The organism is Rhodococcus sp. NJ-530 (assembly GCF_003860625.1).
Lineage (GTDB): Bacteria > Actinomycetota > Actinomycetes > Mycobacteriales > Mycobacteriaceae > Rhodococcus_F > Rhodococcus_F qingshengii.
In genome coordinates, this window is the sequence record NZ_CP034152.1 from 4,887,240 (window position 1) to 5,002,582 (window position 115,343).

At 62.9% G+C, this 115,343-nt stretch carries 112 protein-coding genes, 5 pseudogenes and 1 riboswitch (2 of these 118 cut by a window edge); of the genes and pseudogenes, 59 read left to right on the forward strand and 58 right to left on the reverse strand.

Annotated features, from left to right (window positions below; all coding sequences use genetic code 11):
- A protein-coding gene (locus tag EHW12_RS22625; RefSeq protein ID WP_125051798.1) for an aldo/keto reductase crosses the window boundary here: on the forward strand, positions 1 to 490 show its 3' portion. 350 nt of this gene lie to the left of the window's left edge; the window shows 490 of its 840 coding nt (coding positions 351–840); its start codon lies beyond the left edge, outside the window; its stop codon occupies positions 488 to 490.
- Between the two features lie 12 nt (positions 491 to 502).
- Here the strand turns inward: EHW12_RS22625 and EHW12_RS22630 are convergent, their stop codons facing one another.
- The 3 genes from EHW12_RS22630 to EHW12_RS22640 form a co-directional block, all read right to left on the reverse strand.
- Positions 503 to 1,078 carry a TetR/AcrR family transcriptional regulator gene (locus EHW12_RS22630; protein ID WP_007733408.1) on the reverse strand — a complete coding sequence of 192 codons (576 nt, stop codon included), beginning with the start codon at positions 1,076 to 1,078 and terminating at the stop codon, positions 503 to 505.
- Entirely contained in the window at positions 1,079 to 1,492 is a 414-nt protein-coding gene (locus EHW12_RS22635; RefSeq protein WP_042451168.1) for a VOC family protein, read from the reverse strand. It abuts the gene before it with no gap.
- A 74-nt stretch (positions 1,493 to 1,566) separates the two neighbouring features.
- Positions 1,567 to 1,983 (reverse strand): hypothetical protein, encoded by a 417-nt coding sequence (locus tag EHW12_RS22640; RefSeq protein WP_230691721.1) that lies wholly within the window; start codon positions 1,981 to 1,983, stop codon positions 1,567 to 1,569.
- 109 nt (positions 1,984 to 2,092) lie between these two features.
- On the opposite strand from EHW12_RS22640, the gene EHW12_RS22645 reads away from it, so the two are divergent.
- The 6 genes from EHW12_RS22645 to EHW12_RS22670 all read left to right on the forward strand — a co-directional run bounded on the left by EHW12_RS22645 (position 2,093) and on the right by EHW12_RS22670 (position 7,703).
- A complete protein-coding gene (locus tag EHW12_RS22645) occupies positions 2,093 to 2,416 on the forward strand; it encodes a helix-turn-helix transcriptional regulator (RefSeq protein WP_003940147.1) in 324 nt (107 codons plus the stop codon).
- On the forward strand, positions 2,409 to 2,954 hold the full coding sequence (locus EHW12_RS22650) for a hypothetical protein (RefSeq protein ID WP_003939943.1): 546 nt from the start codon (positions 2,409 to 2,411) through the stop codon (positions 2,952 to 2,954). Before EHW12_RS22645 ends, EHW12_RS22650 begins: the two co-directional genes overlap by 8 nt.
- A gap of 43 nt (positions 2,955 to 2,997) precedes the next feature.
- Positions 2,998 to 3,894 (forward strand): ATP-binding cassette domain-containing protein, encoded by an 897-nt coding sequence (locus EHW12_RS22655; protein ID WP_125051800.1) that lies wholly within the window; start codon positions 2,998 to 3,000, stop codon positions 3,892 to 3,894.
- On the forward strand, positions 3,891 to 5,084 hold the full coding sequence (locus EHW12_RS22660) for an ABC transporter permease (RefSeq protein ID WP_007733417.1): 1,194 nt from the start codon (positions 3,891 to 3,893) through the stop codon (positions 5,082 to 5,084). The genes EHW12_RS22655 and EHW12_RS22660 overlap by 4 nt, the downstream gene beginning before the upstream one ends.
- A 94-nt stretch (positions 5,085 to 5,178) precedes the next feature.
- Positions 5,179 to 6,666, forward strand: coding sequence for a carboxyl transferase domain-containing protein (locus EHW12_RS22665; protein WP_003940141.1), 1,488 nt, complete (start codon positions 5,179 to 5,181; stop codon positions 6,664 to 6,666).
- Positions 6,663 to 7,703 carry a hypothetical protein gene (locus EHW12_RS22670; protein ID WP_020908745.1) on the forward strand — a complete coding sequence of 347 codons (1,041 nt, stop codon included), beginning with the start codon at positions 6,663 to 6,665 and terminating at the stop codon, positions 7,701 to 7,703. Before EHW12_RS22665 ends, EHW12_RS22670 begins: the two co-directional genes overlap by 4 nt.
- Here the strand turns inward: EHW12_RS22670 and EHW12_RS22675 are convergent.
- Positions 7,692 to 8,963: an MFS transporter gene (locus EHW12_RS22675; protein WP_125051802.1), complete on the reverse strand. Its 1,272-nt coding sequence runs from the start codon at positions 8,961 to 8,963 to the stop codon at positions 7,692 to 7,694. The genes EHW12_RS22670 and EHW12_RS22675 overlap by 12 nt on opposite strands.
- Before the next feature lie 178 nt (positions 8,964 to 9,141).
- On the opposite strand from EHW12_RS22675, the gene EHW12_RS22680 reads away from it, so the two are divergent.
- From EHW12_RS22680 to EHW12_RS22690, 3 genes are all read left to right on the forward strand, one after another.
- The gene (locus tag EHW12_RS22680; protein WP_125051804.1) at positions 9,142 to 11,058 is read left to right on the forward strand and encodes a propionyl-CoA synthetase; all 1,917 of its coding nucleotides are present in this window, start codon (positions 9,142 to 9,144) and stop codon (positions 11,056 to 11,058) included.
- Positions 11,059 to 11,150: 92 nt separating this feature from the next.
- On the forward strand, positions 11,151 to 11,996 hold the full coding sequence (locus EHW12_RS22685) for a mycofactocin-coupled SDR family oxidoreductase (RefSeq protein WP_020970454.1): 846 nt from the start codon (positions 11,151 to 11,153) through the stop codon (positions 11,994 to 11,996).
- 301 nt (positions 11,997 to 12,297) lie between these two features.
- A complete protein-coding gene (locus EHW12_RS22690; RefSeq protein ID WP_228401249.1) occupies positions 12,298 to 12,807 on the forward strand; it encodes a hypothetical protein in 510 nt (169 codons plus the stop codon).
- A gap of 7 nt (positions 12,808 to 12,814) precedes the next feature.
- Here EHW12_RS22690 and EHW12_RS22695 read toward each other — a convergent pair whose 3' ends face one another.
- Positions 12,815 to 13,201: a DUF1304 domain-containing protein gene (locus tag EHW12_RS22695; RefSeq protein ID WP_064443858.1), complete on the reverse strand. Its 387-nt coding sequence runs from the start codon at positions 13,199 to 13,201 to the stop codon at positions 12,815 to 12,817.
- Positions 13,202 to 13,288: 87 nt separating this feature from the next.
- Between EHW12_RS22695 and EHW12_RS22700 the strand changes: the two genes are divergently transcribed.
- Together EHW12_RS22700 and EHW12_RS22705 are read left to right on the forward strand one after the other, a co-directional pair.
- Positions 13,289 to 13,873: a TetR/AcrR family transcriptional regulator gene (locus EHW12_RS22700; protein WP_125051806.1), complete on the forward strand. Its 585-nt coding sequence runs from the start codon at positions 13,289 to 13,291 to the stop codon at positions 13,871 to 13,873.
- A 57-nt stretch (positions 13,874 to 13,930) separates the two neighbouring features.
- Entirely contained in the window at positions 13,931 to 14,551 is a 621-nt protein-coding gene (locus EHW12_RS22705; protein ID WP_125051808.1) for a GNAT family N-acetyltransferase, read from the forward strand.
- Here the strand turns inward: EHW12_RS22705 and EHW12_RS22710 are convergent.
- A complete protein-coding gene (locus EHW12_RS22710; RefSeq protein ID WP_007733425.1) occupies positions 14,509 to 15,099 on the reverse strand; it encodes a TetR/AcrR family transcriptional regulator in 591 nt (196 codons plus the stop codon). The two genes, EHW12_RS22705 and EHW12_RS22710, sit on opposite strands and share 43 nt — an antisense overlap.
- Positions 15,100 to 15,212: 113 nt before the next feature.
- Between EHW12_RS22710 and EHW12_RS22715 the strand changes: the two genes are divergently transcribed.
- From EHW12_RS22715 to EHW12_RS22725, 3 genes are all read left to right on the forward strand, one after another.
- Positions 15,213 to 16,451, forward strand: coding sequence for an MFS transporter (locus EHW12_RS22715; protein ID WP_063315920.1), 1,239 nt, complete (start codon positions 15,213 to 15,215; stop codon positions 16,449 to 16,451).
- Positions 16,452 to 16,585: 134 nt separating this feature from the next.
- The gene (locus tag EHW12_RS22720) at positions 16,586 to 17,032 is read left to right on the forward strand and encodes a hypothetical protein (RefSeq protein WP_125051810.1); all 447 of its coding nucleotides are present in this window, start codon (positions 16,586 to 16,588) and stop codon (positions 17,030 to 17,032) included.
- A gap of 156 nt (positions 17,033 to 17,188) precedes the next feature.
- Positions 17,189 to 17,557, forward strand: coding sequence for a VOC family protein (locus tag EHW12_RS22725; protein ID WP_003939994.1), 369 nt, complete (start codon positions 17,189 to 17,191; stop codon positions 17,555 to 17,557).
- Positions 17,558 to 17,561: 4 nt separating this feature from the next.
- On the opposite strand, the gene EHW12_RS22730 is transcribed toward EHW12_RS22725, so the two are convergent.
- Together EHW12_RS22730 and EHW12_RS22735 are read right to left on the reverse strand one after the other, a co-directional pair.
- Positions 17,562 to 18,908 (reverse strand): deoxyribodipyrimidine photo-lyase, encoded by a 1,347-nt coding sequence (locus EHW12_RS22730; protein ID WP_058226109.1) that lies wholly within the window; start codon positions 18,906 to 18,908, stop codon positions 17,562 to 17,564.
- Positions 18,909 to 18,918: 10 nt separating this feature from the next.
- A complete protein-coding gene (locus EHW12_RS22735; protein WP_047270920.1) occupies positions 18,919 to 19,506 on the reverse strand; it encodes a TetR/AcrR family transcriptional regulator in 588 nt (195 codons plus the stop codon).
- A gap of 76 nt (positions 19,507 to 19,582) precedes the next feature.
- Between EHW12_RS22735 and EHW12_RS22740 the strand changes: the two genes are divergently transcribed.
- A complete protein-coding gene (locus EHW12_RS22740) occupies positions 19,583 to 19,960 on the forward strand; it encodes a DUF952 domain-containing protein (protein ID WP_125051812.1) in 378 nt (125 codons plus the stop codon).
- Here EHW12_RS22740 and EHW12_RS22745 read toward each other — a convergent pair.
- Entirely contained in the window at positions 19,957 to 20,952 is a 996-nt protein-coding gene (locus EHW12_RS22745) for an ABC transporter permease (RefSeq protein WP_125051814.1), read from the reverse strand. The genes EHW12_RS22740 and EHW12_RS22745 overlap by 4 nt on opposite strands.
- Before the next feature lie 89 nt (positions 20,953 to 21,041).
- On the opposite strand from EHW12_RS22745, the gene EHW12_RS22750 reads away from it, so the two are divergent.
- Genes EHW12_RS22750 through EHW12_RS22760 form a run of 3 tightly spaced genes read left to right on the forward strand, consistent with a single transcriptional unit; the run spans position 21,042 to position 23,702 of the window.
- Positions 21,042 to 21,617 carry a TetR/AcrR family transcriptional regulator gene (locus EHW12_RS22750; protein ID WP_003939888.1) on the forward strand — a complete coding sequence of 192 codons (576 nt, stop codon included), beginning with the start codon at positions 21,042 to 21,044 and terminating at the stop codon, positions 21,615 to 21,617.
- Between the two features lie 40 nt (positions 21,618 to 21,657).
- Entirely contained in the window at positions 21,658 to 22,362 is a 705-nt protein-coding gene (locus EHW12_RS22755) for a response regulator (protein WP_003939853.1), read from the forward strand.
- Entirely contained in the window at positions 22,359 to 23,702 is a 1,344-nt protein-coding gene (locus EHW12_RS22760) for a HAMP domain-containing sensor histidine kinase (RefSeq protein WP_003939972.1), read from the forward strand. Before EHW12_RS22755 ends, EHW12_RS22760 begins: the two co-directional genes overlap by 4 nt.
- 5 nt (positions 23,703 to 23,707) lie before the next feature.
- Here the strand turns inward: EHW12_RS22760 and EHW12_RS22765 are convergent, their stop codons facing one another.
- Complete coding sequence (locus tag EHW12_RS22765) at positions 23,708 to 25,984, reverse strand: bifunctional SulP family inorganic anion transporter/carbonic anhydrase (RefSeq protein WP_042451182.1); 2,277 nt, start codon at positions 25,982 to 25,984, stop codon at positions 23,708 to 23,710.
- A 324-nt stretch (positions 25,985 to 26,308) separates the two neighbouring features.
- Between EHW12_RS22765 and mgrA the strand changes: the two genes are divergently transcribed.
- Positions 26,309 to 27,340, forward strand: coding sequence for an L-glyceraldehyde 3-phosphate reductase (mgrA, locus tag EHW12_RS22770; RefSeq protein WP_007733451.1), 1,032 nt, complete (start codon positions 26,309 to 26,311; stop codon positions 27,338 to 27,340).
- A 13-nt stretch (positions 27,341 to 27,353) separates the two neighbouring features.
- On the opposite strand, the gene ppk2 is transcribed toward mgrA, so the two are convergent.
- Entirely contained in the window at positions 27,354 to 28,319 is a 966-nt protein-coding gene (gene ppk2 / locus EHW12_RS22775) for a polyphosphate kinase 2 (protein WP_003940295.1), read from the reverse strand.
- Between the two features lie 210 nt (positions 28,320 to 28,529).
- Here ppk2 and EHW12_RS22780 point away from each other — a divergent pair, with 210 nt between their 5' ends.
- Positions 28,530 to 30,947: a lysylphosphatidylglycerol synthase transmembrane domain-containing protein gene (locus tag EHW12_RS22780; protein ID WP_125051816.1), complete on the forward strand. Its 2,418-nt coding sequence runs from the start codon at positions 28,530 to 28,532 to the stop codon at positions 30,945 to 30,947.
- A 9-nt stretch (positions 30,948 to 30,956) separates the two neighbouring features.
- Here the strand turns inward: EHW12_RS22780 and EHW12_RS22785 are convergent, their stop codons facing one another.
- The gene (locus tag EHW12_RS22785) at positions 30,957 to 31,247 is read right to left on the reverse strand and encodes a hypothetical protein (protein WP_063315916.1); all 291 of its coding nucleotides are present in this window, start codon (positions 31,245 to 31,247) and stop codon (positions 30,957 to 30,959) included.
- A gap of 11 nt (positions 31,248 to 31,258) precedes the next feature.
- On the reverse strand, positions 31,259 to 31,483 hold the full coding sequence (locus EHW12_RS22790) for a flavin reductase (RefSeq protein WP_230587458.1): 225 nt from the start codon (positions 31,481 to 31,483) through the stop codon (positions 31,259 to 31,261).
- 192 nt (positions 31,484 to 31,675) lie between these two features.
- Between EHW12_RS22790 and EHW12_RS22800 the strand changes: the two genes are divergently transcribed.
- On the forward strand, positions 31,676 to 32,887 hold the full coding sequence (locus EHW12_RS22800) for a low temperature requirement protein A (RefSeq protein ID WP_125051820.1): 1,212 nt from the start codon (positions 31,676 to 31,678) through the stop codon (positions 32,885 to 32,887).
- A 10-nt stretch (positions 32,888 to 32,897) separates the two neighbouring features.
- Here EHW12_RS22800 and EHW12_RS22805 read toward each other — a convergent pair whose 3' ends face one another.
- The 7 genes from EHW12_RS22805 to EHW12_RS22835 all read right to left on the reverse strand — a co-directional run bounded on the left by EHW12_RS22805 (position 32,898) and on the right by EHW12_RS22835 (position 40,432).
- Positions 32,898 to 34,136: a helix-turn-helix domain-containing protein gene (locus EHW12_RS22805; RefSeq protein WP_125051822.1), complete on the reverse strand. Its 1,239-nt coding sequence runs from the start codon at positions 34,134 to 34,136 to the stop codon at positions 32,898 to 32,900.
- A gap of 60 nt (positions 34,137 to 34,196) precedes the next feature.
- Positions 34,197 to 35,594 carry a dihydrolipoyl dehydrogenase gene (lpdA, locus tag EHW12_RS22810; RefSeq protein WP_047270927.1) on the reverse strand — a complete coding sequence of 466 codons (1,398 nt, stop codon included), beginning with the start codon at positions 35,592 to 35,594 and terminating at the stop codon, positions 34,197 to 34,199.
- A 6-nt stretch (positions 35,595 to 35,600) separates the two neighbouring features.
- Positions 35,601 to 37,118 carry a 2-oxo acid dehydrogenase subunit E2 gene (locus tag EHW12_RS22815; RefSeq protein WP_047270928.1) on the reverse strand — a complete coding sequence of 506 codons (1,518 nt, stop codon included), beginning with the start codon at positions 37,116 to 37,118 and terminating at the stop codon, positions 35,601 to 35,603.
- A gap of 2 nt (positions 37,119 to 37,120) precedes the next feature.
- Positions 37,121 to 38,170, reverse strand: coding sequence for an alpha-ketoacid dehydrogenase subunit beta (locus EHW12_RS22820; protein ID WP_007733466.1), 1,050 nt, complete (start codon positions 38,168 to 38,170; stop codon positions 37,121 to 37,123).
- A 10-nt stretch (positions 38,171 to 38,180) separates the two neighbouring features.
- The gene (locus EHW12_RS22825; RefSeq protein ID WP_042451488.1) at positions 38,181 to 39,104 is read right to left on the reverse strand and encodes a thiamine pyrophosphate-dependent dehydrogenase E1 component subunit alpha; all 924 of its coding nucleotides are present in this window, start codon (positions 39,102 to 39,104) and stop codon (positions 38,181 to 38,183) included.
- A 236-nt stretch (positions 39,105 to 39,340) separates the two neighbouring features.
- Positions 39,341 to 39,802, reverse strand: coding sequence for an RNA polymerase sigma factor SigD (locus EHW12_RS22830; RefSeq protein WP_047270930.1), 462 nt, complete (start codon positions 39,800 to 39,802; stop codon positions 39,341 to 39,343).
- Positions 39,803 to 39,865: 63 nt separating this feature from the next.
- A complete protein-coding gene (locus tag EHW12_RS22835; RefSeq protein ID WP_007733469.1) occupies positions 39,866 to 40,432 on the reverse strand; it encodes a hypothetical protein in 567 nt (188 codons plus the stop codon).
- Between the two features lie 253 nt (positions 40,433 to 40,685).
- Between EHW12_RS22835 and EHW12_RS22840 the strand changes: the two genes are divergently transcribed.
- The 4 genes from EHW12_RS22840 to EHW12_RS22855 are packed head-to-tail and all read left to right on the forward strand — an operon-like array spanning position 40,686 to position 43,862.
- Positions 40,686 to 41,342, forward strand: coding sequence for a hypothetical protein (locus EHW12_RS22840; protein WP_003939689.1), 657 nt, complete (start codon positions 40,686 to 40,688; stop codon positions 41,340 to 41,342).
- Entirely contained in the window at positions 41,335 to 41,898 is a 564-nt protein-coding gene (locus EHW12_RS22845) for a hypothetical protein (RefSeq protein ID WP_003940255.1), read from the forward strand. The genes EHW12_RS22840 and EHW12_RS22845 overlap by 8 nt, the downstream gene beginning before the upstream one ends.
- A 12-nt stretch (positions 41,899 to 41,910) precedes the next feature.
- On the forward strand, positions 41,911 to 42,588 hold the full coding sequence (locus EHW12_RS22850) for a response regulator transcription factor (RefSeq protein ID WP_047270932.1): 678 nt from the start codon (positions 41,911 to 41,913) through the stop codon (positions 42,586 to 42,588).
- Positions 42,585 to 43,862 (forward strand): HAMP domain-containing sensor histidine kinase, encoded by a 1,278-nt coding sequence (locus EHW12_RS22855; RefSeq protein ID WP_047270934.1) that lies wholly within the window; start codon positions 42,585 to 42,587, stop codon positions 43,860 to 43,862. Before EHW12_RS22850 ends, EHW12_RS22855 begins: the two co-directional genes overlap by 4 nt.
- Before the next feature lie 67 nt (positions 43,863 to 43,929).
- Here EHW12_RS22855 and EHW12_RS22860 read toward each other — a convergent pair whose 3' ends face one another.
- From EHW12_RS22860 to EHW12_RS22870, 3 genes are all read right to left on the reverse strand, one after another.
- A complete protein-coding gene (locus tag EHW12_RS22860) occupies positions 43,930 to 45,645 on the reverse strand; it encodes a glycerol-3-phosphate dehydrogenase/oxidase (protein ID WP_047270936.1) in 1,716 nt (571 codons plus the stop codon).
- A gap of 48 nt (positions 45,646 to 45,693) precedes the next feature.
- A complete protein-coding gene (gene glpK, locus EHW12_RS22865; RefSeq protein ID WP_047270937.1) occupies positions 45,694 to 47,202 on the reverse strand; it encodes a glycerol kinase GlpK in 1,509 nt (502 codons plus the stop codon).
- Positions 47,203 to 47,266: 64 nt separating this feature from the next.
- Positions 47,267 to 48,094 (reverse strand): MIP/aquaporin family protein, encoded by an 828-nt coding sequence (locus tag EHW12_RS22870; protein ID WP_003940085.1) that lies wholly within the window; start codon positions 48,092 to 48,094, stop codon positions 47,267 to 47,269.
- A gap of 340 nt (positions 48,095 to 48,434) precedes the next feature.
- On the opposite strand from EHW12_RS22870, the pseudogene EHW12_RS22875 reads away from it, so the two are divergent.
- Positions 48,435 to 49,202: pseudogene (locus EHW12_RS22875) on the forward strand (sugar-binding domain-containing protein); the annotation flags it as partial.
- Here the strand turns inward: EHW12_RS22875 and EHW12_RS22880 are convergent.
- On the reverse strand, positions 49,130 to 50,053 hold the full coding sequence (locus tag EHW12_RS22880) for a TetR/AcrR family transcriptional regulator (RefSeq protein WP_241199030.1): 924 nt from the start codon (positions 50,051 to 50,053) through the stop codon (positions 49,130 to 49,132). The pseudogene EHW12_RS22875 and the gene EHW12_RS22880 overlap by 73 nt on opposite strands.
- A gap of 93 nt (positions 50,054 to 50,146) precedes the next feature.
- Here EHW12_RS22880 and EHW12_RS22885 point away from each other — a divergent pair.
- Both EHW12_RS22885 and EHW12_RS22890 read left to right on the forward strand, forming a co-directional pair.
- A pseudogene (locus EHW12_RS22885) lies at positions 50,147 to 51,099 on the forward strand (ATP-binding cassette domain-containing protein).
- Entirely contained in the window at positions 51,096 to 51,857 is a 762-nt protein-coding gene (locus tag EHW12_RS22890) for an ABC transporter permease (RefSeq protein WP_047270941.1), read from the forward strand. The pseudogene EHW12_RS22885 and the gene EHW12_RS22890 overlap by 4 nt, the downstream one beginning before the upstream one ends.
- Before the next feature lie 90 nt (positions 51,858 to 51,947).
- Here EHW12_RS22890 and EHW12_RS22895 read toward each other — a convergent pair.
- The 6 genes and pseudogenes from EHW12_RS22895 to EHW12_RS35430 form a co-directional block, all read right to left on the reverse strand.
- Positions 51,948 to 52,306: pseudogene (locus EHW12_RS22895) on the reverse strand (FKBP-type peptidyl-prolyl cis-trans isomerase).
- A 63-nt stretch (positions 52,307 to 52,369) separates the two neighbouring features.
- A pseudogene (locus EHW12_RS22900) lies at positions 52,370 to 53,670 on the reverse strand (citrate synthase).
- 356 nt (positions 53,671 to 54,026) lie between these two features.
- Positions 54,027 to 54,746 (reverse strand): aldose epimerase, encoded by a 720-nt coding sequence (locus EHW12_RS22905; RefSeq protein ID WP_241199031.1) that lies wholly within the window; start codon positions 54,744 to 54,746, stop codon positions 54,027 to 54,029.
- A gap of 258 nt (positions 54,747 to 55,004) precedes the next feature.
- Positions 55,005 to 56,212, reverse strand: a pseudogene (locus EHW12_RS22910) (MFS transporter).
- Positions 56,213 to 56,261: 49 nt separating this feature from the next.
- Positions 56,262 to 56,327: a hypothetical protein gene (locus EHW12_RS35425; RefSeq protein WP_241199185.1), complete on the reverse strand. Its 66-nt coding sequence runs from the start codon at positions 56,325 to 56,327 to the stop codon at positions 56,262 to 56,264.
- 230 nt (positions 56,328 to 56,557) lie between these two features.
- Complete coding sequence (locus EHW12_RS35430; RefSeq protein ID WP_346774216.1) at positions 56,558 to 56,731, reverse strand: hypothetical protein; 174 nt, start codon at positions 56,729 to 56,731, stop codon at positions 56,558 to 56,560.
- A gap of 471 nt (positions 56,732 to 57,202) precedes the next feature.
- Between EHW12_RS35430 and EHW12_RS22920 the strand changes: the two genes are divergently transcribed.
- The 4 genes from EHW12_RS22920 (at position 57,203) to EHW12_RS22935 (ending at position 61,495) form a co-directional block, all read left to right on the forward strand.
- Positions 57,203 to 58,330, forward strand: coding sequence for a citrate synthase 2 (locus tag EHW12_RS22920; protein ID WP_003940025.1), 1,128 nt, complete (start codon positions 57,203 to 57,205; stop codon positions 58,328 to 58,330).
- Between the two features lie 63 nt (positions 58,331 to 58,393).
- Complete coding sequence (gene serC / locus EHW12_RS22925; RefSeq protein ID WP_007733484.1) at positions 58,394 to 59,515, forward strand: phosphoserine transaminase; 1,122 nt, start codon at positions 58,394 to 58,396, stop codon at positions 59,513 to 59,515.
- Positions 59,516 to 59,715: 200 nt separating this feature from the next.
- A complete protein-coding gene (gene sepH, locus EHW12_RS22930; RefSeq protein ID WP_125051826.1) occupies positions 59,716 to 60,657 on the forward strand; it encodes a septation protein SepH in 942 nt (313 codons plus the stop codon).
- Between the two features lie 52 nt (positions 60,658 to 60,709).
- On the forward strand, positions 60,710 to 61,495 hold the full coding sequence (locus EHW12_RS22935) for a hypothetical protein (RefSeq protein WP_042921685.1): 786 nt from the start codon (positions 60,710 to 60,712) through the stop codon (positions 61,493 to 61,495).
- A 20-nt stretch (positions 61,496 to 61,515) separates the two neighbouring features.
- Here the strand turns inward: EHW12_RS22935 and EHW12_RS22940 are convergent, their stop codons facing one another.
- From EHW12_RS22940 to EHW12_RS22950, 3 genes are read right to left on the reverse strand one after another with little or no spacing between them, the layout of a single operon-like run.
- A complete protein-coding gene (locus EHW12_RS22940; protein ID WP_030535366.1) occupies positions 61,516 to 61,776 on the reverse strand; it encodes a DUF2537 domain-containing protein in 261 nt (86 codons plus the stop codon).
- Positions 61,773 to 62,579: an RNA methyltransferase gene (locus tag EHW12_RS22945; protein WP_003939731.1), complete on the reverse strand. Its 807-nt coding sequence runs from the start codon at positions 62,577 to 62,579 to the stop codon at positions 61,773 to 61,775. Before EHW12_RS22945 ends, EHW12_RS22940 begins: the two co-directional genes overlap by 4 nt.
- A gap of 48 nt (positions 62,580 to 62,627) precedes the next feature.
- The gene (locus tag EHW12_RS22950; protein ID WP_037128521.1) at positions 62,628 to 63,218 is read right to left on the reverse strand and encodes a TetR family transcriptional regulator C-terminal domain-containing protein; all 591 of its coding nucleotides are present in this window, start codon (positions 63,216 to 63,218) and stop codon (positions 62,628 to 62,630) included.
- A 70-nt stretch (positions 63,219 to 63,288) separates the two neighbouring features.
- Between EHW12_RS22950 and EHW12_RS22955 the strand changes: the two genes are divergently transcribed.
- On the forward strand, positions 63,289 to 63,837 hold the full coding sequence (locus EHW12_RS22955) for a hypothetical protein (RefSeq protein ID WP_003940103.1): 549 nt from the start codon (positions 63,289 to 63,291) through the stop codon (positions 63,835 to 63,837).
- Here the strand turns inward: EHW12_RS22955 and EHW12_RS22960 are convergent.
- From EHW12_RS22960 to EHW12_RS22970, 3 genes are all read right to left on the reverse strand, one after another.
- Complete coding sequence (locus tag EHW12_RS22960) at positions 63,821 to 65,128, reverse strand: MFS transporter (RefSeq protein WP_125052714.1); 1,308 nt, start codon at positions 65,126 to 65,128, stop codon at positions 63,821 to 63,823. The two genes, EHW12_RS22955 and EHW12_RS22960, sit on opposite strands and share 17 nt — an antisense overlap.
- A gap of 80 nt (positions 65,129 to 65,208) precedes the next feature.
- The gene (locus tag EHW12_RS22965; RefSeq protein WP_003939901.1) at positions 65,209 to 65,640 is read right to left on the reverse strand and encodes a MarR family transcriptional regulator; all 432 of its coding nucleotides are present in this window, start codon (positions 65,638 to 65,640) and stop codon (positions 65,209 to 65,211) included.
- A gap of 65 nt (positions 65,641 to 65,705) precedes the next feature.
- Positions 65,706 to 67,160, reverse strand: coding sequence for an NCS2 family permease (locus tag EHW12_RS22970; protein ID WP_003940242.1), 1,455 nt, complete (start codon positions 67,158 to 67,160; stop codon positions 65,706 to 65,708).
- Positions 67,161 to 67,262: 102 nt separating this feature from the next.
- On the opposite strand from EHW12_RS22970, the gene EHW12_RS22975 reads away from it, so the two are divergent.
- Entirely contained in the window at positions 67,263 to 67,520 is a 258-nt protein-coding gene (locus EHW12_RS22975) for a DUF2530 domain-containing protein (protein WP_007733492.1), read from the forward strand.
- 90 nt (positions 67,521 to 67,610) lie between these two features.
- Positions 67,611 to 68,651 (forward strand): iron-siderophore ABC transporter substrate-binding protein, encoded by a 1,041-nt coding sequence (locus EHW12_RS22980; RefSeq protein WP_125051828.1) that lies wholly within the window; start codon positions 67,611 to 67,613, stop codon positions 68,649 to 68,651.
- On the opposite strand, the gene EHW12_RS22985 is transcribed toward EHW12_RS22980, so the two are convergent.
- From EHW12_RS22985 to EHW12_RS22995, 3 genes are all read right to left on the reverse strand, one after another.
- A complete protein-coding gene (locus tag EHW12_RS22985; protein ID WP_042921691.1) occupies positions 68,641 to 69,192 on the reverse strand; it encodes a phosphatase PAP2 family protein in 552 nt (183 codons plus the stop codon). The genes EHW12_RS22980 and EHW12_RS22985 overlap by 11 nt on opposite strands.
- A gap of 6 nt (positions 69,193 to 69,198) precedes the next feature.
- Positions 69,199 to 71,871 carry an ATP-binding protein gene (locus EHW12_RS22990; RefSeq protein WP_125051830.1) on the reverse strand — a complete coding sequence of 891 codons (2,673 nt, stop codon included), beginning with the start codon at positions 71,869 to 71,871 and terminating at the stop codon, positions 69,199 to 69,201.
- Between the two features lie 68 nt (positions 71,872 to 71,939).
- Positions 71,940 to 72,761, reverse strand: a complete 822-nt coding sequence (locus EHW12_RS22995; protein ID WP_030535360.1) for a DUF3027 domain-containing protein — start codon at positions 72,759 to 72,761, stop codon at positions 71,940 to 71,942.
- A gap of 38 nt (positions 72,762 to 72,799) precedes the next feature.
- Here EHW12_RS22995 and EHW12_RS23000 point away from each other — a divergent pair, with 38 nt between their 5' ends.
- From EHW12_RS23000 to EHW12_RS23010, 3 genes are all read left to right on the forward strand, one after another.
- The gene (locus EHW12_RS23000; protein WP_241199032.1) at positions 72,800 to 73,642 is read left to right on the forward strand and encodes a glutaminyl-peptide cyclotransferase; all 843 of its coding nucleotides are present in this window, start codon (positions 72,800 to 72,802) and stop codon (positions 73,640 to 73,642) included.
- A 69-nt stretch (positions 73,643 to 73,711) separates the two neighbouring features.
- On the forward strand, positions 73,712 to 75,406 hold the full coding sequence (locus EHW12_RS23005) for an MFS transporter (protein ID WP_223304424.1): 1,695 nt from the start codon (positions 73,712 to 73,714) through the stop codon (positions 75,404 to 75,406).
- A 26-nt stretch (positions 75,407 to 75,432) separates the two neighbouring features.
- On the forward strand, positions 75,433 to 75,900 hold the full coding sequence (locus EHW12_RS23010) for a DUF2771 domain-containing protein (RefSeq protein ID WP_223304425.1): 468 nt from the start codon (positions 75,433 to 75,435) through the stop codon (positions 75,898 to 75,900).
- 88 nt (positions 75,901 to 75,988) lie between these two features.
- Here EHW12_RS23010 and EHW12_RS23015 read toward each other — a convergent pair whose 3' ends face one another.
- On the reverse strand, positions 75,989 to 76,402 hold the full coding sequence (locus tag EHW12_RS23015) for a cold-shock protein (RefSeq protein WP_007733502.1): 414 nt from the start codon (positions 76,400 to 76,402) through the stop codon (positions 75,989 to 75,991).
- 215 nt (positions 76,403 to 76,617) lie between these two features.
- Between EHW12_RS23015 and EHW12_RS23020 the strand changes: the two genes are divergently transcribed.
- Both EHW12_RS23020 and EHW12_RS23025 read left to right on the forward strand, forming a co-directional pair.
- Positions 76,618 to 76,845, forward strand: coding sequence for a hypothetical protein (locus tag EHW12_RS23020; protein WP_003940194.1), 228 nt, complete (start codon positions 76,618 to 76,620; stop codon positions 76,843 to 76,845).
- Positions 76,846 to 76,878: 33 nt separating this feature from the next.
- Positions 76,879 to 77,268, forward strand: coding sequence for a YccF domain-containing protein (locus tag EHW12_RS23025; RefSeq protein WP_003939919.1), 390 nt, complete (start codon positions 76,879 to 76,881; stop codon positions 77,266 to 77,268).
- Between the two features lie 92 nt (positions 77,269 to 77,360).
- Here the strand turns inward: EHW12_RS23025 and EHW12_RS23030 are convergent, their stop codons facing one another.
- Positions 77,361 to 78,758, reverse strand: coding sequence for a YncE family protein (locus EHW12_RS23030; protein WP_125051832.1), 1,398 nt, complete (start codon positions 78,756 to 78,758; stop codon positions 77,361 to 77,363).
- A 383-nt stretch (positions 78,759 to 79,141) separates the two neighbouring features.
- A riboswitch (cyclic di-AMP (ydaO/yuaA leader) is annotated at positions 79,142 to 79,362 on the forward strand.
- 8 nt (positions 79,363 to 79,370) lie between these two features.
- On the opposite strand from EHW12_RS23030, the gene EHW12_RS23035 reads away from it, so the two are divergent.
- Positions 79,371 to 79,934 carry a transglycosylase family protein gene (locus EHW12_RS23035; protein WP_003939675.1) on the forward strand — a complete coding sequence of 188 codons (564 nt, stop codon included), beginning with the start codon at positions 79,371 to 79,373 and terminating at the stop codon, positions 79,932 to 79,934.
- Positions 79,935 to 80,017: 83 nt separating this feature from the next.
- Here the strand turns inward: EHW12_RS23035 and EHW12_RS35435 are convergent, their stop codons facing one another.
- The gene (locus EHW12_RS35435) at positions 80,018 to 80,206 is read right to left on the reverse strand and encodes a hypothetical protein (protein ID WP_019744939.1); all 189 of its coding nucleotides are present in this window, start codon (positions 80,204 to 80,206) and stop codon (positions 80,018 to 80,020) included.
- A 60-nt stretch (positions 80,207 to 80,266) separates the two neighbouring features.
- On the opposite strand from EHW12_RS35435, the gene EHW12_RS23045 reads away from it, so the two are divergent.
- Together EHW12_RS23045 and EHW12_RS35920 are read left to right on the forward strand one after the other, a co-directional pair.
- Positions 80,267 to 82,591, forward strand: a complete 2,325-nt coding sequence (locus EHW12_RS23045) for a helicase-associated domain-containing protein (protein WP_030535357.1) — start codon at positions 80,267 to 80,269, stop codon at positions 82,589 to 82,591.
- An 87-nt stretch (positions 82,592 to 82,678) separates the two neighbouring features.
- On the forward strand, positions 82,679 to 82,804 hold the full coding sequence (locus tag EHW12_RS35920; RefSeq protein ID WP_007733507.1) for a hypothetical protein: 126 nt from the start codon (positions 82,679 to 82,681) through the stop codon (positions 82,802 to 82,804).
- 424 nt (positions 82,805 to 83,228) lie between these two features.
- Here EHW12_RS35920 and EHW12_RS23055 read toward each other — a convergent pair whose 3' ends face one another.
- Positions 83,229 to 83,879 (reverse strand): TetR/AcrR family transcriptional regulator, encoded by a 651-nt coding sequence (locus EHW12_RS23055; RefSeq protein ID WP_003940633.1) that lies wholly within the window; start codon positions 83,877 to 83,879, stop codon positions 83,229 to 83,231.
- 54 nt (positions 83,880 to 83,933) lie between these two features.
- Positions 83,934 to 84,245, reverse strand: a complete 312-nt coding sequence (locus EHW12_RS23060; RefSeq protein ID WP_003939736.1) for a hypothetical protein — start codon at positions 84,243 to 84,245, stop codon at positions 83,934 to 83,936.
- 215 nt (positions 84,246 to 84,460) lie between these two features.
- On the opposite strand from EHW12_RS23060, the gene EHW12_RS23065 reads away from it, so the two are divergent.
- The 5 genes from EHW12_RS23065 (at position 84,461) to EHW12_RS23085 (ending at position 91,484) form a co-directional block, all read left to right on the forward strand.
- A complete protein-coding gene (locus tag EHW12_RS23065; RefSeq protein WP_064444225.1) occupies positions 84,461 to 85,654 on the forward strand; it encodes an LLM class flavin-dependent oxidoreductase in 1,194 nt (397 codons plus the stop codon).
- Positions 85,651 to 86,727, forward strand: a complete 1,077-nt coding sequence (locus tag EHW12_RS23070; protein WP_030535354.1) for an alcohol dehydrogenase catalytic domain-containing protein — start codon at positions 85,651 to 85,653, stop codon at positions 86,725 to 86,727. Before EHW12_RS23065 ends, EHW12_RS23070 begins: the two co-directional genes overlap by 4 nt.
- A gap of 180 nt (positions 86,728 to 86,907) precedes the next feature.
- Positions 86,908 to 88,566 (forward strand): DNA repair helicase XPB, encoded by a 1,659-nt coding sequence (locus EHW12_RS23075; protein ID WP_003940219.1) that lies wholly within the window; start codon positions 86,908 to 86,910, stop codon positions 88,564 to 88,566.
- 102 nt (positions 88,567 to 88,668) lie between these two features.
- Positions 88,669 to 90,747: a membrane dipeptidase gene (locus tag EHW12_RS23080; protein WP_125051834.1), complete on the forward strand. Its 2,079-nt coding sequence runs from the start codon at positions 88,669 to 88,671 to the stop codon at positions 90,745 to 90,747.
- 74 nt (positions 90,748 to 90,821) lie between these two features.
- A complete protein-coding gene (locus EHW12_RS23085) occupies positions 90,822 to 91,484 on the forward strand; it encodes a DUF3239 domain-containing protein (protein WP_007733514.1) in 663 nt (220 codons plus the stop codon).
- 9 nt (positions 91,485 to 91,493) lie between these two features.
- Here EHW12_RS23085 and EHW12_RS23090 read toward each other — a convergent pair whose 3' ends face one another.
- From EHW12_RS23090 to EHW12_RS23115, 6 genes are read right to left on the reverse strand one after another with little or no spacing between them, the layout of a single operon-like run.
- Complete coding sequence (locus EHW12_RS23090; protein WP_063315901.1) at positions 91,494 to 92,480, reverse strand: LLM class F420-dependent oxidoreductase; 987 nt, start codon at positions 92,478 to 92,480, stop codon at positions 91,494 to 91,496.
- Positions 92,481 to 92,493: 13 nt separating this feature from the next.
- Positions 92,494 to 93,726, reverse strand: coding sequence for an MFS transporter (locus EHW12_RS23095; RefSeq protein WP_125051836.1), 1,233 nt, complete (start codon positions 93,724 to 93,726; stop codon positions 92,494 to 92,496).
- Positions 93,723 to 95,069 carry an LLM class flavin-dependent oxidoreductase gene (locus tag EHW12_RS23100; RefSeq protein WP_125051838.1) on the reverse strand — a complete coding sequence of 449 codons (1,347 nt, stop codon included), beginning with the start codon at positions 95,067 to 95,069 and terminating at the stop codon, positions 93,723 to 93,725. The genes EHW12_RS23095 and EHW12_RS23100 overlap by 4 nt, the downstream gene beginning before the upstream one ends.
- Before the next feature lie 31 nt (positions 95,070 to 95,100).
- Complete coding sequence (locus EHW12_RS23105) at positions 95,101 to 95,973, reverse strand: ABC transporter permease (RefSeq protein WP_007733521.1); 873 nt, start codon at positions 95,971 to 95,973, stop codon at positions 95,101 to 95,103.
- Positions 95,966 to 96,787: an ABC transporter ATP-binding protein gene (locus EHW12_RS23110; RefSeq protein ID WP_003940477.1), complete on the reverse strand. Its 822-nt coding sequence runs from the start codon at positions 96,785 to 96,787 to the stop codon at positions 95,966 to 95,968. Before EHW12_RS23110 ends, EHW12_RS23105 begins: the two co-directional genes overlap by 8 nt.
- On the reverse strand, positions 96,784 to 97,863 hold the full coding sequence (locus EHW12_RS23115) for an ABC transporter substrate-binding protein (RefSeq protein WP_007733528.1): 1,080 nt from the start codon (positions 97,861 to 97,863) through the stop codon (positions 96,784 to 96,786). Before EHW12_RS23115 ends, EHW12_RS23110 begins: the two co-directional genes overlap by 4 nt.
- Positions 97,864 to 98,140: 277 nt before the next feature.
- On the opposite strand from EHW12_RS23115, the gene EHW12_RS23120 reads away from it, so the two are divergent.
- Positions 98,141 to 99,103: a sigma-70 family RNA polymerase sigma factor gene (locus EHW12_RS23120; RefSeq protein WP_030535346.1), complete on the forward strand. Its 963-nt coding sequence runs from the start codon at positions 98,141 to 98,143 to the stop codon at positions 99,101 to 99,103.
- Here EHW12_RS23120 and EHW12_RS23125 read toward each other — a convergent pair.
- Positions 99,079 to 100,800 (reverse strand): FUSC family protein, encoded by a 1,722-nt coding sequence (locus tag EHW12_RS23125; RefSeq protein ID WP_125051840.1) that lies wholly within the window; start codon positions 100,798 to 100,800, stop codon positions 99,079 to 99,081. The two genes, EHW12_RS23120 and EHW12_RS23125, sit on opposite strands and share 25 nt — an antisense overlap.
- A gap of 187 nt (positions 100,801 to 100,987) precedes the next feature.
- Here EHW12_RS23125 and EHW12_RS23130 point away from each other — a divergent pair, with 187 nt between their 5' ends.
- Entirely contained in the window at positions 100,988 to 102,166 is a 1,179-nt protein-coding gene (locus tag EHW12_RS23130) for an acyl-CoA dehydrogenase family protein (protein WP_039973350.1), read from the forward strand.
- Between the two features lie 4 nt (positions 102,167 to 102,170).
- Here the strand turns inward: EHW12_RS23130 and EHW12_RS23135 are convergent, their stop codons facing one another.
- Entirely contained in the window at positions 102,171 to 102,797 is a 627-nt protein-coding gene (locus tag EHW12_RS23135) for a TetR/AcrR family transcriptional regulator (RefSeq protein ID WP_007733533.1), read from the reverse strand.
- Complete coding sequence (locus EHW12_RS23140; protein ID WP_007733534.1) at positions 102,794 to 103,450, reverse strand: TetR/AcrR family transcriptional regulator; 657 nt, start codon at positions 103,448 to 103,450, stop codon at positions 102,794 to 102,796. Before EHW12_RS23140 ends, EHW12_RS23135 begins: the two co-directional genes overlap by 4 nt.
- A 183-nt stretch (positions 103,451 to 103,633) precedes the next feature.
- On the opposite strand from EHW12_RS23140, the gene EHW12_RS35440 reads away from it, so the two are divergent.
- From EHW12_RS35440 to fadD11, 8 genes are read left to right on the forward strand one after another with little or no spacing between them, the layout of a single operon-like run.
- Complete coding sequence (locus EHW12_RS35440) at positions 103,634 to 103,996, forward strand: NAD(P)-binding protein (RefSeq protein WP_241199033.1); 363 nt, start codon at positions 103,634 to 103,636, stop codon at positions 103,994 to 103,996.
- A complete protein-coding gene (locus tag EHW12_RS23145; protein ID WP_241199187.1) occupies positions 103,924 to 105,189 on the forward strand; it encodes an NAD(P)/FAD-dependent oxidoreductase in 1,266 nt (421 codons plus the stop codon). The genes EHW12_RS35440 and EHW12_RS23145 overlap by 73 nt, the downstream gene beginning before the upstream one ends.
- Positions 105,189 to 106,121, forward strand: coding sequence for a metal-dependent hydrolase (locus EHW12_RS23150; RefSeq protein WP_003940129.1), 933 nt, complete (start codon positions 105,189 to 105,191; stop codon positions 106,119 to 106,121). The genes EHW12_RS23145 and EHW12_RS23150 overlap by 1 nt, the downstream gene beginning before the upstream one ends.
- Complete coding sequence (locus EHW12_RS23155; RefSeq protein ID WP_007733536.1) at positions 106,118 to 107,209, forward strand: PDR/VanB family oxidoreductase; 1,092 nt, start codon at positions 106,118 to 106,120, stop codon at positions 107,207 to 107,209. Before EHW12_RS23150 ends, EHW12_RS23155 begins: the two co-directional genes overlap by 4 nt.
- Positions 107,206 to 107,706, forward strand: coding sequence for an SRPBCC family protein (locus EHW12_RS23160; protein WP_007733538.1), 501 nt, complete (start codon positions 107,206 to 107,208; stop codon positions 107,704 to 107,706). The genes EHW12_RS23155 and EHW12_RS23160 overlap by 4 nt, the downstream gene beginning before the upstream one ends.
- Positions 107,703 to 109,136 (forward strand): aldehyde dehydrogenase family protein, encoded by a 1,434-nt coding sequence (locus tag EHW12_RS23165; RefSeq protein WP_047270965.1) that lies wholly within the window; start codon positions 107,703 to 107,705, stop codon positions 109,134 to 109,136. The genes EHW12_RS23160 and EHW12_RS23165 overlap by 4 nt, the downstream gene beginning before the upstream one ends.
- A gap of 4 nt (positions 109,137 to 109,140) precedes the next feature.
- Positions 109,141 to 110,103 (forward strand): SDR family oxidoreductase, encoded by a 963-nt coding sequence (locus EHW12_RS23170; RefSeq protein ID WP_125051842.1) that lies wholly within the window; start codon positions 109,141 to 109,143, stop codon positions 110,101 to 110,103.
- Positions 110,100 to 111,902, forward strand: a complete 1,803-nt coding sequence (gene fadD11, locus EHW12_RS23175) for a fatty acid--CoA ligase FadD11 (RefSeq protein WP_125051844.1) — start codon at positions 110,100 to 110,102, stop codon at positions 111,900 to 111,902. Before EHW12_RS23170 ends, fadD11 begins: the two co-directional genes overlap by 4 nt.
- Here fadD11 and EHW12_RS23180 read toward each other — a convergent pair.
- From EHW12_RS23180 to EHW12_RS23200, 5 genes are all read right to left on the reverse strand, one after another.
- Entirely contained in the window at positions 111,878 to 112,963 is a 1,086-nt protein-coding gene (locus EHW12_RS23180; protein WP_007733546.1) for an ATP-binding cassette domain-containing protein, read from the reverse strand. The genes fadD11 and EHW12_RS23180 overlap by 25 nt on opposite strands.
- Positions 112,960 to 113,769, reverse strand: coding sequence for an ABC transporter permease (locus EHW12_RS23185; RefSeq protein WP_020970514.1), 810 nt, complete (start codon positions 113,767 to 113,769; stop codon positions 112,960 to 112,962). The genes EHW12_RS23180 and EHW12_RS23185 overlap by 4 nt, the downstream gene beginning before the upstream one ends.
- Positions 113,766 to 114,575 (reverse strand): molybdate ABC transporter substrate-binding protein, encoded by an 810-nt coding sequence (gene modA, locus EHW12_RS23190; protein ID WP_003940357.1) that lies wholly within the window; start codon positions 114,573 to 114,575, stop codon positions 113,766 to 113,768. Before modA ends, EHW12_RS23185 begins: the two co-directional genes overlap by 4 nt.
- 25 nt (positions 114,576 to 114,600) lie before the next feature.
- Positions 114,601 to 114,996 carry a TOBE domain-containing protein gene (locus EHW12_RS23195; protein ID WP_003940157.1) on the reverse strand — a complete coding sequence of 132 codons (396 nt, stop codon included), beginning with the start codon at positions 114,994 to 114,996 and terminating at the stop codon, positions 114,601 to 114,603.
- A gap of 125 nt (positions 114,997 to 115,121) precedes the next feature.
- Positions 115,122 to 115,343: the 3' portion of a carboxymuconolactone decarboxylase family protein gene (locus EHW12_RS23200; RefSeq protein WP_007733549.1), read on the reverse strand. 357 nt of this gene lie beyond the right edge of the window; 222 of the gene's 579 nt are visible here — the last part of the coding sequence; the start codon falls outside the window, past its right edge; its stop codon occupies positions 115,122 to 115,124.

Below are 115,343 nucleotides of genomic sequence, written 5' to 3' on the forward strand. Positions count from 1 at the left end.
GCCGGCAAAGGGCCTGTTCGTGGAAACGTGGGCCGCTTTCGAGGAGATCCTCGCCTCCGGCCGTGCCCGTGCGATCGGCGTGTCCAACTTCCTGCCCGAGCACCTCGAACTGCTGGCCGAGCACAGCTCGATCACCCCGGCCGTCAACCAGATCGAATTGCACCCCAGACTGCAACAGCACGCGTCACGGGAGTACGCGCGAAGTCGCGGCATCGAAATCGAGGCTTGGAGCCCATTGGGACAGGGAACCATCCTCGACGACCCGGCCATCGGGAAAATTGCTGCAGCACAAGGCAAGAGCCCGGCACAGATCATTCTGCGCTGGCATCTCGAACAGGGTCACACCGTTCTGTCGAAGTCGGTCACGCCTGCCCGCATGCGCGACAACGCCGCAATCTTCGACTTCACACTCGATGCCGACGAGTCAGCGGCCATCGCAGCGCTGAACACCGACAGCCGTGTCGGGCCTGATCCAGTCGAATTGAACTGAATCGAAACGGCTTCAAGAATTTTCGTGGGGAGTCAACGTCAGCAGCACAGAATCGACGGACTGCTCGGCCAGGAGCGCGTCCAGCGGTAAGTGACGGAACAACGCTCGGTAATAGATCGGCGACGCCAGCGCGTCCAGGACGAAGTCCAGGTCGAAGTCGCTCCGAATGTCGCCGCGTAGCCGCGCCGATTCCAGCACTGCCGCAGTGGAATCGCGTCGAGGCTGAAAGAATGCCGACTGGAAATCCCGCGCCAATTCCGGGTCCGCCGCCAGATCCGCGACCAACGCGGGCAGGATCCGACCGACTACCGTTTCACTCAGTCCCACAACCAATGTCGTGATGCCGGCGACCAGGTCTGCCCTGAGATCGCCGGTGTCCGGCGTTGGATCAGTGCCGATGTGCGCCACGACGACGTCCACCACCAGATGCCGCTTCGACGGCCATCTCCGGTAGATGGCGGGTCGATGCACGCCCGCTCTCGTCGCCACCGAACCGATCGACAGCTCCGCATATCCGTTCTCCCCCAACAACTCCAGGGTTGCCGCCAGAACGGCGTCGTCGATCCGCTCGTCGCGGGCGCGCACCATCTACAGCACCGGCCGCGGCATGAGCACCAGACGCCAGCCGTCGGGATCTTCGAAAGTCATCCCCGCATTCTCCTCCCAGTACGGATTCTCGGCGCCAACGGGTTCGTGCCCTGCTTCCCCCAACCTCTGAACTACCTCGTACATCGCCGACTCGCCGGCGAAGTAGAGCACCAACAGGTTGTCCTGCGTCGGCGCCGGGCACGGGCTTCCGTCTTCGTGGGTCGTGAATTCGAGGTGATAGTTCGAATCCGGCAGACCCAGCATGATTCCGTCGTACCCGGCATGACCGGAGAACCGGTAGAGCTCTGGCAATCCCAGACAGTCGCGATAGAACGTAATCACGTCGTCGAGCCTGTCGGTGGGTCGCGCTACGCGCACTTGCACTACTGCGAGGTCGTTCGGCCAAGTTGTCATTCCAAAACAGTACAGTACGTACCGTAATGTTTCGAGAAGATGGCTGCCAGCCTCCCGACGGCAGCTCGCTGCAACTACAAGCGATCATTCTCCGGAAACGCCGCCTTGGGCATGAACTTCGGCCTGGCGAACAGCACAGACAGTTTAGTGGGCTGCGACTCCACCGGGCGATCGGACCGGTACAGCAACGCCTGCTGCGGGGTACTCAACCATTCACTGGCGAAGATCTCACCGAGGCGCGAAACCGGCACGTGCGACCCGTCCTCGAGTCGAACGGTGACGTCCGCCCCGATATCCGACTGGCCGTACACGACCCACCACGATTCGCCTTCCACATCCCCCGGAGTGTGCTGCCCGATACCGATGACTGCACCCTTCTCCATCGGATCGCGCCAGACCGCGTCGCGCCCTTGCGGTCCCACGCAGTAGCTACCATCCTCGCGCACCTGCACGACCAGGCCGGACTTTTCGAGCACCAACTGTTCGACCACTATGCCAAGCCCCTTCCGTTGCCCGAACCTTATCCGCCGGCACGCCCCAGAAGCCGAACAATCGCGGTTCGTGTTGACAAACTGTTGGGTTTTTACAACACTTTGATGCATGAGCCCAGTCCGGCGGGGAGACGCGCTCCCCATCTTCAATCGCATCGGAGTGCTTCGCGCCGAGCGGAAGATGAGCCGGGCACAGCTTGCGCAACTCGTCGACGTGAATCCGCAGACGGTGGGGGCACTCGAACGCGGTGACCACTACCCCAGCCTGGATCTTGCATTCCGAATCTGCTGGGTGTTCGACCTCCCGGTGGAGGCGGTGTTCTCCCGGACGGAGTTCGGGCCGCTGTCGACGGAGGTCTACCGGAATGCACCGTCGACGGAGGTCTACCGATCTGACCGCACTACCGAGGGGAGTGAAAAGCCAAGTGCCTGAATCAAATCTGATCGACCGCTACCAGGCCCACCGCACTCGGCGGTTCCTGCAGAACGAGGAGACGTTCCGACATTGGCTCCCGAATTGGCGAACCCGTCGACGTCGGCGCGTACTCGTCGTCGCCCTGGCGGTCCTGTTCACCACGATGGTTGCCGTCAGCACAGCATGCCTGTTCAATCCGCTCTTCGCCGTGGCATGGCCGGTCCTCACCCTGCTGTTCCTGCCGACGTGGTCCTCACTTCAAATCGTGTCGGGCCGGCAAGGGGATGCTCCGCGGCAGGCGTTGGACGAATGGGAGATCCAGCAACGCAACGACGCTCGCTCCGTCGGGCTCAGCGTGACCCAAACGTTGGTCTTCATTGTCGCCATTTTCCTCATTTTCACCTCGTCGGTGCAGTGGAATGTAGAGAGGCTGCCTTACACGGGAGGTTTATTGGCACTGACTGCAATGCTGATCGGCGCGTGCACGCCCGCGATGATTCTCTCGTGGACCAATCCAGACCCGGATCCGATTGATTCGGAAGAGTTCGATCTCTGACCCGTATTACCGAAGCGCACCACTCGACCGATGGGAAGGACCCATGTCAGCCACCCTCACGATCGACGGCATCTCGAAACGCTACGGCGACGTCGTCGCACTCGACAACCTGAGTTTCGAAGTGCGCCCAGGCGAGATCTTCGGATTCGTCGGCAGCAACGGCGCCGGCAAGACGACCACGATGCGCATTGCGCTGGGTGTGCTCGGAGCAGATTCGGGAGAAGTTCGCCTCGGCGGCAAACCCATCGACCTCGACGTGCGTCGCACTATCGGATACATGCCGGAGGAACGCGGCCTCTACCCCAAGATGAAGGTGGGAGCGCAACTTTCCTATCTGGCCGAGCTACACGGACTCTCGAAGGCCGACGCGCACGCGGCCACTGAGCGGTGGACCGAACGTCTGGGCATCGCCGAACGCGTCAAGGACACCGTCGATTCCCTGTCCCTCGGTAATCAGCAACGTGTGCAGCTCGCGGCGGCGCTGGTTCACGACCCATCGGTACTCGTTCTGGACGAACCGTTTTCGGGCCTTGACCCCGTAGCGGTCGATGTCATGAGTGACGTGTTGGTCGAGAAGGCTCGCACCGGTGTTCCCGTAATCTTCTCCAGCCATCAGCTGGATCTGGTGGAGCGCCTGTGCGATCGCGTGGGCATCATCAGCCGCGGCAGCATGCGAGAGATCGGAACCGTCGACGAGCTACGAGGCAAGGGCGACGGCCGAATCGAAGTCTTCGCCCCTGACGCGCCGGTCGGTTGGGCACACCATCTGATCGGTGTCACCACACTGAGCCACCTCGACGGTCGAACGCTCCTGAGCGTCGACGGCACGGCCGACGATCAGCAGATCCTGCATGCAGCATTGAAAACCGGACCGGTGCACGAGTTCACGCTACGACGTCCGTCACTGACCGATCTGTTCCGAGAGGTAGTAGCCGCATGAGCAACCAGTTGAGCGGAGGTCGAGCCATCGGGTTGGTCGCCCGACGCGAATTCATGACGCAGATCTCGAAGAAGAGTTTTGTGATCAGCAACGTCATCATTCTGGTCGCGATCATCGGCGGCATCATCGCCTTCTCGCTCTTCTCCGGCGGCGACGAGGACAAGTCGAAGATCGGCTTGGTCGGCAACCAATCACTCAGTGCCACGATGGTGTCCATCGGCGACACCCTCGGAAATCCGGTGACGGTAACGGAGGTTTCCGACGACGGCACCGCGCGTGATCAAGTCAAGGACGGCGACCTCGACGTGGCCGTGATCGCTGGATCGGGCGGCGGCGTCACTGTCGTGACCAAGAAGGAAGTAGCCACGAATCTGCGGGCCGTCATCGAGAGTTCCGTTGCACAGCAGGCACAATCGAATGCGCTTTCCGCTGCGGGGATCGACCCGGCTCAGCTCGCCGAAGCCACGTCCACCGCAGTGGTCACCATCGATGCCATCGATCCCCCGGATCCCGAACAGGGCCAACGTATAGCGATGTCGATCGCTGCTGTGGTGCTCCTGTACATGCAGATCCTGTTGTTCGGAACGTACGTGGCGATGGGCGTCGTCGAGGAGAAGTCCAGCCGTGTCGTCGAGTTGCTGCTCTCCACTCTCCGTCCACTGCAGTTGTTGTGGGGCAAGGTTCTCGGAATCGGTGCTGTCGGCCTGATGCAGATGGCTGCCTATGCCGTCGCGGGCGTCGCCACCGGACTGGCGACGGGCGTCCTGACCGTGACGGGCACCGCAATCGGCGTTCTGTTCGGCACTCTCGGGTGGTTCATTCTCGGCTTCCTCTTCTTCGCCGTGCTGTACGCCGCGGCCGGGTCTATGGTCTCGCGACAGGAGGACGTCAACGCCACCGCGATGCCTCTCGCGCTGCTCGTCATGGCAATGGTCAGCGTGGCTTTCGTTTCGGTGAGCAATCCAGAAGGAACCCTGAGCAACGTGTTGAGTTGGATTCCGCCGTTCTCGGCAATCCTCATGCCCCTGCGCATTTCCGCCGGTGTTGCTTCTCCGTTCCAGATCGTGGGAACGATTCTGCTGATGCTGGTGGTGACCGCTGCGCTGTCGATGATCGCGGCAAAGATCTACCAGCGCTCCATCCTTCGCATCGGCAAGGTCGTTTCGTGGAAAGAGGCGTTCGGACGCTGATTTATCCGGCGCACAACTGACGCCACACGATCACGGCAGCACCCCGCCCAGGTAGGTTCATCCTGGACGGGGTGCTGCTTACTTGGAGGACGTTGTGCGAATCTCGGCCGAAGAACTACTCACTGCGGTACTCGATCCCGAGAGCTTCGTCTCCTGGGACTCCCCGCCCGTCGACGTCGGACCTGGCGCGAAATACGCGGAAGACCTGGCGAAGGCCCGCGAGAAGAGCGGAGTTGACGAGTCCGTCGTCACAGGTGTCGGTACCGTTCGGGGACGTCGGGTCGCGGTAATTGCCTGTGAATTCAGCTTTCTCGCCGGTTCGATCGGAGTTGCTGCAGCCGAGCGGATCGTGACCGCCGTCGAACGTGCTACGGCAGAACAACTCCCGCTGCTGGCCTCGCCAACCTCCGGCGGAACGCGGATGCAGGAGGGCACCGTGGCGTTCGTTCAGATGGTGAAGATCGCTGCGGCAGTGGCTGTTCACAAAGCGGCCCACCTGCCCTACCTGGTTTACCTGCGCAATCCCACCACCGGCGGGGTCTTTGCCTCGTGGGGATCCCTCGGCCACATCACCGTCGCGGAGCCGGGCGCTCTGGTGGGTTTCCTCGGACCTCGTGTTTACGAATCGCTGTACGGCGAAAAGTTTCCCGACGGTATCCAGACGTCCGAAAACTTGTATCGCAACGGCGTTATCGACGGCGTCGTCCCCGTCGACCGCCTCCGTCTGCTGGTCAATCGAGCGTTGTGCGTGCTCACCGATCCCCCGGCCCCGGCGGCCACGGACCCGATTCCCTCACCCGAGATTCCCGATGTTCCCGCCTGGCAGTCGGTGATGCTCTCGCGCCGGGCCGATCGACCCGGCATTCGGCAGTTGCTCCGCCATGCAGCGACCGAACAGGTACCGCTCAGCGGCACCGGGCAGGGTGAAACCGACAAGACGATCTTGCTCTCGCTCGCCCGCTTCCGAGGCTTTCCGTGCATCCTGCTCGGCCAGGACCGCAGTGGCCAATCCGCGCTCACCACGATGGGACCGGCCGCGCTCAGGGAAGCGCGACGGGGCATGAAACTTGCCGAAGAACTACAACTCCCACTTGTCCTAGTGATCGACACTTTGGGCGCGTCGCTGTCCAAAGAAGCTGAAGAACGTGGACTGGCCCCTGAGATCGCCCGTTGCATCGCCGACCTCGTGACGCTGAAGACCCCGACAGTGTCGGTGTTGCTCGGCCAGGGAACAGGCGGTGGGGCTCTCGCGCTGCTGCCCGCCGATCGGGTACTCGCGGCACAGAACGGGTGGCTCGCTCCCCTGCCACCGGAAGGCGCAAGCGCGATCGTCCATCGCGACATCAGTCACGCACCGGAGATGGCGGCAGCGCAGGGCATTCGTTCGTTGGATCTGCTTCGAGACGGCGTGATCGACGCGATCATTCCCGAAACGCCTGACGCGGCCGATGAACCCGTGGAATTCTCCAAGAGGGTAGGGGCTGCGATAGCGCACGAACTCTTCGTGCTTGCCGAAGAGTCGGACACCGATCGCCAGTCCTCCCGTATCGCGCGCTATCGAAACCTGGGAGTTCCGCAATGACGACGAAGGACCGGAATGCGCTGACGCTGCCGCACAGTTACGACCGCGCGGCACTGGCTCGTTTCGAATTGTTCCTGTTCGCGGGCATCGCCACCGTGCTGATCACCCGCGCTTATCTGGCGGCAACGGGCTATCCCCAGATCGGGGGCGGCGCCCTCCACATCGCACACGTTCTCTGGGGCGGATTGCTGATGGCCGTAGCCATCGTGGCGACCGCCATCACCGAAGGTTCTCGCACGCGTGACCTGGCCACGCTCGTCGGCGGAATCGGGTTCGGTCTCTTCATTGACGAGGTCGGAAAATTCGTCACCGCCGACGTCGATTACTTCTACCAGCCTGCCATCGCGATCATGTACGTCGTCTTCGTTCTCTTCTATCTTGCCGCGCGCGAGGTGGTGATTCGGCGCGGAATGAATGATCGTCATCGGCTCGCCATCGGGGCGCGAGCGCTCTCGGACCTCGCTCTCGGTCAGCTCGACGAGATCCAGTACAACCACGCCCTCCGCGTACTCGACGGCGTCGAAGACCGCAGCCTCACCGACCTCGTCGATTCGATCAAAGCCGGCCTGCATTCACAGACTCCGCCGACCGGCGGTATCGAATCGAAGATCACTCGTGGCCGCAACGCGTTCTTCCACCGTGCCGAGGAACTGCTCCGGCACCGGGTCGTCCGCCGACTGGTACTGACCCTGTTCGTACTGCAGGCTCTTCTGGCGATTGTCCAGGTGATCTACGCGTTGGTTTCCGAGAACGTCGTCGAGGCCGACGACGTCTCCGACCTGGTGGTCCAGATCTCCACCGTCGCAACCGGAGTTCTTGTGGTTCTGGGAGTGTGGTTCCTCTTCCGCGGTCCGTACCTGCGAGCCCTGAGACTCCTGCGTGCATCCCTCATCGTGAGCCTCCTGGTGACGCAGGTTTATCTGTTCACGCAGGACCAGTTCGGCGCGCTTTTCGGTTTCGCAGTGTCGCTGTTCATGCTCGCGACTCTTCGCATCGCGATTCGTAGCGAAGAGGCCGCCGCGGCTCTACCGCAGTGAGATCGCAGGCCGACTCGGTAGATCGCGGATTCCGCGGAGGGGGCTGAAGAGCAAGACCAATCCGCACGGCGCGATCAGGCAGGCCATGATCCACATCGTCCCGCGCGGTCCCACTGCGTCGCCGAGATAGCCTGCCGTCAGCGCACCGAGCGGAATGCTGCTGTGCAGCAGGCACATACTCGTTGCCACCACTCGTCCGAGGCGGTCCGGCGGACAGTAACTTTGACGGAAACTGCCGAGCACCACGTTGCACGACACGACGCCCGCAACCATCACCATTCCGCCGATGCAGAACCAGAACAGGCCGGCACCGTACGTCGTCAGAGGTGCTAACAGGATGAACGGTCCCGTCACCAACTGACAGATGAGGACGCTTCGGGCAGTGCCGAATCTGCGGCCGAGCGGGCGCGCGATCATCGATCCGACAATTCCGCCCACCCCGGCAATCGCCAGGAGAAGCCCGAGTCCGAACTCCCCCACGCCAACCGTCTTTTCCAGGAACACGATCTGGATCGTGGAGTACCCGGTGAGACCGAAATTGAGCAGAGTGCCGTAGACGACGATCGACCGCAGATACGGATCACCGGCGACGAATCGCAGTCCGAGCGCAATCTGCCGTCGCAACGGTTCTCGCTGATTCTGTCCGCGATGGACGGTCTCCTGCACACGAATCAGCCAAATGCATACAAAGCAGAAGGCGAACGTGAACGCGTCGACAACCAGACCGGCCGCGAGCCCGACAGTTGCAACCACCAGCCCACCGACGCTTGGGCCGATCACCCGAGTTGCGGCCTCGGCGCCCTGAATCTTCGAGTTCCCTTCGACAAGATCCGCTTCGGCGAGCACCGTGGGGAGATACGAGTGATAGGCCGCCTGGAAGAAGACGGTGGCTGTACCGGTGAGCAGCGCGACCAGGAGCAGGTGGCCGTATGTCATCGCCTCCAGGAAGCCGGCGATCGCGAGGCTCGCGAAGAACAGCGCGCACGCAGCGTTCGCGATCATCATGATCGGACGCCGAGGCAGCCGGTCGATCCAGGCACCGGCTGGTAGTCCGACGATCAACCACGGCAACCACACTGCCGATGCCAGCACACCGATCTGAAAGCTACTCGCGTCCAGTTCGCGAAGCGCGATCAGCGGCAGTACGACGGTCGTGACACCGTTTCCGATACCGCTGACTGCGTCGCCGGTCCACAGAAGTCGGAAGTCACGCAGAGCGAGGACTCCCCAGAAGCCTGCGCGTTGCGCTGCACCTGTCACATCGATCCCCCCTTTCAGTCCCTGCCCTATCCCACCCCTGCGCGCCACTGGCCGACGGGACAGGCCCGCCCGGCGCAAAGGGACGGTACCCGCACCGCTACTGAGGCGCACCGCACTGACGGTGACCTAAGGTGTTTCAGGTCACCGGTAAGCGAAGTTCACGAGAGGACACACGTCGATGAGCTCTTCCGAGCAGGCGTCCCACACCACGTATGCCGACGCATATCGCGAGAGCATGGATCAGCCGGAGAAGTTCTGGCTCGACGCTGCGCGGGCCGTCGACTGGGATGTCGCCCCCACCAAGGCTCTCGACGACTCTGCCGCGCCGATCTATCGCTGGTTCCCGGATGCTTCGCTCAACACCAGCTTCAATGCCCTCGATCGGCACGTCCGCGACGGCCGCGGCGATCAGACCGCGTTGATCTTCGACTCCGCGATGGTACCCACCAAAGCCACGTACACCTACGCCGAATTGCTCGAGCAGGTCTCACTCTTCGCCGGCGTCTTGAAAGATCAGGGTGTGGTGGCGGGCGACCGCGTGATCATCTACATGCCGATGATCCCCGAGGCTGCGATCGCGATGCTCGCGTGTGCGCGAATCGGCGCTGTGCATTCGGTGGTGTTCGGCGGCTTTGCGGCCAAGGAGCTCGCAACGCGAATCGACGACGCCGGTCCAGTGGTGCTCGTGACGGCGTCCGGCGGCCTCGAACCCGGACGAACAATCGAGTACCTGCCGATGGTCGAGAAGGCTCTGCAACTGTCCGCCACTCCCGCGCACACCGTGATCGTGAAGAATCGCGAGCAGATTCCCGGTGCAGCTTCCGACTACAAGTCAAGTGCCGCAGCCTGGTTCGACTGGGACGAGCTGATCGCCGACGCCACCCCGGCCGACCCGGTGTCGGTCGCCGCGACGGATCCGCTCTACATCCTCTACACCTCGGGAACGACCGGTAAGCCCAAGGGCGTCGTCCGGGACAACGGTGGCCATGCCGTTGCGCTGACGTGGACCATGAAGAATCTGTACGACATCAGCCCAGGACAGGTGTGGTGGACCGCCTCCGACGTCGGCTGGGTGGTCGGCCACTCCTACATCGTCTACGGACCGTTGCTCGCCGGAGCCACGACGGTCATGTACGAAGGCAAGCCCGTCGGCACCCCCGACGCCGGTGCGTTCTGGCGCATCATTTCCGAATACAACGTGTCGGCACTCTTCACCGCTCCGACAGCGATCCGCGCGGTCCGCAAGGCCGACCCGGACGCAAAAGAGCTTGCCAAGTACGACATCTCGTCGCTCGACACACTGTTCGCGGCCGGCGAGCGCTTGGATCCCGACACCTACGAGTGGGCTACTCGGATTCTCGATCGCCCGGTGGTCGATCACTGGTGGCAGACCGAAACCGGTTGGGCCATCTGCGCGAACCTGCGCGGCCTCGAACCGATGGAGATCAAAGCGGGCTCACCCACCGTCGCCTGCCCCGGATACCGCGCCGAAATCGTCGACGGCAAGGGCGAACTCGTGGGTCCGGGCACCGAGGGCAACATCGTGATCGGCCTGCCGCTTCCTCCCGGAACACTCGCCGGACTGTGGCGTGACGAGGACCGGTACGTGAAGTCCTACCTGTCGACTTTCGAAGGGTATTACCTCACCGGCGACTCCGGGTACATCGACGAGGACAACTACGTCTTCGTGCTCGGACGAAGTGACGACGTGATCAACGTTGCCGGACATCGCCTTTCGACCGGAAGCATGGAGGCCGTCGTCGCCGGCCACCCGGCTGTCGCCGAATGCGCGGTCATCGGCATTCACGACGAACTCAAGGGGCAACGGCCGAGCGGTTACGTCGTGCTCAAGTCCGGCGTCGACATCGATCCCGAAACACTCCGACAGGAACTGGTCGCGCGGGTGCGAGACCAGATCGGTGCCGTCGCCACGTTCCGGGACGTCACCGTCGTCGCCGCACTACCGAAGACTCGTTCCGGCAAGATCCTCCGCAAGACCATGCGGCAGATCGCCGACAACGAGGAGTACACGGTCCCGTCGACCATCGAGGACGCGAGCGTATTGGACGAGTTGTCCAAACTCCTTCGCGGATAAGGATTCAGCGAATTCCCCTGTCCCTCTGCCTCCGGACGTAGCAGTATGAACACGTTCCAGTTTCGGCGATTCACACGGACAGGGGAAGTTCGATGGGCAATTTGGACGGTCAGGTCGCATTCATCACCGGAGCGGCGCGTGGTCAAGGGCGCGCGCATGCCGTCAAGCTCGCGTCCGAGGGCGCGGACATCATCGCGGTGGATCTCTGCGCGCCGGTCGCAACGGCGGGGTACGACATGGCCACCGAAGCCGACCTCGCCCAGACCGTCGCCCTGGTCGAAGCTCAGGGCCGGCGTATCGTCGCATCCGTCGCGGACACTCGCGACCTCGATGCCCTGAAATCAGCGGTCGACGCCGGAGTCGAGAAACTCGGCCGACTGGACATCGTGATCGCCAACGCGGGAATCGCGGCGTCGGCGAAATTGTCCTGGGACCTGAGCGCCGAAGAGTTCCGCGAGCTGATGGACATCAACGTCACCGGCGTCTGGTTGACGACCAAGGTGTCGATTCCGCACATCATGAACGGCAATCGAGGTGGATCCATTGTGTTGATCAGCTCGATGGCCGGGCTTCGAGGCGTGCCGGGGATTGCACATTACTCCGCGTCCAAGCACGCCGTTCGGGGGTTGGCGAAGTCTCTGGCCAACGAACTCGGCTGGGCAGACATCCGAGTCAACTCCGTACACCCGGGCAATGTGCGAACGACGATGATCGACAACGAACCGATGGTTCGTGCGTTCCGTCCAGACTTGGAGAATCCTGTCCTCGCCGATACCGCTCCGATCATGTCGAAGCTGAATCTGCTGCCCCACCCGTGGGTCGACCCCGAAGTGATTGCGGATGCGGTGTTCTATCTGGTGGGGCCGGCCGGGCGCGGGATCACCGGCATCGCGTTGCCGATCGATCTCGGCACCTCGGAAAAATTCGCCGGCGGCTGAAGGCCCGAACTGATGCAGAATTGCCTCTGCCGGATGGGTCTCGAGCACCATCCGGCAGAGGCAATTCCGGCTTGATCAAGCCTTCGTAGCAACAGAACAAGTAGTCGACAACCTCATAGGCGCTCCTCGTCTGGTGTGGGAAAAACCGTTGTGGGATGCGCAACAAACCCAAGACCCAGCGTAGAAGCATTTGGCCGCAAACGCGCGTCATTCGGCACTATTTTTTTGGATTCGGGCATACTGGACAACGCTCCCACCACGTATTATGGACCCGAGTTCACACTTACAGGGGGTAGGCACAGTGACGGTCAAATACGCCGTAATGGACCCGATTCACGGAAAAGTCGAGATCTCGTTCGATGTCGACACGGGGGTCGTCGACGTCCGAAACGGCAACTCACACGCTCTGTTGACGCGTCGAGTCGATGCCCCGCGCCGTGAAGGCACACCCATCGGAACGCGCGCCGCCGCCGACTTGTTCTTCACTGTCGGTGGCGACGAAGTCGAACTCACTGTCGGCAAAGGGTTTCTGTCCCGTCGCTCGTACTCTGTCTCGGCACTCGTCTACGGCGTGAGTTTGAACTTCGCCCCAGTCGACGACGCGAACAGTGCATTCACCCGCGAGGGATTGCGGATCGGGCACTTCTCCAAGAACGAGGAATCCGATCCCAGACAGACCGACGCAGTCTGGTCGAGCACGCCGAGCACCGACGAACTTGTCATCGGTTACGCCCTGGCCGAAGCCTTCGATTGCGGAGCACTCAACGGTGCTTTTGCGTTGATCGAATCACTGGTGCTCGGCGGCGGATAGAGACCACTCAAAGCAGGTGGATTACCAGCAGAACAACGGCAATAGCTGGGAAAAGCATCTGCACGACGGCTGCGCGGGCTTTGTCGGGAGACGAGAGAATCAGCACCAATCCCGCGGCAACCATCGATCCTGCGCCTGCCAGGACGAGGGCAATTCCGACCGACGCGGAGCCGGTCGCCGCAATCACGATGCCGACCGCCGACACGATCGCCAAGAAAAGGTTGTAAAAGCCCTGGTTGAAGGCGAGCGGCTGCGTGGCGATCGCCTCTTCCTCGGACTTCACGCCGAACGTGGCGCGGGTCTTCGGGGCCGTCCAGAGAATCGATTCGAGGACAAAAATGTACACGTGCACTGCTGCGGCCAGTCCCGCGAAGATGTAGCCGGCGACATTCATCGGTGAACTCCTGTTGCTTCGAGTGAATTCTGTATCGTTCGGTCCAATATATACTGGACCGAACGATACAGAAAGAGCGAGGCTTTGATGGGCAGATCACAAGAATTCGACACAACAGCCGTGGTCGCTGCCGCTTTGGACGTTTTCTGGGCACGCGGATACGAAGGTGCCTCACTCGGCGACCTCGAATCCGCGACGGGGCTGAGTCGGTCAAGTCTCTACAACTCGTTCACCAACAAGCGCGGATTGTTCGACGCCGCCGTGCAGCTGTACCTCGACCATGTCATCCGGCCACGTCTGCGCAGCCTCACGACAAATCCCGGGGCAGACGCCGTCGACGACTACCTTTCCTCGCTTGCGCACGCGATCGGCACCATGACCGCCGACTCACCTCGGCGCGGTTGCCTACTTCTCAATACGGCTGCCGGACTCGGCGCGCACGACGATGCGATGGCCGCAGTGATCCGCGCTTACCGCCGAGAGCTCGCCGACGCGATCAACAGTGGATTACACGCCGCGTTTCCAACCGAGACAGACGCCACGCTCTCAGATCGCACTCGAATCCTTCTCTCCTGCACGGTAAGTGCATTGGTACTCGCACGAGTTGACACCGAAGAGGCGATCGCAACTCTGGAATCTGCGCGCCGACTGAACGCAGAGTGGCAGGGATAATGACCGGAAAGCTCACGCCATTGCCCGCCATCAGGCGGGTAGGCGATGATGCTTCACGTGCCCAAGTTGACTACGCCCGCGATCGCCACTGGCTCTCTCGAGGGGATGGACCAACCCTCGATCCACGTCGGGACTTTCGCGATTCTCCGACCCTGGACCCGCGACGACGCACCGGCCGTCATGGAAGCCTTTCGCGATCCGTCGATTCAGCGTTGGCACATCCGCCGCGCCGACTCGATCGACGAAGCACGGGGTTGGCTCACCCAGTGGAGAGACGGGTGGGCAAGCGAATCCGAATGCCATTGGGCGATCGCCGCTCCCGAGACAAATGAACTCCTCGGTCGAATCGCAGCAAAGGGGGTGAATTTGTGGGACGGCACTGCCGAGCTCGCGTATTGGGTGACCCCAGCGGCGCGCGGCCGCGGACTGTGCACCCAGGCTGTAACCGCACTGTCCGAGTGGGCATTCCGCGAAGCAGGGTTTCATCGACTGGAACTCGAGCACTCGATCCACAACCCACGATCGTGCCGAGTCGCCACCAAAGCAGGGTTCAGCGAAGAAGGTGTTCGACGAAGCTCCGCCAGGCACGCCGACGGCTGGCACGACATGCACGTCCACGCCCGACTACGTAGCGATCAGCCTTCGGCAACGACCCGCGCCGCGAGGGCAAGCGTCTGATCCACCAATTCCGCAACTCGCTGCGGCACGACCGGTTCGAGGTCGAACAGAATTCGGTAGATGATCGGCGCCACTACATGGTCGACCACCGAATCACCATCCACGCCGGCAGCTTCCGGCCAACGCGCGAGGATCACGTCGATCTGCGTCCGACAGAAGAAGGCACACTTGAACTTCTTCGTACCGTCCGGTGCATGCGTCTGATCGTCGCTCATCAACACGTCACGCAACGAAGCACGACCGACAGGCGCAGACATCTCCTCGAGGTACTCCTGCGCCCAAATCGTCAGATCCCCTCGGAGCGAGCCCGTTTCACGCGGGTCGGCGTCCGGGCGCAATCTCTCGATCGAGACGTCGGCAAAGACTTCGTTGATGTCACCCCACCGCCGATAGATGGTCGACGGGGTCACTCCCGCATCGGTCGCGATCATCGGCACCGTGATCTCGGCTCGATCACGCTGTTCCAACAACTTGCGCGCCGACGCATGCACGGCCTGTTGGATGCGCGCACTACGGCCACCGGGGCGCGGACCTGCGGACGGACTCATAAATCCAATACTAACGCAAAGATGTTGCATTAGGCTACGGCCAGGCGTAGCGTCCCAAACGCAAAGTATTTGCGTTTGAAGTCTTCACCACCCGCACGGGAAGCGCTACGACAATGACAACGACCGTTTCACCACAGACCGAGAGCACTTCACGCCCACGCCTTGGGCGAGGCGTCGCTTTCACACTCATCGCCGTCATCATCGCCACGTTCCTGGGCGCATCCGCGACCCCGACACCGTTGTACGAGCACTATCAACAGTTGTGGGGATTCTCCTCGCTCGCGTCGACGCTCGTGTTCGGCATCTACGCTCTCGCATTGCTCGCCACGCTCCTGACCGCCGGATCCCTGTCCGATCACATCGGCAGGCGCCCGGTCCTGCTCGGAGCACTCGCGCTCGAGGCAGTCTCGCTCGCGCTGTTCGCCTCGGCCGACGGTTTGACCATCCTGCTCATCGCCCGGGTCGTACAGGGTGTTGCCACCGGCGCTGCAATCAGCGCTCTGGGTTCGGCATTGATCGACCTCGAACGCACTCCGGGCCGAGGATCGATCATCAACAGCGTCGCTCCGACGATGGGGCTTGCAGTCGGAGCAGTGGGTTCGAGCCTCATCAGCGAGCACCTGCCCCGGCCCACCAGCACTGTCTACCTGGTCCTTCTCGTGCTTGTCATTCTCGAGATCTTCGGAGTATGGGCCGCTCCCGAGACTTCGGGCGGACGCCCCGGAGCCTGGCAGTCCCTGCGCCCCACACTGGCCGTTCCTCGTCAGGCGCGCACGATGATTGCCCTGACCGCACCGTGCCTGATCGCGGTCTGGGCGCTGGGAGGTTTCTACCTCTCACTCGGACCTGCATTGGCGCGCAACGCACTTGACGTTCACAGCTCCCTCATCGGTGCCGTCATGGTCGCAACACTGACAGGATTCGGAGCGGCAGCAGTACTCACCTTCCGCAAACTCGGCGGCCGGACCGTGATGCTGATCGGAACCACCGCCTTGGTGCTCGGGGTGGCCGTCACACTCATCGGTGCTGAAACATCCTCTGCCGTATTGATTCTGGTCGGTACGGCTGTTGCAGGTATCGGCTTCGGAGCAGGATTCCAAGGAACTATCCTCACCGTCATGCCGCTGGCCGAGAACCACGAACGCGCGGGTTTGTTGTCCACCGTCTACGTCATCGCATATCTGGCCAACAGTCTTCCCGCCTTGCTGGCCGGCTACCTGGTCGGCAAGGTCGGATTGGTGGATACGACGCGTGGCTACGGAGCACTCGTCATGGTGCTCGCGGCGGCCGCACTGATCGGACTGCTGGTCACCGGCGAGCGAAAGGTCGAAGCCGTCTCGGTGTCGGAGTAGGTGTCCCCCGATCGGTGGACACACCGTTCCGCCTGCACAGGGTCCGGGGAGTGGACATACGACATCGATCTGCTCCGACATAGTTGTCTTCGAGAGAGCCAACCGAACGCTCACCCGGACAAAGGACACCGACGATGACGAACCCACGCTACGTAGTTGCCGCAATCACAGCTCTGGCCGCCGGCGCCCTCACTTTGGGATTGAGCGGAATCGCCAGTGCCGGAACCCTTCCCACAACCGGCAACAGCATCACGATGACGATCAGCAACGACACCGAACAGACAATTCATCTCGAAGGCGCCGACAACCCCTACGGACAGTGGATGCAGAGCCCACGCCAGTCGCTCGCGCCTCACGAGACCGAGATCGTCACGGCATACAACCAGGACCCGCGCGGCCTGACGGTCGACGTCGTCTGTTCCACTCCCGACGGCGGACAAGCCGTCTTCACGGCCAACGACTATCCGCAGTTCGACACCGACGGAACTCGCACCACCGACCCTGATCACTACTTCATCTCGAGCTACATCGACGGCTACTACCCGAACCTGAGCGTCGGGTACCACCTCAGTGCGGTGTGACTGCGGCAGTCGTCATAAGTAATCCATCTGCCTCTCAGACGCACTTGTTCTTGGACATTCGTCCGGCGCGCGGGGATTGTTGAACGCAGCCCCGCACGACCAGGCACACGCCCCGCTGCCGGTGGCCCGAACATCAACGGGAGAGGGAAAACCACAGTGCGACTACCCAACCAGTTTCTGATCTACGTCAGCGATGCCGCCTCCGCAGCAGCGTTCTACGGCGAATTGTTCGACGCGAAGCCTGAGGTCCTCAGCCCTCGGTACATGACCTTCGACCTCGGCGGCGGTGTGGTCCTTGCACTGTGGAGCGGCAAGTCCCGCGACCTCGATCCCGCGACACCGCGCAATTTCGAAGTCGGCATCTTGGTCGACGGCGGGAGCAACGAAATTCGGGCGATCCACGACGAGTGGGTGGCCAAGGGAGTCGAGGTCGTCGAAGAACCCAACGAAGATGTCTTCGGTCTGACGTTTGTCATTTCAGATCTGGACGGAAACCGCGTCCGCGTAGCGCCCGCAGATCACTGAGCACTCAGCCTTTGATCTCGCCGTACCGGCGCAAGGCCTCCTCACGCTCGTGCGCGTGATCGACTATCGGGTCCGGGTAGTCGACTGGGCGCATCGCCTTCAACGAGTGGACGGCCTTCCCGGGAACATCGCGAAGTTCGGGGACCCACCGACGGACGTATGTGCCGTCGGGATCGAACTTCTCCCCTTGCATGATCGGGTTGAAGACGCGGAAGAAGGGCGAAGCATCCGTACCCGACCCGGCAGTCCACTGCCACCCGTGCTGATTGGAGGCCAAGTCACCGTCCACCAGTTGCGACATGAAGTACCGTGCGCCGCGCCACCACGGAATGTGCAGGTCCTTCACCAGGAATGACGCGACGATCATTCGGACCCGATTGTGCATCCAGTTCTCGGCGGCGAGTTGCCGCATGCCGGCATCCACGATCGGGAAGCCGGTCTTGCCTTCACACCAGGCCGTGAAGGCGGCGTCTGCGTCGACTCCCCCGTCGTGACGTAAACGGTCGAACTTGTCGTCGTAGTTCTTCCGCGCGCTGTCGGGGCGCTGAAACAGGATGTCTGCGTAGAAGTCTCGCCAAGCAAGCTGGCGACGGTACGCCTGAGCGCCGTCTCCGAGTCGCTTGGAGAGATCTGCCAACATGGTTCTCGGATGAATCGTGCCGTACTTGAGCGGGATCGACATCCGACTCGTGGTGTCGAGGTCGGGTCGATTTCGTTCGTCGTCGTACCGGTCAAGATCGTTCTCGCAGTATTCTTTCCACTGTTCGAGCGCACCGGCCTCACCGACGACATCGCTGACGGTGCCGGACGGCGCGGGGATACTCACCCGGCGCGGGCCACCGTCCTTCTCGCTCGGATCGAACCAACGGACCGTCCCCGCATCGGTCGACGCGGGGCCCCGCCAACCATGTTCCATCCACTGACGGAAGTACGGCGTGAACACCTTGTACGGATCACCGTCCGCCTTGGTGACGCGTCCGGGCGCCACGGCATATGGTGACCCGGTGGCGATCAACTCCACCTTCTCGGCCACGGCCGCGTCGCGCCGTCGGCCGTAGGGCCCGTAGTCGGCACTGATGTGAACTTCTTCGGCGCCAACGGATTCCGCCACGCGGGGCACCACGTCTGCCGGATCACCTCGAACAACCATCAATCGTCCGTCGAGCTGGTTGTCGAGTGCCGACAAGTTGGCGAACAGTTGATTCTGGCGGGGTGAGCCTGCCGGTCCGAGCAACTTCTCGTCGAGGACGAACAAACCCAACGTCTGTCCGCCGGCATCCGCCGCTGCAGTCAGAGTCGGAAGATCACCGACCCTCAGATCGCGTCGAAACCAGATCACAGAGTTACTCACCCAGTCGAGCCTACCGATCAGATCTCAGAACGCATCCCACCGCGCGGGCCGCCAGTTGCGCCGCTCTTTCGGCTGTCGGCTCGGAGGTGAGCCCGAGCAGTCGCCGCCGGTGCTCCTCCCCGAGCAGCAAGGTGTACAACTGATCCGCGCACAGCGCAGCCTTCTGGCCGTGCTGATCGATCAATATCTTCTCCAGAAAGGCAATCGACTTGGCCGGGCCGGATTCGTAGAACGCTGCGGCCAATTCAGGGAACTGCACTGCCTCGCCGATCATCATGCGGTGCAGCGCAATCGAGTTGTCGCTGTGCAGGGCGATGACGATGTCCACTGCAGCGGCGAGCAGGTCGGACTGGCCCTCGCCGGCATTGTCGACGTACGCGTGCTGACGCGCAACCGCAGCTGCAAAGACCGCAGACTTGTCGCCGAAGTAGCTGTACACGGTGCGCTTGGCGACGCCGGCCACCGTGGCAATGCCCTCGATGGTAGTTCGGGCGAACCCGACATCTCGAAACGAGTCGACAGCGACGTCGAGAATCTCGTTGCGTCGTTCGGCGCGCTCGGCGTCACTGGTTCTCCCACGTCTGCGCGGTTGCTCCATCAAGTCCCCTGTTACCGTGCCGGTGAATTAATGCTACGTTGACGTTTCATTAATTCGAATACTACAGGAGCACTGCATGACCGGACAACGACTCGTCCACGTCGCTATCGCCGACGACTGGGAAGCATGCAAGCGTTTCGGTGAGTACGAGGTCTCGACGCGCGGAATCAGTTACGACGAGGCAGGATTCATTCGCGCAACAACCCCGGACGCACTCGCTTCGGTGCTCGATCTGGCGTTCGGCGACCTCACATTGCCGCTGGTCGTCGCCGTCATCGATCAGGACGCCCTGACCTCCGCGGGCATCGACGTCGAATGGGAGGCGGAAAAGCCCCGAATCCTCCGACCTCTACCGATGGACGAGGACACCGTGGTCGCCGAACTGGCCGTGGAACGCGTTGACGGGGTCTGGCCGATTCCCGACCTGACCCCGTACGCAAGCTGCGCCGGCTAGACCAGCGCAGCCTCCGGTTCGATAACCGGCGCAGACGCCTTCTTCCGGCCGGCAGCCACGCACAGCGCGATCCCGACGGCAATCCAGCACACCAGCACCAGAAGTGGCGTGGTGGCGCCATGGCCGTCGAAGAACGCCATCGAACGGACGGATGCTCCTGCGGCGCCAGGTGGGAGCAGCTGCCCCAATGCGCCCCAGCCTGCGGGCAACCACGCGGCAGTTGTCGCCATCCCCGAGAGTGGGTTTCCGATGAACATCATCGTGACGGCGCCCAACGCGAACCCCTTCATCCCGAGCAGGGATTCGAGCCCCAAAATGGGAAGCGAGATGGCCGACATGCCCATGGTGAGTGCGAGCGCGGTGAGCAGGTAGTTTCCGTCAAGACTGTTGGTGTCGAACTGCAGAATGGCAGTCAGTGCAAAACCCGCGACCATCGCGACGCCGGCAGCGCCCAACACTCGCTTGACGATGCTGCGCGGAAACAGTTGCACGAGAACAACAGCGGGCATGATTCCGCCGAACACCAAGGGCAAGGCCAATGCCGTGAGCCCAGCACCGGTCGGGTCGTCCGCCGTCAACGGCACAACGTCTTCGACGGGAACCTTTGCCCCCGAGGCCTCCGAGAGGCCGTTGGCCACCCCGGTCAGGGTCTGGGCGATCGGGGTTCCGCCTGCAGTCGCGATCAACACGTGAGGACCGTTGGCATCAACGGCGATTCCGCCGACCACGTCGCGATTCCGAATCGCGTCACGCAGGGCGTCGGCGTCGGCGAATTCTCGAGTATCGAAGGCGCCTTGCTTACTCGCCTCGAGCGAGGTGCTGATCTGTTCGGTTGTCGCAACTGGACCGGCGATGCCCAACTTCAGTTCGTGCGGGCCACTGTTGACCGAGGGCAGTACGAAGGCAAGCAGCATCAGCCCGATCACGGCGGACAAGCCCAACACCACAGCCACCAACTTCTTGCGGTCCTGTGCTTCAACTTCGGCGTTCATAACTACCCTCCCTAAGTGGAAGTTTTTCCTCCACTATTTGTGGAAGATATTCCTCCGGTTATGATGAACTGTCAATACCGGAGGTGGATGTGCGAGCCGATGCACGTGAACGCAGAAACGCAATAGTCGACGCCGCACGAGCGGTGTTCACCGAACGCGGGCACGACGCGCCGCTCGATGCAGTCGCAGAACTCGCGAAAGTGGGCATCGCCACGCTGTATCGAAACTTTCCGACGCGCGAGGACCTCGTGACCGCCGTCGCCGTCGCAACACTGACCGATGTCCGCGAGGCTGCCGACATCGCACTCACGGCAATGTCCACCGATCCGGCAAACGCGTGGCACACGCTGGTGGACCGCCTCGTGGAACTGCGCCTGGGTGCGCTCATTCCTGCACTGGTGGAACGCAGTTTCACCGAGCTGGCGCCCGAAGTTCTGGCGGTGCGTGAGGTGACGAAAACGAAGATGACCGCGACGATCGGCGCCGCTCAGAGCGCCGGACTGGTTCGCGCCGATCTGCAACCGCTCGAATTCGTCATGGCTCTGGCCAAACTGACGCGCCCGCAAATCGAGTTGTCCGACGAGGCCATGCCGAACCTGGTCCCGCGGTTGGTCGCGGTGTTCATGGCCGGTCTGCGTCCGGACGGTACCGACTTGCCGGTCTGATCGGCGAAACCCGACGTACCAGGCAAGGCACAATGGGGCTGTGACCGAGATACCGAAAATCCTCGTAGTCGACGACGACGCAGACGTCCTGACCTCACTCGAACGCGGATTGCGGCTCTCGGGATTCACCGTACTGACGGCGGTGGACGGCGCCGACGCGCTCCGAGTGATCTCCGACAAGCGACCGGACGCGGTAGTCCTCGACATCAACATGCCGGTGCTCGACGGCACCGGTGTGGTGACGGCACTTCGTGCCGCCGGCAACGAAATCCCGATCTGCGTGCTCAGTGCGCGCAACTCGGTCGACGATCGCATCGCCGGGCTCGAATCCGGTGCGGACGACTACATGGTCAAACCGTTTGTTCTTGCCGAACTGGTTGCCCGGATCCGCGCAATGCTCCGTCGCAGCAACACTCCGGCCGGCGATCACTCCGAGGGTACGAATACCCTGCGGGTCGGAAACCTCGACATCGATCTCTCCGGTCGCCGGGTTCGTGTCGACGGCAAGGAAGTACCGCTCACCAAACGCGAATTCGAGCTACTCGAAGTGCTCGCACACAATTCCGGCATCGTGCTCACTCGCGAACGTCTCCTCGAACTGGTGTGGGGCTACGACTTCGTCGCCGACACGAACGTCGTGGACGTCTTCATCGGCTATCTGCGTCGAAAGTTCGAATCCGGCGGTTCACCTCGTCTGCTGCATACCGTTCGCGGCGTCGGGTTCGTGCTTCGGGAGAACCCGTGAAGCGTCGCCGCTTCTCACTACGAACTCGCGTTGCCGCGGCCGCGGCACTGGGGGCGACGTTCATCGTCATCGCTCTCGGTGTGGTCGTTGCACTGGCTATCGCACGAAACAATTTGGCGCAGTTGGACCGTCGATTGGAGACGGCATCGACGGTCATCGTGGCCAATGCGGCTACAGCGGGACCTTTTCTCGGCGCGTTCGGAGACGGCGGCGCCTTTTCCGTGACCATCCGCTCCGACACCGACGGAACCGTCAAATCCAGTACCCCGACGCGACTGCCCGAACTACCGGTCGGCTCGGCGACCGTCGACGTGGACGGTACGAAGTACCGGGCATACACCGCCGAGGCCGACGGGATCAATGCCCTTGTCTCGCTGGCGGTTCCCTATGCCGAAGCGCGAGACATCACAGTCGACCAACAGCGACAGGTTGCATTCTTCGGCGTCGGGGCCGTAGCGGCCGCAGCTGCGTTGGGATGGTTGTTCGGTGGCCCGGCGGTGCGCCCCCTCGTGGAGTTGACCCGCCGGATCGCCAGGCGCGATCCCGATCTCGCCACCGAGGTTTCCGGAATCCGTGAAGCGGACGAGCTTGCCGCAGCAGCAGAATCGATGCTCAGCGACGTCGCTCGAGCGCAAGCCGCAACCAACTCCGCCCTTGCCGCCGCCCGAGATTTTGCGTCCGCCTCGGCTCACGAACTCCGAACTCCGTTGACAGCGATGCGAACCGACATCGAAGTGTTGTCCATTCACGACCTCGATCACGAACAAAGACGCGAGATCCTCACAGATCTGGCCCGCGCGCAGGGCCGCGTCGAGTCAACTCTGAGAGACCTCGAGCGCCTGGCGAAGGGTGAACTCTCGACGGCCGAGGATTTCAAGGACACCGATTTGACCGAGGTCTGCGACATCGCTGCCGACGACGCACGCCGACATCATCCTGGGCTGGACGTCGGCGTCGTCACGGTGGATTCCCCACTCCCCTATTGCATCCGGGCCCTTCCCGGCGGAATCCGGTTGATCCTCGACAACGCGATCACCAATGCAGTCCGCCACGGCGGCGCGAGCGCGGTGCGCATCACCCTCGCTCGCCCGGCCGATTCACCAGACACCGTCACGATCACGATCGACGACAACGGTTGCGGAATACCGGCCGAGGAACGCTCGAGCGTGTTCGAGCGCTTCACTCGCGGATCGACGGCAGGCAAGACAGGCTCCGGTTTGGGCCTGGCGCTGGTGGCGCAGCAGGCGGCCCTGCACGGCGGACGGACGACATTTCACGACAGTCCACTCGGCGGGGCTCGCCTGCTGGTCGAACTCAGGGATCAGCCCGGACCCGAATAGCCCCTTCAGGTCTCGATCAACTGGCCGATCCCTGACGCTGTCACTTCGATGACCCGAGCCGAGCCGATGTCGAAGAACAGTCCGGCGATACGCAGGCGACCATCCACACGGGCCTGACCGACGAGAGGATGGCGTTCGAGAGTCTGCAATTGGACTGCGACATTGACCATTCCGAGCTGATCGACCTCCGAGAAACCTGCCTCGGCCGCAGCACGCGCGACCGGATGGCCACTCGTATAGGCCTGCAAGCTCGTCTCCGCATGCCGCAGCCATTCCCCGACGACTCCCGATTCCGACGAACCGTTCGTCAGGAGTGCTTGCATCGCGCCGCAGCCCGAATGTCCGCACACGACCACCGAGCTGACACCCAACTCGTCGATCCCGAAGGCCAGTGCCGCTTCCACCGACGTATCGCGGCCGCCGGCAGGAACCAGGTTTCCGACATTGCGCACGGTGAACAGGTCGCCGGGGCCACTGCTCGTGATGATGTTCGGCACCACTCGCGAATCTGCGCAGGTAAGGAAAAGAGAGTCGGGGTTCTGCCCGTCGCGCAACTGATCCATGTGCGGCCGTATCGCTTCGGCGCGATGGCGATGATAGTTGGACACCCCGTCGAGAATGGGCCGCAAGGCCGGCGGGCTGCTCAGATTCCTCCCCGAAGCCTGTGGTTGCCAACTGCCCCACGGCGCGAGCAAGCCGCGCAGGTCGGTGACTGCGGCGCCGCGCTTCGGCGGACCGGTGGTCGCGCTCTCCATACTCACCGAGCCGACTTCGTCGATGACCACCGAACCACCTGCCAACTCGTACTGCCTCGCCCACTCTTCGATGACGTCGAAGACGGCATGGTCGAGGAAGTCGACAGACAGCTCGACGGTGACGTCCGACCGCGGTGGGAGTCCGGCGAGCACCGACGTCAGCTTGGGCAGCACCAGGAAGGTGCACGAGCCTTCGACCAGGACGCGCCACTTCCCGGAATCGTTGTCGCCCAACTCTTCTGCGGTGACAGTTGCGCGGATGACACGCCACACCAGGAGGGCGATGGCCAGCGCCAACCCGATCAGGACGCCCTCGAGCAGATTCAAGAACACGACGCCGACCACCGTGATGCCGTACACCCACAGATCACCGGTCCGTCGCGCCAACCGAATGTGCGCCAGCTTGACCAGTTGAATACCGATGACAATCAACAGTCCGGCCAGTGCAGACTTCGGAATCTGCTGGACCAACCCGGCGAGCGCAGCCGAGAACAGCAGAATCCACAGGCCGTGCATGATCGACGACGCGCGGGACTTCGCCCCGGCCTCGACATTGGTCGCACTGCGCACGATCACCCCGGTGACCGGAAGGCCGCCGATGGCCCCGGACACCATGTTCGCGGTGCCCTGGCCGAGCATCTCGCGATCGAAGTTCGACCGCGGGCCCGAGTGCATCTTGTCCACGGCCACGGCCGAGAGCAGACTCTCCACACTGGCGATCAGGGCGATGGTGAGGATGCCGGTTGCGACGCCGAGCCACTGGCCGTCGGGCAGAGCGGGGAGTCCGATCGAGTCCAGCAAAGATCCGTCGAGAGCAATACGCTCGACGTCGATCGGCAGCGCCAGCGAAGCGAGAGTTGCCAATACGATGCCCACCAACGCCGCCGGAACCTTGCGGACACCGGCAGGGAGATAGCGCCACCCGAGAAGGGTGGCGATGACGACGAGTCCGATCATCAGGTCCTCGACATGCAAGGCACCGATCTGTGCGGGCAACTGCCGTAGATTGTCCAGCGCCGAGCTGGCCGAGCTTCCACCCAACAACACGTGAACCTGTTGTAGCGCAATGGTGATGCCGATACCGGCGAGCATCGCATGCACCACCACTGGAGCAATAGCCAGCGCCGCACGGGCAATTCGGCTGAGCCCGAACACGATCTGCAGAATTCCGGCGCCGACGGTGATCAGGCAGGTGACTTTCCACCCGAACTTGCCGATCAGTTCGGCGACCACCACGGTCAGGCCGGCTGCGGGACCACTGACTTGCAGCGGTGAACCTCCCACAGCTCCGGCCACCACTCCGCCGACGATTGCGGCGATCAGACCTGCCATGATCGGCGCCCCGGAGGCGATCGCAATTCCCAATGACAGGGGAAGCGCCACCAGGAATACGACCAGCGACGCCGGCACGTCGTATCTGATCAGTTGCTCGAGATATCGCCGGCTTCCACCACCCGGCGGAGACGAATCCCCCACGACGCTCTCGTCTGCGGATGATTGTGCGTGCACTACGGACTGCGTCGACATAGATCTCCTCGCCGGACCCCGGATCCGGCTGCTGGGCAACATGTTCGAAGCGAATCGGCGATCGGTATCGCCGATCGACTGTGACCATGGTAACCGCGATTCCTTACCGTTCCCTTAGATGCGAGCCCAGACGTGGTCGACGTCACCGCCGCCCGGCACTGTGACTCGAACCTGAACATCGGTCCAAAAGATCGATCGAATTGCTTTAAACCGCAAGCATTTTGACTGACACACCTCCAGCGGCCGGCACACCTGAGCGCCGTCGGCGATAATGGTCGGGAGTGAACGCTCAACCGCAAACACAACGATGTGAAGGCAGGCACCATGTCCGATCAGTACGTCGCCGCGCAGGACCGCTACGAAGCCATGCCGTACCGCCGAACCGGTCGGAGCGGTCTCAAACTCCCGGCCATCTCGCTGGGCCTCTGGCACAACTTCGGCGACGACGTACCGATCGAGAACCAGCGCGCAGTTCTGCGGCGGGCATTCGATCTCGGAATCACCCACTTCGATCTTGCGAACAACTACGGACCCCCGTACGGAAGCGCCGAGACGAACTTCGGCAGGATCCTGCGTGAGGATTTCTCTTCGTACCGCGAGGAATTGGTCATCTCGTCCAAAGCCGGCTGGGACATGTGGCCCGGCCCCTACGGATTCGGTGGGTCCCGCAAGTATTTGCTGTCGTCCCTCGATCAGTCGCTCGGACGACTCGGCGTCGACTATGTCGACATCTTCTACAGCCATCGCCCTGACGCCGAAACTCCGATCGACGAGACCGCAGGCGCCCTGATCAGCGCTGTCCAGCAGGGCAAGGCCCTGTACGCGGGTATCAGTTCGTACTCGCCGGAGCGCACCCGTGAAATCGCCGCACTGCTCGCCGCTGCGGGGGTTCCGCTCTTGATCCACCAGCCGAGCTATTCGATGCTGAACCGCTGGATAGAGCAGGACCTGCTGTCGGCTGTCGACGATCTCGGCGTCGGCGTCATCGCGTTCTCACCACTCGCTCAAGGCATGCTCACCGATCGCTATCTGAACGGCGTCCCCGAGGATTCCCGTGCAGCTCAAGGTAAGTCACTGGATCCGTCGTGGTTGACCGACGACGCTCTCACCCACATCCGCGCGCTCAACGACATCGCGGCAGACCGCGGCCAGTCGCTGGCTCAGCTGGCACTGAGCTGGGCACTCCGCGATTCGCGGGTCACCTCGGTACTGATCGGTGCGTCCAGTGTCGCCCAACTCGAAGCCAACGTCGGCGCGCTCGACAATCTCGAATTCAGCGCAGCCGAACTGGCCTCCATAGATCAGCACGCCAAGGACAGCGGCATCAATCTGTGGGCAGAGGCCAGTTCGATCTGAGCGATCACCTGCGCTAGAGCTGAGGCAACTCCACGTTCACGTGCTCGCCCTCTTCGAATACGGCCGACGCCGGCCCGACGATCAAGGGATCCGGAGTACCGACAGCCCGGTGATCCTTGTTGGGATAGTCGAAGCTGGCGAGCACGTGACGCATCGCCTCGAGGCGAGCGCGCTTCTTGTCGTTGCTCTTGATCACCGTCCAGGGCGCATCCCCGGTATCGGTGTAGAAGAACATGGCTTCCTTGGCCTGGGTATAGTCGTCCCACTTGTCGAGCGAAGCCAGATCGGTCGGTGAGAGCTTCCACTGACGCACCGGGTCCGTTCGGCGGGCCGCGAACCGCGCCAACTGCTCTTCGCGGCTGACCGAGAACCACAGCTTGTGCAGATGAATCCCGGAGTTGACGAGCATCCGCTCGAAGTCCGGGGTCTCTCTCATGAACTCGAGATACTGCGTCGGCGTGCAGTAACCCATCACTCGTTCGACGCCGGCGCGGTTGTACCAGGACCGGTCCATCATCACTATCTCGCCGCCGCTGGGTAGGTGTGCGACATAGCGTTGGAAATACCACTGCGTCCGCTCGATGTCGGTGGGCTTCTCGAGCGCGACCACGCGGGCTCCACGGGGATTGAGATGCTCGGTGAATCTCTTGATCGACCCGCCCTTACCGGCAGCATCGCGACCTTCGAAGATGATGAGCACCTTCTGACCGGTTTCCTTGACCCACAGCTGCAGCTTGAGCAACTCGATCTGCAGACGCCGCTTCTTCCGCTCGTACTCGCGGCGCGACATCTTCTTCTCGTACGGATAGCCCTGCTTCCAGGCATCCGCGAACTCCGAAGGCTCCAGCACGCCGAGCTTGTGCTTGAGACTCGACAGCTCGTCGATCTCGGCCGCGTAATCCTCGGTGACGGAAATTCTGGTCGACGGGGTCGGCAGGTCAGGAACCCGACCGTCCACACCGCTGGCGTCGGGGCTCATGAATACGCACTCCCTGTCGTCGAAATGAACGAACGTCCGGAAAGTGAATTTTACGCGCCGAAGCCCGCTCCCGCGGGTCCGAAGAGAATGTTGCTTGGCATCGAGGAGGTAACGACAGGTCCGGCTTCCCAGTCGCCGAACCCTCACGCGGTACCTTGATCGAGGTAACTGAGACGGTCGGTAACCCCGAGAGAAGAGAGTTCTGGCGAGATGCGAGTAGACGGACGGGAGATCCCGGTAACGGGAAGCCTCCTGCCACCACTGCACCGCCGTACGAGCGACATCATGCGGGTTGCGATCGCTGCTGTGCTGCTCGGCGGCGTGATCGCGGGATCTCTGATCACTCGAAGTCAGTGGGACGCCCTCGAAACGTCGGTGTCCAACATCGTCGGTGTTCTCTCGCCGAGCCTGTCCGACACTGTGTACCTGCTCTACGGCATCGCAATTCTGGCGCTACCGTTCGCCATCCTGATCGGCCTGATCGTCGGGCGCCGGTGGAAGTTGCTGGCCGGATACGCCGCCGCCGGCCTGTGCGCCGGTGTCGCGCTGTCCTTCACCGGAACAGGCCTGGCGGCACCGAAATGGCACCTCGACGTGCCGGACCGACTCGACGCCACCTTCCTGTCTCAATTCCTCGACGATCCGCGATGGATCGCGATGCTCGCGGCGGTGCTCACCGTCTCGGGCCCGTGGCTTCCGAAGAAGTGGCGACGAGCCTGGTGGACGCTGCTTCTGCTCTTCGCTCCCATCCATCTGATCGTCAGCTCGATCGTTCCCGCACGATCGATGCTGGGTCTCGCCGTCGGTTACCTGATCGGCGCGGTGATCGTTCTCGCCGTCGGCACCCCTGCCCTCGAAGTGCCGTTGGACTCGGCAGTACGCGTACTCGCGCGGCGCGGTTACCGCGTCACCGCGTTCCGCGTCGTGAGTCCCTCGGGAATCGGGCCTCTTGTCATGTCCGCAGCCATCGACCAAGCACCGGACGACGAACCTTTCGACGAACTCGTCGTCGAGTTGTACGGACAGAACCAGCGAAGCAGCGGAGCAATTCGACAGACGTTCCGTTGGATCTCGTTCCGGAACCGTGAAACTCCGCCGCCCTACGGATCACTTCGTCGCGCCGTCGAACACCGAGCGCTCATGGGTCTCGCTTTCGCCGACATCGGTCTGGCCAGTTCCAAGGCCGTCGCAATCTCGGTACTCGATCGCGGGTGGGAGATGTACGCGCGCCCGAGTCCTCGTGGCATCCCCCTTGCCGTCGCCGTCGAGAACCAGGCGGGCGAGGAAGAATCCACCAAACTGATCGACGCGCTGTGGCAAACACTGCATACCGCTCACGTGCACCAGATGGCGCACGGCGACCTGCGCGCTTCCGAGATTCGTGTCGAAGGCGGAACCATCCTCTTCGGCGGGTACGCGTACTCCGAATTCGGCGCCACCGAAGTTCAGATGCAGTCCGACAACGCACAACTTCTCTTCGCCACCGCATCATTGTTCGGGGTCGATGCAGCGGTGGACGCCGCGATTCGAGCGCAAGGCGCAGACACGATTCTCGCCGCCTCCGGCCGATTGACCACCGCTGCATTGCCCAACCGAATTCGGCGGACGGTCACGGATTCCGCGAAACTGATGACCGAGATCCGAGACGAGGTCGGTGCCAAGAACGGGATCGAAAAGGTCGCTCCCGCACAGGTCACCCGATTCAGTCGCAACCAGCTGATCCAGCTCGTTCTGCTCATCGGTCTGGTCTACGTCGCCTACCCCTTCATCAGCCAGGTCCCCGCGTTCATCACCGAACTGAAGACGGCCAACTGGTGGTGGGCACTGCTCGGCCTCGGCGTCTCCGCACTGACGTACGTCGGCGCGGCTGCGGCCCTGTGGGCCTGTGCGTCGTCGATGGTCAGTTACCGCAACCTCTTGATCATGCAGGTGGCCAACACCTTTGCGGCGACGACAACTCCGGCCGGAGTCGGCGGGCTAGCGCTGAGCGTGCGGTTCCTGCAGAAGGGCGGGCTCGGTACCGTCCGCGCAACGGCCGCAGTCGCGCTGCAACAGACGGTCCAGGTGGTCACCCACGTCGGCTTGCTGATCTTCTTCTCGATCGTCGCCGGACGTGATACGAACCTCTCGCACTTCATCCCGGGATCCACTGTTCTGTACCTGGCGGGCGGCGTCGCGCTCGGAGTTCTCGGTGCATTCATGTTCATCCCGAAACTCCGTGGGTGGCTGCGCGACGATCTGCGTCCTCAGATCACCGAGGTGTTGGGTGAACTGAGCCAACTCGCGCGAAATCCCACGCGCTTCCTCATCATCGTGGGCGGCAGCGCCGCAACAACTCTCGGTGCCGCCCTGGCTCTGTGGGCGAGCGTCGAAGCATTCGGCGGCGGAACGACGTTCATCACCGTCACCATCGTGACGATGATCGGTGGGACGCTCGCCTCGGCGGCTCCGACACCGGGTGGCGTCGGAGCCGTCGAGGCCGCCCTCATCGGTGGTCTGTCCGCATTCGGACTGCCGGCAAGTATCGCGGTCCCGTCGGTCCTGCTCTACCGAGTGCTGACCTGCTGGCTCCCGGTGTTCTGCGGTTGGCCGACGCTGCGATGGCTGCAGAAGAACGACATGGTCTGAGCCGTTCCGCTACTTCTGGCGAACGACGTGAGCCTGCAGTGCTTCGCCGTCCTCGTCCACCCAGCCTTTGCTCTGGGCGTAGTCGACCATCGCGGCAACACCTTCGACGTCCGTGGTGCTCTCGCGAACGCGGGCTACCGAGATGAATGCACTACCACCGCTGACGTATCCGTAATCCTGAAGGCGCAAGAGTTCGTCCAGTTCGGCTTCGGAGATGTCGGCACTCACCTCGACGTGAAAGTCCTTCAGGTTGTCCACATCGTGGATGCTGACGCGGCCGTCGTCCACCAGTACATACATGGCTCTCCTTCCTAGAGCACTGACGTCGGTGCGTGCGTACCGAATACACGCCGGTGGTAGGTCAGTGGATTCGACTCGCGGTGCTCGACCTCGTCCACCGATCCTGTCACGATCTTGTGATCACCACCGTCCACGGTGCACACGATCCAGATGGGAGCGTCCGGCAGTCTCGGTGAGCACACGTGCGCCATGGCTTCTCGAAAACACAACGCCCGGTTGCCCTGTGGGACATTCACGATGTCTGCCCTTGTCTGCCAACTCTTGTGCGTACTTCTTTGTCATGTGGTCGACGGCGTCGACTTGCGCCTTCGCATGCCCCTCCCTGACGGCGCGCGCGTGAGCGCGGACAGCATAAACACTACTTCGAAAAAACGGACAACTTCGCCGCCTACCAGCACTGTTGATGCCGATAACCGATACTGAGCTGTATGTCGGAACTCGGAAATGAACCAGACTCGAAGCAGAAGGCGGTGCTCGAGCGACACGCGTCATGGATCGAATTGTTCTTCGACCTCGTCGTGGTTGCCGGTATCGGTCAGCTGGCTCACCTGCTCCACGGTTCGCCGTCGTGGTCGGATGTCGCGCTCTACGCGTTGCTCTATCTCGCGTTCTGGACCGCGTGGGCGACGTTCACGATGTACGGCAACATTGCCGGTGACCGTGTCCGGATCCCGAGCATGCTGATCGCCATGTTCGGACTGGCCGTCATGATGGCGGCCGTGGCCGGCATCCACGACAACCATGCGCTGGCCTTCGCTGTCGCCTACGTGGCCGTACGTCTGCTGGCGAGTCGGGTGTGGCACAACGGCCAGATAGTCGTGGACTGGCCGATCGCCCAGATGTCTCTCGGTGTGATCCCGTGGATCGTCTCGTTCTGGTTCGAGGGCGAAACTCGGTTCTGGCTCTGGACCGCCGGTGTGACCATCGACCTGCTGATCATGTTCGTCGTCTCCGGCAGCGCGATCATGGAAGACGCGCAGGAAAAGCTCGACCGCATCATCAAGGTTCGGGGGTTCAAGGACGACCGGATGCCCGAACTCGAAGCCCTGCACTCCGATCGGGCTCACCTTGCCGAGCGCTTGGGCCTGTACGTCATCATCGTGCTGGGCGAGGGTGTGATCCTCGTGATTTCTGCGGCCTCGAAGCTCACCTGGGACTCGACGGTGGTCAGCCTCGCAGTCGGATCGTTTGTCCTGCTCTCGGGCATGTGGGCTCTCTCGCTTCTCTACGGCCACGCCGGTGTTCCGCACCTGCAGGCCGAGAAGTTTCCCGCTCGCATCGACATGGCGCTGCACTGTTTCACCACCGGCGCTATCGCGGTTCTGGTCGCGGGGCTCGGAGCGGCAACCGAACACGGCGCGGAGCACACGCCCGCGAACCTGCGGTGGTTGTTGTGCGGAAGCATCGCAGTCTATTTCGGAATCAGCCTGGTGGCAGGGCTGTTCGCGCGATCGGACCGACGGTGGCTGCTCGGCTGGGCGCTCCCGTGCACCGCCGTCCCCATCGTCATGGGCATCGTCGGCACGCACATGAGCGCCACGTGGATCGTCTGGGTGCTGGTGGCCACCGTGTCCTGGCAGAACGGCTACGAGTACGCGCAGGTGCGGCGTTCGCGCCGCTCTGCTGTGCGCCTTTATTAACCCCCCGCGGTTAATAAAGGCGCACAGTAGGGGCGGTTTTTACCCTCACCGCCGGGTCGAAGCGATAGGGCTGAGCCAACAGGATTCCGGCCAATCGCTTACGCAACCTCGACATCTCGGCCCGGACCGTCACCGTCTTGCGCGGATCGCCGAACAACTGTGAGGCGAGCTGCGCGGCCGTGAGGCCCTCGGGCGCCTGTGTCAGAGCCACGAGGATCTGCGAATGGCGCGGGCTGAGGTCGATGCTCCAGCTCCCCATTGCCGAGGAGTACCGCAATTCCATCGCATTCGGATCTTGCACATCCAATTCGACTTCTGCACAAACCGTTCCGGACGCCGGATCCATCTGAGGGCGGACGAGCCAACCACCCGGAAGCGGCTCGCACATACATAGTCCGAGCGACGGGAGCCAATGCTCGCCGCTGCTCATCACTTTCGGCAGTGCGATTCTGTAGATCGGCGCCATCGAGTCCACCGCCGCGACCCAGCCACTGCGGTCCAAGACCACTGTCGGCTGACTCGCACGAGCCAGCGTCGATGCCGAGATCATCCGGAGCTGATCCAATCCGATTCGATGCTTCTCCCGCAGTGCGGATTCCGCCAGCCTGGCCACACTGTCCACCAGAGCGAGAGTCGACGGGTGGACCGTGTCTGCTGCGCCGGCGACGTTCACGACGGCGATGGCCCGGCGACTACGCGGATCGCGAACCGTCGCCCCGGAGCAGGTCCACGGATGCTGCGAGCGCGAGTAGTGCTCGGCCGAGAACACCTGCACTGCCGAACCTGATGCCAAGGAAGTGCCGATCCCGTTGGTACCAACAGCTTCCTCGGTCCACGACGCACCCTCGATCATCCCGAGCCGTTCGGCCCGATCCAGCATTCGACTGGACCCGTGTCGCCAGAGGATACGTCCGTAGCGGTCCGCCACCACGATCAGATTCGCGTCGTCCGGGCCGACGAGTGGTGCCAGACCGTGCACCGCCTCGTCGAAGATCTCCGCCATGCCGGCTGCGCGTCTGCCTTCTTCGATCTCGGATTCGCGGCCCGTCTCGGTGATCGAGCACCGGTCCGGATCGAGTCCGAGCGCACGCAAACGCGACCACGAATTCGCGATGACGGAGCGCGGACGCGCAGGCGGCTTGCGTCCCGACATCGTTGCTTCGTACACGGATTCGAGAACACGTGCGTACTGCGCCGGGTCTTCACCACTGGCCAGGGCCGGTTCGAGTCGATTCGTTTCGCCGATCACACTCCAGTCCTATGTGACGGGGTCATCGAAAGCGAGCGTTGCACCCGGTTGCAGAGTTGTTCACGCGTTGAGGGGTCTCCCCAGCGCCGAGAGCACAGACTCGTGCATTGCCTCCGAGAGCGTCGGATGAGCAAACACGACCTCGGCGAGATCCTCGCCGGTGGCTTCGAGGGATCGAGCGATACCGAAACCCTGAATCTGCTCGGTCACATCCGGACCGACCATGTGCGCGCCGAGAAGTTCCCCGGTATCGGCGTCGAAGATCGTCTTGACGAAGCCTTCGGCCTCGCCGATCGCCAGTGCCTTGCCGTTCGCCTGCAGGTCGAAGTGTCCGACCCGCAGCGCGCGACCAGTACCGGCGCACTGCTTCTCCGTCAGACCCAGGCTCGCCACCTGTGGGCGGGCATACGTGCATCCCGGAACGTAGTCGCGATCGAGCGGATGAACGTCGGGCACGCCTGCCAACTTTTCGACGCACAGGACAGCTTCGTGGCTTGCCTTGTGCGCCAGACATGGAGCGCCCGCGACGTCACCGATCGCATAGATCCCGAAAGCGCTGGTACGGCACCACTGGTCGGTGACGATCGCACCGCGCTCGATCTCGACGCCCAGAGCCTCCAACCCCAGATCCTCGACGTTGCCGGTGATTCCGGCCGCCACCAACACCCGGTCCACGGTCAACGACTCGACACCGTCGCTCGTCTGCACATTCACCTGGACGGCGTCGTCGCCGACGGTCACCGCCGACACCGAGGCTCCGGTGTGAATCGTGATGCCACGCTTCTCGAACTGCTTGCGAACGAAGGCCGAGATCTCTTCGTCCTCGACCGGCATGATGTGTGGTGCCATCTCGACGATGGTCACCTCGGTTCCGAGATCGCGGTACAGGCTGGCGAATTCGACTCCGATCGCGCCGGACCCGATCACGAGCAGCGACTTCGGCAGTTCCTTCGGGACGAGCGCGTCGAAGTAGGTCCACACCCGATCACCGTCGGGGGCAACGCCGGGAATCGAACGCGGCCGGGCGCCGGTTGCAATGACCACGTGGTCGGCTCGATACGTCTGTCCTCCCACGGATACGACGCCTTTGTCCACCAACTTCGCGGCGCCTGAGATGACGTCGACGCCGTTCTTCTTCATCAGATAGGCAACACCGCCGGACAACCTCTCCGAAACCCCTCGGCTGAACGACACCAACTTCGAGATGTCGAACTGGACAGACGCCGAACTGAATCCGTATGTGTCAAGTTCACTCAAGGTATGCGCGACGTCCGCGCCGTGCAGCATCGCCTTGGTGGGGATACAACCCCAGTTGAGGCAGATACCTCCGAGGCGATCACGTTCTACCAGCGCGACGCTCAACCCCAACTGGGCAGCCCGGATCGCCGCCACGTAACCACCGGGGCCGCCACCGATGACAAGAACGTCGTACTTATGCGACGTATTGTTTTCCACCACAGCCCCTTACACCAACATCAGCGCGGGAGAAGCGACAAAGCGCTGGAGCTCCCGAAGGAAGGTCGCACCCAGGGCTCCGTCGATAACCCGGTGATCGCACGAGAGGGTCACGGTCATCACGGTCCGGGCAGAAACACTGTCACCGACCACCACCGCGCGCTTCTCCCCCGCACCTACGGCAAGGATCGCTCCCTGGGGCGGATTGATGATCGCGTCGAATGCCTTGATCCCGAACATGCCGAGGTTGGACACCGTGAAGGTTCCGCCCTGGAATTCTTCGGGACGAAGTTTGCCGGTCTTCGCCTTGGTGGCCAACGAGAGCACCTCACCCGAGATGTCAGCCAACGACTTGGTATTCGCGCTACGCACGATGGGCGTGATCAGCCCGGTCGGAAGTGCAACTGCCACCGAGACATCCGCCGACGCGAATCGAAGAACCGATTCGTTCGCGGCATCGAACTGGACGTTCACGTCCGGCACCTTCATCAGTGCAGCGGCGCAAGCCTTCACGATGAAGTCGTTGACCGACAGCTTGACCGCCGGGACGGTCGAATTGATCTCCTTGCGCAGAGCGAGAAGCGCATCGAGCTCGAGGTCTGCGGTGAGCCGGAAATGGGGTGCCTGCTGCTTGGACGCCTGCAACCTACCGGCGATTGCCGATCGCATGGGGGTGAAAGGAATTGTGTCGTACTCGGGTTCGGCCGCAACAGATTCGGTCTCAGCCGCCGCCTCCGGCAGGAGCTGCGCGGAACGAGCGGCGTCGTGCACGTCGGTGACGCAGACGCGCCCCCGCGAACCCGTCGGACGACAGTCATGCAGGTTGACGCCCAGTGATCGGGCAGTTCTGCGTGCGACCGGGGTGGCAGGCACGGCACTGTCGTCGGCGGTCGATCGCAGCGGGAGGCCGGATCTCGCGGCCGGCACTACCGGCGCAACAGTGCCACCGGCGTCACGAATCGCGTCGTCGATGTCGCGGACACTGATCCGCCCGAGGGGACCGGTACCCACTACGGCGGCGAGATCGATTCCGAGCGATTCGGCACGTCGGAGTGCGTGAGGACTCGCAAACACGTCGCTCTGCGTCGTGCCCTGCAGAACACTCGGTACGACGGTGGAACCGGTTGGTGCAGGTTTCGCTGCAACAACCACCTTCGCAGCCGGTGTAGCCGCAGGTGTCACGGGAGCCGCCGGCGCAGCAGCTGGTGACGGTGCCGGCTCTTCCGCCGGCGCGGTTGCGCCGCGGGCGGCGAGGAACTGCTCGATCTCCGCATCCGTCGCGGACGCATCGGCGGACACACCGATCACGGCGCCGACGGGCAGAGTCTGCCCAGGCGTGCCGACGATCTTGCGGAGAACACCGTCGAACGGCGCCTCCAGCTCGTTGGTGATCTTGCTGGTCTCGATCTCACAGATCAACTGGCCCTTGGTGAACGAGTCACCTTCCTCGATGAGCCACGCGTTGACCAACCCCTCCTCCATGGAGAGCCCCCATTTGGGGATGTCGATAGCTTTGATGTCAGCCATGATCAGGCTCTCACCAGCTTGCGAACCGACTCTTCGATGCGCGCCGCGTCAGGCAGCCAGGCAGTTTCGAGGGTCGGTGAGAACGGAACCGGCGTGTGCGGCGGCGTGATCAGTTCGATCGGCGCTTTCAGGTAGTTGAATCCCTTGGTGGCGATCAGCGCGGCCACGTCGTGCCCGAAACCGCAGCGGGCGGCGGATTCGTCGACGATCACGACGCGTCCGGTCGATGCGACGGATTCGAGGATGCCGTCCTCGTCCAATGGTGAGACGGTACGAGGATCGACAACCTCGACCGAAATACCCTCGGCGGCCAGCTTGTCTGCTACGTCGTTGGCGCGGTTCACCATTGCGGACAACGCGATGATCGTGACGTCGTCGCCCTGCCTGGTGTAGTTGGCGACGCCGAACGGAATCGCGTACGGCTCGTCCGGCACTTCGTCCTTGAGGTCGTAGAGAACCTTGTGCTCACAGAAGACGACGGGATCGTCGTCCCGGATGGCTTGGATGAGAAGGCCCTTGGCGTCGTAGGCATTGGACGGAGCGACTACCTTCAGACCAGGCACCGCCGCGAACACGTTGTACGGAGACTGAGAGTGCTGCGCAGCGGCGGAGAACCCTGCGCCGATCATGCCTCGCACCACCAGCGGGGTTCTGGCCTTGCCACCGAACATGTAGCGGAACTTGGCAGCCTGGTTGTAGAGCGCGTCGTAGGAGACTCCGAAGAAGTCCATGAACATCAGCTCTGCGACCGGCCTCAGTCCGGTCAGTGCGGCTCCGGCAGCCATTCCGATGATCGCGGATTCGGTGATCGGGGTATCGATTACACGTTCCGATCCGAACTCCGTCCACAATCCCTTGGTGACACCCAGGACACCGCCAAATGCCTCGATCTTCTTCGTCTCCAGATCGGGATTGGTACCGGCATGCCCACCCCGTACGTCCTCACCGATGAGAACGACGCTCGGGTCGCGTTGCATTTCTTGGGCGATGGCCTCTTTGACGGCCTCGCGGTAGGTCTTCTTCGACACGTTCTCGGCTTCCACGCTTGTCATCTCGGGCTCCTCAGTACGACACGTAGACATCGGTCAGCAGATTCTCGACGGGTGGATACGCCGCGGCACGCGCCTTCGCTACCGCCTCGTCCACCAGCACTCGCGACTGCTCGTCCACCGCGTCCAGATCAGCGGTGCTGACCTTCTTCACATCCACGCTGCTACGGAAATTCTTGAGCGGATCCTTGGTTTCCCGTAGTTGCGCAACCTGTTCCGCCGTGCGGTACAGCTGCGCGTCACCCTCGAAGTGGCCGTGCCAACGGAATGCCGCCGCCTCGATCGTGGTGGGGCCGCCGCCGATCCTGGCGCGCTCGGATGCTTCCGCCATTGCGTCGTAGACCGCGAAGAAGTCGGTGCCGTCCACCTTGACGGCAGGCATGCCGAAGGATGCGGCGCGCGCGGCGATGTCGGGTGCACCAACTGCGTAGTCGGTTCCGGTGGCCTCACCGAATCCGTTGTTCTCGATCACGAAGACGATCGGAAGGTCCAGCACCACAGCCATGTTCATCGCCTCGAAGACGGTTCCCTGGTTGGATCCACCGTCACCCGTGAACGACGCTGCGATGACACCGTTTCGAAGCGTCTTACCACTCAGTGCAGCGCCGATCGCCAACGACGGGGCTCCGCCGACAATCGCGTTGGCGCCGAGCATTCCCACGGACAGGTCGGCGATGTGCATCGAGCCGCCCTTACCGCGACACAGGCCGTCGTCCTTGCCGAAGATCTCGGCCATCATGCCGTTCAGATCGCAGCCCTTGGCGATGCAGTGCCCGTGACCGCGGTGAGTGGATCCGATGTAATCGGCGTCGCTCAGGTTCTCGCACACTCCCACCGCGATGGCTTCCTGGCCCGAGTAGAGGTGAATGAAGCCGGGGATGTCACCGGTTGCATTCTCTTCGTGCAGTCGATCCTCGAACGCACGGATGCGCGACATCTTCTCGTACGCCTTCAGCAATGCATCCCGGTCCAGCCCTGAATGAGGCTTGGCGCCGGTCCTTTTCGATCCTGGGGTTGTCGGCTTCTGCGCCGTCCGTTGAACCACAGTCACACTCCTCGTTCTCGATCACTCGTCGCCATGCAGTGTCGTGTAGGTCACGGGCGAAGGGAAAGAGTTGCGTGAGGTTGCCGGGAGTTGCGAAGGGTTGCAGCTGTTGACTTTCGAGCGTTGATTCAGGCGCCGCTCAGGCTGTCGCGTCTGATCTTGGCCAGCGCGCGGTGTTGGGCGAGTTCGACGGCGCTCGTTGTCGTTCTCAGTGACAGCGCCGTCTCGCGCACGTCGAAGCCGACAACGATGCGAGCTACCAAGACGTTGCGTTCTGCGGCCGACAGATCACCGAAGGGCAGAGTGAGTCGACTGGAGGCAGGTAGCGAATCGATTTCGCGACTGATCGCGTCGTACAGATGCGCGAGGAACGCTTCTCCGGCACGTCTACGTCGCCGAATGTCGGACAGGACGGATCGGCAGATACCGACGGCAAAACGATCAGCGTCGAGCGGTCGCAGTTCGGCACGGCAGCGCCGCGTCACCAGAGGCACGATGCGTTGAAGGAGTTCTGCAATCGCGTCCCGATCCCCTCGGGACGCATCGTCGGCAACACTGTCGATCGAACGTCCACCTGCCCTGCTTGTCATTCCGATCTCCCCCTGGTTCGGCTCTTGGTCGAATTCCCGACTAATGCTCAGGTTTTGAAGTCGCTAGGGGCGTATCGGCTCGGGGCAGATCCCGGTTTGTTCCCCGATGATGTTGATCTCGGCGTTGGAACGAGGGTCAGCGCCGTAGTTGATCTGGTCGGTGCACTTCTCGGGGGGCTCGACGGCATCGGGCGGGAGGGGCGCCGGGCACGAACCCATCCGCTCTCCGATGCTGTTGATCTCCGCATTCGAACGAGGGTCACCCACATAGTTGATCTGATCGGTGCACTTGGTCGACTCGGTAGCCGGACCAGGGGCCGCAGGGGCAGCCGCGCTGGTCGAGACCGGTGTCCAGGCCGGCGCAGCTCCGCCCGCCGGGACTCCGGGGGTGGATGCGTCCGTACCGCCGCCCACCGAGTTCGAGCCTTCGACTGTCTCCGAAGTGGTCGCTGCGGTCAGCGGCGGTGGGGTCGTAGACGCCGCAACCACCGATGTAGTCGTCGGTTCGTCTCCTGGAGCGCTGTTGTCATCACTCGAACACCCTGTCATCGCGCACACCACCCCGATCGTCAGTACGGCGAGCAGCACTCGCAGACGCCGAGTCTTGTTGGTCAGCAATACTTCAGGCATTTGCTCTCACACTCCTCGATACGCGGATCAGCTCGTTCCGCCCAAGCGGTGAGCACCGACGTGACTCACTCTAGGAGCCTGATTCCATCGGTTTCGTAACAGAATTCCGTCGGTCGCGTACCAACTCTCGACGGTCCTGACATTCATACGATTACGTAACGGTGGGTGGCAAAACTCCGATATCGAGATCACCTGTGATCGTATGAAAACGCACATGCCGATGAGAGGGTTCGCAGCGGCCGGGGAGGGGAACGTGTTGTATCGGAGTGACATCTGCGGCGGTCGATCAGACCGTACTCGCAGCCTGTTCGGTACAGCGCTCGCGGCAGCAACCCTCGGAGCGTCCGTGATCACCGGCTGCGCGTCCACCCAGGGCGTTGTGATCGAAGGCGATGTCGCTTCCACCGGGTTGCCCGTCACACAACCTGCAGACCTGGCCAGACGGGTTGCCGAAAACTCGAGGTTGGGCCGGGCGCTCCTCGACGATCCTGGGGTGTCCGAGGGAGTGAAGACAGAACTTCGGTCGTGCCCTGACTGGTATCCGATCTCGGTCGGGTCCATCCTTCTCGATCCAGGCGCACCGCGTATCGTGCCGGAGACCGAACTCGTCGTCATGAATGTGTATCCGTGCCAACCGGCCCACCAACCCGGGACCGGAGTGTCGATTTCGGTCAACCTTGCCGGCTACGTCTACCGCAGCGGCAAGGCCGGTTCGAGTGAAGACGATCCCGAACTGGGTGAGCGCCTGTTCTCCGTCGAAGAGCGCGGAAAGTTCATCGTCAGCGGTCAACGCGCCGCGAGTTTGTCTGTCCTGGAAACGGATCCGCGGCCACCGGAGTTCGAATGTTGCCCCCGTCCACCGCTTCGGACCGAGTTCCACTGGGATGGAATGGAGTTCATCCGTGATTGATCGCCGTCGCCGCGCGATGCTCGCCGGTGTTTGCCTGCCGGTCGCGTTTGCTCTCGTCTCCTGTTCCACCGAGCCTGAATCAGAACCCACTCCGAATATCGCAGCATCACTCGACCCCTCGGATCTCTCACAGGGCTTGAGCATCGATCCTGTTGCCCTCCTCAGAGCAGACCCGGAAGTGTCCGATGCGGTCAAGGACAGTCTCCGACTGTGCGGTGATGCGAACTTCCCCTTCGAAATCCGGTACTCCCCCGTGACAGGCGCCGTTTGGCAAGATGCCGTCGTCAATGTCTTCACCTGCGAGTCTGTCGGCATCTGGGGACGACCGGCCCCACCGGTCAGCTTCATGGTCGCCGGATTCGTCTACCAGATCGACGAATCGGGCGCTCACAAAGTCTTCGGAGTGCAAGACCCAGGACGCTACGTCGTCGGCTCAACCGGAGGATTGTCGGTCATGGTCGACCTGTGCAAAGACCCCGGCATTCCGGAGTTCTGTCAATCGTCGACTGCATACAAGTGGACCGGTGAAGGGTTTGAGAGTGTTCCGTTCCCATGAAAGCGAAGGCCGATGACCGATCCGTTGATTTTGCTGGTCGAAGACGACGCTGTCATACGCGAAGCAACGCAATTGAATCTCGAACGCAACGGGTTTCGGGTGATCACCGCATCGGGTGGGTTGACCGGCATGGATATGGCGATCGACGCCAAGCCGGATATCGCCGTCCTCGACGTGATGCTTCCCGACCTGAACGGAATCAGCCTGTGCCGACGCATTCGTGAGGAACTGTCGGTGCCGGTCATCATGCTGTCCGCGCGCGACGACCCGGTCGACATCGTTCTCGGATTGGAAGCCGGTGCCGACGACTACGTCACCAAGCCCTTCGACAGCGGTGTCCTGGTGGCCCGTATCCGCAGTGTGCTCCGGCGGGTCGAATCCCATTCCGGTACGGAGAAAGACATCGTGACTCTCGGCGATCTGGAGATCGATCGCGAGTTGGTGACCGTCACGCGTTCGGGCGCCGAAGTGGCTCTCACACCCACCGAAATGAAGCTGCTCCTGGTCATGGTGAGTGTGCCGCGCAAAGTCTGGTCTCGCTCCGAACTGCTCTCGGACGTCTGGGATTACGACTGGGGCGGCGATACGCGCATCGTCGACGTTCACGTTCAGCGATTGCGCACGAAGATCGGCTCCGAACAGATCCGGACCGTCCGGGGGTTCGGCTACACGATGGACAACCATCGGTGAGATCGCGGGATCTCGCCGCCAAGCTCCCGTCCACCGGGAGGCGGTTGTCGTTTCAGTGGAAGATCGCGGCGGCCATCACGTTCGTGATTGCCGTCGCCTCGATCACGCTCAGTACCGTGATGCATCAAACCTTTTCACACAACCAAGAGGATGCAGCGCGGGCGGCAGCTGATCGCAATCTCCAACTGGTGCTGCAGGACGAAACGGGCAGCATGCGTGCGCTGTTCCGCGCCACCACAGATGGTCTCGACGTTCCGGAAGAGTTGCGTCAGGCCGTGGCGGGCGGCAAACGTGCCACCTACCTTGTCGACAGCGGGGACCAGCCATTTGTCTGGGCTGCTGCCGACGTCAACACTCAGGTGGTGGCGATTCGCGTCCCGTACACCGCGCAGCGGGAATCGATCGCCAGCGTCGATCGGACACTTCGCAACGCCACCGTCGCAGTGATCGCAGCGGGTGCCGTCCTGGGTGTGCTGCTTGGACTCGCGATGTCGTATCGATTGCGCTCGGCCGCCCGTGCGGCTCGCAAAGTGTCTACCGGAGCGGACATCCGCGTCCGCTCGGTCACCTGGTCGCTTTTCGACGACGAGATCACCGAGCTGGCGGATGCGGTCGACGCGATGTCCGATGCTCTACGGGGACAATTGGACGCCGAGAAGCGCGTGACAGCCAACATCGCGCACGATCTCAGGACACCCATCTCCGGACTGGTCGGCGCCGCAGAACTCCTGCCACCCGGTAGGCCAACCGAATTGGTGCGCGACGGCGTCCATAAACTCAGGAGGCTCGCCGAGGACGTCATCGAAGTGGCACGCCTCGACACCACCTCCGAGCAGGCTGACATCCAATCGGTGGAACTGGCACCGGTGGTGCGTCACGCGATTTCCACCACCGGGGTGGAATGCGAAGTGAGAGTTCACGGGACGCCTGTGTCGCACACCGACGCACGTCGGCTCGAGCGGATCATCGCCAACCTGATCTTGAATGCTCGCAATCACGGAAAGTCGCCGATCAATGTCCACGTCGACCACTCCCGCATCACGGTCCGGGATCGGGGCGTCGGGTTCACTGAAGAGTGGCTTCGCCAGGGGCCGAAGAGATTTCAGACCAACTCCGTCGAACGCGGCCCGAACTCGGGCCTGGGCCTCGGCTTGACGATCGTAGTGGGACAAGCGGCGGTCATCGGCGCTCGTATCGACTTCGCGAACCATCCGAACGGGGGCGCGGTGGTGACGATCGACCTCCCCGAATGTTCGGCAGACGAGTTCGATTGACACCGAGGCAGTTCGGTCGATCGGCCGGGACACAGCGTCCCGGCCGATCATTGGTGGTGTCCCGGACTCAAACCTGTCCGACAGTGACTCCGGTGCGAACGTCCGGTGCACCGAGGCGCGCCGCATCAGCTGTGAGGTCATCGGGCTGCTCCTGAGATTCCCGCTCGGCTGCGACGCGCAACCGGTAGTGCTCGATCTCCTCGGCAATGTGCTCGGGAGTCCAACCGAGCACCGGCGCAACCAGTTCCGCCACTTCGGCAGCTGCCGCATCGCCGCGATCGGTAACCTCGATGGAGATGCGGGTACGACGGGTGAGGATGTCGTCGAGATGCTGCGCACCCTCATGGCTCGCAGCGTAGTGGATCTCCGCCTTGAGGTACTCGGGGGCGGAGTCCAACGGCTGCCCCAGTTCCGGTCGCGCCTCGACGAGTTCGAACAACTCGTCAGCCAGAGTGCCGTACCGACCCAGTAGGTGCTCGATGGTCGAAACGTGCAGTCCCGTGCGCTCAGCGGTGAGATGCCGATTGTTGTGCGCGGCAAAGTAGCCGTCGGCACCCACAAGTTGGATACGCTCGGTGCAGGACTTCGGCACCTTCTGTTCCAATCCGTGCACCGCGGAATCGACAGCGTCCTTGGCCATCACGCGGTAAGTGGTGTACTTGCCACCGGCGACCACCGTCAAACCTCGGACCGGACTCGACACCGCATGCTCACGCGAGAGAGTGCTGGTCGAATCCGATTCGCCGAACAGCAACGGACGCAACCCCGCGTACACACCGACGACGTCCTCGTGCGTCAACTCGTCCTGAAGGAGCTTGTTGACATGTCCGAGGATGTAGTCGATATCGCTTCGGCTCGCTGCCGGATGGGCGAGGTCGAGGTTCCAGTCGGTGTCCGTCGTACCGATGATCCAGTGGCTTCCCCACGGGATCACGAACAGCAGACTCTTCTCGGTCCGCGTGATGATTCCGGTAGAGGAGTTGATGCGGTTTCGCGGGACGACCAGGTGCACACCTTTCGAAGCGCGAACCTGGAATTGCCCTCGCCCACCGACCATTTCCTGGATCTCGTCGGTCCAGACCCCGGCGGCGTTGATGACCTGACGAGCACGGATCTCGAACGCGCGACCCGTTTCCAGATCCACGGCCTTCACCCCGACTACGCGGTCCTCCTCACGGAGAAAGCCGATTACGCGGGTGCTGTTCACGCACAGTGCGCCGTATTCGGCTGCTGTGCGCGCCAGCATCATCGTGTGGCGGGCGTCATCTACCTGACCCTCGTAGAACTTGACCGAACCCCGGATAGCAGAGCGCTTTCCGGAAGGGAACGATTCGAGAGTCTTCTTCTTGCCCACATGCTTGTGGTGTGAGGGAACCCCGCGGCCTGCGCCCATCACGTCGTAGACGCCGATGCCCAGACCGACGTACGGCCGGTCGATCAACTTCTCGAGTGGGTAGATGAACGGCACCGGCTTCGCGAGATGCGGGCACAGCGAATTCAGAACCAGCGACCGCTCACGCAGTGCCTCGAACACGAGCGCAAAATTGAACTGCTCGAGGTAACGCAGTCCGCCGTGGAACAGCTTGCTCGACCTGCTCGAGGTTCCGGACGCGAAGTCACGAGCCTCCACCAAGCCCACCTTCAGACCGCGAGTTGCGGCGTCGAGCGCGCTACCCGCTCCGACCACGCCACCGCCGATAACGAGGACGTCGAGTTCGGTTTCTTCCAACTTCTTCAGCGACTCCGCCCGCGAGGACGGACTCAATGCTTGTGCTGTGCTCATGAAAACTGTTCCTTCACTTGAAAATAGGTAGAAATGGGGGCGCCGCGATCAGTCTGCGTCGACCCAGTCGAGTGTCCGAGTGACGGCTTTCTGCCAGCCTGCATACAGGCGCTCACGCTCGGCCGAATCCATCGACGGCGTCCAGCTCTTGTCCTTCGCCCAGTTGCTGCGAATGTCGTCCTCGCTCTCCCAGTACCCGACCGCGAGACCAGCGGCGTACGCAGCGCCCAATGCCGTGGTCTCCGCAACGACAGGGCGGATCACCTCGACGTCGAGCAGATCGGCCTGGAATTGCATGAGGAGTTCGTTCGCGACCATTCCGCCGTCGACCTTGAGAACCTTCAAGTCGACACCCGAGTCGAGGTTCATCGCCTCGATCACCTCACGACTCTGGTACGCAGTCGCTTCGAGCACCGCCCGGGCAAGGTGCCCCTTGTTCACGAACCTTGTCAGACCGACGATCGCACCGCGTGCATCCGCGCGCCAATGCGGTGCAAACAGGCCCGAGAACGCGGGCACGAAGTACGCGCCACCGTTGTCGTCCACAGAGCGCGCGTTCACCTCGATGTCGGCCGCGTTGTCGATCATGCCGAGGTTGTCTCGAAGCCACTGGACCAGCGAACCGGTCACGGCGATCGATCCTTCCAGTGCGTAAACCGTTGGCTGCTCACCGATCTTGTAACAGACCGTCGTCAACAAGCCGTTCTTGCTCATCACCTTTTCGGTGCCGGTGTTGAGGAGCACGAAGTTGCCGGTTCCGTAGGTGTTCTTCGCTTCTCCGGGCGAGAGGCAGGCCTGACCGAAAGTCGCTGCTTGCTGATCGCCGAGGATTCCGGCGATCGGCACGCCGGACAACGTTCCGCGTTCGCGCACGAATCCGAAAGTTTCGGACGAGCTGCGAATCTCGGGGAGCATCGATTCGGGGATGCCCATGTCGGCGCAGATCGCCGAATCCCAAGCGAGAGTGTCGAGATCCATCAACAGAGTGCGCGACGCGTTGGTGGGGTCGGTAGCGTGCACTCCGCCGTCGACGCCGCCGGTCATGTTCCACAGCACCCAGGTGTCCATCGTGCCGAAGCACAACTCGCCTGCTTCGGCCTTCTCACGCGCGCCCTCGACGTTGTCGAGAATCCACTTGACCTTGGGGCCCGAAAAGTACGTGGCCAACGGCAATCCGGTGACTTCGGCGTACTTCCTGGGGCCGTCTTCGCCGGCGAGTGCAGTACAGATTCGATCGGTGCGTGTGTCCTGCCAGACGATGGCGTTGTAAACGGGCTTTCCGGTTGCTCGTTCCCAGACCACTGCCGTCTCACGCTGATTGGTGATGCCGACGGATGCGATGTCGGCCGCGGTCAGATCTGCGTTGGCCAAGGCGCCCGCGGTGACGTTGCGGACGTTGTCCCAAATTTCGATCGGATCGTGTTCGACCCAGCCTGCCTGCGGAAAGATCTGTGTGTGCTCGTGCTGTTCGACAGCGACTACGTGCCCACTGTGATCGAAGATCATGCATCGCGTGGAGGTGGTTCCCTGGTCTATCGCGGCTACGAACTGCGCCATCGTGCTACCCCTTTGGTGTCGAAGAAAGTGCGAAAGATTTACTGTCAGAGATGATGATTCGCCATCAGGCCGGTATCGTGGCCGGCTCCTCGGCTGCCTTCTCCACCGACTCGTCAGGCAGGAATCGACCAATCAGCTTGTCGTAGAGGAACACCCCGATCGGAGCGCCGATCAGCGGCCCCACGATGGGCACCCAGAAATACAGGCTCCCGTACTGATCTCGCCAGGCGCTGCCGTAACCGGTGAGATACGACGCCAGCCGCGGACCGAAGTCGCGGGCCGGATTGATGGCGTAACCCGCGTTGGTCGCCCATGCGAATCCGATTGCCACCACGATCAAACCGACGACGAAGGGCGCAAGATTCGCGAGCGGCGGAGTTCCCCGAGTATCGGTCACCGCAACGATGAGGAACAACAGGATCGCCGTGCCGATGATCTGATCTATCAGCGCTGATCCCAGACTGACCGGGAGCGTTCCGTTTCCGGGCATCGTCGAGAAGATCGTCTGAGTCGCCGTTGTGTGTCCGGGATCGATGGCATTGAGCATGTCGTTGTAATTCCACCGGACGATCAGGGCCGCGACAAAGGCTCCAGCGGTCTGCGCCAGCGTGTAGGGCAGGACCTTGCGCCAGGAGAATCCCCGGAAGATCGCAAAGGCGAAGGTTACTGCGGGGTTCAGATGAGCACCCGTCACCCGGCCTGCGACATAGATGCCGAACATGACGCCGAGTCCCCAGGCCCACGCGATACTGTCGTGTCCGCCGAGACCCCCACCGCTCCCGCCGGACACAACCTGCGCCACAACTCCGACGCCGAACAAGATCAAGATCATCGTTCCGGCGAACTCGGCTGCCAACTCGCCTGGAAGCCCTAATCGCTTGGCTTTCTCCATCCCCACCCTCACTTCGTTGTGATGCATGTCATAGTTTGGATTGCTGCACCCGTAGCGTAAAGCCCTTTGCACATTCACGCATAGCTCGTGCACATATGTGCAAATACCCATTTGCGCACCGTAACGCGGGTAACAGACACACTTCTGGGACTTTGCGTGATCGAGCGCCTCGGCCTGGGCCTACTCGGATAGGATTCGGTTCAATGCTCTTGCACGTACGTGCAGACAGGACGAACCCATGGAAACTCCCACTTCGGACTCCGCTACCTCCGATCCGGCGGACCCGCGCATCGCCGACGCAGTTCAGGCCGCACGCCTCTACTACTTCCAGGACCAGACCATGGCTGCCATCGGCCGCGACATGGGGGTGTCCCGATCCACCGTCTCCCGATTGATCACCTACGCGCGCACCTCGGGTCTCGTCGAGATCAAGATCAGCACCCCGCACGGCCAGGCTCCTCGCATCGAACGCGAGTTCTCGGAACGGTACGGAGTGCGCGCCCACGTGGTGACCGTGCCGGAACTGGTGGGAGATCTCGAGCGACTCGAAAAGGTCGCAACCTTTGCCGGACGCCTGCTGGCGTCGTTCTTCGACAGCGACATGGTGATGGGGATCGCCTGGGGAACCACTCTCAGTGAAGTCAGCAAGCACCTTGCCCCCAAACGCACGTACAACTCGTACGTCGTGCAACTCAACGGCGCCGCGAATACTCGCACCACCGGGATCTCTTACGCCAGCGACATCATCAGAACCATCGCCGACGCCTACGGTGCTCTGCCACAAGGATTTCCGGTGCCTGCCTTCTTCGACTACCCGGAAACTCGGGAGCAACTGTGGCGCGAACGAAGCATCAAACGCGTCTTGGACATGCAGAAGCGAATGGACCTGGCAGTCTTCAGCATCGGTGTACCGGGCGGCAACGTACCGAGTCACGTCTACACCGCCGGATACCTCGAACCCGATGAAGCAGAAGCACTTCGACGCGACGGAGTGGTCGGCGACATCGCAACCGTCTTCTTCCGGTCGGACGGGAGCTACCGCGGAATCGAACTCAACGAGCGCGCGAGCGGCCCGCGACTGGACCTTTTCGAGAAGGTCGCCAGGCGCGTGTGCATCGTCGCCGGAACAGCAAAACTGCCGGCTCTGGAGGGAGCACTACGGGCGGGCTGATCACCGATCTGATCATCGACGACGTCAGCGCCACCGCGCTGGTGTCCTGACCGCTGCACCAGCTTCTCGATTCCGTCGAGAAGTAAACCGAGCGAGAAACTGAAATCGAAGGCATCGTCGCCGGCGGCCTCACCCTCCGGGCTGCCGTCCTCGAAGCCGCCTTCCTCGATTGCTGCACTCAGGTAGGGGAATCCCTCCCGATTGATGACACGAGCAATGAGAGCGCCGTATGCGACGTCGTCGTCTGCCGACTGCGCTGAACGAGAAGCCAGGTCAGCCGAGAATCGAGCGCGGCCGATGACGAACAACGACACGTTGGTCACCACCTGGAACTTCGACGCGGCGCTCAGGGCGACCCCGTCGAGGGCGCTCAGACCCGCGTCGAGCCACGCCATGTTGTTGGGCCCGGTCGGTGGAGCCGTGATGGGCAGCTTGAGCCACCACGGTCGACTCAGCATCGTGGCATACTCCTGATTCGCCCACGCCTCGAGCTTGACGCGCCAGGTCACGCCGTCGGGAATCACCGGCGGCGGCCCGATCACCCGATCCGAAATCAGTTCGATCAGTTCGTCTTTGCTTGCCACGTAGCGGTAGAGCGACATGGTCGTGAACCCGAGCGCTTTGGCCACGCGGCCCATCGACAGAGCGGTGACGCCTTCTGCGTCGGCCAATTCGATCGCGGTGTCGAGAATTTGCTCGAGACTGAGCCCCTTCTTCGGACCCCGCGTTCCCGGCTGGTCCAGTCCCCAGGCCAGTTCAACTGCTCTCGGTAGCGCTCCGCGATCCATAAGCTCCCACTCTTCACTCTTGCCATCATCCTAGAACTGTGTACGCTATAAACACGAGTTTATGACATACACAGTTCTTACTTGGAGGTCTCGATGTCAGGAACGATCCCCGCAATCTCGGTCCGCGGACTCCGTAAGCACTACGGCGATCAACAGGTACTGGCTGGACTCGACCTGGCGGTCCCGGCCGGATCGGTGTACGCCCTCCTCGGCGCGAACGGCGCCGGAAAGACCACGGCCGTAAGAATTCTCACCACCCTCATCCCCTTCGACGGAGGCGAGGTCATGGTCGCGGGCATTCACTGCCCGGAGATCCACAGAACGTTCGGCGGCGCATCAGCGTGACCGGGCAGTACGCAGCCGTCGACACCTTGCTGACCGGATTCGAGAACCTCACCCTACTGGGCGAACTGAATCACCTGGGCCGGAAGAACTCCCGTCGCCGTGCCGAGGAATTGCTCGACCAGTTCGTTTTGACGGACTTCGGCGACAAACGCACCGGCGACTACTCGGGCGGCATGCTCAGACGACTCGACATCGCAATGAGCCTCGTCGCCCGACCGGACGTCGTCTTTCTCGACGAACCCACCACCGGCCTGGACCCGCGAAGCCGCCACGACATGTGGTCGATCGTTCGAGGACTCACAGCGTCAGGCGTCACCATCTTCCTCACCACCCAATACCTCGACGAGGCAGACGAATTGGCCGATACGGTCGGCGTGCTGAGCGGCGGCCGCATCGTCGCCGAGGGAACACCGGACGAACTCAAACGCCTTGTTCCCGGCGGCCACGTCGCACTGCAATTCGAGAACCTGGCCCAACTCGAACTCGCCGCGGCATCACTGCCGCAGGCGCATTCGAATGCCGAGACCTTGACCCTGCACATCCCTTCCGACGGGGCAGTTCCGTCGATCAAAGCGATCCTCGACTCGATCGACGATCCGTCGATCACCGTCGAGAAGTTCTCCGTTCACACTCCGGATCTGGACGACGTGTTCTTCGCGCTCACCGGATCAGGCCAACCCGAGATTGCGAGCGTTCGATGACCTCCACCATTGCAATCGATTCCGCGGTGATGCTCCGCCGGAATCTCAAACACGTTCTGCGCAGTCCGGATTCGATGATCACCGCGATAGCCCTTCCGGTCATGCTCATGCTGCTGTTCGTCTACGTCTTCGGCGGCGCCATCAACACCGGTAGCGAGTACATCGACTACGTCGTGCCAGGAATCATCCTTCTGTGCGCCGGTTTCGGCGCCTCGACCACCGCGGTCAGCGTCTCGAGCGACATGAAGGACGGGATCATCGACCGTTTCCGGACCTTGGCGATCTCTCCGTCGTCGGTCCTGACCGGTCATGTACTGGCCAGCGTCGTCCGCAACGTCCTGACTACGGCGATCGTGGTCGTCGTTGCGCTGATCATGGGATTTCGCCCGACCAGCGATCCGTTGCGCTGGCTCGGCGTCGCCGCTGTGATCGTCGCCTTCGTCTTTGCCATGTCGTACCTCTCGACAGCTTTGGGACTCTTGGCCAAGAACCCGGAGGCTGCAAGCGGATTCACCTTCGCCATCATGTTCCTGCCCTACGTCAGCACTGCTTTCGTACCGGCTGAGACCATGCCGTCCTGGCTGCAGGGGTTTGCCCGGCACCAACCGGTGACTCCGATCATCGAGACTGTGCGCGGACTCCTGATGGGCACGCCGATCGGGAACAGCGCGGCCATCGCCCTCGCGTGGTGCCTGGGCATCGCCGCCGTGGGATTCGTGTGGTCGAACTGGCTCTACCGACGAAAGACCGCGAGCTGACCACACAAGAAAGCCCCACACCTGACGGTGCGGGCTGCTTGTGCTGTGCGCCTTTATTAACCGCGGGGGTTAATAAAGGCGCACAGTGGATTACTTGGCGTCCAGCAGATCGATCACGAAGACCAAGGTCTTGCCGGAAAGCTGGTGCCCTGCACCGGCGGGCCGTATGCCAGCTCCGGCGGAATGGTGAGCTGACGGCGTCCGCCGACCTTCATGCCGGGATGCCGTCCTGCAGCCCTTGATCAGGCCACGAAGCGGGAACTGAATGGACTCGCCACGGCTCCAGGAAGAGTCGAACTCTTCGCCGGACTCGAACTCGACACCGACGTAGTGAACGTCGACGGTGCCACCGGGAACGGCTTCGGCGCCTTCTCCGACAACCAGATCCTTGATGACCAGATCGGTCGGCGCGGGCCTTCCTGGAACTCGATTACGGGCTTGCTACTCATGGGTCCTCCTCGTTGAGGCGAAATGTTGGGTACAGAAGACTAGCGGGTGGTGATATCGCTAGGTCACGCGTCAGCGGACGTGATGTCTCTGTAGTCACGCTCGGTGTAGCCGGTGTAGATCTGGCGCGGGCGGCCGATCTTCGTAGCCGGATCCTCGTGCATTTCACGCCAGTGCGCAATCCAGCCGGGCAGACGGCCCATGGCGAACAGCACCGTGAACATGCGCGGCGGGAAGCCCATCGCGCGTAGATGAGGCCGGTGTAGAAGTCGACGTTCGGGTAGAGCTTGCGCTCGATGAAGTAGTCGTCCGTGAGGGCGGCCTCTTCGAGTTGCATTGCGATGTTGAGCAGTTCGTCGTCGCCGCCGAGCTTGGCGAGGATGGTGTGCGCGGTTTCGCGGACCAGCGCAGCGCGCGGATCGTAGTTGCGGTAGACGCGGTGCCCGAAGCCCATGAGCTTCACGCCGTCTTCCTTGTTCTTGACCTTGCGGACGAACTCGGCTGCGGTGCTGCCGCTGGCCTTGATCTCGTCGAGCATCTCGAGCACTGCCTGGTTGGCGCCGCCGTGCAGCGGGCCCACAGTGCGTTGATGCCGGCCGAGACGGAGGTGAACAGGTTGGCGTCCGACGAGCCGACCATGCGCACGGTCGACGTGGAGCAGTTCTGCTCGTGGTCTGCGTGCAGGATCAGCAGCATGTCGAGTGCCTTGGCGACCTCGGGATCACCCTGGTACGGCTCGGCGGGAAGCCGAACGTCATACGCATGAAGTTCTCGACCAGGTTCAACGAGTTGTCCGGGTACAGGAACGGCTGTCCGACGGACTTCTTGTACGCGTACGCAGCGATGGTCGGCAGCTTCGCGAGAAGACGGATGTGGACAGTTCCACCTGCTCCGGATCCTCGGGATCGAGCGAATCCTGGTAGTACGCCGACAATGCGTTCACTGCGGACGAGAGAACCGGCATCGGGTGAGCGTTGCGCGGGAATCCGTCGAAGAACCGCTTGAGGTCCTCGTGAAGCAGGGTGTGTCGACGGATGCGGTCCGTGAAGGACTCGAGCTGGGCGTCGGTCGGCAGTTCGCCGTAGATCAGCAGGTAGCTGACCTCGATGAACGTCGACTTACCTGCCAACTGCTCGATGGGATATCCGCGGTAACGCAGGATTCCCTTCTCACCGTCGATGTAGGTGATTGCAGAACTGGTGGATGCAGTGTTCACAAAACCGGGGTCAAGGGTGGTGTACCCCGTTGTGGCCAGCAGCTTTCCCAGCTCGATGCCGTCATTGCCCTCTGTTGCCCTGGCAATGGACATCGTGTACTCACCACCGGGGTAAGTAAGCGTGGGCTTTGTGTCATTGTCAGCGGGCACGAAGGATCCCTCTCAAGCTCGAACCAACGAGTAACTACATGCGATCAACTAGAAACTAGTCGCACGGGAGAGATCGTGCCGAAGGAGGGTCGCTCCACGGCTATTTTTCGGGTACTCACGAACCCGACATACCCACCGAAACTGAAACATGTTCCAGTCTGGCTTTCCCACTCGCGTGACCGGTACTCCAGTCTACGGAATCGCGCATTTACCCACACTGATCTGCAAATCTCGGCTGCAATTCGCAAATGGGAGCAACGTCGGACCTTCCGGACCACTGACACGGGGTACCGAAAACCGATCGTATCGGCTGATGCCTACTTGGTGTTACACGATCCCACGGTATGAGAGCCGGATCACAGCGCCTTGATGCCCCAGCTACCCGTCCACGTCTGACCCGGATGAAGCACCAGGAGATCGATGCCCGAGTTGAAGGCGTCAGGCGGGCAGGTCATCGGCTCCAAAGCCAATGCGCGCCCACGGTCGGGATACCCCTTGTCGTGGCGGATCTGCGATGAAGGCCTGAATCCACGGGAACTCGCGGTTGGTCCACAGGGCAGTGCCGTTCCATCCGGAGCCAGCAGCTCGTGTTGCGTGCGACCACTGCCGTCGACGACGTCCAATGCGCTGTACGGAGTGTCCAACTGCACCCGGCAAGCAGTCTCGGTGTCGGAAGTCGTAGTCCGTACCGGCGACTGCCTGCGAATACGCGTTCGGCAGCATCCTCGCCGGATCGATCGGCAACCGGTGCCTGCTGCCAGATGCAGAGCACATTCGTCGAGCGGAAAGTCGCCGGCGCGAATGAAGGTGTGCATTCCGAGCCGAACGGCGACGAGGTCGCACCCTTGTTCGTGGCCGTGTGCGTGACGGTCAGTCCGTCCGGCACCGACCTCGTAGGCGACCGTCAGCTGCAACGGATAGGGCCAACCCTTGTGAAGTCCCACGTCGACCGACAGTTCGACGGCTTCGTACGTGTGGTCCACGAGGCTCCAATTGCGACGCCGGACGAACCCGTGGCTCGCGTTCCCCAGCGCAGGTTCGGTGATCTCGAGTTGATGCTCGATCCCGTCGAACATGAAGTGCCCGTCGCGAATTCGGTTGGGCCACGGCGCGAGAACCGATCCGGCCGACAGGGTGGCTTCGATCCGAGTGCCCAGGTCTCGTCAGCGTGCCTGACCGTTCGGTCCTTCGTGATCGGAGTAGCCGCAACCCGGCACCGGCCGCGGCGATCTCGGCTCGATAGCCTCCACCACGGATCTCGAACCCTCCCTACCCTGCTGTGCGGCGCAGTCATACGTACCAGTTTCCACCACGAGCGACCGGTTAACCAGACGTCAGACGGCGCGTCCCACCTGTAGCGAACGAATGCCGGGGAATGCGAGGGCAGAAAGGACAACACCGGACAATCACCAGGAAGCCGCCGCCCGCCTGCCGCGACACCGGTCCGAACAGGAAGGCTGCACGCCGTGCAGCACGTCACCGATACGCGGACCACCTGCCACGACCACGATGAACACGCCCTGCAGTCGTCCGCGCATGTCGTCGGTTGCCACTTGCTGGAGCATCGTGCTGCGGAAAAGCCGCCGAGACCATGTCGACGGCTCCGCCGAATGCCAGGAATGCGACCGCCACCAGAGCAGAATCACACTGGAACCGGGACTCGCGAAGTACACGGCAACGCCGAAGCCGACCATGGACAGCCCCCACAGCGCGATGCAGACCAGAACGGCTTGCCCCTGGTACTGAACCGTGGCAACCAACCCGAGAAGACTCCGCCCAGAACGGCTCCCACCGACATCGCCGCGAACAGCAGTCCCAGCGCAAAACCGCCGCTGGCGGGGTCACCGAAGGATTCGTGAGCGATCTCCGGGAACAGTGCTCGCGACATCCCGAACACCATCGCGATGATGTCCACCACGAACGACGCGAGCAGAACCTTCTGCGTCGCGAGATACGTGAAACCGCCGAGGACCTCGCTCAATCCGGCCCGCCGAGACGTTCCGGTCGGCGGAATCGCCGGGAGCTTCCATACCGCCACAGTGTGGCAGAAGAAAGATCGAGTCGAGCAGGTACAGCAGTTGCAGACCGGCCGACGGTATGAGGACACCCGCCAGTAGCGGGCCGGCTATCGCACCGAACTGCACGACAGTCATGTTCAGCGAGTTCGCGGCAGGTAACTGCCTGCCCGGAATCAACCGAGGGATGATCGCCGCTCGCGTCGGCTGGTTCACCGCGAAGAACGCCTGTTGAACCGAGAACAATCCGAGCACCAACCACACGTTGTTCACGTTCAGGGCAGCCTGGATCCAGAACAGTACCGACGTGACGCCGAGTCCGATCGAGGTGATCATCAACAGCCGTCGTCGATCCATGACGTCGGCCAGTGCGCCCCCCACAGACCGAAAACGACCAGCGGAACAGACCGAAGATTCCCGTCAGGACGACGTAGGCCGAGCTTCGGGTGATCTTCGTACACCTGTTGCGGTACGGCGACCACGCTGAGCTGAGCGCCGATGACGGTGACGATGCCGGCCGTCCACAGCCGTCGATAGTCGCGATTCTCGAGCGGAGTCGTGTCCGCGAGTAGCGGCTCACGGCTGGAGACGGACGGCGGACCACTGTCCGTCGACCAGGCTCGTGCGAACTCGATTGTGCATGCGGTTCGCGCGTCCTTGCCAGAACTCGACGGACTCGGCCGAATCAGAATCCCGCCCCAGTTCGGTGGCACCGGAATCTCACCGTCCACGCCGAATCGAGCAGCGACCTCACGCAGTTGCTCGTCGAGATCGGCACGCGAGTCGATCGGACGAGACTGCGACGACGCCCACGCGCCGAGCTGTGAACCTCGAGGCCTGGTTCGCCCAATACTCCTGCGTCAGTTGAACACTCACCCGCTCGGTGGTGCCGGGACGATCACCTGCCTGGCAAGGGTCAGCCACGTGAAGTTCGCCGACGCGTACGGGTGGGCGTCGAGGTGACGAGCCTTGTCGGATCCTTCTCCGTCCTCGCTGAGCCCTTTGCAGAGCACGGTGCGCGACGCCGGACGGCCACCGTCGTCCACCGTCGACCAGAGTCATGGCGTTGGGCTCCGGCGCGTCAGCTTCGACGGCGTCCACGAGCCATTGGCGCATGAGTGGCAGCCAACCGGTTTCGACAACCGAAGTATCCAATTCCGCACTCATGCGGTCCTCGGACGGACTTCCGATTCGCTGCCTGCTTGCGGATAGCCCACACGCATGGCCGCGAGTTTCGTTGTCCACCGCCTGCGGGTCCTGACGTTCATTCGACACAGCCGAGAACGCTACTCCCGGTACTCACTGGCCAACGGCTACGCGGCACGCGCTAAAGTTTGCCGTGGCTAGACCGACCCGGACCGCGAGCCGCACCAGCGACAGCGCCGAATCGGGACGAGACGATTGCGCAGTACAAAACACGGTGCGTGCTCATCCCTGCGAGCACCGAGGCGCAGTCACTGAAGCTGAGGCAGTGCGACTGTAGACCTGGCGCACTCGAACGAGGAGAGTCCACGAGAATGGCAGCGAGCGCAGCAATACCGGACGATTTTGTGAGCGGACTCGAAGGCGTCGTCGCCTTCACCAGCGATATCGCAGAACCCGACAAGGACGGCGGCGCACTGCGCTACCGCGGAGTCGACATCGAAGACCTGGTCGGCCAGAGGGTCACCTTCGGCAACGTATGGGCCCTTCTCGTCGACGGCCGCTTCGGCCCCGGCCTCCCGCCGGCCGAGCCGTTCCCCCTCCCCATTCACACCGGCGACGTCCGTGTCGACGTTCAGGCCGGACTGGCGATGCTGGCTCCCATCTGGGGCTACCAGCCGCTCCTCGACATCGATGACGAGACCGCCCGCGACCAGCTCGCCCGCGCATCCGTCATGGCGCTGTCGTACGTCGCGCAGTCCGCTCGCGGCATCTACCAGCCGGCAGTCCCGCAGAGCCGCATCGACGAGGCCAAGACGGTCACCGAACGCTTCATGGTTCGCTGGAAGGGTGAGCCCGATCCGGCACACGTCGAGGCAATCGACGCGTACTGGGTCTCGGCAGCCGAGCACGGCATGAACGCCTCCACCTTCACGGCCCGCGTCATCGCCTCCACGGGCGCCGACGTCGCGGCTTCGCTTTCCGGCGCCATCGGCGCGATGTCCGGCCCGCTGCACGGCGGCGCACCGGCCCGAGTTCTTCCGATGATCGAAGAGACCGAGAAGACCGGCGACGCCCGCGCACTGGTCAAGGGAATCCTCGACCGCAAGGAAAAGCTCATGGGCTTCGGACACCGCGTCTACCGCGCCGAAGATCCCCGTGCACGCGTGCTCCGCGCCACGGCCAAGCGCCTCAACGCTCCCCGCTACGAGGCTGCCGCAGCTCTCGAGCAGGCTGCACTGGCAGAACTGCGTGAGCGTCGTCCCGATCGCGCGATCGAGACCAACGTCGAGTTCTGGGCCGCCGTCATCCTCGACTTCGCCGAGGTTCCCGCGCACATGATGCCTGCCATGTTCACCTGTGGCCGCACCGCCGGCTGGTGTGCACACATCCTCGAGCAGAAGCGTCTCGGTAAACTGGTACGCCCGGCCGCCATCTACACCGGCCCGGCGCCCCGTACTCCGGAGTCGGTCGAGGGCTGGGACCAGATCAGCCACGCGTAGTACCCCGCTCGAATTCGCCAATCACGGTAGTACAGAACACAAGTGAAGGAACAGAAAGAAGCGATGACCTCCACACCGATCATCCCCGCCGACCTCAAGCCCGCCGACGGACGCTTCGGCTGCGGTCCTTCCAAGGTTCGCCCCGAGCAGCTGCAGTCCCTGGTCGAGGTGGGCGCTTCGGTGTTCGGCACCAGCCATCGCCAGAAGCCGGTCAAGAACGTTGTGGCCAGCATTCGTTCCGGCCTCGCCGATCTGTTCTCACTGCCCGAGGGCTACGAGGTCGTCCTCGGCAACGGCGGAACCACTGCGTTCTGGGATGCGGCCGCATTCGGCCTCATCCGCGAGAAGTCGCTGCACCTGACCAACGGCGAATTCAGCTCCAAGTTCGCTTCGGTCGCCAAGGCCAACCCGTTCATCGGTGACCCGATCGTCGTTTCCGCCGATCCGGGCAGCGCACCGGTGCCGGTCTCCGACCCGTCCGTCGATCTCATCGGCTGGGCGCACAACGAGACCTCCACCGGTGTGTCGATCCCCGTCTCGCGTCCCGCGGGTTCGGAGAACGCACTGATCGCCATCGACGCCACCTCGGGCGCCGGCGGACTTCCGGTCAATGTCGCCGATTCCGACGTCTACTACTTCGCTCCGCAGAAGTGCTTCGCTGCAGACGGCGGACTGTGGATCGCGCTGATGAGCCCGGCCGCCCTCGAACGCGTCGCGGAGATCAAGGATTCGGGACGCTGGACGCCTGACTTCCTCTCGCTGCCCATCGCCGTGGACAACAGCTCCAAGGATCAGACGTACAACACCCCGGCCCTGGCCACCCTCTTGCTCTTCGCCAACCAGATCGAGTGGATGAACAGCAACGGCGGCCTCGACTGGACTACCGCTCGCACCGCGGATTCGTCCTCGCGCCTGTACAACTGGGCCGAGGCCAGTGAGTTCGCAACGCCGTTCGTCGCTGATCCGGCACACCGCTCGCAGGTTGTCGGCACCATCGACTTCAACGACGACGTCGACGCTGCCGAGGTGGCAAAGATCCTGCGCGCCAACGGAATCGTCGATACCGAGCCGTACCGCAAGCTCGGCCGCAACCAGCTGCGCGTCGGCATGTTCCCGGCCATCGACCCCGATGACGTCACCGCTCTCACCAAGAGCATCGACTGGGTCGTTTCTCAGCTCGGCTGATTTTCACATTTGCTTCACCGCTCGGCCCCCGGCATGACGTCGGGGGCCGAGCGTCGTTTGCGCCAGGCCTTGTGAGCTACCACACCGGTGGGCGGATCCGAGGTCATCTCGCCCTGCGTGTCCTGCCGAGTCCATGGTCACGAATGAATTACAGTTGAGCGCGGCGCAAAGTCGCGAGCCGGCGCGATAAGGAGGTCAATGTGCGAGAGCTTCGAGTGATCGGACTTGAACCCGATGGATCGCATGTGGTGTGCGCAGATGCTGAAACCGGCCAGAAATTCCGGCTTCCCGCCGATGACAAACTTCGTGCAGCTTCCCGCGGAGACGTGGCTCGACTCGGCCAGATTGAGATCGAAATGGAAAGCCAACTCCGTCCCCGCGAAATTCAGGCGCGCATTCGTTCCGGTGCTTCCGTAGAGCAGGTCGCCGAAGAAGCGAAGATCCCCATCAGCAAGGTCGAGCGCTTTGCGTACCCCGTTCTGCTCGAGCGCTCCCGCGCCGCGGAAATGGCGCAGGGCGGACACCCGGTGCGCGACAACGGTCCGACAGTTCCCACCCTCTCCGAAATCGTGACCCACGCATTCCGCGCCCGCGGCCACAGTATCGACGAGGCCACCTGGGATGCCTGGCGCGACGAGGACAATCAGTGGGTCGCGCAGTTGCAGTGGCAGGCCGGCCGCACCACCAACGCCGCGCACTGGCGCTACCAGCCCGACGCGCACGGCGGAACGATCGTCGCACTCGACGACGCGGCATTCGACTTGATCGATCCCGACTTCGGTCGCCCGCTCCGCGGCCTGGTACCGGTGGTCTCGAACGAACCGGAACAGCTCGAACTGTCCCGATTCGACGTCGAACCGGTGGCGGAGATCGAGCCCGCGCCCGCAGCAGTTTCCGAGCGGACAGCAGTTTCCGAGCGCACAGTAGTCCCCGAGCGGACGGTGGTGGCGGAACGGATCGTGGCGCCCGAACCGATTGCTGTCGAGCCGGAAACCGACGTCACCGAAGAGGTTCCCGAACCCGCACCGGATGTGACCCCGAAAACCGCTCCGCAGCAGACGCAGACCAAGGACAAGCGCGGACGGCCTGCTCTTCCCTCGTGGGACGACGTACTCCTCGGGGTCCGCAGCAGCGGTCGCTGACCCGAAGGAAAGTATTCTTCTTTCGAGCGAGGCTGAGGAGAGAGGGCTGCCGGTGGCTGCACGGGTATCGACGATCTGGTTTCTGGGCGGCGCAGACGCTCGCACCGAATTGAGCAGGTACCCACAGCCGGATCAGACCGAGGCCCTGAAAATCGCCATGTCGCTGTACCCGGACAAGGAGTTCGAGTCGCTCGGGCCTCAGCCGCTGTCGATGGCCGCGACGGTGAGCCCCGGCTACGTCTTCGTCGGCGCGTACGGTCGAGTGAGTGTCGTCTGCAGCTCCGAACTCAGCACCTTCGTCCCCTCGAAACTGCCTGATTCCTGGAACCTTTCGGCAGAGGGTGGCTCGACGCTGTTGATCAGCTCCGTCCCCGAAACCGCGCAGGGTTCGTTTGCACTGTGGGAGGACGGCGAGCTACGACGCTCGTTCAGTGCCATCCCGATCGACATCGTCGAAAATCTGGGGATCCCACAGACCTGGGAACTGGAATTCTGGGCCGGCAACCATCCCCTGCGTTACCCGCCCGGGATCCTGCCTGATCCGCAGTCACTTCCGTTCCACCCGCAACAGTTCGCGGAGTCCGCCAACCTCGAGTGGCTGGGATTTCGATACACCGGCGCGCCGCGAGAACACGAACTCGACACAACGCAGATTCTCCTGTGGGGCTTCAAGATTCACCGACCCGGCGAGGCACCCAAACCTGCACCCCCAGCCCCCGCGCCGATGCCCGAGCAGGCGCCGACAGAGGTACCCATGCCCGAAAACATGCCGCCGATCCACGACGCACCGGTGGCCAAGCCGCGCGGCCGCCTCGCTCGGTACTTCGGCTTCAAGTAGCGCCGAGCAGCCTCACAGGTTCACGCGGCTATCGCTGCGATCCACCCGAGCGGTACGCCGGCTACCGCGCCGTAGACCACCCATCGCCAGACGGGGACGGCTCGCCAGCGCCAGACGGTCGGCGCAAGTCCGCCTACCGCAATGACATTGACGACAACCGCCAGGAGCACGTTCACGTTGCCCAGCGCGACACAGAACGCCGCGACGGCACTGGTCGAGAGCATGGCTGCGAACACCGACACCGCGATTCCGGTGAACCAGGGCGTGCGGTCCTGAGTCACCGGCCGGTCCTGACACGTTCGTAGAAGGCCATCGCCGCTGCGGTCGCGACGTTGAGCGAGTCGGTGCCGGGCGCCATGGGTATCTTGGCACGAATATCGGTGGCCCGCATCGCATGTTCGGTCAAACCTGGCCCCTCGGCGCCCAGCAGTAGCGCTACCTTCTCCCCGGTCATCGCTTCGGCCAAAGTGACCGCTTCCGGATTCGGAGTCAAGGAAATGAGCTGAAAACCGTTGCCACGCAGCTCATCCAAGTCGTGTGGCCACTTTGCCACATGCGCGAAGGGCACTCGCAGCACGTGCCCCATCGACACACGGACCGACCGCCGGTACAGCGGGTCGGCACAACCCTTCCCGAACAGAACTGCATCGACACCGAGCCCCGCCGCGTTGCGGAACATCGAGCCGAGATTCTCGTGATCGTTGACGCCTTCGAGGACCACGACGGTCTTCGCGTCCTTCAACACGTCCGAGACCGCGAGCGGTGCCGGGCGTGCTGCTGCAGCGAGGACGCCGCGGTTGAGGTGAAATCCGACGACCTCGGCCATCACTTCGGCGCTCGTACGGTAGAACGGCACGTCCACACCGTCGAGATCGTCAGCGAGCTCCAGGAGCCGTCGTTCGACGCCGAGGAGACTGATCGGCTCGAACCGCGAAGTCAGCAGTCGCTGAGTGACGAACACTCCCTCGGCGATGACCAGTCCCTTGCCCTCCGGGAGGTCGGGGCGCCGATCCGAAGAGTTGAGATCGCGAAAGTCATCCAGCCGGGGGTCGGCGGGATCTGAGATGTCGATGACGTGAACCACGGGTCTATCGTGCCGTACGCACCGCGAGCCCCCACCACTACTCCCGACCTAACGCAACAGCGTGACAAAATGCGCGTCGAGCACCTGGCTGATCACCTCTGGATTGGTTCGCTCGGGATTGTCGACGCCGTGCGACGCGAGCCCGTCGGCGAGCGCATGCAATCTCATCGCCTCGATGTCGACCGAGGCACCCGGCCGTAGAAAACCCGCTCGATGCGCCGCTTCCACGAACGAACGAAAGTGCTCGAACAAGGTCCGGTCTGTCTCGTCACGCACCGCCGTCAACGCCGAATCGGTCTGGGCGGCAGCAGCAAAGGCCTCCCAAACCTGCATTTCTTCACGCCGATCTTGGTCGAGGGGAACGAACTGATCGGTGAACTGACGGATCGCGCGGCGGATGTCGGGATCGAAGTCGATGCCGGCAATCCTTTCCTCCACCCGGACGGTCACGAGCGTCATCGCGAACAGCAAGAGTTCGGACTGCGTCGCGAAGAAGTGCCGTAGCGACCCCGTCGACATCTTCGCCTCGTCCGCGACCGCCCGGACGCTGGCGCTCGCCACACCGTCTCGACGGATCACACGCCACACGGCCTCGGCGATCTCTTCACGCCGCTCATCCGGACTGCTACGTTTCACCACTTCACAAAACTAACACAGCTGTGCTAGTTTTCAATCACTAACACAGTCGTACTAGAAATGAGCTGATGTCATGATCGTCCACTTGATCATCGCGTGCGAAATCATGTTCTGGGTGTTCATCGCCGCAGGTCTCGCGGCCCGCTATCTACTGCGCCGCAAAACGCTGGGCGCCGCACTGCTCATCTGCGCGCCCCTGGTGGATGTCGTACTGCTCGTCGCCACAGCCCTCGATCTTCGTGGCGGTGGCGAGGCGAACTTCACCCATGGGCTTGCCGCGGCCTACATCGGATTCTCCGTCGCGTTCGGACACAGCCTCATCTCCTGGGCCGACGCCAGGTTCGCCTACCGATTCGCCGGCGGCCCGGCTCCCGTCGCACCACCCAAGTACGGGAGTGCGCGAGCACTGCGCGAATGGCGCGAGTTCGGCAAAGCCGCGATCGCCTGGGCCGTCGCGTGCGGACTTCTCGGCGCGGCCATCTTCCTCGTCGACGACCCCACCCGCACTGGAGCCCTCGACGGATGGATCAGCAAGCTGACAGTGGTACTCGCAATCTGGGGAGCAATCGCCCTGAGCTACACGGTGTTTCCCAAGCGTGAGAAGGTCACGGCGCGCGGCTAGCCTCGACTGCCTGTTCGGTCGCGTCGCATACGATCACCGGACGCAGGACGAAAACCGGCAGCCTGCCACCGTCTTCCGGTCGCGCAAGACGAAGTTTCAGCCCTTCGCTGCGTAGCAGGTACACCCCGGCCACAGTGCCCGAGACGAGCGAGATCACTCCGCCCACGATCAAGGGCGCACGTGGGTCCACGGAGTCGGCGAGCCAACCCAGGAACGGGCTTCCCAGCGGTGTGCCACCGAGGAAACTGAGCATGTAGATACCCATCACCCGCCCGCGCATCTCGGAAGGCACCGACATCTGCAGGATGTTCATCGCGGACGTCGTGAACGTCAACGTCAGTGCGCCCGTGGGGATCAACATCAGCGCCACCAACGCGTAGGTGGGCATCAATCCCACCGCGACCTCGAACACACCGAAAGCCACGGCGGCACCGAGGAACGTCCGCAACCGCGGCGCTTCCTTCCGTCTTGCGGCGTACGCAGCGCCGGCAAGGGTGCCCACGGCGAGCGTCGTGGACAGCAATCCGTAACCGTCGGCCTCGAGGCCGAACGTGTTGCGCGCCATCACCGCCAGGCTGATCGCGAAGTTCAGGCCGAAGGTCGAGACCATGAAGACCGACACCATGATCACGCGAAGGTCCTTGCGGCCCCATACATATCGGAACCCGTCGCGCACCTGCCCCTTGGTGCGCGGGGCCGGTTCCGACGGGATCAACTCCTTCTTGTTCATCAGGTAGAGCGCGATGAGCACCCCACCGAATGTCGCGACGTTGAGCAGGAACACCCACCCTGTTCCGATCAGGTTGATCAGCACACCCGAGATGGCCGGACCGACGATGCGGGCCGTGTTGAACGTCATGGAGTTGAGCGCGATGGCGTTGGACAGGTGTTCCTTGCCCACCATTTCGATGGTGAACGATTGACGCACGGGTGCGTCGAGCGCCGAGACACAGCCGAGGGCAAAGGCAATCAGGAAGACATGCCACAACGCGACGAGCCCACCGACGTCCAGCAGGCCCAACACGAGTGCGCATACCGCACTCGCCCACTGCGTGAAGATCAGGATCCGACGCTTGTCGTACCGATCGGCAAGCACCCCACCCCACACCGACAAGAACAGCGTCGGGCCGAACTGCAAGGCCATGACGATGCCCACCGCCAGCGCGTTGCCGTCCGAGAGCGTCAGTACCAGCCAGTCCTGGGCGATGCGTTGCATCCACGTGCCGACCAGAGAAACGATCTGTCCGGAAGCCCAAAGGCGGTAGTTGCGGTTGTGGAGCGCGGCAAACATGCCGGAATCGGGGTCTCGGGGCACCCCACTATCTTGCCCCTCGAGTAATTCGTTTGGGCAACGACCTCTAGGTAGCGGAGCTACTCCGTCTTGTTGACCATCTCGGTGATGATCTCGACGGCACCGCGCAGCGTCGCGAGTTCTTCGCCACCCAGCCCGGCCAGCTGCTCGTTCATCCACGCCTCGCGCGCATGGGTTTCGTCCGCGAGCAACGCCTGCCCGGCGTCGGACAGATTCACGATGATCTGACGACCGTCCGTGGGATGCGGCGAGCGCTCGACCAGACCGAGCTCGGCGAGAGAAGCAACAACGCGCGTCATCGACGGCGGCTGCACTTTCTCACGTGCTGCGAGTACGCCAGGAGTCATCGGGCCGTACTGATCCAGGCTCGCCAAGGCGGACAGTTGCGTCAGCGATACCTGAGCGTCGACTCTGCGGCCGCGCAGATGCCTGGTGAGACGCACTACAGCCAGGGAAAGATCGCTGGCCAGCGCACGAGTTTCGGTGGTCACGCGTCAGACAATACGTCAAGAGCTGGCCGGTAGCTCACGTAATCGAATACCGGTCAACCCTGATTTCACGTAAGGGCGTCGGTAATGGGTCCGACAGTGAAGTAGGCCACAAAAAGTGCCGCCACGATCCAGAGCAACGGGTGGATCTTCTTGATACCACCGCTGGCAGCGTGCAGGACCACCCATGAAATGAAGCCGACGCCGATGCCGTTGGCGATCGAGTAGGTGAACGGCATGACGATCATGGTCAGGAACGCCGGGAGAGCAACCGAGAACTTGGTGAAATCGATGTCTCGGACCTGCCCGATCATCAGCGCACCGACGACGACGAGGGCAGGCGCAGCTGCCTCGATCGGCACGACGGAGTAGAGCGGCGTCAGGAACATCGCGACGAGGAAGAGCAGTCCGGTCACGACGTTTGCCAGGCCCGTGCGGGCGCCTTCGGCAATACCCGACGCGGATTCCACGAACACGGTGTTCGACGACGCCGAAGCGCCACCGCCGACGATCGCGCCCGCGCCTTCGACGACAAGCGCGCGACCGACGTTGGGGAGGTTTCCGTCCTTGTCGGTCAGGCCGGCTTCCTTACCGAGACCCGTCATCGTGCCCATGGCGTCGAAGAAATTCGCGAGCACGAGGGTGAAGACAAGCAGGCTGGCGGCCAGAACCCCGATGCGGGTGAATGCGCCGAAGATGCTGACGTCGCCGACCAGGCTCAGATCAGGCATACCACCGAGCATCTCCGGGATCGCGGGGATGCTGAGGTTCCAGCCCTTGGGGTTGGTTCCGAGCGAGGGTCCGACGTCGGCAACTGCCTCGATGATCGCAGCGAGGATCGTAGTGACGACGATGCCGATCAGCAGTCCACCACGAACCTTGCGCACTACCAGAACACCCATGAGCAGCACACCGAAGATGAACACCACGGTCGGCCACGAAGCGATGGAGCCGTTGATTCCGAGTCCGACGGGAACCGTCGTACCGGCGGCATCGGGGATACGGCGGACGAATCCGGCGTCGACCAGTCCGATGAAGGCGATGAACATGCCGATACCGGCCGCGATCGCGGACTTCAATGCCGAGGGAATCGCATTGAACACCGCAGTTCGGAAACCGGTGAGTGCCAACAGAACGATGATCACACCGTCGATGACCACCAGGCCCATCGCCTCGGGCCAGGTGACCTGAGGTGCGATTGTGACGGCGAGCAGGCTGTTGATGCCGAGACCCGCGGCGATGGCAAACGGATAGTTGGCAACGACACCGAAGACGATGCTCATCAGGCCGGCAACCAGAGCGGTGACCGCAGCCACCTGGTTGACCGGAAGGATGTTGCCGAGAACGTCGGTCTTCGCTGCAGCGTCGTCAGCCGAGAAACTGCCGAGGATCAGGGGGTTGAGGACCACGATGTAGGCCATCGCCACGAAGGTGACGACACCGCCGCGAATCTCGGTCGAGATCGTCGACCCTCGTTCGCTGATCTTGAAATAGGTGTCGAGGATCTTGCCGGGTGCCGCCATGTTTGTTCTTTCCCCATCGCTGTAGGTCGCCGTGTGCCGGCGCACATGAAGCCGGTCGCACTAGGGAGAGTAGGCCACCGGGGTACGGGTAGCGTTAATTTTGTGACGGAGACTCGCAACACAACAGGCCTGATCGGCAAATTGTCCGCACCCGCGCCGGCACTGATCATCGGCACCGCGTTGTGGGTGATCGCCACGATCGTGGTCGCGGTGAGCGGCGATCGTTGGTCGGATGCACTCCCGATCTGTTACGCGGGTATCGGAGTCGGCTTCCTCGGCTTCGCTCTGTTCTCCATTCAACGACGCGCAGCTGTGCGCGGTGACAAGGGCGCACAGCAGGGCGCCGGTCTGGTCGACTGAGCAGGTCGATTCACCCTTTCAGTATGGTAAGCCTACCCTGCACTCCAGTGTCGGTCTTAGCTTGTCAATGCTGAAAGGAACCACGTAGCCGTGAAGATCTCCCACCGAAATCGTTGGAAAAGCCGAGGACGTTGGACGAGACTGACATCCGTTGCTGTGGTCGCCCTGGTCGGCACAGCACTCGTCTCCTGCAGTTCGAACGACGACGCAGCAAGTAGTCCGTCGAGTTCCGGTGGTGGCGCCTTCCCCGTCACGATCGATCACGCTTTCGGCAGCACCACGATCGATTCCGAACCACAACGGATCGTCACCGTCGGTTACAACGACGAGCAGGCTCTGTTGGCTCTTGGCATCAAGCCCGTCGGAATGGTCAACCAGTACCCGGGCGAACCGGACGTCAACCGCACGTGGCCATGGGTCACCGGCCCTTGGGGCGGAACCGAACCGACCGTCGTCGGCAGCAATCCCGAAACCACGATCAGCGTCGAAAAGATCGCTGCGCTCGAGCCCGACCTGATCCTCGCGCTCTACTCGAGCATCGACAAAGACCTGTACAGCACACTTTCCGCGATCGCCCCGACCGTCGCGAAGGATCCGGCCTACGGCGACTACGCAACTCCGTGGCAGATCACGACGAAGACCGCAGCGAAGGCAGTGGGCCGCGAAGCCGACGGCGAGAAGTTGGTCGCCGATATCGACAGGCAGTTCGCCGACGCCAGAAGCGCTCACCCGGAATTTGCAGACCAGACCGCGGTGATCATCAGCGTCGACGCGACCCCGGAGTTCTACGCCTTCTCCTCCGAGGACGCCCGCGGACGGGTTCTCGGCAGTCTCGGATTCAAACCTGCTCCCGCGGTCGAGGCCTTGATGAACGGTGAGTTCTACGCGCCGATCTCCACCGAACGACTGGATCTTCTCGACGTGGACCGTCTCGTTGTCATCGGCAATCCCGATGCCGCACAGGCGGTCCGAAACAACCCTGGCTTCCAGCAACTCGACGTGGTCAAGGACAATCGCGTCGTCTACGTCAACGACGATCAGGCTCCGCAGGTCGGTGCGGCCTTGACCGCGAGCTCGGCACTGAGCTTGCCGTGGGCCACGAGCCAACTACTCGCCGAACTCACGAAGTAACCAGCGCCCGGCGCTTTCTGATCTGCGCGGTTCCCCAGATCCACACCCCGGCCCACATCATCCCGAACGCCCAACCTGCCAGTACATCGGTCATCCAATGGGCAGCCAGGTAGACGCGGGAGAATCCGACGGCGATCGTGTACAGGCCGAGGCTCGCGAGCATTGCCGTCTTCGCGAGCCTCGGCAAGGCAAGACGAAGGATCACGGCGGCAACCGAAGTCGCGAGGATCGCGCTCATCATCGCGTGGCCCGACGGGAACGAATACGAATCGATTTCGATCAACCGCTCCGGCAGGGGTGGACGGGTTCGCGTGAAGATGCGCTTCAATCCGCTCATCACGAGCAGACCGGTCAACATCGATCCGGCGATCAGCAGAGCTTCGGTGCGTAGTCCCCGAACCAGAAGCACGATCGTGAGCAGCGTCGCGATCAGCCACGACGCGAGGGTTCCGCCGCTGTCGGTGATGACGTCGACGACGTCCACGAGCCACGCCGTCCGCTGACTCACTGCGCTGTCGAGTACCCACTGATCAAAAGACATCTGCCCTCACATTCCTTGCGGCAGAGTCCACGTACGCATCACGTGATGAACGCCGTCCGAGTCCACCCACCACGGCACGATCACCGTCGTCTCGACCGCCCCCGTCAGTTCCACCGACAGTTCGTGATGGATCACTACCTCGCCGCTGGGTACCTCACGGCCGAGGGCTGCGAAGCCGAGAACTGCCTGCGGTTCGTTCGCCCACGTCGTCACGACGCCGGTGCTGCTCACTCGTCCATGGACTGACGTGGACGCCGTCGCGACGTCGAGCAGATCTGCCAGTGCGTCGGCCGTCTCGAAGCTGCCGAGCACGACTCGTTGTGCAGGTAGTGCCGCTCCCAGCCACGGTCGGTCGAGGACAAGGGCGTCGCCGGGATCGACCAGATCGCCGGAAAGGCCTCGCACGAACGGAGGCAGGTGCAGTTCCTCCAGGTCGAGAACCCGTCGCTGCGCTGCCTCACCCAGCAGTCGGTGCGTCCGCGCGACGACGGCGGAGGCCGGCATCCGTAGTGGGTCGGCAAGCCGATCGAGCAGCAGCTGAGCCAGTTCCGGATCGTCGACGGTATCCGATGCCAGCAATCCGGAGAAGAATCCGGCGTCGGGGTGTTCGGCAGCATCGAGCAATCCCTCGAAGGTGCGATCGCCCGGAGCGCGCAGCAAGCCCAGCACCTCACCGCCGAGTTCGGCATTCGAACGCAACCACCACGCCGTGTATCCACGACGGTCGGTGAGCAGCGCCCGTGTCGCCGGCGACTCGACCAGCAGCGACAACGCCTGCGGCCAGCGGTCTTCGTCCACGAGGTCGAGATCGCGCACGGCTTCGATGTATTCGGGGTCCTCGTCGAGGGTGTCCCACCATGCGTCTTCGGCGTCGAGATCGTGATCGGGGCCGGAAGGCAATTCCTCACGGACCACCGTGAAACCCCACCCGACACCGACTACCCGTAGCGCCTGCTCCCCCACCTGCTGAACAAAATCAGCGTCGACGATGCCGAAGGGAGAATCCTCGACCAGGACGCTTGCAAGGGGAGCTCCCGGAAGCAGAAGTTGGTCGGCGGACCGCAATTCGCCCTCCGAATCAGGAAGTAGCACTTCACCGATCCACGACGGCAGCGCCCCTGGCGCCACGTGGGCCGCCAATCCGAGCACCACTTGCGCCAACTCCGTCGCTACCGAATCATCTTGGTCCGCAGCATCTTCGATCAATGCGCGCAGCGCCGGATCGGACAGCAGGTCGGTGGCACTCGCGGTCTGCGCTCCCAATCGAGACAGCAACGGGTGAACCGCGACGGGATGAACCAACCTCGTCCACTCCACCGACGGCGCGTCTTCGCCCAGTTCGACGCCGACGACGACGGTCCGCGGCCCGGTCACCGTCCGTCCGTCGGAGAGCGGAACCGGCAGTGTTCCAAGCTCTTCCACCGCAAGAGTGTCGATCACCAGAGGCTCGAGAGCCGAATAGAGGCGATTCCACCACTTGGGTTCACGTTCCGAACCGCTGAGCAGTTCGGCGATGCGCGCGAGCCCGATGCGGTGTGTCGACACCGCCGCGAGCGCTCGCTCGTGCTTGGGGCCGGAGAGCTCGGGGACAACCAGGCCACCGATGATGTCGGTGAGCAACTCGGCAAGGTCATCACTGAGCCCGGGCACCACGGACGCTCGCTGCGGCGCGCGGTCGGGCTCACCGACCACCGGAAGCCACTCGTTTTCCTGCAGCTCCTTCAGAAGCGCTTCGCGCAGAAGCGAATCCGTTTCACTGCGGGCAAAGGCAGGGATCGGAACGAGTGCCGTTCGCTGCCGAGGAGGTAGTGCAGCAAGGAACTTCGCGTACCCCTCGGCAAGCGGAGCGATCGGTGCAGCGGGCATGAGGCGTCGCCGATCGGGTTGCATTGCAATGTCGGCAATGATGATCGCGGGGATCGACAGTTCCTCGTCGGATCGCGTCGGCGCCCGCAGGACGTCGTCTGCGACCGGCTCGACGACCCCGTCGCGGACCGGCACCAACCATCGCGCGTTCGGCGCGGTGTACTGCCACCACGTGCGATCACCGATCGCGATCTCGACGAGGCCGGAATCCAGCACCCGTTCCGATCGCCGAAAAGTCTTCTCACCCAGACGAATTGATCCGAGAGCCGGGAGTTCGAGCAGCAGGTCGACTGCCTCACGTGTCATCTGCGAAAGCAGCGCCGCGGCATCGACGTCCGGCCGAAGCGTCAGCACCACTTCCGAATCAGCACCATCGCTCGGCAATTCGCCAGACGGCCACACCAAACGAAGTACGGGGACACCGGTTTCCGGCACCGGGAGTTCGCGAGACTCGATCTCGCGCAGAGTGTGCGAGGCAGAGAATCGAATCGATCCCGTCGACGAGCGCAGTTCCACCTCGTCACTGACCGAGAGAACTGCCGAGAATCCGACGCCGAACCGTCCCGTCACACCTTCGTCGGCGTCGACCTTGTTCGACGCGCGCAGCGCGGTCAGCGCATGTACACCGGATTCGTCCAGTGGACGGCCCGTGTTCGCCACCGTCAGCGTCCGACCGTCCACATCCACCCACAAAGAGCCCTGGACGCCCTCGCGTGCAGCTGCATCGGCAGCGTTCTGCGCCAGTTCGGTGAGCAGACGGTCGCGGTACCCGGCCTTTGCGAGGTCGGATTCCGCAGCCGCGTCTTCACGCAATCGCGTCGGAGATTCCGACCACGCGCGCAGCGTCGCCTCGCGGAGTGCGTCCGTACCGAACGGATCTTCTACTCGGTGGATACCGAATCCTCAACTGCAACAGCGCTCGACGGGCGAGCGGGCACCGCAATCAGCTCGACGGCCCCGTCGTCGAATGCGTCGAACTGCGGCGAGCCCGCACCGAGCGGCAGGCTGGTGTCCGAGTGCGCGCCACAACCGTAGGACACGCTGACCACACGGCCGTCTGCGGAGAGTTCGTTTCCGCACACACCGAACGCTGCGTGCAGCGAACCGGCGAGTGGAAGGAAGAATCCACACAGTCCACACGTCGACGGCGCGGCCTTCGCCATCTCCGACTCCGGGCCGAAGTCACCGTCGAACCAACGCTGCGCGGCATCGAGTCGGCCCTCGCGGCTCATGACCTGTTTGCGGCCGAGCCCGATTTCGAGAGCTACCTCGTCGACTTCCGGGTCACCGGTGGCGACGTAGCCGGGAACGAGGCGAGGATCCTCGGCCGGCGGGGCGAGTAGGTCACCGACGGACAGATCGCCGGGACGAATCCGCTGATCCCATGGCAGCCATTCCGGCGCAACCAACGCGTCGGGACCCGGCAACAGCGCCAACTCACTGATCGTGGCGTGGGTGTCCTCCGGTCCGGCAGCGACGACAACCGCCCACTGCCAACCGCGGTATCCCGGAATGTCTGCTGCAAATCGATGGGTGGCGGCAAATTCGTCCTCCGACGTCACGCCGAGGTATGCCCCCACACCGCCTTCATGCAGGTCGACGACTGCCTTTCGGGCAAGCTCGACCGCATCGGCCAGTACTGGGCGCGGCACTGCACGCTCTGGAGAAGTAGCAACACTCACTCCTCCAGTTTGCCGCACCACCGCAAGTCCGCAACGCACTGGGCTGCCATGCTGGGCAGATGAGTAGGTCACACGCCAATTCCGTGCGCACTTTTGCAGTGGTCGCCGTGATCGCCTCGGCCTTGGCGGGGTGCTCCGATTCCCCCGGCGCTCCCGACAACCTCACGTCCGAAACCGGCTCCGTCGAGATCGTTCGAGTGTCCGCGCACGATCCCGACGCGTTCACGCAGGGCCTCGAGATCGACGGAAACCGGTTGTACGAAAGCACCGGACGCGTCGGGCAGTCCTGGGTGCGCTCGAGCGAGATCTCCGACGAGCAGTCCCCCGCTTCGGGACCGGAAGTTGCGCGTGCCGATCTCGACCCGCCGTTGTTCGGTGAGGGCATCACGGTCGCCGGAGACACACTGTGGCAACTCACCTGGAAAGACGGCGTTGCCATCGCCCGTGACAAGGACACCTTGACCGAACGGGGGCGGTTCCCACTCGACACCGAGGGATGGGGAATCTGCTCGCTCGGGGATCGGATTGTCTCGAGCGACGGTTCGGCCACGTTGACCTTTCGCGATCCCGAAACCTTTGCGCCGATCTCGACCGTCGACGTCACCAGATCTTCGGAGTCCGTCGGCAAGCTGAACGAATTGGAATGCGCCGAAGACGGCTCCGTCTACGCCAATGTCTGGACCACGGACACCGTCGTCCGAATCGACCCGTCGGACGGCAGCGTCACGAACGTGTACGACGCTTCGCCGCTACGCGAAGAACTCGTCGCGGACGGATCGACGGACGGATCGACCAGCACCGTCGACGTTCTCAACGGCATCGCGCAGATTCCCGGTACCGATCGATTCCTGCTCACCGGCAAGTATTGGCCGCAGATGTTCGAAGTCCGTTTTGTTAACTGAGTCCGACATGACACAGGACTCGCAGGGGTGTGCGTGGTAGCCGCGCCGACACTAGGACAGAATTGAGTGGTGACCGGACCGCGCGAACCCTACGACCCCGAAACTCGGCGAATCCACGACGAGCCGGAGGGGCAACAGGTGCACCCCGGTTACGACAATTACCCACCCGCGGCCCGCCCGGACAATTACCCACCTTCGGCCCGTCCCGCTGCCCGTCGCACGCCTTTGCCACCGCTGCATCCGATTCCCGAATCGCGGGGAGACTCCGAATCCGCGGCCGGTTCGAAGACGCCGGGGGCGGACGCTCCCAAGGCTCCACCGATGCCTCGCAAGCTCACCGTCACTCGCGTCGCAGCGATGCGCAGCCGCGAACTGACGAACAAGGGCATCGCGACCTTCCAGCGCGCGGCGAAGGCCGACGGCGCGGACAAGTCCGGTCTGACCGCTCTCACCTACGCGGTGATGACGAACAACGCGACCGACGCGGCGATCTCCGTCGCTCTGGCCAACACGCTGTTCTTCTCGGCCGCGACGGGCGAGGACAAGACCAAGGTCGCGCTCTATCTCCTGATCACGATCGCACCGTTCGCGGTCATCGCACCGCTCATCGGCCCCATGCTCGACCGGTTGCAGCGCGGACGCCGCATCGCACTCGCGTCGTCGTTCGGAATCCGGACGCTCCTCGCGGTGATCCTGGTCTTCAACTTCGACAGTTGGATCCTCTATCCGGCCGCGCTCGGCATGATGGTGCTCAGTAAATCGTTCTCGGTGCTCAAGAGCGCAGTGACACCACGCGTCCTACCACCGGAAATAGACCTGGTGCGCGTGAATTCGCGTCTGACGGTCTTCGGGCTGATCGGTGGAACGATCGGGGCCGGCGCTGTCGCAGGTGCGCTCGCGCTGGCTTTCGGTTCCACCGGCGCCTTGTGGTTCGCGGTCGCCGTCACCGTGTTCGGCGCATATCTGAGCATGCGAATCCCGTCGTGGGTCGAGGTCACCGAGGGTGAGGTTCCCGCGACCATCACCTACCACCCGGACGAAGCGCATCACGCCGGCAGCGCCCCACCGCAGCCGGACGCCAAACCTGCCAAGGTCCGTCAGCCTCTCGGACGCGCCGTGATCATCGGACTCTGGGGCAACGGCACCATTCGCGTGCTCACCGGCTTCCTGACGCTCTACATCGCGTTCGTCGCCAAATCACGCACCGATCACGAGCCGCTCCAGCAGGCCATGATGCTCGGCCTGGTCGGCGCAGCAGCCGGTCTGGGTAACTTCGCCGGAAATGCCACGGGTGCGCGCCTCAAGCTCGGCCGGCCTGCCTTGATCGTGCTCCGGTGTACTGCGTCGGTGTGGATCATCGCGGTGATCGCAGCTCTGACGGACAACCTCATGACGGCCGCGCTTGCCACGCTCATCGCATCGGCCGCCAGCGCGCTCGCCAAGGTCTCACTCGACGCGTCACTCCAGCACGACCTGCCCGAGGAATCGATCGCGTCCGGATTCGGTAGATCCGAGACGGTTCTGCAGCTGAGCTGGGTACTCGGCGGCGCATTGGGGGTTCTGCTTCCGACCGAATACTGGATCGGGTTCACTGTTGTATCGGTGTTCCTGACGATCGGGCTTCTGCAGACCTTCCTGAGCTACCGAGGAAGCAGCCTCCTGCCCGGCCTCGGCGGGAAGCGACCCGATCTGGCCGAACAAGAAGTGACCGAAGTGATTTACACCGGTAAATCCAACCGAGGACAAGGAAGTACTCCGCAGTGATGATGCGCTCGAGAACAAAGAAGATCGTGGCAGCGATCAGTGTCCTGATGGTGGTGGCACTGGTTGCTTACGTCTCCGTTCTTTTCGTGATCATCAAGAACATCAACGACGACCCCGACAAGCTGCCGGTCATCACTGCATACGCACACGGCAAGACGATCGAAACGAACCCTGCCGGTTTCTGCACCATCGACCTGTCCCAGTGCGCCCAGGTGGGCGACATCTACGCACTCGACGTTCCAGCGGGCTACCCGCTGCAGCTGTCGTTGTCGACGGACGTCTCGGATGCGCAGTGGGCACTGCTCGCCGTCTACGAGGATGCCGACGGCAACCAGACCGGTGAGCCCCGAGTCTTCGAGCCCGGCGAGGCCCTGGCAGTGACGGTCGAGTCTTCGAGCGATCCCGTCAAGCAACTCGTCGGCGTCGAAATCCACCTCGCCGTCGGTGAGGGAAGCGAACAGGGACTGCTGATCTGGTCGATCAAGACCGCTTGATCCCCGGAACGTCGAAAATGCCCTGCACACCGATTGGTGTGCAGGGCATTTTGTTTCGAAGCCGTGTATGGCAGCTCGTATCGAGCGATCAGGTGTCGAGCTCGCGAGCGACGGCCCGGACGACCTCGGAGATCCGCTGAGCGGTCTTGCGGTCCGGGTACTTGCCGTTGCGCAGATCCGGCTGGACCTTCGCCTCGAGCAACGTGATCATGTCCTCGACCATGCCGTGCAACTGATCAGGGGTGTGCTTACGCTCGACGGGCTCACGACGCGTCGCCGTCGCGCCGCGCAACGACGGCGCCGGCTCGAGTACCTTCAGGCTCAGTGCCTGCGGACCGCGGCGGCCCGCAGCCATTCCGAACTCGACGCGCTGGCCGGCCTTCAAGCCTTCGACGCCCTCGGGGAGAGCGGAAGCACGGACGTAGACGTCCTCGCCCTCTTCCTGCGACAGAAAGCCGAAACCCTTTTCGACGTCGTACCACTTCACCTTGCCGGTCGGCACCGCGTTCACCTGCTCATCACTCGACTGGGGCGTCTGCCCCAATGTGCTCGGGAGGCTCTCGGAAGAGCCTCATGGCCTTGCTCGCATCGCTTCCGGTGGAAGAATGCAAAAGAACGCGCCCCACACTTGCTTCAGCGGGGCGCGCAGTCTGTTAACAGTCTACCTGTGACGAACCCGGGTCGGCACCCAGGTTTACAGGCACTATCCTCGTAGGTGTGGACCCTCAACCGAACCCGCGCACTTCCGGCACCGGAAACGGTCTGTTCCGTACGGCGATGGCACTGTTCATCGTCGGATTCCTGGCGATCGTGGCCATCTTCGCAGTCCATATCTTCAGCGACACCCCACCCGGCCTGGCGTTGTACCTGGTAGCACTCGCGTGCCCGATCGGCTTCCTTCTGGCCATCGTCTACACGCTCAGATCCGGTCGACGCGTGCGCTGATCACTCCCGCCTCCAACCGAAAGGTCACTGACCATGAGAATCCTCCTGAACGTGATCTGGCTGGTCTTCGGCGGCTTCTGGCTGGCGTTGGGTTACTTCGCCGCAGGCATCATCTGCTGCATCCTCATCATCACGATTCCCTTCGGAATCGCGGCATTCCGCATCGGCATCTACGCACTGTGGCCGTTCGGTAAGACCGTCGTCGACAAGCCGACCGCTGGTGTCGGTTCGATGATCGGCAATGTCATCTGGGTGATCATCGCCGGTATCTGGTTGGCGATCGGACACATCGTCACCGCCGTCGCGATGGCGATCACGATCATCGGAATTCCGCTCGCGGTCGCGAACCTGAAGATGATTCCGATCTCGCTGATGCCGCTCGGCAAGGAGATCGTCGACGTGGACCGGGTGAATTACGCATAGTCGTCGATCGCGTTACGCGAAAGCGGCCTCGCAGACCGAAGAACCCGACCACAGCAGGTGCTGTGGTCGGGTTCTCTCGTATCAGGTCGGATCTAGCGCCCGAGGCTACCGAGTCCGGGGAGGTTACCGAGCGAACCGGTACCCGTTCCCGGGTTGCCCGGATCGACGGGGCCGACCGGCCCCTCGGAGACCACGATGGTCACGCTCGAAGCACGCGAAAGCACGCTCTTCGCAGTGATCTCGACGGTGACGCTGCCGACAGCGGTGGGGGTACCCGAGATGGTGCCGTCCTGTGCGAGGGACAGTCCGCCGGGCAGAGTGCCACTGGTGAGTGCAAAGGTTGCGCGCGCATCGGCGGCAGTGAGCTTCTGCGAATATGCCTTACCTACCTGAGCGGCAGGCAATTCGACGGTCGCGGGTAGCGGGTACGCGGCAACGACTGTCACCTTGCCCCCGTTGGTCGTCGACGCGATGGCGCCGGTCGAGGTGTCGAGCGCGAGGTTTTTGACCTTCTCCAGTGCCGGAACCTTGGTATCGGTCAGAGCGGTGGTGGCGCGGGTCGTCAGATCGACCGACCACAGGTGTCCGTTCATGACGTCCGCGACATATGCAATGCCTGCCGCAGCGTCGACGACCACGCCGTTGGGAATCGCGGTCGGAGACAGCGTGGTCTTCGACAGAATCGCGCCGGCCGGGGTGATCGCCCACAGGTTGGTTGCCCGGGTGTCGGTCATGTAGATGTTGCCGGTGTTCGTGTCGACATCGACGTCGACCGGGTAGAGGTTGTCGGCACGCACGATCGACTTGAGTGCTCCGCCCTTGCGTACGTCCGCCTGCCACAGCGTGCGGCCGTAATTCTCGTCGAAGAAGTTGGTGTCCGCGATGTAGAGGAAGCCGCGGACACTGTCGAAGGCGAGCTTGGTCGGCGTTGCCGACTTGTGGACCAGAATGCTCGACACGGCGTCGGCGGCGTTGGGGTCGACGACTCGGATGTTGCCGGACTTGTAGTCCGAGAAGTACGCGCGGTGTGTTGTGGGATCGACGACGACATCGTTGATCTGCGGACGCGAGCCGTCGGGGTTCTTCTCGCTCAGCGTGACCGTCTTTTCGACCTTCCCGGTCTTCGTGTCGACAATCGAGATCGCGCCGCCGTAGGAGGAGGACACGTATGCGCGTCCGAGGCTTGAGTCGACGGCAAGTGCCGACGGGTAACCGACGACGCCGTCGATGGTGCCGACGGACTTGCCGGTGTTCGTGTCGACGACGGACAACGAGCTGGTCGGTCCGCCGTACTGCGTGATGTATCCGCGGTGGGTTGCCGAGTCGACGACGATGTCGCCGGGCTGGGTTGCGGTATAGCTTCCGACAACACCGTGTGTCGGATCCTCGGGTGAGGCGTGTGCAGCGGGAGCAGTGACGGCCAGGCCGACAGCAGCAGCGGCGACGGCGAGCGACGCGGTGACCGCACGCCGACGGTATTGCAGTTTCATGAGGGGTGCCCTACTTCTTTGGAAGACTCTGCGAAACCTGCCCAATCGAGGCAAGTCAGGCAAACCTAACCTAAGTTTCAATCTCGATGTTGAGACACGGGCCACACCCTGGGCGCGGATCGACACACCTCTCAATCGCCCGAAATTCTATTTCCACATAACGTGTGACCTTGCTCACATTACGGATGGATAACGGAACGGACACAACCCGACATTCACTCAGTCACCCCCACCTACCTGGGAAGAGTCTCCTGCGCTTTGTGTGACGCGTTGTACGTCCTTCGCCACGCCGCGTTATCAAATGGTGACACGAGCGACTCGAGCCGTTACCGTCGTTTTCGGCCGGGAAACTCGGCCACCTCCGGCCCGCCGCGCCAAGCCTTGTCCCGCGGGTACCGGACTTCCGACAGAGCATTCCAGGGACGAGGACGGGGGACCCAAAGTCCTCTGTGAGAACAGAAAAGTTCTCCAGTGGACACCGGTTCGATCGCAAGACCGAATCTTGGGGTGAAGCCAGACCCTTTCCAGCCAGGAAAGGCGAGGCCGGGCGACCTCTCAGCCCGAACCCGACAGCTGACCTCGCAGGCGCGTGTGGAGAGGATTTCGACCATCATGAGCGGACGCCATCGCAAGCCCACCACCACCGGCCGCACTGTCGCCAAGGTCGCCGTCACCGGCGCCATCATGGGCGTAGCAGGAATTGCAGCCACCGGAACCGCAAACGCTGCCCCCGACTCCGACTGGGATCGTCTCGCCCAGTGTGAGGCCGGCGGAAACTGGGCCATCAACACGGGCAACGGTTACCAGGGCGGACTGCAGTTCTCCCCCAGCACGTGGAACGCACACGGCGGCGGACAGTACGCAGCCACCGCAAACCAGGCCACTCGCGAGCAGCAGATCGTTGTTGCCGAGCGTGTTCTCGCAAACCAGGGTTGGGGCGCATGGCCGTCCTGCTCCTCCAGCCTCGGGCTGAGCAGCGGCGCCACCGAGCGTTCCGCTCCGGCCACCACGGCTCCTCAGGCAGCTCCGGCTCCGGCGCAGCAGGTCGCACAGACCGTTGCACACCCGGTCGCCGACGCCATCGATCAGGCAATCGCATTCGCCGAGGCCAACGGCATCCCGGTCGACCCGCAGATCCTCGCAGTCGCCGACACCGCGAAGTCGTTCCTCAAGTAACACCGGCAAGACTGTCCGCTCGGACGCTCGAACATCAAGAAGGCCCGCACCGATTCGGTGCGGGCCTTCTTCGTGTCGAGTTGTTATCGGTTGATGACGGTGTGCGGGTGTACGTAAGGAAGTGACTCCACCGGAACCGGAAAGGTGGTGTCCTCGCCGAAGGGTGAAAGTCCACCTGCGCGGGTCGATGACAATTCGGTCACTGCGTGATCTCCGTCTGCAGTTTCCGGCCATCCTGGATCTACATAGTGTTGCTTCGAATTGTTGGCCACGAAGTCATTTTGACAGGACGCCGTTACGCCGTACAGACCAGGTCTCTAATCTGATACCTGATGACCGAAACACGTGGCACCCCGGCGGGCAGTTCCGCAGCCGAAAGTCTGACCGATTGGCTCTCGGCGCGCAGTGACGCCGAGTTGACGGAGTTGCTGCGTCTGCGCCCCGATCTGGCCGTACCGCCGCCGAGCACGATGGTGGTTCTCAGCGGTCGGGCACAGCAACGCGCGTCGGTCAGCCGAGCCGCGGACGAACTCGACACCCTCGATTTCGGTCTTCTCGAATTGTTGGCACTGGCCGGCGCCGAGGAAACTCCGATGACGCGGGCGGAGCTCAACAGTGCGATCGCCGAACGCGCCCTGACCGGCAAGGGCAAGGTCACCAAGAAGGCCGTCGACAAGTCTCTGTCGAAGATGCGCGCGTCCGCCCTCATCTGGGGTGTCGATCCCATCAGCGTCGTCCCGGCAGTCATCGGGATGATTCCGTGGCGTGTGGGGCGCGCCCTCGAACCTGCCGAGGCGATGACCGAGACCGAGATCTCGGCTGCGCTCAACGCTCTGGACACCCGCGAGCGGGATCTCCTCGAGACACTCGCCAACTCCAGCCCGATCGGTCGCACCCGCGACGCTGCCCCCGGAACGCCGCCTGAGCGCCCGGTTCAACGACTGCTGGCGGCCGGCCTGCTGCGGTGGCTCGACGAGCAGACCGTCGAGCTTCCGGCGACGGTTCGTCAGGTCATCCGCGGCGAGCCGGTTTTCGATCCGACGACGCTGACCGCACCTGTCATCGGGGGCGACAAACTCAAGCCGGCGGACGTGAACGCCGCAGCAGCCGGCGAGGCGCTCGAGTTGGTACGCCAATGCGAGAACGTGATCGCTGTTCTGGGCGCAGCGCCGGCCCCCGCACTGCGAGCCGGTGGGCTCGGTGTTCGAGAACTACGACGCGTGGCCAAGACGGCCGATCTCGACGAAGCGCGCGTGAGCCTACTTGTCGAGTTGCTCTCGGCAGCCGGACTCATCGCCAGTGGAACACCAGACCCGGCGCCGGTCTCGGACAACGCGGACGAATACTGGACGCCCACGCTTGCGGTCGACGGCTGGCTGAACGCATCCACAGCGCGACGGTGGGAGGTCCTGGCGTCCGCCTGGGTCGACGTACCTCGAGTCCCGTGGATGATCGGGCTGCGCGATTCCACCGACAAGCCGATCGCGGCGTTGTCCGAGGAGGGCCGCGCTCCGGCGGCTCCGCGAGATCGTCAGGCCATTCTGGGGCTGCTCTCCGAACTCGACAGCGGCCAGACCGCGTCGGCCGTCGAGGTAAGTCGGCTGCTGGCGTGGCGACGCCCGCGATGGAGCGGGCGCCTGCGGACGTTCGCGATCGAGCGGACTCTGGACGAGGCCGCTGCTCTCGGGCTGGTGGCCCGCGGCGCGTTGTCGTCACCTGGACGAGCCTTGCTGCACGGCGGGGACGCCGAAGCCGAAATGCAGTCCGCGCTACCCGAGCCCATCGACTACATCCTGGTCCAGGCGGATCTGACTCTGGTTGCGCCCGGCCCGCTGGTACCGGACCTGCTCGAGCAGGTGAGCCTGGTCGCAGACATCGAGTCGGCCGGATCGGCGTCCATGTACCGCATCAGCGAGGACAGCGTGCGTCGTGCGCTCGACGCCGGTCTGACGGCCACCGAACTGCATGCGATGTTCGCTTCGAAATCGAAGACTCCTGTCCCCCAATCACTTTCGTATCTGATCGACGATGTCGCCCGTCGACACGGACGACTGCGTGCCGGAGTGGCGGCGTCGTTCATTCGATGTGAGGACGCGTCACTGCTGGCGGAGGTCCTCGCATCCGCAGTGGCCGAGCCGTTGGCACTGCGCGCCTTGGCTCCCACCGTCGCGATTTCGCAGGCCCCTCTCCGCGAAGTCCTGACCGAGCTGCGAGCCGCCGGATTCGCGCCGGCAGGTGAGGACTCCTCGGGCACGTTGGTCGATCTCCGCCCACGCGGGGCACGTGTACCCAACCGTCGCAGCCGACCGGCGTCGAGGATGCCGGCGAGCCCGTCGGCGGATCAGCTGGCGTCGTTGGTCCGCACGATGCGGGCCGGAGACCGTGCTTCCGCCCCGGGCCGCGGCGGAGTGCGAACGGACGGTTCACGGGAGAACAACGCCGCCACCATCGCCTTGCTGGCCACGGCGGCCCGAGACAATTCGAGCGTCAACATCGGCTACGTCGACGCCCAGGGGGTCGCGACGCATCGCATCGTCGACCCCGTCAGCGTGGGCGGCGGACAGCTGGACGCCTTCGACCCCGCGAGCGGCGCGGTTCGCCGTTTCACGTTGCACCGAATTACTTCCGTCAGCCCCGTCGACTCCGGAAAAAAGTAGCAAAAAAGAAGCAACTGGCTTTTTTCTGTAAATGAAGTATGGTCGAGGTCAGTTTGTGATTGCCACTTCGAAAAATGAGGAGCGACAATGGCTGACAAGGCGCCGGGTAAGAACATGAAGAAACCCGCCCAGTCGATCAAGGAACGCCGCGCGGAGAAGCGGGCGAAAACTGCGGAGTCTTCCGAGTTCATCCGTAAGCGGAAGCGGAGCTGACAGCAAAGTCCAGAGAAGACGAGCTGATTGCGAAGCTGACCAATGCCTGCCTCCACCGACACCCTCGTGCACCTGCACGAAACGTTCAACCTGTTCAAGTCACGTAATCGAGGAACTGACGCACGCTCGCGCGGGTACGCAGCGGGCATGACCCTCGCTTCACTCTGCGTCCTCGACGAACACGCTCGGCAATCCGGAATACTTCTATCGGATTTACCGCAGAAAGAGAATCAACCATCGTGAAAAGAACAATCCATACCCTGGACCGCATTCAAACGAGACTCGAATCGGAGCTTGATTCCACTCCGGGTGATTCCGAAAAGAATATCGGTTACCGGTCCGGAATTTCCGAAGCTATTACTCATGTAATGGAAATGCGGAAGTCAGTGGTCGCGCAGAAATAGGAGACGCATCGATTAGGCGCTCACCCCAATAACTGCCGCACACCACCCACCAGAAAGACGACCTGGTCCTCGTAGAAGTCGGCAAGCCGCTCCGGCGCGAGCGGCTTGCCACTTCCGCTCCAATCGTCCGCCCGGCTCAACGCCTGGAGGAAGCCCATCAAGGCAATCGCCCAGCGAGTCTCGAGCCGTTCGGGATCGGTAGCAGGAAAAGTACGACGGACCTGGTCGAGAAGATGTTCACGCAGGTGCAGCTCGGTCGCCTCGAGGGCTGGATGGCCCGGTCGTGACATCTGCGGCTGCGAGATCTGCGTGACGATTCTGATCCATCGCATTCCCCGCGTGCGATGGCGAAGGAGCAATGCCTTGTAGGGCGCAGTGACGGCCCGTACCAGCGCCTCGACCGTCGGCGGCGTCTTGTCGGCGGAGAGGGCGTCGACGTTCGCGCTGATCTGATCTCGCACCGACGTTCCCATGTCCAACAGCACCGCTGCGACCAGATCGTCCTTGGTTCCGAAATGGTAGTGGACCGATGACGGCCCGAGACCGGCCGCGGCGTTGACCGAGCGCAGCGAAACTGCATCCAATCCCTCTGTCGCGAAAAGCCTTTCAGCAGTTTTGAGCAAACGCAGACGCGTCGCGTCGCCTTGACGGTTCTGCCGGGAGTCGGTCATACGAACGAGCTTCGCACGGGCTCGACAAACGTCTCAACCGTGGCGAACGCGGAGTCAGAGTGATTCACGGTGTGCTCGCACCCTGTTGTCGCGATCCACCCAGCCGTGGGCGCGTGCGTAGTCCACCATCGCGGAGAACTTCTGTCTCCACTCGGTGTTTCCGATCCGGGCAGCGACGGCTTGCTCCAAGTGGCCGATGTCGAGCCAGACGTGATCCCCCTCGAGTTCCCCCCACGGTTCCAGTACCCGACTCAGAGTCTCGGATCGATCGTCGCCGCCAACGACGACCGAGAGACTGGTGAAGTCGTCGACACTGTTCAGTTCGACGGTCGAGGAGTCGGGGGTGATTGTGACGTCCAGTTGCATACCTCTTCAATACTCCTTCGGAAAGTACTTGGTTCAGTCGATCGACTTGCAACAACGATATCCGACGTCATTGCACCAGATAACGTTGAACTACAGGTGATTACAAATCTCCCACTGTGCGGGAGGCTCAACTTATTGGATCAGTTGATCCATGTTAGACATCTCGATCAGAGCGAGTGATCCAAATCACTCCCCTGTCGACAGGAGTTGTCATCGTGTGGTCCGCATCGTCCATCCGCTTCGGAGCCTTCCTCGCCCCGTACCACCCGCTCGACGCCGATCCCGCCCTGCAACTCAGACGCGATATCGACCTCATGACACACCTGGACCACCTCGGATTCGAAGAAGCGTGGATGGGTGAGCATCATTCGACCGGCGCCGAGATCGTGCCTGCCCCGGACATGTTCATCGCGGCCGCCGCAGAGCGAACCGAGCGCATCCAGTTCGGCACAGGCGTGACGTCTCTGCCCTATCACCACCCGTTGATCACGGCCGACCGCATCACTCAGCTCGATCTGCAGACCCGCGGACGGCTCATCTTCGGCACCGGCCCGGGCAAGATCCCCCTCGATGCACACATGATGGGCATCAACCCGTCGGACCAGCGTCGTCGCCAGGGCGAAGCGCTCGAGGCCATTCTCGCGTTGCTTCGCGGCGAGGTCGTCAACATGGAAACCGACTGGTTCACGTTGCGTGACGCACGCGCACAGCTGCCCACCTATCGCGCGGACGGCATCGAGACAGTGACAGCGTCCACGATTTCTCCCAACGGTTCGGTGCTCGCAGGCAAGAACGGCCTCTCCCTGCTCTCATTGGCGGCGAGTTCACCCAGCGGCTTCGACGCACTGGATCGCAACTGGGATGTGTACGAGAAGGTCTCGGCCGAACACGGCCACCGCGCCGACCGAGCGACGTGGCGTGTGGTCAATCCGATGTTCCTCGCCGAGACCCGAGCCGAGGCCGAGCGCGCCGTGAGCCGACGGATCGGATCGATGGCTTCTTACGTGAATCGACAGACCGGCCAGAGCCCGGCCTGGGCAGATACACCTGCCGGAATCATCGATCAGTGGCGCAACGACACGCTCGGCGAGTTCGGTCAGGCGATCATCGGTACCCCCGAAGATGCGATCGCACAGATCGAGCGTCTGATCGAGAAGACGGGAGGGTTCGGCACGTTCTTGATCCTTCACGTCGACATGGCGAGCTGGGAGGACACCAAACGCAGCTACGAATTGTTCGCCTCCGAGGTGGTCCCGCACTTCCGGAAGCGAAATGTCGGGCGTCAGGCGAGCATGCAGTTCGCCGAGGACAATCGCGAATACCTGATCGGCGGGCTGGTCGGAGCGATCACCAAAGCCCATACCGACTACTACGGCCAGCCGGCCGAGACGGGAGCCGTGCGCGCATGAGGGCCGTCCGTTTCCAGCAGGGAGAATTCGCGGTCACCGAGATCGCCGACCCGCCGCCGTTGGCACCCCATCAGATCCGCATCGACGTCGTCGCCTGCGGGATCTGCGGCAGCGACCTGAGCATGTCGAAGGACCCGTGCCGATTCGTCGAGGTCGCGCACGACGGGGGCTACCCGCTCGCCACCTTCGATCCGGACGCGCCAGTGGTGCTGGGGCACGAATACGCGGGTATTGTCTCCGAGACCGGTTCTGCAGTAGACGATTTCGCGATCGGCGATCGGGTGGCCGGCATCGGCTTGGCCACCGACACCGCTACCGGGATCCCGACGATCATCGGCTACTCGAACGAGTACCACGGCGCGTTCGGCGATCACATAGTCGTCGACGCGTTCTGGGTCCGCAAAGTTCCCGACCACCTGTCACTCGAGCACGCCACACTTGCCGAACCTCTCCACGTCGGCGAGATGCATCTCCAACAGTCCGGCCTCACCTCGGCCGATTCGGCGCTCGTCATCGGTTGCGGAACGATCGGACTGGGCGCCATCGTCGCCGCGAAAGCGCGCGGAGCGCAGATCGTCATCGCGTCGGAGCCCTCCCCCAAACGACGCGAGCTCGCCGCGAAGATGGGCGCGGACATCGTCGTCGATCCGGCCGAGCAGGATCCGATCGAACTGTGGAATCGAATGATCGCCGAAGGCAACCAGCTTGTCGGCCAGGCCGCGAACGGAGTTCTGATCGCCTACGAATGCAGCGGGCGGGCGGGAGTCATCGGAGAACTGATGCACACTCTGCCGTTCAACTCGCGGATTCAGGTTCTGGCTGCGCCGTTCGGCGACGAGACGATCATTCCCGTCGTCGGGCAGTTCCGGAGGATCTCGATCAACTTCGGTCACGGTCCTTACGAGAATGCCTACGACATCACCCTGCAGAGGCTCGCCGACGGCGAGATCGACGCCGAAGCGATCATCACCGGCAGGGTCGGTCTGGATGGAGTCTCGGACGCTTTCGCAGCTCTGCGCGCACCCGACGAACACGTGAAGATCCTCGTACTACCCGCGGGCCTCCCGGAATAGCGGTCGATCCTGCCCTGTTGACGTAGGGGTGCTCGCACTCGGGCACCTCTACTTCGGGCTGTGCGAGCGTCGCCTGTTGGCGTCTGCGCCCCGATACCAGGACAATGGCAGGGTTGGCGTCAGCCGACAACGCGGCGCAACGCTCTGTGGCTGCCGCGTTTGCTTCACTAGGAGGATTCCGTGACCGACGGACCGTTGATCGTCCAATCCGACAAGACGCTGCTGTTGGAGGTCGACCACGAGCGCGCCGGCGATGCCAGGCAGGCAATCGCCCCCTTCGCGGAACTCGAACGGGCCCCCGAACACGTCCACACGTATCGCATCACTCCCCTGGCCTTGTGGAATGCCCGCGCCGCCGGACACGACGCCGAGCAGGTTGTCGACGCGCTCGTGTCGTACTCACGATTCGCGGTTCCACAACCGCTGCTGGTCGACATCGTCGACACGATGGCCAGGTACGGACGCTTACAGCTGGTCAAGAGCCCGGTGCACGGCCTCATCCTGGTCAGCCTCGACCGCGCAGTCCTCACCGAGGTGATGCGACACAAGAAGATCTCGCCGATGCTCGGTGAGAAGGTCGACGACGACACCGTGATCGTCCACCCGAGCGAACGCGGCCGCCTCAAGCAGATGCTGCTCAAGGTGGGCTGGCCGGCCGAGGACCTCGCCGGCTACGTGGACGGCGAAGCGCACCCGATCGATCTCGCTTTCGAAGAGGGCCACTGGGAACTGCGCGACTACCAGCAGATGGCAGCGGATTCGTTCTGGGCCGGCGGTTCGGGCGTCGTCGTGCTGCCGTGTGGCGCCGGCAAGACGATGGTGGGCGCCGCAGCGATGGCAAAGGCCAAGGCCACCACCCTCATCCTCGTCACCAATACCGTTGCCGGTCGTCAGTGGAAGCGTGAGTTGATCGCGCGTACATCGTTGACCGAGGAAGAAATCGGCGAATACTCCGGCGAGCGCAAGGAGATTCGGCCGGTCACGATCGCCACGTACCAGGTGATCACACGTCGCACGAAGGGCGAGTACAAGCACCTCGAACTTTTCGATTCCCGAGACTGGGGATTGGTGATCTACGACGAGGTACACCTGCTCCCCGCGCCGGTCTTCCGGATGACGGCAGACCTGCAGTCACGCCGCCGTCTCGGCCTGACCGCGACGTTGGTTCGTGAGGACGGACGCGAAGGCGACGTCTTTTCGCTCATCGGACCCAAGCGCTACGACGCTCCGTGGAAGGACATCGAAGCGCAGGGCTGGATCGCACCGGCCGACTGCGTCGAGGTGCGAGTGACGATGACGGACGCCGAGCGCATGTCCTATGCCGTCGCCGAACCGGAGGAGCGCTACAAACTGTGCTCGACGGCGCACACCAAAATTGCTGTCGTGAAGTCGATTCTGGCCAAGCACCCGGATTCACCAACCTTGGTGATCGGTGCGTATCTCGATCAGCTCGACGAACTCGGCGAAGCCCTGAACGCGCCGGTGATCAAGGGATCCACCAAGAACAAGGAACGTGAGATCCTGTTCGATCAGTTCCGTAACGGTGAGATCCAGACGCTGGTGGTGAGCAAGGTCGCGAACTTCTCGATCGACCTTCCGGAGGCGTCTGTCGCCGTGCAGGTTTCGGGAACCTTCGGGTCGAGACAGGAAGAGGCTCAGCGCCTCGGACGACTGTTGCGACCCAAGCACGACGGCGGTCAGGCTCACTTCTATTCGGTGGTCTCGCGCGACACTCTCGATGCGGAGTATGCGGCACATCGTCAGCGATTCCTCGCCGAACAGGGCTACGCCTACCGGATCACCGACGCCGATGACCTGCTCGGACCTGCAATCGGCTGAGCATTTCTGCAACACGTTGCAGAATAAAATGGACATACGTCCAGTTATCTGTAGAGTGTCCCCAGTCACAGTCGTGTCCATCGGCCGGGGGTCACCTGCACCATGCGCTCAGTTCCACGTCTACGGGGTCGGCTCGCCGGGACCATTTCGCTGCTGACTGCCGCCGTCGTCGTCGCCACGACCGGCGTCAGTGCGGCCGCTCCGAGTCCTGCTCCCACCACGCAGAACTCGGTGTACGCACTTGCGAACGGTTGCTTCGCACTTCGTACGGAGTCCGGCGATTTCGTCCGTCGTGACGGGTCGGCGTACCTCACCGACGTAACGAAAGCCGCAGACGCCGAACCGTTCCGACTACATGCGGCCCAGTTGGGTCGATTCATGCTGTACGGCCCGGACGGGTCGATGCTCTCGCACGACGGCGCAGACTCGGTGCTCGCCACTTCCGAAGCAACTCCGTCCACCGACTGGACCGTGATGTCCACTGGCGAGTCCTTCGTTCTGACAGCGACCTCGAACGGCCGACAACTGATCTCGCGAGATTTGATGCTCACGATGTCCGATCCCGGTGACGTTCCCGAATCTGCGTTCACGCTGATCCCGCGCGACGGCTGCGCCGACTTCCCCGAAGCGGAGGTGGGCGCAAACGGCGTTCCGGGAGAAATCGGACCGAACGGTGAAGTCACCGGATTCATCGACACACACGTGCACATGAATGCTTCCGAGTTCATGGGCGGAAACCTGCACTGCGGCCGACCTTTCGATCCTCAGGGCGTCACCGCAGCGCTCGTCGACTGCCCGGACCATCAACCCGACGGGATACCGGCGCTCCTCGAAAACGTTCTGTCGTACGGCAATCCCTTCGAAACTCACGACACCACCGGCTGGCCGAGTTTCACCGACTGGCCGGCGCACGATTCACTGACACACGAGCAGACGTACTACAAGTGGGTCGAGCGGGCCTGGCGTGGCGGTCTGCGAATCTTCACCAACCTCTTTGTCGCCAACCGTGTCCTGTGCGAGCTGTATCCGAGTAAACGAAATCCCTGTGACGAGATGGAGACCGTCCGGATCCAGGCGCAGCAGACACGCCAACTCCAGGACTACATCGACGCCCAGTACGGCGGTCCCGGCCGGGGTTGGTTCCGCATCGTGAGCTCCCCTGAACAGGCCAGGCAGGTGGCCGCCGACGGAAAGCTGGCCGTCACCCTCGGGGTGGAGGTGTCCGAACCCTTCGGTTGCTCTGTGCGCAACGGTATTTCGCAGTGCACCGAGGACGACATCGACCGCGGCCTGGACGAGTTGTACGACCTCGGTGTCCGGCAGATGATCGTCACGCACAAGTTCGACAACGCCCTCGGCGGTGCCCGTTTCGACGGCGGCGTCACCGGAGTGGCCGTCAACATCGGCAACTACCTGGGCACCGGGGAGTTCTGGCAGTCGGAACCATGCACCGGCGTTGCCGAGGACAATGTGCTGCCCACCAAGGTCGACGGCGCACAGAATCTTCTCGCGGTACTCCCACCCGGAGTGACGCTTCCGGTGTACCCCTCTGGTCCGCAATGCAATTCGCACGGCCTGACCGACCTCGGCGCGTACACGATCCGAGGTTTGATGGACCGAGGGATGATCGTGGACATCGATCACATGAGCGTCAAGACCGCCGAAGCGGCTCTCGATATTCTCGAAGCTGCGAACTACTCCGGCGTCGTTTCCAGTCACAGCTGGAGCGACCCGAGCCTGTACAAGCGGATCTACGCACTCGGCGGATTTGTCGCCCTGTACGCCGGACAACTCGACGCATCGGACGAAAAGCCCGAAGAGCGTGGGTTCATCGACCAGTGGCGGGACGCACGGGCGATGCGAAGCGAGAACTACTACTTCGGTTTCGGCTACGGCGCCGACACCAACGGCTTCGGGCCGCAGGCCGCACCGCGCGGCGACGCCGCAGAAAATCCGCTGCAATATCCGTACACCGCCTTCGACGGCACGGTCATGGACCAGCAGCGCGCCGGCACCCGGGTTTTCGACGTGAACACCGACGGCGTGGCGCAGTACGGGATGATTCCCGACTGGATCGCGGACATGCGCATCGCTGCGGGAGCCGACGGCGACACCATCATCGAGGACATGAGCCGCGGCGCCGAGGCTTACCTGCAGATGTGGGAGCGCGCGCGAAACTAGCTACGCTGGTGGACGGTCCCCGGGCGATCGGGGGCCGGTCCTAGATCGTCCGGCACCACCCGAAGGAATTTTTCGTGGCTGACTTCCAGTTCACCGTCGACAAGGCTCATGCCAAGTCGGTCAACGACACACTGGCCGATGTACGCCGCCTGCAGATTTCTGCGGTGATCTTCGCGATCGTCCTCGCCGCGGTCGGGGCCTGGTTGATCAGCATGGGCGAGGTGTGGTCCATCATCATCGGCGCAGTCCTCGCCATCGGTGCGGCCAGTTCCCTGTGGGTTGCCGTGTGGGCACCTCGCAAGGTGGGAAGCGTCGAATCTCTGTATGCGGACAACCCACTGGTTCCCGCGATCGTCACCGAGGTTCACCCTCGAGCGGCGACCTTGACGGCATTGATCGACATCGCGAAGCCTGCGGCCGGAGCACCGCAGTACGCGCTCGTCAGCCGCAACGTTCGACTCAATCCGAAGTGGCGAGTCGGCGACCGCATTCCGTCGGTCGCACTGCGTTCGGATCGTTCCACCCGCAGCAAGGCTGACACGTGGCAGATGGTCAGTCCCATGCCGATCGAGTGGGGGACCAAGGACTCGGCAGTGCTGGCACGCGCGATCGCTGCTGTCAGTGCGAGCGAGTGGAACTTCCTGCAGAGCCGGATTCCCGATTCCGAAGAAGTTCGCACCCACCCCGATCGCCGGGTTCTGATCAACCCGGCCGATCTTCCTGACTCGCTGCGCTAGCCCCAACGGTTACGCGAGCGCGGGCAGCACTTCCTTCTCGAACATCTCGATTCCCGACGTGTCGTACGCGGCCTCGGGGAAGTAGAAGATTCCGTACTCGAGTCCCTGCGCCGCGAGCGCCGACAGGTTCTCGATGATCTGCTCGGGCGTACCCACGGCAGGCATTCCGCGGAACGCATCGAGCGACGCATCGGCGGCAGCTTCGCCGACCAACGGCGTCAGTCGGGCCTTCAGTGTCTCCAACCGCTGAGCCACCTCGGATTCCGTCGCGCCGATGGCCACGTTGTAGTTGGCCGAACGGACGATGGCGTCGAAATCGCTACCGACGGTGTCGCAGTGCTTCTTCAGGATTTCGGACTTGTGCGCGAAGCCGGCCGGGGTGCCGTCGAAGTTCGTGTACTGCGCGTACTTGGCCGCGATCTTGAGTGTGACCTTCTCGCCGCCACCGGCAACCCAGATGGGAATTCCGCCCTCTTGCAACGGAAGTGGACGGCACAGCGCTCCGTCGACCTGGTAGTACTTGCCGTCGAGCGTCGAGCTGCCGGTCGACCACGCCTGCTGCATGATCTGGATTCCTTCGTCGAGGCGGCCCAGACGCTCACCGGCAGAGGGGAAACCGTAGCCGTACGCACGCCACTCCTGCTCGTACCAACCGCCGCCGATGCCCATCTCGACGCGTCCACCCGTGATGAGATCGGTGGTCGCGGCGACCTTGGCGAGGTACGCCGGGTTTCGGTAACTCATGGCGGTACACATCTGGCCCAGTCGGATACGCGAGGTCGACGCACCGAGTGCGGCCATCAACGTCCACGCCTCGTGAGTCGCTTCTTCCGTCGGCTGGGGAACGGTGTGGAAGTGGTCGTAGACCCACACCGACTCCCACGGCCCTGCCTCCGCGCGCAGCGTGAAGTCTCGCATCACCTCCCACTGCTTCGCGGGGTCGATGCCGACCAGGTCCAGACGCCAGCCTTGAGGTACGAACAGTCCGAATCGCATGTAGCGAGCCTACCTACAGTTTCCCGACGCGCGACCGGGGTGACACCCGCGGAGAGTAGACCGGAATGAAGCGGAACATCATCGCCGCGCCGGCGAACGACGTCGCGCCCAGAGCGGCGAATGCCCACCCGAGTGGGAGCACCGCGGCGAGTAGACCGATCGCGAGCGGCCCACCGAACATGCCGGTGTCGTGAGTCAATCGCCATGCAGCGAGGAACTCGGCGCGTTCTTCGGGCGGGGCGATATCGGCACCGAGGGTCATGATCACGCCGTTGCCCAGCCCGTTGCCGATCCCCATCACGACAGCGACCACGGTCAATCCCACTGCACCCGTCGAGAACGGCAACAGTAGGTACGACACACCGATCACCGTCAGCGAAGGCACCGCGACCAGCCTGCGGCCGTATCGGTCCATGATGTGTCCGGCCGGGTACGAGCACAGCAGGTCCACGGCCGCACCGATACCGAAGATCACACTCACCTGGGCTGCATCCAATCCGAGGTGCAATGCCCACAATGGAAGAACGGCCTCACGCGAAGCGCGGGCGGCGCCCATCAGAAGGGAGCCTGTCCCGAGCGTCGACAGAGCGGCACGATGACGGCGAAGGATCTCCGGGAGCGTAACGTGTCCGTGATCGCTGTTGCCTGCCTGCACCTTTCGTGGCGGGTCGGGAACGCGGGCCATCAGCGCCCCGGCGAGCACGACGCCCACCAACTGGACAAGGAATCCTCCGCGCGCTCCCACCAGGAGAATCACGCCGGCCCCGATGAGCGGTCCCAGGAAGAAACCCAACCGCCACATCGCAGCGAACGACGACATTGCTCGGGCCCGTAGACCGAGTGGCACGGTCTCGGCGAGGTAGCTCTGCCGCGCAAGGCCCCACACCGCATTCGCCAATCCGGTCAACAGTGCGCCGATACCGAGCGTCCACGGAGTCTGTGCAAGGAGACAGATCACCACTCCTGTTGCACCCAAGGAACTTCCGCCGATGATCGACCTGCGCTCACCGAAACGCGACACGATCCTGCCGGCGGGGAGGTCACCGAGTACGGCGCCCAAACCACCGAGTGCAACGATCAGGCCGGCGACGGCAACCGAGGCACCCAGGTCGCGCGCGGTGACGGCCATGATGGGGGCAGCCGCACCCTGACCGATCCCGAAGATGGCCGCCGGTACGAAAACCGTTGTGACCAGTGGCTTGAGACCGGCAATCGCCGGCTGTTCCTTGGGCAGTGTTTCCGTCACGCGCTCACTTCTGCCGCGTCAGCGGCCCGCGAGAACCGATTCGCCGGACGATCGAGGCCGTAGTGACCCCGCAGGGTGGATTCCGTGTATTCGGTCCGGAAGAGCCCACGCGCCTGCAGAATCGGCACGACCCGGTCGACGAACACCTCGAGCCCTCCAGGCAGATAGGGCGGCATGATGTTGAAGCCGTCCGCGGCGCCCTTGTCGAACCATTCGGTCAACTCGTCCGCGACCTGCTCCGGTGTCCCGGAAAATGTCCGATGCCCACGGCCACCGCCGAGTTTGCCGATCAGTTCACGGACGGTGAGGTTTTCGCTCTCTGCAAGGTCTTTGACGAGCTGGTATCGACTCTTGTTTCCTTGGATGCGATCGATGTCCGGCAACGGTGGCAGCGGGGCATCCAGCGAATGCTCGGTGAGGTCGACGCCCACCATGTTCGAGAGTTGGCGCAGTGAGTACTCAGGTGAGATGAGATCCGTGAACGACTGCTCCAGTGCCTTGGCTTCGTCTTCCGTATCCGCGATGAAGGGAACGATGCCTGGCAGCACCTTGATCTCGTCGGGACTACGCCCGTACTTGATCAGCCGCGCTTTGAGGTCGGTGTAGAAATCCTGCCCCTGCTCGAGTGTTCGTTGAGCGGTGAACACGGCTTCGGCATACCTCGCCGCGAAATCCTTACCGCTCTCGGAGGAACCGGCCTGTACAAGCAGCGGACGTCCCTGTGGAGACCTCGGCGAATTGAGCGGGCCAGCCACCGTGAATCGTTGACCGTCATGGTCGATGCGATGGACACGATCAGGATCGGCGAAGATTCCGGTCTCTTCGTCCAGGACAACTGCCCCCTCTTCCCAGCTGTCCCAGAGTCCGAGCGTCACGTCGAGAAACTCCTCGGCGCGCTCGTAACGACCGCTGTGCGTCGGTACCGCATCGAGGCCGAAGTTCGCGGCCTCGTCGGCGCCGGCCGACGTCACGATGTTCCACCCGCCTCGTCCGCCACTGATGTGATCGAGGGAAGCGAACTTCCTTGCGAGAGTGTATGGATCGCTGTAACTGGTCGACGCGGTTGCAATCAGCCCCACCTTGTCGGTGGCCGCCGCGATCGCCGACAGCAAGGTGACGGGTTCGAAGATCGCCTGGGTGTTGTACTTGACCCGCGGGCCGACTGCTAGACCGTCGGCGAAGAACACCGAGTCCAGCTTTCCACGCTCGGCGATTCTCCCCAATTCCTGGAAGTGCTTGACGTCCAGGAGGTTGGCCGCATTTGTGCGTGGGTGGCGCCACGCCGCCTCATGATGGCCGACGCCCATCAGGAAGGCGTTCAGATGAAATTGTCGTTCGGACATGAGTTCGCAGAATCTTTCCGTGAATGTGTGGTCAGGTGGTGACGCGCCAGCGCGAGAGCCGACGTTCGATCAGGACCAGAATCGCGTTGATTGTCAGACCCAACAACGAGATCGCGACGATGCCCGCGTACATGTTCGGGATCTGGAAGTTGAGTTGTGAAGCGGTGATCAGATACCCGAGACCGGCTTTGGCCCCGACCATTTCGGCGGCGATCAGCACGAGAATCGACGACGCGGCTGCCATGCGGATACCCGTGAAGATCGTGGGAACAGCGGCGGGCAGAACCACCTTCTGGAACAGCCGAATCGAGGAGAACCCCAGCGAGGCAGCGGACTTGATCAGCAGGGGGTCCACTGTTCGCACACCGGAGATCGTGTTGAGCAGAATCGGGAAGGTGCAGGCGTAGATCACCAGGGCGATCTTCGATTCCTCACCGATTCCGAGAATCAGCACGAAGACGGGAAGCAGAGCCAAGGCTGCTGTGTTGCGGAACAATTCGAGAATCGGGTTGAGGAAGTCGGAGACCGGGCGGTACCAGGCGATCGCGATTCCCAACGGAATCGCGATCGCGATGGCCACGAAGAATCCGGTCAGCGCACGCGTCAGACTGGCCGAAACATGCTCTTGCAATTGTCCGTTCTCGGCGAGAGTGAAGAATGCGGACACAACTTCGGTGAAGGGCGGGAGGAAGACCTTGTCCACCAGCCCGAGCCGAGGTGCCGCTTCCCAGATCCCGAGGAAGATCGCGATCGCAATCGACGGCTTGGCAATCCGCCAGGCGGTGGAACGAATGTAGCGCGCCGCCTTGCCGCCGGCCTGGCTCCGCTGTGCAATGTCAGGTGTTTTGTCGGCCAACGGTTTCGGGGTGGCGACCACCTCCGGCGTCGCCAATGCGCTAGACATGTGCAACCTCCTTGGCAGGATCGAGTTCGCCGGCCCGAGCGCGCTCGACTTCACCGTGCAGCAGCGTCCAGATCCGGTGCCGGAACACTCGGAACTCCTCACCTGATCGCACGTCGTCGCCGGACCGGTCGATGTCGATGTCGACGATCGTCTTGACGCGCCCCGGCCGCGAAGTCAGTACTGCAACACGTTGCCCGAGGTAGATGGCCTCGTCGATTCCGTGGGTGATGAACAAGATGGTCTTGCCGGTGGCCTTCCAGATGCGCAGAAGCTCGTCCTGCAGCGACTCTCGCGTCTGTGCGTCCAGCGCAGCAAATGGTTCGTCCATCAGCAACACTTCGGGGTCGAATGCCAGGCTGCGGGCGATCGCGACTCGCTGCTTCATTCCACCGGACAACTCGTGCGGATAGCGATCCGCGAAACCTTGCAGACCGACCAGTTCGAGGTAATGCTCGGCGAGCTCGCGTCGCTCGCTCTTCTTCACGCCCTTCGCTTCGAGTCCGAACTCGATGTTGTGACGTGCAGTTCGCCATGGAAGTAGCGCGTATTGCTGGAAGACGATTCCCCGATCCAAGCCTGGGCCCGTGATCTGCTTGCCGTCCAGAAGGATTCGACCGGAAGTGGGCGAACTGAGTCCTCCGAGGAGGTCCAGCAGAGTCGACTTGCCGCAACCACTCGGCCCGACGAGGACCAGGAACTCCCCCGGCGCCACGTCGATGTTGATGTCCTCGACCGCGGTGAAAACTTCGTCGGTCCCACGAATGTCGAACTGTTTGGTGACGTGCTCGAGCCGTAGTTTCGGTTCTGTGCTCATTTTGCTGCCTCCAGTGCCTGTCCGTCAGCGCCGCTGTCGGGTGAATACGTTCCGTTGGCGTACGGGTTGAATTCGTTGGTGTAGATGTCCGACGGCTTCAACTTTCCTTCTTCGAGTTCGCCGTTACGGGTGAGCCAGTCGATCCACGTGCTGATCTCGGTATCGGTGATCGTTCCGCCGGGGCCGGCGACTCCTGGGCTCTTCCAGTAGCTGATGAGCTTGGTGTCCTCGTTGCGTCCGCGGCTGTTGATGATCGACGTCAGCTTCGCGACCACTTCTTCTCGTGGGTGTGTCTGCGTCCAGCGGATGGCCCTCGCTGTTCCCTGCACGAAATCGGCGACCGCCTCCTTGTTCTGCGCGATGTAGTCGTCACGGAACACCAACGTGCCGTAGGTGAACGAGCCGAACAACGATTCGTCCGTGAACAGCTCGCGAAGGCCACCACGTTCGAGCGCGGAGTCACGGAAGACCGAGCCGAGGGTGGCGACGTCGATCTGTCCCTGCCGCAAAGCTTGTTCCGTGTTGACCGGCGGAACCACGATCAGTTCCACCTGCTTGATCTCGTCCGGTGTAAGCCCCTCCCGCGCAAGCCATTCACGCACGACGAACTCGTGGTGCGCACCGAGGGTGTTCATCCCGACCTTCTTGCCGATCAGGTCCTTCGCCGATTTGATCGGACTGTCGTCGAGAACGTAGTACCCGTTGAAGCTCTCCTTGTCGGAGCCGTAGTACCCGATGACCGAGGTGATCGGTGAACCCGCGGAAGCCAACTTCACCACCGCCCCGTTGAACGCTCCGCCGAACTCGGTTTGACCGGTCGCTGCGTTCTGAATGCTCTGAGGGCCGCTGGTCGTATCGCCGATCCAGTTGAGCTCCACGTCGTTGAAGTAGCCGAGGTCAGCGGCCAGTTCGGGGTAGATGACCTGTCCGGTGCTGCCCTCGTACCGCAGGACGGTCTTGCCGTCGGCGGTCTTGACCACTTCGTCGGAGGAGCCCGAGCAGGCAACGGCAAAACTGGACAGAGTGACAAGAGCGACGACCGCGGCTACCGAGCGCGCGAAACGAGGGCGAATCATGAAGTTGCTTCCTGTAGAAGATGATTGGTTCAGTTCTCGGCTACACCTGTCCGGAGCGCCGTGTGCGGCGCTCGGCACAGGCAGGTGTGGGGAATGTCAGTTCAACGACAACAGTTGAGCGACATGAGCGGGAAAGACCGAAACACGTGAGACTCCAATGAATGTGCAGACAGGATCGAGCCGTGAGCAGTGCCGAAACCATACGTCGGCACCCACTACCTGGGTCAACGGTTACATTCATGCCGGATTTAATGTGTGAGGTCCGTATCATGAGGGCATGCTTTCGCCGACGACTGCGCAGGACTTCGAGCAACACCGTGGCCACCTGACGTCGGTGGCCTACCGTCTCACCGGAAGTTTCAGCGACGCTCAGGATGCGGTGCAGGAGGCATGGATACGCTTGCAAGTCGCACAATCGAGACAAGGAAGCGACCTCGAGATCCGCGAGCTGCGCGGATGGCTCACCACTGTTGTCGGTCGGATCTGCCTCGATCATCTCAAATCGGCCGCGGTCAGAAGAGAAAGCTATGTCGGACAGTGGCTTCCGGAGCCGATCGTCACGCCCGTCGACGCCACCTCGGGCACACCCTCAGCGACACCCGATCCGCTGGAGTACGTCGTGACGCAGGAACAGAATCGTTTTGCTGCCCTCGTCGTCCTGGACACCCTTACTCCCGCTCAACGCGTTGCCTTCGTCCTGCATGACGGCTTCGACGTGCCCTTCGCCGAGGTTGCGCGCATCCTCGACATCGAAGTAGCCACTGCCCGTCAGTTGGCCTCGCGGGCCCGTAAAGCCGCAGCGTCGGCGCCGGTCCCGGTCAGTAGCGAGGAGCATGCTGCTGCCGTCGAGCGATTGGTGACGGCTATCGCGAGTGGAGATCTGAACGCCGTGATAGGTGCACTCGATCCCGATGCCGTCCTGATCGGTGACGCAGGCGGAACTACCCGCACGGCTGTCAACATTGTGCGCGGCAGCGATCGTGTCGCGCGGTTCTATCTGGGATTGGCCCGCAAGTACGGACCGGCAGCGGTGTTCTCGATGTCACCGGTTCTCGTCAACGGACAGCTCGGCGGTGTATTCGCCGGCTCACCGGGGGACGACCAGTACCCGCAGTTCGCCGCTCGCGTTGCCGGCTTCACTGTCCGCGACGGAGTCGTGTGCGCGGCCTACGACATTGCGAATCCAGCCAAGTTCAGCGCTGTGCCGATGCTCGATCACACCGAACCCGAACGCAAGTAGCGAGACTCCCATTCCTCGAGGTGTGATCTGGACACCTGCGTGCCGAACCACAGTCGGTGCAGTACATCCGATCCCAGATGATGCAATTCGGTGTGCGTCCTCCACTGCTGCGACGCCCACTCGGGTTCGTTGTGGGCGGCGTCGATCCCGGCCATCGCGCTACCTCGCAGTTCGAAGTCCAGGTCCCGACGAAGCTCCGAAAGCTCCGACCAATTCGCCTGTGGTGCATAGTGCCTCGCGCGAATTTCGGTCAGCAGCTTGAACAGGACGCTACCCGCCCGCTCGTCGACCCAGATCAGAGTGCGTCGATGCGCACCGCGCCCCACCGTCCACAGGACCACCAACGCCACGACGACGCCGATTGCCGTCTCGAGCATGCGGCTGAGGATCAGATGTCGGACGGTCCCGTGCGCACCACCGGCCGCGCCGAGGAGAATCGCGAGGGCGGTGATGAAGATGACGGCTATCCCGTAATTCCGCACCAGGAACAGCTCGATCCCCGCCATCAGGACTGCAAGTACCGCCACCAACCACAGACCGGTCGGACTCCAGGAGTAGATGGCACCCAACAGAATCAACCCGAGGACGGTCCCACCGATGCGGTGGATTCCGCGATAGGTGCCCAGTATTCGATCCGGTCCTTGATGAAGGACCATCGCCGCGGCGATCACCGCCCAGTCCGGGCGATCGATGCCGAGCAGGACGGTGAGGGTTCCCGCCGCCATACAGGCAATGGACAGCCGAAGTGCCGTCACCGACGCTCGGCTGGACGGATTGCAGGCGCGGAGGAACCGATATCGGATCGTCGAGTCGGGCAGAGGCGGGTGGGCCCCGACCTCGTCGACGTCGAACGCGGGGTCCGCCATGAGCTCCGGATCGTGGTCGTCGGAGATCGCTCTGGCCATCGAGATCTGCGCTCGTTCGAGTTCACGGGTCAACGGGTGGTCTTTCCCGACGATTGCGCCGCGGTAAAGGCACTGCCACGCGTCGTGCAGCCGAAGTGCTGCAGCGTGGCGTTTGTCTCGCGTGAGTTCGGGTGGGGCGTACCTCGCCTGAGCGTCCGTGTACTCCGCAACGGCCGAGACGGCTGCCTGTACAGCGCTGCGTTCGACAGCTCTCGGTGCCCACAGGATTCCCGTCATCGAGACGACCACCGCGCTGATCCCACCGATTGCCGTCCACATCGCGACCTCGACCGGCGGCTGACCGGGAGTGGCGATCACGGAACTGATCTCGGTGGTGAGCAACAGAAAGAACGCGCCCGGTGGACCCAATCGAAGCGCGTCGACGGTGAAGGCGCAGGTCGACACCACGACGGCCATGATCAGCACGACAAAGACGAGCAGCACCGTCGGCGCTCCCTCGGCGATGGCTCGGTGGACGGGCTCACCCACCGATGCCCCGACGAAGGACAGGATCGTCAGCGCCGTCGCAGCGATACCGACTGCCTTCCACCTGCTCCGGTACGGACGACCCTCACCGTAGATCGATGCAAATGCACCGAGGCCGACCAGGAGCGAAGCAGACCCGAATCCGAGCAGTGTGGCGATGGCCGCCGGAATCGCCAGGGCGAGGGCGACGCGAACCGCTCCGGGGTACCGGTTTCCCACCGGCGGCAATCCGAACAGGACGCTGCGCGCCGGCCGCGGAGCCGGGAGGTCGGACTCATGACCCGCTGATGTTTCTTCGGGGTCCACTGCCCATCCTTCGCGCCGGCCTGTTCGTGTCTGTGTCGTCCCATTCTTGCGGGCGGCCGACGTGGAATTCGAGGCGGGTCCGGAGGTCGATTCAACCACCCCTTTATTGACACTATGTCAACAGTGTGGATGATAGGTGGAGTCGGATCCGCTCGCGGGTCGCACTTCATCGATCGGGAGAATCACGATGACGCAAGGATCTACCGCAACCCGGACCGCAGAACGACGGTCCCCGTGGATGGACGACGAATTGGAGGCCGTGGCCGACCTGGCAAGGAACTTCTTCGCCAAACACGTCACACCGCATCAGAAACGCTTCGCGTCCCAAGGTTTTCCCGACAAATCCGCATATCGGGAACTCGGGGCGCTCGGGCTCGCCGGCATGTCGATCCCCACCGAGTACGGCGGCGGAGGAGGAACTTTCGCGCACGACGCCGTGCTGTTCCACGAGCAGGTCATGGCGGGTGATCATTCACTCCAACTCGGCGTGCACTCGGGAATCGTGCCGCACTACCTCAATGCCTACGCCGATCACGAGCACAAACAGCGCTGGCTACCGAAGCTGGTGAGTGGCGAGTGGGTGGGCGCAATCGCCATGACCGAGCCCGGCACCGGATCCGACTTGCAGAACATCACCACCCGAGCCGTCCGCGACGGTGACGACTATCTGATCAGCGGCGCAAAGACCTTCATCTCCAACGGTCGCAATTGTGATCTGGTGATTATTGCCGCCAAGACCGATCCCAGCCTCGGAGCGCGTGGAGTGTCGCTCATCGTGGCCGAGGTCGATGACAACACACCGGGTTTCGAGCGCGGGCGAATACTCGAGAAGGTCGGACAGAAGGGCCAGGACACCACCGAGCTGTTCTTCGACCGCTTGCGGGTGCCTGCAACAAACCTGCTCGGGGACCGCGAAGGCACAGGGTTTGCCCAGCTGATGCAGCAGCTACTGCCTGAACGATTGATCTGCGGAGTTGCAGCCACTGCGGCAATGGAGCGTGCAGTCGCCCTCACCGTCGAGTACACCAAATCCCGAAACATGTTCGGGCAAACGCTCTTCGATCTGCAGAACACCCGCTTCGAACTTGCCGAGTGCGCGTCCATCGCTCGTATCTCACGAACGTTCATCGACGACTGCATCGTCAAATACGTTGCCGGGCAGCTCGATGCGACTACCGCCGCGATGGCCAAGTACTGGCTCACCGACCAGCAGTGCGCCGTGATCGACCGCTGCGTGCAACTACACGGCGGGTACGGCTACATACTCGAATATCCCATCGCTCAGATGTACGCCGACGCTCGTATTCAGCGAATCTACGCCGGATCGAACGAAGTCATGAAGGACCTCGTGGCGAGATCACTCTGAGCAATCAGGAATCCGCCTCGCACGCCGGCAGAACGTCACGCACGATGGCGAGCAAACTGCGTACCAGCAGAAGGTGCACCTGTTCGCGGTCGAGCGCTCCCGTCACCAACCACTGCTTACTGGCGGCCTTCGCCAAGCCTCCGTACGCCACGATCATCGAATGAACAGCAGCCGCGCTGCCTTCACTCGGTCGAATCTCGAGCGCATCCATCATGCGTCGCGCAGCAACGTCGTCAGCATCCTGCAGGATCCGATCCATCTCGGGATCACGGCGGAGGTCGTCGGACATGATTGTCGAGATCCACATGTCGCGATGACGCCAGGCGACGTCGAGCCACCGATCGATCACGGCGCCGATCCGCTTCTCCTGGCTCGCCGATCGCGGAATGCGGTCCACCGCCACTTCGGGAATGAAGACGAACCGCCGCACGACGTCGAGATACAACTCCCGCTTGGAGCCGAAGTAATGATTGAGCAGCGGACGTCCGACCCCAGCCGCCTTGGCCAACTCGGTCATCGAGACGTCGGCAAAAGACTTCTCCTCGAAAACCTTTGCCGCGCTGACAATGATCTGCTCACGCCGGTCTTCGGGACCGAGACGCCTTCCGCCTGTGGCCGACGCGGACGTCATTCTTTTCTCGCGGGCGTGCTGTTGACCGTCGCCTGCGCCTCGACCATGAGCGAAATGTGCTCCACCAAACGCTTTCGAGAGATCTTGGAGGACGGGGTGTGCGCCTGATAGATGAACGCGAGGGCACCGAACAGCCCCACCGAATTGAGTTCGGAGTTCGCGGAGTCGGTTGCCTCGCCGCCGTACATCAGCTCGAGCGACGCGGAAATCGGATTCGTGAACTCCGCCATCAATTCTCGCCCTCGATCCCACAGCGCAGGTTCCGCCTGGGATTCGACGAACATGATGCGTCCACGTCGAGGATCTTTGAATACGTAGTTGGTGAAGGCCTTCACCACGTGGCGGATCAGGGCCGACGGTTCGGAAGGCGCCGCCTCGAGAGCGTCCAGAATAGTGTCACGCGCACCGAGAACGACCTCGTCGAGCACGGCGACCAGCAGTTCGTCACGGTTGGCGAAGCTCTCGTAGAAGTACCGTTCGGTCAGCGCGGCCTCGCGGCAGGTCGCACGCATGGTCGCGGCGGCCGCTCCCTCGGTGCCCATGATCTGCAACCCGGCTTCGATCAGCTGTGTCCGGCGCGCGGCGCGGCGATCTTCCGGTTCCTGCCCACGCCACCTGCGCGGGCCGGTGCGCCGAGCCTCGGTATCCGTCATGTCCCCATGTTCTCACTGACCGGCAGCGCTCTCGACCTCAGGTTATCGCGGCGACCTCCGCAAGCGAACTGACATCGCCCGATGTCAATCAGTTGAATTCTGACATCAACCGCTGTTGACATCACTTGATGTCAGACTTACTCTTCGTTCAGTTGTTCACGCACCAATCAGGAGGCGTCACACATGGTCGACATCGACCCAACCTCGGGGCCATCGGCCGGTGACGAGGAAACTCGAACTCGCCGAACACGAGTCGTCGTCATCGGAGCCGGTTTCGGCGGCATCGGAACGGCTGTCCGCTTGAAGCAGTCCGGGATCGACGACTTCGTCGTTCTGGAACGTGCCGCGGAGCCCGGGGGACCTGGCAGGTCAATACCTACCCCGGTGCACAGTGCGACATCCCGTCGATTCTGTACTCGTTCTCGTTTGCGCCAAATCCGAACTGGACGCGGCTGTATCCGCTACAGCCCGAGATCTACGACTATCTCCGGGATTGCGTCCATCGCTTCGGACTGGCCGGTCATTTCCACTGCAACCAGGACGTGACAGAAGCTTCGTGGGACGAGCAAGCCCAGATCTGGCGGGTACACACTGCGGAAACCGTCTGGGAGGCACAGTTCCTGGTCGCGGCCACCGGCCCGTTCAGTGCCCCCGCCACACCCGACCTTCCCGGGCTCGAATCGTTTCGTGGTCAGATGTTCCACACCGCGGACTGGAACCACGACCACGACCTTCGCGGTGAGCGGATAGCCGTGGTCGGCACCGGCGCCTCTGCGGTGCAGATCATCCCCAGACTGCAACCGCTCGCGGACACGTTGACCGTGTTCCAGCGGACACCGACGTGGATCCTGCCGCACCCGGATCAGCCGATGACCGGCTGGCCGAGCGCTCTCTTCGAGCGGGTGCCGCTCACCCAACGACTGGCACGCAAGGGACTCGACCTGCTCCAAGAAGCCCTGGTACCCGGATTCGTGTACAAGCCGTCACTACTCAAAGGGCTGGCCGCACTCGGCCGAGCACACCTTCGCCGGCAGGTCCGGGACCCGGAGCTTCGCGCAAAGCTGCTCCCCCACTACGCATTCGGATGCAAGCGTCCGACGTTCTCGAACACCTACTATCCCGCGCTGGCGTCACCCAATGTGGAGGTGGTGACGGACGGAATCGTCGAGGTGCAGGAGCGCGGAGTCCTCACCGCGGACGGCGCCTTCCGGGAAGTCGACACCATAGTCATGGGAACCGGCTTTCGTATGGGAGACAACCCGTCGTTCGACATCATCCGGGGCAAGGACGGCCGCAGCCTCGCGCAGACGTGGAACGGCAGTGCCGAAGCCTTCCTCGGCACCACCATCAGCGGGTTTCCGAACTTCTTCATGATCCTCGGCCCCAATTCCGTGGTCTACACCTCGCAGGTCGTCACGATCGAAGCGCAGGTCGAGTACATCGTGAGCTGCATTCTTCAAATGGACGAGGGCGGCATCGGCAGTATCGACGTCCGGGCAGACGTGCAGAGAGAGTTCGTGCGCGCGACCGACCGCCGACTCGCCACCAGCGTATGGAACGCCGGCGGGTGCAGTAGTTACTACCTCGTCGACGGCGGCCGCAATTACACCTTCTATCCCGGATTCAACCGATCCTTCCGCACCAGGACCAAACGAGCCGACCTCGCTCACTACGCGCAGGTACAACCCGTCTCGTCCGAATCACTCACAACTGCCCGAGAAACCGTGAGGAGCCGATAATGCTCGGCATCAACGCCTTCCGAGGCACACCCGTCGTCGCACCGTCCGGCGCGCGCCGCTACACCGACGAAGCACATGCGATCGCCGCCCGTGACGTCGAATTCGACTGGGACGGCGTACCACTGCATTACGTGCCGAACGAACCGATGGTCACCCACGTCATCAACTTCATGCATCTCGTGTTGCCCGAGGGAGAGCGGGCCATGTCCGCAACGCTCGCCGAAGCGCTCCCGCTCATCGAGGACCCCCGCCTGCACGAAGAGGTGGTGGGATTCGTCGGCCAGGAAGCAACACACGCGTCGTCGCACAAAGGTGCACGCGAGCATCTTGCGGACCTCGGCATGGACATGAAACCGATGTCACGCCGGATGGACTGGCTCGTGGACAAGATATTGGGCGACAAAGGATTGACCGGAAAAGCCAAGCACGCCTGGCTCTGTGAACGTCTCGGCTTGTTTGCCGCGATGGAGCACTACACGGCGGTGGTCGGGGAATGGCTGCTCACCGATCCCGCCCTCGAAGATGCCGGCATGCACCCGACGATGCTCGACATGGTCAAGTGGCACGGCGCCGAGGAAGTCGAGCACCGCAACGTGGCCTTCGACGCCTACATGTACGTGGACGGTAGCTACGCCCGCCGCGTTCGCACGGCGCTGCTCGCCAGCTTCACGTTGTTCGTGTTGTTCATCGCCTCGATGAACTACCTCTTCCGGCAGGACCCGTCGAAGGCGAAGGGCCGCCTGTGGCCTCTGCAACTGATCAGCGCCACTCGCCGCGGCCTGGTCCCGAACATGAAATTCCTGATCACCGAGATTCCTCCGTATCTGCGGCCGAGCTTCCATCCGTCCCAGATCGGGGACATGGACGTAGCCATGCGCTACCTCGCTCGCTCACCTGCCGCCAATCGTTCTTCCGAAAAGAGTGAAGGATGAACAAGACGACTGCCGACCGTCCTCACGACGCACAAGACTTCACACCGACCCGGTCGTTGAGGATTGCCGCACAGGCGACGAGCGCATACCGTCGAATCTTTGCGTCAAGTCCTGCAGCGCAGATACTTTCGCGTCCCAACCCGGTCCGCTACAGCGGATTCGACATGACGCTGGACGTGAAGTCCGTCCGGTTCGAGTGCGCAGACGTCCTGAGTGTCACCTTGACCCCGAGGGAAGGAATCACCCTGCCGTCGTGGATTCCCGGCGCTCACCTAGACGTCATTCTCCCCTCGGGAAGGCAACGACAGTATTCGTTGTGCGGAGACCCCGACGACTTGACCTCGTATCGGATCGCCGTCCGGCGGATCGACGAAGGCGGGGGCGGCTCCCGCGAGATACACGAGTCGCTGAAACCCGGAATGGTTGTCGACGTACGAGGGCCGCGGAATGCATTTCCTTTTGTCACTGCTCCGTCGTACCTCTTTGTTGCGGGCGGAATCGGGATCACTCCGATACTTCCCATGGTGCAACGCTGTCACCGCCGCGGAGTCCCGTGGCGATTGGACTATCTCGGACGAACTCGGGCAGCTATGCCATTCCTGAACGAGATCGAGGAGTATTCCAGCGGCCGGGTAACCATCCGACCCGACGACGAGCTGGGTCCGACGGATATCGGAACACTCGTCGCTGCTGCGGATCCAGGTGCCGCGGTGTACACGTGCGGACCGGTTCCGCTGATGAACACGGTGCGTGCGGCAACTTTCGCCGCCAACCCGACCGGATCGGTGCACAGCGAGAGGTTCTCCCCACTCCCGGTAGTCGACGGCAAGGAGTTCACGGTGCATCTGGCGCGCACCGGTCTCACCGTCGATGTGGGCGAGTCCGAAAGTGCATTGGCTGCAATACGACGCGTACTTCCCGGAGTAGCGTATTCATGCCAACAGGGCTTCTGCGGTACATGCAAGGTCCGGGTGCTCTCCGGGACCGTCGAGCATCGAGACACCCTCCTCACCGAATCCGAACGTACTGGTTCGATGTTGACCTGTCGATCACGTTCCACCGGTGGGTCTTTGGTGGTGGACCTGTGAAGGGAAAATTCTCTCTTTCTGCGGCCGACGCAGCCTTCATCCGCTCCGCTCCGCTGGTGATCACTCACCGGATCGAATCCGAAGCGACGTGTGAAAGCTTGTGGCAGACGTTGACCTCGGACGGAGCGCTCACGTCGTGGGCGCACGGGATCACCGGAGCCGACTGGACCTCGGACAGACCATTCGGCGTCGGGACTACGCGAACCGTGCGAGCCGGCGCTTTTGCTGCACTGAACGAGCGATTCTTCCGCTGGGACGAGGGGCGCCGGATGTCGTTCTACGTGGAGTCGGCGTCACTTCCGGGGTTCAAACGCTTCGCTGAAGATCTGGTGTTGGAACCGACTTCGACTGGCAGCCGCCTCACCTGGACGTTCGCTGTGCAAGCGCAGCCGTGGTTCGCCCCCATTCTGACTCTGTCCCGACCGATCCTCCAACGCGTCACCCGCGGCTGGGCCGACGGCGCCGTCCACCACACACTTCAAGGAACTCCACGATGACGGCGACCGAGATCGACACGACCACACAGGCGTCCGACGACACAGTGACACAGGCAGTGCGCGACGCCCGTACTGCTTCCGAATGGTGGGCAGAACTGACATTCGAGCAACGCGCTCGTCGACTGGATCGGTGGCGAGGAATCATCGCTCGTCGCGCATCCGAACTCGCCGACGTCGTGCACCGGGACATGGGCAAGCCGCACCCTGACGCGATGCTCGAAATCGCCATGGCACTAGAACATCTCGCGTGGGCGTCGAAGAATGCCCGAAAGGTATTGGGCAGGCGCAGCGTCCGCTCCAGTTTGTTGACGGTCAATCAGGCCGCCTCGGTGGAGTATCGACCTCTCGGGGTGATCGGTGTGATCGGTCCGTGGAACTATCCGGTCTTCACCCCACTCGGTTCGCTCTCGTTCTCGCTGGCTGCAGGCAACGCCGTGGTCTACAAGCCGAGTGAGTTCGCACCGGCAGTCGGGCAATGGTTGGGCCGCGCCTTCGCCGAGGTCGTCCCTGAACATCCTGTGCTGCAGGTCGTCACGGGCGATGGTTCGGTCGGCGCGGCACTGTGCCTGGCCGGTGTCGACAAGATCGGGTTCACCGGATCGACCGCGACGGGCAAGAAAGTCATGGCAGCGTGCGCCGAGACCCTCACACCGGTGTTGATGGAATGTGGTGGTAAGGACGCGCTCATCCTTGATGCCGACGGAAATGTCGGTGCCGCCGCGGATGCTGCGGTGTGGGGAGCATTGTCCAACTCCGGTCAAACCTGTCTGGGCGTCGAGCGTGTATACGTGCACGAACATGTCTACGGCGAGTTTATCGACAAGACAATCACTTTGGCTGCCCGAGTTCATGCGGGTCCGGGTGCCGAAGACAAGATCGGTCCGATCACCATGCCCTCGCAAGTGGCTGTAATCCGGCGCCACATCGACGACGCGATGTCGCGGGGTGGACGTGTCGTTCTCGGAGGGCTCGGCTCGATCTCCGGCCAGTACGTGCAACCGACCATCATGGTCGACGTCCCCGAAGACAGCCTCGCCGTCACGGAGGAAACTTTCGGCCCGACGATGACGATCACCAAGGTCGCCTCGATGGACGAGGCGGTGGAGTTGGTCAATGCGTCGCCATACGCATTGGGAGCAAGCGTGTTCGGCAAGGACGGAGCGGCTGTTGCCGATCGGCTCCGATCCGGAGGAGCGTCGGTGAACTCTTACGTGATGTATGCCGCGGTTCCCAACCTGCCACTGGGTGGGGTCGGAGCATCTGGTTTCGGACGCGTTCACGGCCCAGATGGTCTGAAGGAGTTCACCTACGCTCGTTCGACGACTCGGCAACGATTCCGTTCGCCCCTACCACTGACGACGTTTCGAAGGACCGCCCGAATCGACTGGCTGGTCAAGGTTCTCATCCGCGCGCTACACGGAAGGCACTGAAGCAATGACGGGACGCTTGTCCGCAATTGCGGGAACAGTCCGCGATCTGGGCATTCCACTGCCCGGACGCCGACTCGACTACGACGTCGCCGGGAAGGTCGTACTGATCACCGGTGGAGGCGACGGTATCGGTGCAGCGCTGGCGCGCACTCTCCACCGGCGTGGGGCCACCGTGGCACTGGTCGACGTCAACGAGAGTTCATTGGCAACGGCCGAGCGCTCATTCGAGTCACAGCGAGTCGTGACGGTGACGGCCGATGTCCGAGATCGGAACGGCATGACCGCAGCCGTGCAAACGATCATCGAGCAGCTGGGCAGAATCGACGTCGTGGTGGCCAACGCCGGAATCACCCCTCCCCCGGCAACATTGCGCCAGATCGATCCCGACGCCTTCGATCGTGTGCTCGACGTCAATCTCACCGGCGTCTTCAACACCGTGCATCCGACCATCGACGAGGTGATCCGCAACAGTGGGCACATCGTCGTCGTGTCATCGGCGGCGTCGTTCGCCCCCGGTTTGGGCGGCGCTTCGTACATGATCAGCAAGGCTGGGGTCGAAGCGCTCGGCCGGGCGCTGCGTCTCGAGGTTGCCGGCTACGGCGCTACTGCCGGCATCGCGTACTTCGGGATGGTGGATACACAACTTGCACGCGCCACACTCGACGACGACGAGATCGGGCGCAAACTCGACGCTCGACTACCCGGTCCCCTCCGTCATCGAATCTCCCCGGACCGTGCCGCCACCGTGATCGCCGACGCGATCGCGCGCCGCGCCGCCCGGACCCTTGCCCCCGCTGCCTGGGAACCCTGGGCGTGGGGACGCGGATTCATCAATGTCCTTGCCGACGGTTACCTGGCAAAAGACAAACAGGCACACGACCTGATCCGCGAACTCGAAGACAGAACCACCGCTGCGGCCCCGACGAATGCGTCAGCCCTGACAAAGGCATCCAGGAGAACATCATGACTACGTTGTGTGCAGCCTTCCAGCGAGTGTCGGCGGTAGCGCCCGACGCGGTGGCCCTGCGAGACATCGGCGATGCGCGAACACTGACGTGGCGCGCGTACGGCGAACAGGTTCGCGATGTTGCCGCGGGATTGGCCGGAATCGGCGTGGGACATGGCGATACGGTTGCATTGATGATGAGTAACCGCATCGAGTTCTACCCGATCGACGTCGGCGCCCAACACCTCGGCGCGACATCCTTCTCCATCTACAACACGTCGGCACCCGAAGCCATCCAGTACATCCTCGCCAATTCCGGTGCGCGAGTCCTCGTCTGCGAGGCCCAGTACGTGGATACCGTTCGCCGATCCGGTGCCACACTCGACACGATCGTGGTCGTCGACGCGCAACCGTCTGCCCAGCAGTCCGGCACCCTGACGCTGGAGCAGATGAAGTCCTCAGCTGCCGCCGATTTCGATTTCGAGAGCACCTGGCGTGCGGTGAAACCGAACGACGTCGCCACGTTGATCTACACCTCCGGCACGACCGGCAACCCCAAGGGCGTCGAGACGACTCATGCCTGTCTGTTGTTCGAAACCACCGCCGTCAGTGCTGTACTCCCCGTCGAGTTCGGTGACCGCATCACCTCGTACATGCCGTCGGCGCACATCGCCGATCGGCTCACCTGCCTGTACATGCAAATGGTGTTCGGCACCCAGATCACTGTCGTGCCGCATCCGAGCCAGGTAGCGGCTGCGCTTCCGGACTGTCGCCCCACGATCTGGGGCAGCGTCCCCCGTGTGTGGGAAAAGCTGAAGGTTGCAGTCGAATCGGCCGTCGCCAACGAACCGGACGACGCGCGGCGAGCGGCATTGCAGTGGGCACTCGACGTCGGTCGCACTCGGCTCGCACACTTGCGAGCCGGTGAAACAGTCCCCGCCGAACTGGAAGCGGACTACGCCCGAGCCGATGCAATGGTCCTCTCCGCTCTGCGTGCGAAACTCGGTTTTGCCGAACTGAAGTGGGCCATCTCTGGCGCCGCACCGATTCCGCCGGACACCTTGGCATTCTTTGCAGCCCTGGGAGTTCCGATCTCGGAGATCTGGGGAATGTCCGAGCTGACATGCATTGCGAGCACCGCACCGGCCGAGCCGACCAAGCTGGGAACGGTCGGAAAGTTGCTTCCAGGCATGGAAATGCGCATCGAGGCGGACGGCGAGCTACTGGTTCGAGGACCGTTGGTCATGAAGGGGTACCGCGGCGAACCGGCAAAAACAGCCGAAGCGATCAGTGCAGACGGTTGGCTTTCGACCGGAGACATCGTCACGGCCGACGCAGACGGATACCTCACGGTGATCGATCGCAAGAAGGAGCTGATCATCAATGCGTCGGGAAAGAACATGTCCCCCGCTGCCATCGAGACCGCAGTGAAGACGTCGTCGTCGTTGATCGGTGAGGTCGTGGCGATCGGAGACGGCCGAAAGTTCAACACAGCGTTGATCACTCTCAGCGCCGACGCCGCGGTCGGAGCGGCACGCTCACTGGGACTTGCGGCCGAGGCCGCGGTACTCGCCAAGGACGCTCGGATCGTCGACATCGTTGCAACTGCTGTCGCCGAGGGAAACTCGCGTCTGTCGAGGGCCGAGCAGATCAAGCGGTTTCACGTACTCACCACGTTCTGGGAGCCAGGCGGCGACGAGCTGACACCGACGATGAAGCTCAGGCGCAAGCCGATAGCCGAGAAGTACGCGTCCGAAATTGCAGCCCTCTATGCGGATTCGGTCGTAGAGGACGTCTACGAGCCTGCGCCCTGCGCATAGATCAGCGTCTCGGTGGCCTTGACCACAAACGTAGCGGCCGATCCCGGAACCAGATCGAGCTCGGCCGCTGCGCTCGCCGTGATGTCGGCAGACAAGCCCGGCTGGCCGGCTTCGTCCTCGGCTCGGACTCGGACGACATCGCCTCGGTTTTCGATCTCCGCGATCGTGACCGCAAACGCGTTTCGTGGGCTCCCGTGAGGCGGATCCAGGTAGACCGACACTGCTCGCGGCTCGAAGACTGCCACGGCGGCACTGCCGGCCGGTAAGTCGGTCTCCGTCTGGCCCGCGATATCCACCCCGACCGGACTTCTGAGCATTCCGTCTCCGGCCATCGTGCCGCTGCGCAAGTTGATCCCTGCGATGCGTGCTGCAAATGCACTACGCGGGCGAGTCAGAACTGTTCGTACGTCACCACGTTCGACGACCCGGCCGCCGTCCAGCACGACAACGGTGTCGGCAAGGGCCAGCGCATCCAGAGCGTCGTGCGTGACGAGCACGGCCGTGCGATCTCCTGTTCGGAGCACTCTACGCAGCAACGACCGCAATGCCGGGGCGGAGGCGACGTCGAGCGCAGACATCGGTTCGTCGAGCAGGAGTAGTTCGGGTTCAGCAGCCAATGCCCTCGCCACTGCGACTCGTTGCGCTTGACCGCCGGAGAGCTGTGACGGCTTGCGGTCAGCCAATTCGGCGGCGTCGACTGCGTCGAGCCAGTGGCGCGCGGAATCGGCGGAATCGCGACGCGACCGCCCTGCACTGCGCGGCGCGAACGCCACGTTCGCGGCCGCACTGAGGTGGGGAAAGAGAAGTGCCTCTTGCGCGAGTAGAGCAGTGCCGCGCCGATGCGGCGCCAACGCGACTCCCCTACCGGTATCGGTGAGAACGCGAGAATTCAGTTCGATCAACCCACGCCGCGGGTGATGTAGTCCGGCAACCGCCGCCAGTACCGTCGACTTGCCTGCGCCGTTCGGTCCGAGGACAGCGGTCACCTCACCGGCCGCGACGTCGAACGTCGCAACGACATCGCGCTCCGGAATCTCGATGTCGACGTGGAGGCCACTCACAACGAACCCGCCGATCCGCGTCCACGCACCGCAACCACGATGACCACCGCGACTACGACCAACACCAGCGAAAGCGCTACCGCTGCATCCGGATCGGTCTCACGCTGGAGATAGATTTCCAACGGCAGGGTACGCGTGACCCCTTGCAGACTTCCCGCGAACGTCAGCGTTGCACCGAACTCCCCCAGTGCGCGAGCGAAAGCCAGCACTGCCCCTGACACCAGACCGGGAAGCACCAGCGGCAAAGTCACCCGGCGAAGCACGGTGGTCGGGCGGGCTCCGAGCGTCGAGGCTACGGCCTCGTATCGTGTGCCCGCAGTGCGTAGCGCACCTTCGAGGCTGACGACGAGGAACGGTAGCGCGACAAACGTCTGCGCCAGGACCACCGCGGTTGTCGAGAATGCTATCTGGATGCCGAGCACTTCCAACTGCTCACCGATCAACCCTTTGCGCCCGAACGTGTACAGCAACGCGATACCGCCCACCACTGGCGGCAGAACCAGCGGGAGCAGAATCAAGGATCGAAGAACGGACAGTCCCCGAAAATGACTGCGCGCCAACACCGCGGCCATCGGTACCCCGAACAGGATGCACAGCAGCGTGCTCATTGCCGCTGTCTTCAAACTCAGTTTCAACGCGGCAACCGACGATTCGGAAGTCACGAGTTCCCAGAACTGCGACCACTGCACGGTGGCCAGCATCGCCGCCAAGGGCGCGATGACAAACGCTCCGCCGATCAGCGCCGGAAGGTAAATCCATACCGGCAACCCGAGCGGAGCCCGGACCGCCGGTCTTAGGTGTGTCACGGGGCAGCGAATCCCGCGTCACTCAGAACTGCCAGGCCCTTGGGCCCCTTCACGAGATCGACGAATTTGGTTGCCGTTCCCGAATTCTTCGAATCCTTCAGCACCGCAATCTGGTACAGGTTGACCACCGTGGTGGCTTCCGGGAACGCGACGGTCTGAACCTTGTCACCAGCGGACTTCGCGTCGGTGACGTAAACGATGCCGGCATCGGCCTGCCCGGACGTCACCTTGTTGAGAACGTCGGTCACCGACGATTCTTCGCTGACGGGCGAGAGGGTCTCGCCTGTGGCCGTCTCGACCTTCTTCGTAGCCGCGCCACAAGGGACCTGCGGAGCGCAGATCACCAGTTGCGTCCCCTCCTTTGCCAGATCGGCGAACGACGCGATGCCCTTCGGATTGCCCGGCGGCACAACAATCGTCAAGGTGTTGCTCGCGAAGTCCGAGGGCGACCCCGCGACGACGCCGGCGTCGGTGGCCTTGGTCATGTTGGCGGCGTCAGCCGAGGCGAACACGTCAGCCGGTGCGCCCTGAGTGATCTGAGCGACGAGGTCCGAGGACCCGGCAAAGCTGAAAGTGACCGATGAACCGGGGTTCTCGGACTCGAATTCCTTGCCGAGTTCGGTGAAGCTGTTCTTGAGTGACGCCGCCGCGAAGACGGTGATACTTCCCGTGGCACTCTCACTCGAAGTGGTTGTGGTCGGAGCGGCCGACGACGTCTCCGACGAAGAATTGTCGGAGGAACTACAACCGGTCACCAGGGCAAGCGAAAAGGCACCTGCTGCAACAAGTCCGACTACACGCTTCACGAATTTCCTCCAGTATGTTCAAAAACTACGGCGTTTCCACGATGACCGTGGTGGCCTTCACGATTGCGACTCCGATACTCCCGACCTCGAGTCCGAGCTCCCGAACCGCGTCGGTACTCATCAACGAGACGACAGTGAAGGGCCCACACTGCATTTCGACCTGAGCCATCACCTTGTCGGTGACGACCTTGGTGACGAGGCCGGCGAACCGGTTGCGGGCCGAACTCGCACCCGTGAGCGGATCGGCCGGTGCGGGTCCGGCGTTGGACCGGGCGAAGCCCGCCAACTCGGCACCGTCGATGACCTTGCGGCCGGAGTCGTCCGTCGTCGCGGTGAGAAGCCCACCGTCGACCCACCGCCGGACGGTGTCGTCACTGACACCGAGCAGGCCGGCAGCTTCGCGGATTCGAATGTTGGGCACCAGGTGATCGTAGGTCGCAAGTGCGGACCTAACAAGCCGAAATGCTCCGCAGATGCGTGAACTAGTCAATCATGATCACGTATCTGCGGAGCATTGTCGATAGTTGCCGTAGACGAATCAGCGCATCATTCTTCTGCCCAGGGCACACGGCAGGAGTCGGTGCTGAACCCCTGCTCGGTAATCCCCAACGCCGAATACATCCGGGCGCGCATGTTTTCGAGCCCGATCTGATAGGTCAGTTCCACGACGCCCGCTCGCCCGAACCTGCGCTCGAGATCCGCGACCTGTTCGTCCGTCACCCCGTTCTCCCCATGGGGGTCACCGGTCATGGCGTCGGCGTAGGCGAT

Coding starts and splice junctions, on each gene's coding strand:
- EHW12_RS22630 (WP_007733408.1), bottom strand. CDS start 1,078: ATGGTGCGCGCCCGCGACGAGCGGATCGACGACGCCGTTCTGGCGGCA.
- EHW12_RS22635 (WP_042451168.1), bottom strand. CDS start 1,492: ATGACAACTTGGCCGAACGACCTCGCAGTAGTGCAAGTGCGCGTAGCG.
- EHW12_RS22645 (WP_003940147.1), top strand. CDS start 2,093: ATGAGCCCAGTCCGGCGGGGAGACGCGCTCCCCATCTTCAATCGCATC.
- EHW12_RS22655 (WP_125051800.1), top strand. CDS start 2,998: ATGTCAGCCACCCTCACGATCGACGGCATCTCGAAACGCTACGGCGAC.
- EHW12_RS22660 (WP_007733417.1), top strand. CDS start 3,891: ATGAGCAACCAGTTGAGCGGAGGTCGAGCCATCGGGTTGGTCGCCCGA.
- EHW12_RS22670 (WP_020908745.1), top strand. CDS start 6,663: ATGACGACGAAGGACCGGAATGCGCTGACGCTGCCGCACAGTTACGAC.
- EHW12_RS22680 (WP_125051804.1), top strand. CDS start 9,142: ATGAGCTCTTCCGAGCAGGCGTCCCACACCACGTATGCCGACGCATAT.
- EHW12_RS22685 (WP_020970454.1), top strand. CDS start 11,151: ATGGGCAATTTGGACGGTCAGGTCGCATTCATCACCGGAGCGGCGCGT.
- EHW12_RS22695 (WP_064443858.1), bottom strand. CDS start 13,201: ATGAATGTCGCCGGCTACATCTTCGCGGGACTGGCCGCAGCAGTGCAC.
- EHW12_RS22700 (WP_125051806.1), top strand. CDS start 13,289: ATGGGCAGATCACAAGAATTCGACACAACAGCCGTGGTCGCTGCCGCT.
- EHW12_RS22710 (WP_007733425.1), bottom strand. CDS start 15,099: ATGAGTCCGTCCGCAGGTCCGCGCCCCGGTGGCCGTAGTGCGCGCATC.
- EHW12_RS22715 (WP_063315920.1), top strand. CDS start 15,213: ATGACAACGACCGTTTCACCACAGACCGAGAGCACTTCACGCCCACGC.
- EHW12_RS22720 (WP_125051810.1), top strand. CDS start 16,586: ATGACGAACCCACGCTACGTAGTTGCCGCAATCACAGCTCTGGCCGCC.
- EHW12_RS22735 (WP_047270920.1), bottom strand. CDS start 19,506: ATGGAGCAACCGCGCAGACGTGGGAGAACCAGTGACGCCGAGCGCGCC.
- EHW12_RS22740 (WP_125051812.1), top strand. CDS start 19,583: ATGACCGGACAACGACTCGTCCACGTCGCTATCGCCGACGACTGGGAA.
- EHW12_RS22745 (WP_125051814.1), bottom strand. CDS start 20,952: ATGAACGCCGAAGTTGAAGCACAGGACCGCAAGAAGTTGGTGGCTGTG.
- EHW12_RS22765 (WP_042451182.1), bottom strand. CDS start 25,984: ATGTCGACGCAGTCCGTAGTGCACGCACAATCATCCGCAGACGAGAGC.
- mgrA (WP_007733451.1), top strand. CDS start 26,309: ATGTCCGATCAGTACGTCGCCGCGCAGGACCGCTACGAAGCCATGCCG.
- ppk2 (WP_003940295.1), bottom strand. CDS start 28,319: ATGAGCCCCGACGCCAGCGGTGTGGACGGTCGGGTTCCTGACCTGCCG.
- EHW12_RS22780 (WP_125051816.1), top strand. CDS start 28,530: ATGCGAGTAGACGGACGGGAGATCCCGGTAACGGGAAGCCTCCTGCCA.
- EHW12_RS22785 (WP_063315916.1), bottom strand. CDS start 31,247: ATGTATGTACTGGTGGACGACGGCCGCGTCAGCATCCACGATGTGGAC.
- EHW12_RS22800 (WP_125051820.1), top strand. CDS start 31,676: ATGTCGGAACTCGGAAATGAACCAGACTCGAAGCAGAAGGCGGTGCTC.
- EHW12_RS22815 (WP_047270928.1), bottom strand. CDS start 37,118: ATGGCTGACATCAAAGCTATCGACATCCCCAAATGGGGGCTCTCCATG.
- EHW12_RS22820 (WP_007733466.1), bottom strand. CDS start 38,170: ATGACAAGCGTGGAAGCCGAGAACGTGTCGAAGAAGACCTACCGCGAG.
- EHW12_RS22825 (WP_042451488.1), bottom strand. CDS start 39,104: ATGTCGCGCATCCGTGCGTTCGAGGATCGACTGCACGAAGAGAATGCA.
- EHW12_RS22830 (WP_047270930.1), bottom strand. CDS start 39,802: ATGACAAGCAGGGCAGGTGGACGTTCGATCGACAGTGTTGCCGACGAT.
- EHW12_RS22835 (WP_007733469.1), bottom strand. CDS start 40,432: ATGCCTGAAGTATTGCTGACCAACAAGACTCGGCGTCTGCGAGTGCTG.
- EHW12_RS22850 (WP_047270932.1), top strand. CDS start 41,911: ATGACCGATCCGTTGATTTTGCTGGTCGAAGACGACGCTGTCATACGC.
- EHW12_RS22860 (WP_047270936.1), bottom strand. CDS start 45,645: ATGAGCACAGCACAAGCATTGAGTCCGTCCTCGCGGGCGGAGTCGCTG.
- glpK (WP_047270937.1), bottom strand. CDS start 47,202: ATGGCGCAGTTCGTAGCCGCGATAGACCAGGGAACCACCTCCACGCGA.
- EHW12_RS22870 (WP_003940085.1), bottom strand. CDS start 48,094: ATGGAGAAAGCCAAGCGATTAGGGCTTCCAGGCGAGTTGGCAGCCGAG.
- EHW12_RS22880 (WP_241199030.1), bottom strand. CDS start 50,053: ATGGATCGCGGAGCGCTACCGAGAGCAGTTGAACTGGCCTGGGGACTG.
- EHW12_RS22890 (WP_047270941.1), top strand. CDS start 51,096: ATGACCTCCACCATTGCAATCGATTCCGCGGTGATGCTCCGCCGGAAT.
- EHW12_RS22905 (WP_241199031.1), bottom strand. CDS start 54,746: ATGTTCGACGGGATCGAGCATCAACTCGAGATCACCGAACCTGCGCTG.
- EHW12_RS22920 (WP_003940025.1), top strand. CDS start 57,203: ATGGCAGCGAGCGCAGCAATACCGGACGATTTTGTGAGCGGACTCGAA.
- serC (WP_007733484.1), top strand. CDS start 58,394: ATGACCTCCACACCGATCATCCCCGCCGACCTCAAGCCCGCCGACGGA.
- EHW12_RS22955 (WP_003940103.1), top strand. CDS start 63,289: ATGATCGTCCACTTGATCATCGCGTGCGAAATCATGTTCTGGGTGTTC.
- EHW12_RS22960 (WP_125052714.1), bottom strand. CDS start 65,128: ATGTTTGCCGCGCTCCACAACCGCAACTACCGCCTTTGGGCTTCCGGA.
- EHW12_RS22970 (WP_003940242.1), bottom strand. CDS start 67,160: ATGGCGGCACCCGGCAAGATCCTCGACACCTATTTCAAGATCAGCGAA.
- EHW12_RS22985 (WP_042921691.1), bottom strand. CDS start 69,192: ATGTCTTTTGATCAGTGGGTACTCGACAGCGCAGTGAGTCAGCGGACG.
- EHW12_RS23000 (WP_241199032.1), top strand. CDS start 72,800: ATGAGTAGGTCACACGCCAATTCCGTGCGCACTTTTGCAGTGGTCGCC.
- EHW12_RS23025 (WP_003939919.1), top strand. CDS start 76,879: ATGAGAATCCTCCTGAACGTGATCTGGCTGGTCTTCGGCGGCTTCTGG.
- EHW12_RS23030 (WP_125051832.1), bottom strand. CDS start 78,758: ATGAAACTGCAATACCGTCGGCGTGCGGTCACCGCGTCGCTCGCCGTC.
- EHW12_RS23035 (WP_003939675.1), top strand. CDS start 79,371: ATGAGCGGACGCCATCGCAAGCCCACCACCACCGGCCGCACTGTCGCC.
- EHW12_RS23045 (WP_030535357.1), top strand. CDS start 80,267: ATGACCGAAACACGTGGCACCCCGGCGGGCAGTTCCGCAGCCGAAAGT.
- EHW12_RS35920 (WP_007733507.1), top strand. CDS start 82,679: ATGGCTGACAAGGCGCCGGGTAAGAACATGAAGAAACCCGCCCAGTCG.
- EHW12_RS23055 (WP_003940633.1), bottom strand. CDS start 83,879: ATGACCGACTCCCGGCAGAACCGTCAAGGCGACGCGACGCGTCTGCGT.
- EHW12_RS23060 (WP_003939736.1), bottom strand. CDS start 84,245: ATGCAACTGGACGTCACAATCACCCCCGACTCCTCGACCGTCGAACTG.
- EHW12_RS23070 (WP_030535354.1), top strand. CDS start 85,651: ATGAGGGCCGTCCGTTTCCAGCAGGGAGAATTCGCGGTCACCGAGATC.
- EHW12_RS23080 (WP_125051834.1), top strand. CDS start 88,669: ATGCGCTCAGTTCCACGTCTACGGGGTCGGCTCGCCGGGACCATTTCG.
- EHW12_RS23090 (WP_063315901.1), bottom strand. CDS start 92,480: ATGCGATTCGGACTGTTCGTACCTCAAGGCTGGCGTCTGGACCTGGTC.
- EHW12_RS23100 (WP_125051838.1), bottom strand. CDS start 95,069: ATGTCCGAACGACAATTTCATCTGAACGCCTTCCTGATGGGCGTCGGC.
- EHW12_RS23105 (WP_007733521.1), bottom strand. CDS start 95,973: ATGTCTAGCGCATTGGCGACGCCGGAGGTGGTCGCCACCCCGAAACCG.
- EHW12_RS23110 (WP_003940477.1), bottom strand. CDS start 96,787: ATGAGCACAGAACCGAAACTACGGCTCGAGCACGTCACCAAACAGTTC.
- EHW12_RS23115 (WP_007733528.1), bottom strand. CDS start 97,863: ATGATTCGCCCTCGTTTCGCGCGCTCGGTAGCCGCGGTCGTCGCTCTT.
- EHW12_RS23120 (WP_030535346.1), top strand. CDS start 98,141: ATGCTTTCGCCGACGACTGCGCAGGACTTCGAGCAACACCGTGGCCAC.
- EHW12_RS23130 (WP_039973350.1), top strand. CDS start 100,988: ATGACGCAAGGATCTACCGCAACCCGGACCGCAGAACGACGGTCCCCG.
- EHW12_RS23135 (WP_007733533.1), bottom strand. CDS start 102,797: ATGACGTCCGCGTCGGCCACAGGCGGAAGGCGTCTCGGTCCCGAAGAC.
- EHW12_RS23140 (WP_007733534.1), bottom strand. CDS start 103,450: ATGACGGATACCGAGGCTCGGCGCACCGGCCCGCGCAGGTGGCGTGGG.
- EHW12_RS35440 (WP_241199033.1), top strand. CDS start 103,634: ATGGTCGACATCGACCCAACCTCGGGGCCATCGGCCGGTGACGAGGAA.
- EHW12_RS23150 (WP_003940129.1), top strand. CDS start 105,189: ATGCTCGGCATCAACGCCTTCCGAGGCACACCCGTCGTCGCACCGTCC.
- EHW12_RS23155 (WP_007733536.1), top strand. CDS start 106,118: ATGAACAAGACGACTGCCGACCGTCCTCACGACGCACAAGACTTCACA.
- EHW12_RS23165 (WP_047270965.1), top strand. CDS start 107,703: ATGACGGCGACCGAGATCGACACGACCACACAGGCGTCCGACGACACA.
- EHW12_RS23170 (WP_125051842.1), top strand. CDS start 109,141: ATGACGGGACGCTTGTCCGCAATTGCGGGAACAGTCCGCGATCTGGGC.
- fadD11 (WP_125051844.1), top strand. CDS start 110,100: ATGACTACGTTGTGTGCAGCCTTCCAGCGAGTGTCGGCGGTAGCGCCC.